The organism is Cellulomonas sp. URHE0023 (assembly GCF_000688475.1).
Classification (GTDB): domain Bacteria; phylum Actinomycetota; class Actinomycetes; order Actinomycetales; family Cellulomonadaceae; genus Cellulomonas.
The window spans coordinates 57,672-173,014 of the sequence record NZ_JIAN01000005.1; the positions used below are offsets into that span (position 1 = coordinate 57,672).

At 71.8% G+C, this 115,343-nt stretch carries 99 protein-coding genes and 1 tRNA gene (2 of these 100 cut by a window edge); 44 read left to right on the plus strand and 56 right to left on the minus strand.

All coding sequences use genetic code 11. The features are described from left to right. Both uxaC and N553_RS0100285 read left to right on the plus strand, forming a co-directional pair. Positions 1–914 carry the 3' portion of a glucuronate isomerase gene (gene uxaC, locus N553_RS0100280; protein WP_028044877.1) on the plus strand. It extends 517 nt beyond the left edge of the window, so the window shows 914 of its 1,431 coding nt (coding positions 518–1,431); its start codon lies off the left edge, out of view; the stop codon is at positions 912–914. Then, entirely contained in the window at positions 911–2,278 is a 1,368-nt protein-coding gene (locus N553_RS0100285) for a mannitol dehydrogenase family protein (protein WP_028044878.1), read from the plus strand. Before uxaC ends, N553_RS0100285 begins: the two co-directional genes overlap by 4 nt. Before the next feature lie 4 nt (positions 2,279–2,282). Here the strand turns inward: N553_RS0100285 and N553_RS0100290 are convergent, their stop codons facing one another. The 4 genes from N553_RS0100290 to N553_RS20320 all read right to left on the minus strand — a co-directional run bounded on the left by N553_RS0100290 (position 2,283) and on the right by N553_RS20320 (position 8,220). Next, positions 2,283–3,386, minus strand: coding sequence for a sugar kinase (locus N553_RS0100290; protein WP_028044879.1), 1,104 nt, complete (start codon positions 3,384–3,386; stop codon positions 2,283–2,285). Between the two features lie 22 nt (positions 3,387–3,408). Next, positions 3,409–4,032, minus strand: a complete 624-nt coding sequence (eda, locus tag N553_RS0100295; RefSeq protein ID WP_028044880.1) for a bifunctional 4-hydroxy-2-oxoglutarate aldolase/2-dehydro-3-deoxy-phosphogluconate aldolase — start codon at positions 4,030–4,032, stop codon at positions 3,409–3,411. Between the two features lie 67 nt (positions 4,033–4,099). Next, entirely contained in the window at positions 4,100–4,891 is a 792-nt protein-coding gene (locus N553_RS0100300; protein ID WP_028044881.1) for an IclR family transcriptional regulator, read from the minus strand. 86 nt (positions 4,892–4,977) lie between these two features. Continuing rightward, complete coding sequence (locus N553_RS20320; RefSeq protein ID WP_034620362.1) at positions 4,978–8,220, minus strand: bifunctional proline dehydrogenase/L-glutamate gamma-semialdehyde dehydrogenase; 3,243 nt, start codon at positions 8,218–8,220, stop codon at positions 4,978–4,980. Positions 8,221–8,394: 174 nt separating this feature from the next. Between N553_RS20320 and N553_RS0100310 the strand changes: the two genes are divergently transcribed. Beyond that, positions 8,395–9,663: a Glu/Leu/Phe/Val dehydrogenase gene (locus tag N553_RS0100310; RefSeq protein ID WP_028044882.1), complete on the plus strand. Its 1,269-nt coding sequence runs from the start codon at positions 8,395–8,397 to the stop codon at positions 9,661–9,663. Between the two features lie 38 nt (positions 9,664–9,701). Continuing rightward, on the plus strand, positions 9,702–10,742 hold the full coding sequence (locus tag N553_RS0100315; RefSeq protein WP_028044883.1) for an LLM class flavin-dependent oxidoreductase: 1,041 nt from the start codon (positions 9,702–9,704) through the stop codon (positions 10,740–10,742). A 60-nt stretch (positions 10,743–10,802) separates the two neighbouring features. Here the strand turns inward: N553_RS0100315 and N553_RS20325 are convergent, their stop codons facing one another. From N553_RS20325 to N553_RS0100330, 3 genes are read right to left on the minus strand one after another with little or no spacing between them, the layout of a single operon-like run. Then, on the minus strand, positions 10,803–11,162 hold the full coding sequence (locus N553_RS20325; protein ID WP_034620363.1) for an META domain-containing protein: 360 nt from the start codon (positions 11,160–11,162) through the stop codon (positions 10,803–10,805). A 33-nt stretch (positions 11,163–11,195) separates the two neighbouring features. Further along, entirely contained in the window at positions 11,196–11,888 is a 693-nt protein-coding gene (gene hemQ, locus N553_RS0100325) for a hydrogen peroxide-dependent heme synthase (RefSeq protein ID WP_028044884.1), read from the minus strand. A gap of 19 nt (positions 11,889–11,907) precedes the next feature. After that, positions 11,908–13,086 carry a ferrochelatase gene (locus N553_RS0100330; RefSeq protein ID WP_028044885.1) on the minus strand — a complete coding sequence of 393 codons (1,179 nt, stop codon included), beginning with the start codon at positions 13,084–13,086 and terminating at the stop codon, positions 11,908–11,910. A 107-nt stretch (positions 13,087–13,193) separates the two neighbouring features. Between N553_RS0100330 and N553_RS20330 the strand changes: the two genes are divergently transcribed. Further along, positions 13,194–14,186, plus strand: coding sequence for a hypothetical protein (locus N553_RS20330; RefSeq protein WP_051639715.1), 993 nt, complete (start codon positions 13,194–13,196; stop codon positions 14,184–14,186). Here the strand turns inward: N553_RS20330 and N553_RS0100340 are convergent. From N553_RS0100340 to N553_RS0100360, 5 genes are all read right to left on the minus strand, one after another. Further along, a complete protein-coding gene (locus N553_RS0100340) occupies positions 14,128–15,129 on the minus strand; it encodes a carbohydrate ABC transporter permease (RefSeq protein ID WP_369796636.1) in 1,002 nt (333 codons plus the stop codon). The two genes, N553_RS20330 and N553_RS0100340, sit on opposite strands and share 59 nt — an antisense overlap. Continuing rightward, the gene (locus tag N553_RS0100345; RefSeq protein ID WP_197029874.1) at positions 15,126–16,064 is read right to left on the minus strand and encodes a carbohydrate ABC transporter permease; all 939 of its coding nucleotides are present in this window, start codon (positions 16,062–16,064) and stop codon (positions 15,126–15,128) included. Before N553_RS0100345 ends, N553_RS0100340 begins: the two co-directional genes overlap by 4 nt. Positions 16,065–16,182: 118 nt before the next feature. Further along, positions 16,183–17,580, minus strand: a complete 1,398-nt coding sequence (locus N553_RS0100350; protein ID WP_028044888.1) for an ABC transporter substrate-binding protein — start codon at positions 17,578–17,580, stop codon at positions 16,183–16,185. 85 nt (positions 17,581–17,665) lie between these two features. Beyond that, on the minus strand, positions 17,666–19,339 hold the full coding sequence (locus N553_RS0100355; protein ID WP_051639716.1) for a glycoside hydrolase family 13 protein: 1,674 nt from the start codon (positions 19,337–19,339) through the stop codon (positions 17,666–17,668). 209 nt (positions 19,340–19,548) lie between these two features. Next, complete coding sequence (locus N553_RS0100360) at positions 19,549–20,574, minus strand: LacI family DNA-binding transcriptional regulator (RefSeq protein ID WP_028044890.1); 1,026 nt, start codon at positions 20,572–20,574, stop codon at positions 19,549–19,551. 172 nt (positions 20,575–20,746) lie between these two features. Between N553_RS0100360 and N553_RS0100365 the strand changes: the two genes are divergently transcribed. Continuing rightward, a complete protein-coding gene (locus N553_RS0100365) occupies positions 20,747–21,607 on the plus strand; it encodes a serine/threonine-protein kinase (protein ID WP_231505120.1) in 861 nt (286 codons plus the stop codon). Positions 21,608–21,610: 3 nt separating this feature from the next. On the opposite strand, the gene N553_RS0100370 is transcribed toward N553_RS0100365, so the two are convergent. Continuing rightward, positions 21,611–22,090 (minus strand): MarR family winged helix-turn-helix transcriptional regulator, encoded by a 480-nt coding sequence (locus N553_RS0100370; RefSeq protein ID WP_231505121.1) that lies wholly within the window; start codon positions 22,088–22,090, stop codon positions 21,611–21,613. Positions 22,091–22,245: 155 nt separating this feature from the next. Here N553_RS0100370 and N553_RS0100375 point away from each other — a divergent pair, with 155 nt between their 5' ends. From N553_RS0100375 to N553_RS0100385, 3 genes are all read left to right on the plus strand, one after another. Next, positions 22,246–22,821: an NYN domain-containing protein gene (locus tag N553_RS0100375; RefSeq protein ID WP_028044893.1), complete on the plus strand. Its 576-nt coding sequence runs from the start codon at positions 22,246–22,248 to the stop codon at positions 22,819–22,821. A gap of 249 nt (positions 22,822–23,070) precedes the next feature. Beyond that, on the plus strand, positions 23,071–23,685 hold the full coding sequence (locus N553_RS20335; protein ID WP_081844441.1) for a hypothetical protein: 615 nt from the start codon (positions 23,071–23,073) through the stop codon (positions 23,683–23,685). A gap of 1 nt (position 23,686) precedes the next feature. Beyond that, on the plus strand, positions 23,687–26,005 hold the full coding sequence (locus N553_RS0100385; protein WP_028044894.1) for a hypothetical protein: 2,319 nt from the start codon (positions 23,687–23,689) through the stop codon (positions 26,003–26,005). A gap of 90 nt (positions 26,006–26,095) precedes the next feature. Here the strand turns inward: N553_RS0100385 and N553_RS0100390 are convergent, their stop codons facing one another. Genes N553_RS0100390 through nirB form a run of 5 tightly spaced genes read right to left on the minus strand, consistent with a single transcriptional unit; the run spans position 26,096 to position 32,142 of the window. Beyond that, positions 26,096–26,830: a sirohydrochlorin chelatase gene (locus N553_RS0100390; RefSeq protein WP_051639718.1), complete on the minus strand. Its 735-nt coding sequence runs from the start codon at positions 26,828–26,830 to the stop codon at positions 26,096–26,098. Continuing rightward, entirely contained in the window at positions 26,827–27,945 is a 1,119-nt protein-coding gene (locus N553_RS0100395) for a uroporphyrinogen-III synthase (RefSeq protein ID WP_028044896.1), read from the minus strand. The genes N553_RS0100390 and N553_RS0100395 overlap by 4 nt, the downstream gene beginning before the upstream one ends. Continuing rightward, complete coding sequence (gene cobA, locus N553_RS20340) at positions 27,942–29,177, minus strand: uroporphyrinogen-III C-methyltransferase (protein ID WP_034620364.1); 1,236 nt, start codon at positions 29,175–29,177, stop codon at positions 27,942–27,944. The genes N553_RS0100395 and cobA overlap by 4 nt, the downstream gene beginning before the upstream one ends. Continuing rightward, a complete protein-coding gene (gene nirD, locus N553_RS0100405; RefSeq protein WP_034620374.1) occupies positions 29,174–29,572 on the minus strand; it encodes a nitrite reductase small subunit NirD in 399 nt (132 codons plus the stop codon). The genes cobA and nirD overlap by 4 nt, the downstream gene beginning before the upstream one ends. Then, positions 29,569–32,142 carry a nitrite reductase large subunit NirB gene (gene nirB, locus N553_RS0100410; RefSeq protein WP_034620376.1) on the minus strand — a complete coding sequence of 858 codons (2,574 nt, stop codon included), beginning with the start codon at positions 32,140–32,142 and terminating at the stop codon, positions 29,569–29,571. The genes nirD and nirB overlap by 4 nt, the downstream gene beginning before the upstream one ends. A 135-nt stretch (positions 32,143–32,277) precedes the next feature. Between nirB and N553_RS0100415 the strand changes: the two genes are divergently transcribed. From N553_RS0100415 to N553_RS0100425, 3 genes are all read left to right on the plus strand, one after another. Then, positions 32,278–32,814, plus strand: a complete 537-nt coding sequence (locus N553_RS0100415; protein ID WP_028044899.1) for a DUF1697 domain-containing protein — start codon at positions 32,278–32,280, stop codon at positions 32,812–32,814. Between the two features lie 9 nt (positions 32,815–32,823). Then, complete coding sequence (locus N553_RS0100420; protein ID WP_028044900.1) at positions 32,824–33,270, plus strand: HIT family protein; 447 nt, start codon at positions 32,824–32,826, stop codon at positions 33,268–33,270. Between the two features lie 101 nt (positions 33,271–33,371). Further along, positions 33,372–34,898, plus strand: a complete 1,527-nt coding sequence (locus N553_RS0100425; RefSeq protein WP_028044901.1) for a molybdopterin-dependent oxidoreductase — start codon at positions 33,372–33,374, stop codon at positions 34,896–34,898. Here the strand turns inward: N553_RS0100425 and N553_RS0100430 are convergent. The 4 genes from N553_RS0100430 to modA form a co-directional block, all read right to left on the minus strand. Next, positions 34,891–35,946 (minus strand): putative zinc-binding metallopeptidase, encoded by a 1,056-nt coding sequence (locus tag N553_RS0100430; RefSeq protein WP_156043640.1) that lies wholly within the window; start codon positions 35,944–35,946, stop codon positions 34,891–34,893. The two genes, N553_RS0100425 and N553_RS0100430, sit on opposite strands and share 8 nt — an antisense overlap. 94 nt (positions 35,947–36,040) lie before the next feature. Next, complete coding sequence (locus N553_RS0100435; RefSeq protein ID WP_028044903.1) at positions 36,041–37,432, minus strand: MFS transporter; 1,392 nt, start codon at positions 37,430–37,432, stop codon at positions 36,041–36,043. A gap of 151 nt (positions 37,433–37,583) precedes the next feature. After that, positions 37,584–37,913, minus strand: coding sequence for a hypothetical protein (locus N553_RS0100440; protein ID WP_028044904.1), 330 nt, complete (start codon positions 37,911–37,913; stop codon positions 37,584–37,586). Positions 37,914–37,999: 86 nt separating this feature from the next. Further along, a complete protein-coding gene (gene modA / locus N553_RS0100445) occupies positions 38,000–38,938 on the minus strand; it encodes a molybdate ABC transporter substrate-binding protein (RefSeq protein ID WP_231505123.1) in 939 nt (312 codons plus the stop codon). A 110-nt stretch (positions 38,939–39,048) separates the two neighbouring features. On the opposite strand from modA, the gene ppk2 (N553_RS0100450) reads away from it, so the two are divergent. Next, on the plus strand, positions 39,049–39,894 hold the full coding sequence (gene ppk2, locus N553_RS0100450) for a polyphosphate kinase 2 (RefSeq protein ID WP_028044906.1): 846 nt from the start codon (positions 39,049–39,051) through the stop codon (positions 39,892–39,894). 54 nt (positions 39,895–39,948) lie between these two features. Next, a complete protein-coding gene (gene nhaA, locus N553_RS0100455; protein ID WP_028044907.1) occupies positions 39,949–41,328 on the plus strand; it encodes a Na+/H+ antiporter NhaA in 1,380 nt (459 codons plus the stop codon). A 38-nt stretch (positions 41,329–41,366) separates the two neighbouring features. On the opposite strand, the gene N553_RS0100460 is transcribed toward nhaA, so the two are convergent. The 6 genes from N553_RS0100460 to N553_RS0100485 form a co-directional block, all read right to left on the minus strand. Further along, the gene (locus N553_RS0100460) at positions 41,367–42,164 is read right to left on the minus strand and encodes an SDR family oxidoreductase (RefSeq protein WP_028044908.1); all 798 of its coding nucleotides are present in this window, start codon (positions 42,162–42,164) and stop codon (positions 41,367–41,369) included. Then, positions 42,161–42,667 (minus strand): thioredoxin domain-containing protein, encoded by a 507-nt coding sequence (locus N553_RS0100465; protein WP_028044909.1) that lies wholly within the window; start codon positions 42,665–42,667, stop codon positions 42,161–42,163. Before N553_RS0100465 ends, N553_RS0100460 begins: the two co-directional genes overlap by 4 nt. 56 nt (positions 42,668–42,723) lie before the next feature. Next, on the minus strand, positions 42,724–43,740 hold the full coding sequence (locus N553_RS20345; protein WP_034620378.1) for an NAD-dependent epimerase/dehydratase family protein: 1,017 nt from the start codon (positions 43,738–43,740) through the stop codon (positions 42,724–42,726). 37 nt (positions 43,741–43,777) lie between these two features. Then, a complete protein-coding gene (locus N553_RS20350) occupies positions 43,778–44,332 on the minus strand; it encodes a methylated-DNA--[protein]-cysteine S-methyltransferase (RefSeq protein WP_231505124.1) in 555 nt (184 codons plus the stop codon). An 82-nt stretch (positions 44,333–44,414) separates the two neighbouring features. Beyond that, positions 44,415–45,224: an ABC transporter permease gene (locus tag N553_RS0100480; protein ID WP_028044910.1), complete on the minus strand. Its 810-nt coding sequence runs from the start codon at positions 45,222–45,224 to the stop codon at positions 44,415–44,417. Then, positions 45,221–46,210 carry an ATP-binding cassette domain-containing protein gene (locus N553_RS0100485; RefSeq protein WP_028044911.1) on the minus strand — a complete coding sequence of 330 codons (990 nt, stop codon included), beginning with the start codon at positions 46,208–46,210 and terminating at the stop codon, positions 45,221–45,223. Before N553_RS0100485 ends, N553_RS0100480 begins: the two co-directional genes overlap by 4 nt. A gap of 87 nt (positions 46,211–46,297) precedes the next feature. On the opposite strand from N553_RS0100485, the gene N553_RS0100490 reads away from it, so the two are divergent. Further along, positions 46,298–47,266 carry a YafY family protein gene (locus N553_RS0100490; protein WP_028044912.1) on the plus strand — a complete coding sequence of 323 codons (969 nt, stop codon included), beginning with the start codon at positions 46,298–46,300 and terminating at the stop codon, positions 47,264–47,266. Here the strand turns inward: N553_RS0100490 and N553_RS0100495 are convergent. Together N553_RS0100495 and N553_RS20355 are read right to left on the minus strand one after the other, a co-directional pair. Next, complete coding sequence (locus tag N553_RS0100495; protein WP_028044913.1) at positions 47,247–47,876, minus strand: uridine kinase; 630 nt, start codon at positions 47,874–47,876, stop codon at positions 47,247–47,249. The genes N553_RS0100490 and N553_RS0100495 overlap by 20 nt on opposite strands. Beyond that, positions 47,873–49,231: a mechanosensitive ion channel family protein gene (locus tag N553_RS20355; protein ID WP_231505125.1), complete on the minus strand. Its 1,359-nt coding sequence runs from the start codon at positions 49,229–49,231 to the stop codon at positions 47,873–47,875. Before N553_RS20355 ends, N553_RS0100495 begins: the two co-directional genes overlap by 4 nt. A 327-nt stretch (positions 49,232–49,558) precedes the next feature. Here N553_RS20355 and N553_RS0100505 point away from each other — a divergent pair, with 327 nt between their 5' ends. From N553_RS0100505 to N553_RS0100520, 4 genes are all read left to right on the plus strand, one after another. Beyond that, positions 49,559–50,401, plus strand: a complete 843-nt coding sequence (locus N553_RS0100505) for a DNA-3-methyladenine glycosylase (protein ID WP_028044914.1) — start codon at positions 49,559–49,561, stop codon at positions 50,399–50,401. A 154-nt stretch (positions 50,402–50,555) separates the two neighbouring features. Continuing rightward, the gene (locus N553_RS0100510; RefSeq protein ID WP_028044915.1) at positions 50,556–51,635 is read left to right on the plus strand and encodes a DUF4349 domain-containing protein; all 1,080 of its coding nucleotides are present in this window, start codon (positions 50,556–50,558) and stop codon (positions 51,633–51,635) included. Between the two features lie 200 nt (positions 51,636–51,835). Next, positions 51,836–52,849, plus strand: a complete 1,014-nt coding sequence (locus N553_RS20360) for a DUF4349 domain-containing protein (RefSeq protein WP_051639719.1) — start codon at positions 51,836–51,838, stop codon at positions 52,847–52,849. Between the two features lie 206 nt (positions 52,850–53,055). Beyond that, the gene (locus N553_RS0100520) at positions 53,056–54,069 is read left to right on the plus strand and encodes a hypothetical protein (protein ID WP_156043641.1); all 1,014 of its coding nucleotides are present in this window, start codon (positions 53,056–53,058) and stop codon (positions 54,067–54,069) included. Positions 54,070–54,072: 3 nt separating this feature from the next. Here the strand turns inward: N553_RS0100520 and N553_RS20365 are convergent, their stop codons facing one another. Continuing rightward, the gene (locus N553_RS20365; protein ID WP_051639720.1) at positions 54,073–56,211 is read right to left on the minus strand and encodes a glycoside hydrolase family 3 N-terminal domain-containing protein; all 2,139 of its coding nucleotides are present in this window, start codon (positions 56,209–56,211) and stop codon (positions 54,073–54,075) included. 141 nt (positions 56,212–56,352) lie between these two features. Between N553_RS20365 and N553_RS23980 the strand changes: the two genes are divergently transcribed. Continuing rightward, positions 56,353–57,882, plus strand: a complete 1,530-nt coding sequence (locus N553_RS23980; RefSeq protein ID WP_156043642.1) for a glycosyltransferase 87 family protein — start codon at positions 56,353–56,355, stop codon at positions 57,880–57,882. A 24-nt stretch (positions 57,883–57,906) separates the two neighbouring features. Here N553_RS23980 and N553_RS0100535 read toward each other — a convergent pair whose 3' ends face one another. The 3 genes from N553_RS0100535 to N553_RS23985 form a co-directional block, all read right to left on the minus strand. Further along, a complete protein-coding gene (locus N553_RS0100535) occupies positions 57,907–58,407 on the minus strand; it encodes a hypothetical protein (protein ID WP_028044917.1) in 501 nt (166 codons plus the stop codon). Positions 58,408–58,495: 88 nt separating this feature from the next. Beyond that, on the minus strand, positions 58,496–59,026 hold the full coding sequence (locus N553_RS0100540; RefSeq protein WP_028044918.1) for a hypothetical protein: 531 nt from the start codon (positions 59,024–59,026) through the stop codon (positions 58,496–58,498). An 18-nt stretch (positions 59,027–59,044) separates the two neighbouring features. Further along, positions 59,045–60,025 (minus strand): hypothetical protein, encoded by a 981-nt coding sequence (locus N553_RS23985; RefSeq protein WP_028044919.1) that lies wholly within the window; start codon positions 60,023–60,025, stop codon positions 59,045–59,047. Positions 60,026–60,243: 218 nt separating this feature from the next. Here N553_RS23985 and N553_RS0100550 point away from each other — a divergent pair, with 218 nt between their 5' ends. Further along, the gene (locus N553_RS0100550) at positions 60,244–60,861 is read left to right on the plus strand and encodes a class I SAM-dependent methyltransferase (RefSeq protein ID WP_028044920.1); all 618 of its coding nucleotides are present in this window, start codon (positions 60,244–60,246) and stop codon (positions 60,859–60,861) included. A gap of 190 nt (positions 60,862–61,051) precedes the next feature. On the opposite strand, the gene N553_RS0100560 is transcribed toward N553_RS0100550, so the two are convergent. After that, complete coding sequence (locus N553_RS0100560) at positions 61,052–61,249, minus strand: hypothetical protein (protein WP_028044921.1); 198 nt, start codon at positions 61,247–61,249, stop codon at positions 61,052–61,054. Between the two features lie 303 nt (positions 61,250–61,552). On the opposite strand from N553_RS0100560, the gene N553_RS0100565 reads away from it, so the two are divergent. From N553_RS0100565 to N553_RS20385, 4 genes are all read left to right on the plus strand, one after another. Next, positions 61,553–63,988: a lysylphosphatidylglycerol synthase transmembrane domain-containing protein gene (locus N553_RS0100565; protein WP_156043643.1), complete on the plus strand. Its 2,436-nt coding sequence runs from the start codon at positions 61,553–61,555 to the stop codon at positions 63,986–63,988. Between the two features lie 70 nt (positions 63,989–64,058). Beyond that, positions 64,059–64,634 carry a DUF6529 family protein gene (locus N553_RS0100570; RefSeq protein ID WP_028044923.1) on the plus strand — a complete coding sequence of 192 codons (576 nt, stop codon included), beginning with the start codon at positions 64,059–64,061 and terminating at the stop codon, positions 64,632–64,634. Between the two features lie 14 nt (positions 64,635–64,648). Continuing rightward, entirely contained in the window at positions 64,649–65,125 is a 477-nt protein-coding gene (locus tag N553_RS25515) for a Rieske (2Fe-2S) protein (RefSeq protein ID WP_034620393.1), read from the plus strand. Positions 65,126–65,355: 230 nt separating this feature from the next. Then, positions 65,356–66,096 (plus strand): potassium channel family protein, encoded by a 741-nt coding sequence (locus N553_RS20385; RefSeq protein ID WP_197029963.1) that lies wholly within the window; start codon positions 65,356–65,358, stop codon positions 66,094–66,096. A gap of 306 nt (positions 66,097–66,402) precedes the next feature. On the opposite strand, the gene N553_RS0100590 is transcribed toward N553_RS20385, so the two are convergent. After that, entirely contained in the window at positions 66,403–67,254 is an 852-nt protein-coding gene (locus N553_RS0100590; protein WP_028044925.1) for a hypothetical protein, read from the minus strand. 363 nt (positions 67,255–67,617) lie between these two features. Here N553_RS0100590 and N553_RS0100595 point away from each other — a divergent pair, with 363 nt between their 5' ends. The 3 genes from N553_RS0100595 to ligD all read left to right on the plus strand — a co-directional run bounded on the left by N553_RS0100595 (position 67,618) and on the right by ligD (position 70,734). After that, positions 67,618–68,445 (plus strand): PhzF family phenazine biosynthesis protein, encoded by an 828-nt coding sequence (locus N553_RS0100595; RefSeq protein WP_028044926.1) that lies wholly within the window; start codon positions 67,618–67,620, stop codon positions 68,443–68,445. Positions 68,446–68,668: 223 nt separating this feature from the next. Continuing rightward, positions 68,669–69,658, plus strand: coding sequence for a DUF4214 domain-containing protein (locus N553_RS0100600; protein ID WP_028044927.1), 990 nt, complete (start codon positions 68,669–68,671; stop codon positions 69,656–69,658). A gap of 110 nt (positions 69,659–69,768) precedes the next feature. Then, positions 69,769–70,734 carry a non-homologous end-joining DNA ligase gene (gene ligD, locus N553_RS0100605; protein ID WP_028044928.1) on the plus strand — a complete coding sequence of 322 codons (966 nt, stop codon included), beginning with the start codon at positions 69,769–69,771 and terminating at the stop codon, positions 70,732–70,734. 90 nt (positions 70,735–70,824) lie between these two features. On the opposite strand, the gene N553_RS20390 is transcribed toward ligD, so the two are convergent. Next, the gene (locus N553_RS20390; RefSeq protein WP_034620402.1) at positions 70,825–73,062 is read right to left on the minus strand and encodes an esterase-like activity of phytase family protein; all 2,238 of its coding nucleotides are present in this window, start codon (positions 73,060–73,062) and stop codon (positions 70,825–70,827) included. A 212-nt stretch (positions 73,063–73,274) separates the two neighbouring features. Between N553_RS20390 and N553_RS20395 the strand changes: the two genes are divergently transcribed. Genes N553_RS20395 through N553_RS0100625 form a run of 3 tightly spaced genes read left to right on the plus strand, consistent with a single transcriptional unit; the run spans position 73,275 to position 74,952 of the window. Beyond that, a complete protein-coding gene (locus tag N553_RS20395; RefSeq protein ID WP_034620413.1) occupies positions 73,275–74,417 on the plus strand; it encodes an inorganic phosphate transporter in 1,143 nt (380 codons plus the stop codon). Positions 74,418–74,428: 11 nt separating this feature from the next. Further along, positions 74,429–74,653 carry a hypothetical protein gene (locus N553_RS0100620; RefSeq protein WP_028044929.1) on the plus strand — a complete coding sequence of 75 codons (225 nt, stop codon included), beginning with the start codon at positions 74,429–74,431 and terminating at the stop codon, positions 74,651–74,653. Beyond that, complete coding sequence (locus N553_RS0100625) at positions 74,653–74,952, plus strand: DUF3349 domain-containing protein (protein WP_028044930.1); 300 nt, start codon at positions 74,653–74,655, stop codon at positions 74,950–74,952. The genes N553_RS0100620 and N553_RS0100625 overlap by 1 nt, the downstream gene beginning before the upstream one ends. Positions 74,953–75,067: 115 nt before the next feature. Here N553_RS0100625 and N553_RS24545 read toward each other — a convergent pair whose 3' ends face one another. The 3 genes from N553_RS24545 to N553_RS0100640 all read right to left on the minus strand — a co-directional run bounded on the left by N553_RS24545 (position 75,068) and on the right by N553_RS0100640 (position 80,566). Continuing rightward, entirely contained in the window at positions 75,068–77,737 is a 2,670-nt protein-coding gene (locus N553_RS24545) for a lamin tail domain-containing protein (protein WP_156043644.1), read from the minus strand. A 191-nt stretch (positions 77,738–77,928) separates the two neighbouring features. Beyond that, on the minus strand, positions 77,929–78,858 hold the full coding sequence (gene ppk2, locus N553_RS0100635) for a polyphosphate kinase 2 (protein ID WP_034620930.1): 930 nt from the start codon (positions 78,856–78,858) through the stop codon (positions 77,929–77,931). Between the two features lie 142 nt (positions 78,859–79,000). Further along, a complete protein-coding gene (locus N553_RS0100640; RefSeq protein WP_028044932.1) occupies positions 79,001–80,566 on the minus strand; it encodes a CYTH and CHAD domain-containing protein in 1,566 nt (521 codons plus the stop codon). A gap of 121 nt (positions 80,567–80,687) precedes the next feature. Between N553_RS0100640 and N553_RS0100645 the strand changes: the two genes are divergently transcribed. Continuing rightward, entirely contained in the window at positions 80,688–82,205 is a 1,518-nt protein-coding gene (locus N553_RS0100645) for a diguanylate cyclase domain-containing protein (protein WP_028044933.1), read from the plus strand. 130 nt (positions 82,206–82,335) lie between these two features. Here N553_RS0100645 and N553_RS0100650 read toward each other — a convergent pair. Together N553_RS0100650 and N553_RS0100655 are read right to left on the minus strand one after the other, a co-directional pair. Further along, a tRNA-Met gene (locus tag N553_RS0100650) sits at positions 82,336–82,409 on the minus strand. Positions 82,410–82,508: 99 nt separating this feature from the next. After that, positions 82,509–85,475, minus strand: a complete 2,967-nt coding sequence (locus tag N553_RS0100655) for a UPF0182 family protein (protein WP_028044934.1) — start codon at positions 85,473–85,475, stop codon at positions 82,509–82,511. Between the two features lie 207 nt (positions 85,476–85,682). Between N553_RS0100655 and N553_RS0100660 the strand changes: the two genes are divergently transcribed. Beyond that, positions 85,683–86,234, plus strand: a complete 552-nt coding sequence (locus N553_RS0100660) for a PPA1309 family protein (RefSeq protein ID WP_028044935.1) — start codon at positions 85,683–85,685, stop codon at positions 86,232–86,234. Between the two features lies 1 nt (position 86,235). On the opposite strand, the gene N553_RS20405 is transcribed toward N553_RS0100660, so the two are convergent. Together N553_RS20405 and N553_RS24890 are read right to left on the minus strand one after the other, a co-directional pair. Next, entirely contained in the window at positions 86,236–87,357 is a 1,122-nt protein-coding gene (locus tag N553_RS20405; protein ID WP_231505127.1) for a PDZ domain-containing protein, read from the minus strand. 27 nt (positions 87,358–87,384) lie between these two features. Further along, a complete protein-coding gene (locus N553_RS24890; protein WP_028044936.1) occupies positions 87,385–88,479 on the minus strand; it encodes a nucleoside-diphosphate sugar epimerase in 1,095 nt (364 codons plus the stop codon). A gap of 134 nt (positions 88,480–88,613) precedes the next feature. On the opposite strand from N553_RS24890, the gene N553_RS0100675 reads away from it, so the two are divergent. Beyond that, positions 88,614–89,942: a zinc-dependent metalloprotease gene (locus N553_RS0100675; RefSeq protein ID WP_156043760.1), complete on the plus strand. Its 1,329-nt coding sequence runs from the start codon at positions 88,614–88,616 to the stop codon at positions 89,940–89,942. Positions 89,943–90,209: 267 nt separating this feature from the next. Here N553_RS0100675 and N553_RS20410 read toward each other — a convergent pair whose 3' ends face one another. Next, positions 90,210–90,851 (minus strand): YgjP-like metallopeptidase domain-containing protein, encoded by a 642-nt coding sequence (locus N553_RS20410; protein ID WP_051639724.1) that lies wholly within the window; start codon positions 90,849–90,851, stop codon positions 90,210–90,212. Positions 90,852–91,041: 190 nt separating this feature from the next. Between N553_RS20410 and N553_RS25255 the strand changes: the two genes are divergently transcribed. Both N553_RS25255 and N553_RS0100690 read left to right on the plus strand, forming a co-directional pair. Further along, a complete protein-coding gene (locus tag N553_RS25255; protein WP_197029876.1) occupies positions 91,042–91,200 on the plus strand; it encodes a DUF5679 domain-containing protein in 159 nt (52 codons plus the stop codon). Positions 91,201–91,349: 149 nt separating this feature from the next. Then, positions 91,350–92,294, plus strand: coding sequence for a ThiF family adenylyltransferase (locus tag N553_RS0100690; RefSeq protein ID WP_028044938.1), 945 nt, complete (start codon positions 91,350–91,352; stop codon positions 92,292–92,294). A 3-nt stretch (positions 92,295–92,297) separates the two neighbouring features. Here N553_RS0100690 and N553_RS25520 read toward each other — a convergent pair whose 3' ends face one another. The 3 genes from N553_RS25520 to N553_RS20420 all read right to left on the minus strand — a co-directional run bounded on the left by N553_RS25520 (position 92,298) and on the right by N553_RS20420 (position 95,098). Next, positions 92,298–92,645, minus strand: coding sequence for a WhiB family transcriptional regulator (locus tag N553_RS25520; RefSeq protein WP_028044939.1), 348 nt, complete (start codon positions 92,643–92,645; stop codon positions 92,298–92,300). A 141-nt stretch (positions 92,646–92,786) separates the two neighbouring features. Continuing rightward, entirely contained in the window at positions 92,787–92,975 is a 189-nt protein-coding gene (locus tag N553_RS0100700) for a hypothetical protein (protein WP_034620422.1), read from the minus strand. A gap of 155 nt (positions 92,976–93,130) precedes the next feature. Next, on the minus strand, positions 93,131–95,098 hold the full coding sequence (locus tag N553_RS20420; protein ID WP_034620425.1) for an ATP-dependent helicase: 1,968 nt from the start codon (positions 95,096–95,098) through the stop codon (positions 93,131–93,133). 191 nt (positions 95,099–95,289) lie between these two features. Here N553_RS20420 and N553_RS0100710 point away from each other — a divergent pair, with 191 nt between their 5' ends. Beyond that, complete coding sequence (locus tag N553_RS0100710; RefSeq protein WP_028044941.1) at positions 95,290–95,550, plus strand: mycoredoxin; 261 nt, start codon at positions 95,290–95,292, stop codon at positions 95,548–95,550. A 42-nt stretch (positions 95,551–95,592) separates the two neighbouring features. Here the strand turns inward: N553_RS0100710 and nudC are convergent, their stop codons facing one another. Beyond that, on the minus strand, positions 95,593–96,555 hold the full coding sequence (nudC, locus tag N553_RS0100715; protein WP_369796637.1) for an NAD(+) diphosphatase: 963 nt from the start codon (positions 96,553–96,555) through the stop codon (positions 95,593–95,595). Positions 96,556–96,869: 314 nt separating this feature from the next. On the opposite strand from nudC, the gene N553_RS20425 reads away from it, so the two are divergent. Next, complete coding sequence (locus N553_RS20425) at positions 96,870–97,817, plus strand: phosphotransferase (RefSeq protein WP_034620427.1); 948 nt, start codon at positions 96,870–96,872, stop codon at positions 97,815–97,817. Between the two features lie 95 nt (positions 97,818–97,912). On the opposite strand, the gene N553_RS20430 is transcribed toward N553_RS20425, so the two are convergent. The 3 genes from N553_RS20430 to N553_RS20435 form a co-directional block, all read right to left on the minus strand. After that, positions 97,913–101,509, minus strand: coding sequence for an ATP-dependent DNA helicase (locus N553_RS20430; protein WP_081844444.1), 3,597 nt, complete (start codon positions 101,507–101,509; stop codon positions 97,913–97,915). Further along, on the minus strand, positions 101,506–104,706 hold the full coding sequence (locus tag N553_RS0100730) for an ATP-dependent DNA helicase (RefSeq protein ID WP_156043645.1): 3,201 nt from the start codon (positions 104,704–104,706) through the stop codon (positions 101,506–101,508). The genes N553_RS20430 and N553_RS0100730 overlap by 4 nt, the downstream gene beginning before the upstream one ends. A gap of 90 nt (positions 104,707–104,796) precedes the next feature. Further along, positions 104,797–105,744: a DUF3152 domain-containing protein gene (locus N553_RS20435; RefSeq protein ID WP_231505128.1), complete on the minus strand. Its 948-nt coding sequence runs from the start codon at positions 105,742–105,744 to the stop codon at positions 104,797–104,799. A 48-nt stretch (positions 105,745–105,792) separates the two neighbouring features. Between N553_RS20435 and N553_RS20440 the strand changes: the two genes are divergently transcribed. Then, entirely contained in the window at positions 105,793–106,461 is a 669-nt protein-coding gene (locus N553_RS20440; RefSeq protein ID WP_034620429.1) for a TetR/AcrR family transcriptional regulator, read from the plus strand. A gap of 87 nt (positions 106,462–106,548) precedes the next feature. Beyond that, on the plus strand, positions 106,549–106,773 hold the full coding sequence (locus N553_RS0100745; RefSeq protein WP_028044944.1) for a DUF3107 domain-containing protein: 225 nt from the start codon (positions 106,549–106,551) through the stop codon (positions 106,771–106,773). Between the two features lie 100 nt (positions 106,774–106,873). On the opposite strand, the gene N553_RS0100750 is transcribed toward N553_RS0100745, so the two are convergent. Further along, positions 106,874–107,608 (minus strand): ferritin-like fold-containing protein, encoded by a 735-nt coding sequence (locus N553_RS0100750; RefSeq protein ID WP_028044945.1) that lies wholly within the window; start codon positions 107,606–107,608, stop codon positions 106,874–106,876. A gap of 322 nt (positions 107,609–107,930) precedes the next feature. On the opposite strand from N553_RS0100750, the gene N553_RS0100755 reads away from it, so the two are divergent. Next, positions 107,931–109,679 carry a DEAD/DEAH box helicase gene (locus N553_RS0100755; RefSeq protein ID WP_369796639.1) on the plus strand — a complete coding sequence of 583 codons (1,749 nt, stop codon included), beginning with the start codon at positions 107,931–107,933 and terminating at the stop codon, positions 109,677–109,679. Between the two features lie 71 nt (positions 109,680–109,750). On the opposite strand, the gene N553_RS0100760 is transcribed toward N553_RS0100755, so the two are convergent. Both N553_RS0100760 and N553_RS0100765 read right to left on the minus strand, forming a co-directional pair. Beyond that, positions 109,751–110,374, minus strand: a complete 624-nt coding sequence (locus N553_RS0100760; RefSeq protein WP_028044947.1) for a MarC family protein — start codon at positions 110,372–110,374, stop codon at positions 109,751–109,753. Beyond that, positions 110,371–111,213 carry a PHP domain-containing protein gene (locus N553_RS0100765; protein ID WP_028044948.1) on the minus strand — a complete coding sequence of 281 codons (843 nt, stop codon included), beginning with the start codon at positions 111,211–111,213 and terminating at the stop codon, positions 110,371–110,373. Before N553_RS0100765 ends, N553_RS0100760 begins: the two co-directional genes overlap by 4 nt. 35 nt (positions 111,214–111,248) lie before the next feature. On the opposite strand from N553_RS0100765, the gene N553_RS0100770 reads away from it, so the two are divergent. Next, positions 111,249–112,772, plus strand: a complete 1,524-nt coding sequence (locus tag N553_RS0100770; RefSeq protein ID WP_369796640.1) for an aminopeptidase P family protein — start codon at positions 111,249–111,251, stop codon at positions 112,770–112,772. 198 nt (positions 112,773–112,970) lie between these two features. Here N553_RS0100770 and N553_RS20445 read toward each other — a convergent pair whose 3' ends face one another. Beyond that, the gene (locus N553_RS20445; RefSeq protein ID WP_034620432.1) at positions 112,971–113,621 is read right to left on the minus strand and encodes a general stress protein; all 651 of its coding nucleotides are present in this window, start codon (positions 113,619–113,621) and stop codon (positions 112,971–112,973) included. 107 nt (positions 113,622–113,728) lie between these two features. On the opposite strand from N553_RS20445, the gene N553_RS20450 reads away from it, so the two are divergent. Further along, positions 113,729–115,003, plus strand: a complete 1,275-nt coding sequence (locus tag N553_RS20450) for a magnesium transporter MgtE N-terminal domain-containing protein (RefSeq protein ID WP_034620433.1) — start codon at positions 113,729–113,731, stop codon at positions 115,001–115,003. After that, positions 114,996–115,343: the 5' portion of a DUF1003 domain-containing protein gene (locus N553_RS0100785; RefSeq protein WP_028044950.1), read on the plus strand. 204 nt of this gene lie beyond the right edge of the window; 348 of the gene's 552 nt are visible here — the first part of the coding sequence; the start codon lies at positions 114,996–114,998; the stop codon falls past the right edge of the window. Before N553_RS20450 ends, N553_RS0100785 begins: the two co-directional genes overlap by 8 nt.

Below are 115,343 nucleotides of genomic sequence, written 5' to 3' on the forward strand. Positions count from 1 at the left end.
CGACGGACGACCCCTGCGACGACCTGTCGGTGCACGCAGCCCTCGACGCCGACCCGACCTGGTCCGGCCGGGTCATCCCGACCTTCCGCCCCGACAAGTACCTGGAGGCGTCGGCGCCGGGCTGGGCGCAGGCCGTCGAGCGGCTCGGTGAGGTCTCGGGGATCGCCACGGACACCTACGCGGGCTGGGTCGGCGCCATGGAGGCCCGTCGCCGGCACTTCGTCGAGCACGGCGCCCGTTCCGCGGACCACGCCCACACGGATGCGGGCACGGCGCCGTTGGAGGCAGCCGAGGCCGAGCGGGTCTACCGCGCCGCGACCGCCGGCACGGCGACCACCGCCGAGGCCGTCGCGCTCCGCCGGCACATGCTGCTCGAGATGGCCCGGATGTCCACCGAGGACGGGCTGACCATGACCCTGCACATCGGGGTGCGCCGAGGGCACCACGGACCGTCGGCGGCGCGTTTCGGCCCCGACACCGGCCACGACATCCCGTTGCGCACGGACTTCACGGACCCGCTGCGCCCGCTGCTCGAGAGGTTCGGCACGCACCCGAACCTCCGGCTCGTGCTCTTCACGCTCGACGAGACGTCGTTCTCCCGCGAGCTCGCACCGCTGGCCGGCTTCTACCCCTCGGTCTACGTGGGAGCGCCGTGGTGGTTCCTGGACGCCCCGGAGGCGGTGCGGCGCTGGCGCGGTGCCGTCACCGACACCGCCGGGTTCTCCCGGACCTCGGGGTTCATCGACGACACGCGGGCGTTCTGCACCATCCCGGTGCGGCACGACATGTCACGCCGACTCGACAGCGGGTTCCTCGCGCAGCTCGTCGCCGAGCACCGGCTGGACGAGGACGAGGCACTCGACACCGTGACCGACCTCGTCGTCGGCCGTCCCCGAGAGGTGTTCGCTCTGTGACGGAGCTGCACCGGTCGGCCGCTGCCCCGCCCGTGCGGCACGTCCACCTCGGGCTCGGCAACTTCTTCCGGGCGCACCAGGCCTGGTACAGCGCGCACTCCGCCACCGGGTGGGGCATCGCCGCCTTCACGGGCCGCGCCTCGGACCGCTCGCGCGCGATCGTCGACACGCTCCGCTCGCAGGACGGTCTCTACACGCTGGTGACGCGCGGGAGCGACGGAGACCGGTTCGAGGTCGTCGGAAGCATCGCCCGAGCCCACACCGCCGACGACGGCCCGGCCTGGCTCGGCTACCTGAGCGACCCGCAGGTGCAGGTCGTCACCACGACGGTCACGGAGGCGGGCTACCTGCGCGCAGCCGACGGCGGGCTCGACGTGTCCCGGCCGGAGGTCGTCGCGGACCTCGCCGCGCTGCGTCGCGAACCCTCGGCGTCGGTCTCGACGGCGCCAGGGCTGCTCGTCGCCGGCCTCGCCGCTCGCCGTCGGGCCGGGGCCGGACCTCTGACCGTGGTGCCGTGCGACAACCTGCCCGCCAACGGCGCTGCGGTCGCGCGCGTCGTCGGCGACCTGGCGGAGCGGGTGGACCCCGCTCTGGCCGCCTGGATCGCGTCGCACGTCGCCTTCGCGACGACGATGGTCGACCGGATCACCCCCGAGGCGACGGACGCCGACCGCGCGGACGTCGAGGCGTCGACGGGTGTGCGGGACCGGGCGACCGTCGTCACCGAGCCGTTCACCGAGTGGGTGATCAGCGGGGACTTCGCCGCCGGACAGCCGGACTGGCAGGACGCCGGTGCCACCTTCACCACCGACGTCGCGCCGTTCGAGGAGCGCAAGCTCTGGCTGCTCAACGGCGGGCACTCGCTGCTCGCGTACGCCGGCTCCTTGCGAGGTCACGTGACCGTCGCCGACGCGATGCGCGACGAGACGTGCCGCGGCTGGTTGCGCGAGTGGTGGGACGTCGCTCTGCGACACCTGAGCCTGCCCGCCGACCAGAACGCCGCCTACGTCGCCGCCCTGACCGAGCGGTTCGCGAACTCGCGGATGCGTCACCGTCTCGACCAGATCGCCTGGGACGGCTCGCAGAAGCTGCCCATCCGGGTGCTCCCCGTCCTGCGCCGTGAGCGGGCGGTGGGCCAGCTCCCGGGCGCGGCGACCCGCACGCTCGCCGCCTGGGTCTGCCACCTGCGCGGTGCCGGGGCGACGGTGACCGACGTCCGCTCGGCCGAGCTGCTGCCACTGGCGTCAGGGCCGCTCCCCGACGCCGTCCGACGGGTCGTGGAGGTCCTCGACCCGGAGATCGCCGCGGACGGCCCGCTTGTCGACGCGGTGGCGACCCAGGCCGGCGAGCTGGTACGCGGCTGACGGCTCAGCGGTCGACGCGAGCCCCGCCGCCCGCCGCGAGCTTGAGCACGTCCGCCTTGGTCACCATGGTGGTGTCCCCCGGCGTCGTCATGGCGAGAGCCCCGTGCGCGGCGCCGTACTCGACAGCCGTCTGGAGCGGTTGCCCGTCGAGCAGGCCGTAGATCAGACCCGAGGCGAACGAGTCACCGCCGCCCACGCGGTCCATGATCTCCAGGTTGTCGCGCTGGGTGGCCTGCACGACGCCCGTCTCGCGGGACCAGGCGAGGGCACCCCAGTCGTTGATGCTGGCGGAGCGGACGGTGCGCATCGTCGTGCCGATCACCGCGAAGTTCGGGTACGCCTGAGCCGCCCGCTCGATCATCGCGGCGAACGTGGCCACCTCGAGCTCCGACAGGGACTCGTCGACCCCCTCGACCTCGAACCCGAGGCTCGCCGTGAAGTCCTCCTCGTTCCCGATCATGACGTCGATCGAGCTCGCGATCTCGCGGTTGACCTCCTGCGCCCTGGCCTTGCCGCCGATCGACCTCCAGAGGCTCGGGCGGTAGTTCAGGTCGTAGGAGACGACCGTGCCGTACTTCTTGCCGACGGTCACGGCCTCGAGGACCGTCTCCGCGCTGGACTCGCTCAGCGCGGCGAAGATGCCTCCGGTGTGCAGCCACCGCACGCCGAGCTCGCCGAAGAGGTGCTCCCAGTCGACGTCACCAGGCTTCAGCTGGGAGGCGGCGGTGTGCCCACGGTCGGAGACGCCGACGGCACCGCGGACGCCGAAGCCGCGCTCGGTGAAGTTGAGCCCGTTGCGGACCTCGCGCCCGATGCCGTCGTACGGGACCCACCGCAGGAACGCTGTGTCGAGGCCGCCCGTCAGGATGAGGTCCTCGACGAGCCGGCCCACCTCGTTGTCCGCGAGCGCCGTCACGACAGCCCCACGCAGGTCGAAGGCACGACGCAGCCCGCGGGCGACGTTGTACTCGCCGCCGCCCTCCCAGGCGCGGAACGTGCGCGCGGTCCGGATGCGTCCCTCACCGGGGTCGAGACGCAGCATCACCTCGCCGAGCGCGACGACGTCGTAGCGGCACTCGGCCGCCGGGCGGATGTTCAGGGCAGCCATGGTGTGGTCCTCGGGTCGGGGGTCAGGGGTGTGCTAGCGCGACGGCGTCGGCCACGAGCCGCGCGATCCCGTCGACGTCTCGGGCACGGATCCGGTCTCGGGGGACCATCCACGAGCCACCCACGGCGGCCACAGCCGGGATCGCGAGGTACTCGTGCAGGTTCGCGGGCCCGATGCCGCCGGTCGGTACGAAGCTCACGCCCCCGAACGGAGCAGCCAGGGCAGCGATGGCGGGTGCGCCCCCCGACGTGCCGGCAGGGAAGAACTTCACGGTCGTCAGCCCGAGCTCGAGCGCGGCCTGGACCTCGGTGGCGGTCACCGCCCCCGGCAGGGCGAGGACGCCGTGCTCGGCGCACCGCTCGACGACGGCCCGCGACAGGCCGGGCGAGACCACGTAGACCGCGCCGGCGGCGACGGCCTGGTCCACCTGCGCCACGGTCAGGACGGTTCCCGCTCCGACGAGCACGTCGCCGCGCGCCGCCAGCACCCGGATCGACTCTTCGGCTGCCGCCGTGCGGAACGTGACCTCGGCGACGGGCAGCCCTCCCGAGACGAGTGCGCTGCCGAGTCCGTCGGCGTCGGCTGCGTCGTCGATGACCACGACCGGGACCAGTCGAGCGGCCCGCAGCGCTGCGAGTGCGTCCACGCGATTCCCTTCGAGGCGTTCCGTTAGGCGGAATAGTCATACCGCTTGCCGGAACAGCATCGCACAGTCAGCTGCCCTCCGGCGCACCCAGCGACATGCCGTCAGGCAGCAGGGGCGGGAGAACCGACCGCATCCGGTCGTTCAGCCACCCGATCCGGTCCGCGGTCATCCGGTCCGCGGGCGCCGTCACGCTCACCGCTGCGACTGCCGAGCCCGAACGCATCAGGGGCACCGCGACGCAGCTGATGCCGACCTCGTTCTCCTGCTCCTCGGTCGCCCAGCCCCGGGTCCGCGCGCGCACCAGCTCGGACCAGACGTGGTCCTGGTCGACACCCTGCCCGCCCGCGGTCCCTACGTAGGCGCCGAGCATCGCGCGGTCAGTTCCCCGGAACGCCAGCAGGGCCCGGCCCAGGGCCGTCGTGACCGCAGGGCTCCGGCGTCCCACCGCCGACCAGACCCGCACCGAGCGCTCCGGCTCGACCTTGTCGAGGTAGACCACGTGCGTCCCGCTCAGCACACCGAGGTGCACGAGCTCGTCCGTGGCGCCGCTCAGCGCCACGAGCGCCGGGTGCAGCAGGACCGGAAGGTTCTCGTCACTGAAGTAGTCGTCGGCGAGCCGGGTGGCCGCAGGGCCGAGCACGTAGTTCCCGGACGGTGCCTGCGTCGCGAACCCGCGGTGGCGCAGTGCTGCGAGCGTGCGGTGGACGGTCGTCTTGTTGATGCCGACGGCCGTGGCGAGGTCGGCGAGACCGAGTCCAGCCGAACCGCCCCGCGCGAGCGCCTCGAGCACGAGGAGCGCCCTGTCGACGGACTCGACGGGCGAAGCCGCACTCGTAAACGGTTCGACAGGCGAGGACATGGGGCCAACCTAGCGGCCCGACAGCAGGCACCAGCGAGCTCCGTGCCGCGCCGGTCTGCTGGCGCCAGGCGCGTGTCCTGCTGCGTCTACCGGTCGGACGGCGGAACGTGGCCGAAGCGATGCAGCGTCCGGCTGACAGCCTGCTCGCGCACCACCGTGAGCAGCTCGCGGTGGGCACTCGCGACGACAGCCGCGTCCAGGACCGTCACCTCCCCCAGCCGGGTGACCGCGGCCTCCCGCAGGTGAGGGGCGTCACCGATCACCCGGATCCGCCCGGTGACCCAACCGTCACGGACGCGAGCGGCGAACGTCTCGTGCGTCTCGGACTCGACGGAGCTGACGGTCACGCGCACGCCCGCGGTCTCGGCTGCGTGCCGGACCCGTGCCACATGGGCCGGCGGCGCACCGTCCCCGATGCGGATCGTCAGCAGCGGGACCGGCCGGTACCGCAGCACGTTCGCCTCGACCCGGAGCTTCGACGGGTCGTGCTCGACGGAGAGCTCGTCAGCCCACACCCGGTCGTCGTCCGCCGAGGCCCAAGCCAGCCACGACTCGTCGTCGGAGGGCACCTCGGGCGAGTCCGACCACGAGCCGATCTGTGCGACGTAGTGCGGACCGCCCGCCTTCGCGCCGGGGCCGACGGTCGAGGCCTTCCACCCGCCGAACGGCTGCCGCCGCACGATCGCACCGGTGATGTGCCGGTTGACGTAGGCGTTCCCGACCTCCACGCGGTCCAGCCAGTGCGCGATCTCCGTCTCCTCCAGCGAGTGCAGCCCGCCCGTCAGGCCGAACGGCACCGCGTTCTGCACCTCGATCGCCGCGTCGAGGGTCTCCACGAACACGATCCCGAGGACCGGCCCGAAGCACTCGGTCAGGTGGAACCACGAGCCTGGTTGGACGCCGAACTTCACGCCCGGCGACCAGAGTCGTCCCTCCTCGTCGAGCCGACGTGGCTTGATCAGCCACGACTCGCCCGCGTCGAGCGTGGTGAGCGCTCGCAAGAGTTTCCCGCTCGCGGGTTCCGTCAGAGGGCCGACGGCGTTGCCGAGGTCCGTCGACGGGCCGACCCGGAGCGACGACACGGCGTCGGCCAGCTGCCGGCGCAGCCGGTCCGAGCGGCCGGCCGAGCCGACGAGGATCGCGAGCGACGCGGCCGAGCACTTCTGGCCGGCGTGCCCGAACGCCGAGCGCACCAGGTCGGCAACGGCGAGGTCGACGTCCGCGGACGGCGTGATGACGAGCGCGTTCTTGCCCGAGGTCTCGGCCAGCACGTCGAGGGACGGCCGCCAACCGGCGAACAGGCGGGCGGTCTCGATCGAGCCCGTGAGCAGGACGCGCGAGACCGACGGGTGCGTCACGAGATGCCGGCCGACCGGCCCCTCGGGGCTGAGCACCACGGTGAGCGCACCGGGAGCGTCGAGGCCACGCTGGATCGCGGCCATCGCGACCTGGCCGCACAGGGGCGTCTGGGGAGCGGGCTTCACCAGAACCGGGCTCCCGGCCGCCAGCGACGCGAGCACCGAGCCCACCGGGATGGCGACCGGGAAGTTCCACGGTGGTGTCACGACGGAGACGCCCGACGGTGTGTGCACGGCACCCTCGACGGATGCGAGGTCGACGGCGCGGTCCGCGTAGTAGCGCGCGAAGTCCACCGCCTCACTCACCTCGGGATCGGCCTCCGCCACCGTCTTTCCCGCCTCGTGGACCATCGCGGCGACCAGGTCGGAGCGCGCCTCCTCCAACGACTCGGCGACCCGGTGCAGCGCCTTGGCCCGGTCCGCAGGGGACGTCGCGCCCCAGCCCGGCGCCGCCGCGACGGCGCGTGCCACCACCTCGTCGACCTCGGCGATCGACGACACGAGCACCGCCCCCGGCGGGACGTCGATCTCCCGCTCGACGATCCCGCGTGCCCACGCTCGCGCGAGCGCCGCTGCCGGATCGGTGTCCGGGGTGTTGGCGAACTCGTCGGACAGGTCGAGCGCGGGCCGCGCGACGCGACGAGGTGCCGTGGGCGGAAGCAGCCGGTCGCGGTAGGCCGTGCGGAACGCCGACTCCTGGGCGTCCATCGCGGCCTCGTCGGCGAACAGCGCGTGCAGGAAGTTCTGGCTCGCGGAGTTCTCCTCGAGCCGCCGCACCAGGTAGGCGATGGCGACGTCGAAGTCGTGCCGCGCGACCACCGGTGTGTAGAGCAGGACGGAGCCGACGGTGTCACGGACCGCACGTGCCTGCGCCGGTGCCATGCCCTGGAGCATCTCGACGTCGAGCGCCTCGCCGACTCCGCGTTCCTGCGCGAGCAGGTGTGCGGCCGCGACATGGAACAGGTTGTGACTCGCGACGCCGACGCGCAGGTGCCGGGTGCGCTCGGGCGCCAACGAACGGTCGACGAGCCGCAGGTAGGCCGCGTCGACGTCCTGCTTGGACCCGTAGGGCGCCTGGGGCCAGCCGTGCAGCTCGGACTCCACCTGCTCCATCGCGAGGTTGGCGCCCTTGACCAGTCGGACCTTGAGCCGGGCCGCGCCCGTACGTCCTCCGGCGACGGAGGTCAGCTCGTCGAGCGCGTCGGACGCGTCCGGCAAATACGCCTGGAGCACGATCCCCATCGGCGCCTCGCTCAGCGCGGGGTCCGACGCCAGCCGCTCGAACACCCGGATCGTCAGCGCGAGATCGCGGTACTCCTCCATGTCGAGGTTGAGGAACGTGCCGTGCTTCGCGGCGGTCAGGTACAGCGGCCGCAGCCGGTCGACCACCCGTGCGACCGAACCCTCGGTGTCCCAGGTGGACAGCTGGCTGGCCACCGCGGAGACCTTGACCGACACGTAGTCGACGTCCGGCCGCTCGACGAGCGCCGTGACGCGAGCCAACCGCGCGGCCGCCTCGCGCTCCCCCAGCACAGCCTCGCCCAGCAGGTTGAGGTTGAGGCGAAAGCCGTCGGTCCGCGTGCGGGCCAGGTGCTTCGCCAGCCCCGGCCCGTCGTCGGCGACAAGATGCCCGACCAGTGACCGCAGGCGCTCCCGGGCGGCAGGCACGACGACCGCCGGGAGGATCGGTCCCACGCGCGACCCCAGCCCGAGCATCGCCTTGTCGGCTGGTCCGAGGAACCCTGCCGACGACGCGGACAGCTCGGCCAGCTCGCGGGCGGCCACCCGGACGTCCTGCGGGCGGGCCACCCGGTCGACGAACCGCACGGCGAGCTCGAGGCCGGCGGGGTCGGCGACCAGCGCCGCAAGCCGACCTGTCGTCCGCCGTTCCCGAGCCGTCTGTTCTTCGGCGGTGGCTGTGAGCCACTCACGCGCCAGGTGGACCGCATCGTTCGTGACGTCCTGCGACATGCCGCTCCTTCGTCGGGAATCCGATCCAGTCTCTTCCTTGAGCCGTCCGACGGCCAGATCGCGTACCCGTACCGCGGCCGTTCCGAGACACGATCGTTTCCGCAGCGTGGACTCTCACGGCTCGCCCCTCGGGCATCCCCGGTCCCCCGCGCCCGGGGTGACAAGGTGTCCAGCGTGACCGACATCACAGACACCCCGGAATCCGCGAGCCCGCTCGACACCGCCAGGGCGCAGCTGGCCTCTGCCGTCGACCTCCTCGGCTACGACGAGGGCCTGCACCGCATGCTCGCCACCCCGCGCCGCGAGATGAACGTCGCGGTTCCGCTGCGTCGCGACGACGGCGAGATCGAGCTGTTCATGGGCTACCGCGTCCAGCACAACATCTCGCGCGGACCCGGCAAGGGCGGTCTGCGGTACGCGTCGTCGGTCGACATCGACGAGGTGCGCGCGCTCGCGATGTGGATGACGTGGAAGTGCGCCGTCGTCGACGTGCCGTACGGCGGCGCCAAGGGCGGTGTCACGATCAACCCGCGCGAGCACTCCGTGAGCGAGCTCGAGCGGGTGACCCGCCGCTACACCAGCGAGATCATGCCGATCATCGGCCCTGAGCGGGACATCATGGCGCCCGACATCGGAACGAACGAGCAGACCATGGCCTGGGTCATGGACACCTACTCCGTCAGCCAGGGGTACACGATCCCGGCCGTGACCACGGGCAAGCCGGTGACCGTCGGTGGCTCGCTCGGCCGCGCGACCGCCACCTCCCGGGGTGTGGTGCACGCAGCCTCGGCGGCGCTCGGGGACGCGGGGGTGCAGCTCAACGAGGTGAGTGCCGCCGTCCAGGGCTTCGGCAAGGTGGGATCGCACGCAGCCCGGTTCCTGCACGACGCCGGGACGCGTGTGGTCGCGGTGTCCGACGAGACCGGCGGGGTCTTCCGCAGCGACGGGCTGGACGTCGCGGCGCTGCTGCGGCACGTGGAGGTGACCGGCAGCGTGGCCGGCTTCGACGGCGGCGACCCCATCGACAACACCGAGCTGCTGGCTCTCGACGTCGACGTGCTGGTGCCGGCCGCCGTCGAGGGCGTGATCGACTCGGAGACCGCGGTCAACGTCAAGGCGCGCTGGGTGGTGGAGGGCGCCAACGGTCCGACCACCGCCGAGGGCGACCGGATCCTCGCGGACCGCGGCGTCGTGGTCGTGCCCGACATCCTGGCCAACGCCGGCGGTGTCGTCGTCTCCTACTTCGAGTGGGTGCAGGCCAACCAGGCGTACTGGTGGACCGAGCGCGAGATCGAGGACCGCCTCGAGCACCGCATGGTCACCGCACACCGCGCCGTGGCCGCGCTCGCTCAGGCCGAGGGGATCTCACTGCGTGACGCAGCGCTGACCATCGGCGTCCGACGCGTCGCCGAGGCCCACCAGATCCGCGGCCTCTACCCGTAGGCGGGAGTACCGACGCGGTGCGCGACGTTGCGTACCTCGTGAGCCACGTACCTCTGTCAGTCCTCGACACCGCCCCCGTCTCCGTCGGCCAGTCCTCCGGCGACGCCCTCGCCGCCTCGACGGAGCTGGCCCGCACCGCCGAGGCGGCGGGATACGCGCGCTTCTGGGTGGCCGAGCACCACTCGATGGCCGCCGTCGCGTCGACCTCGCCAGGGGTGCTGCTCGCGCACCTCGCGGCGTCGACGTCCACGATCCGGGTCGGGTCTGGCGGAGTGATGCTGCCGAACCACCCGTCGCTCGTGGTCGCGGAACAGTTCGCGATGCTCGAGGCACTCCACCCCGGACGCGTCGACCTCGGCATCGGCCGGGCGCCCGGTGCCGACCCGATGACCGCCGCAGCACTGCGTCGAACGGTCGACGGCCTGGGTGCCGACGACTTCCCCGCGGAGCTGATCGACGTGCTGGTCCTGCTCGGCGTCCCGGTGACCGGTCACGCCGGCTCCCTGCGCGCCTCGCGGCTGTCCGCGACCCCCGCCGCGACCTCCGCGCCCGAGGTCTGGCTGCTCGGGTCGTCCCTGTTCAGCGCGCAGCTCGCGGGCCAGCTCGGCCTGCCGTTCAGCTATGCCAACCACTTCAACACGGGCCTGACGTTGGAAGCCGCTGCGGCCTACCGGTCCTCGTTCCGGGCGTCGCAGGTGCTCGACGAGCCGCACCTGATGGTCTCGGCGTCCGTGCTCGTCGCCGACTCCGACGAGGAGGCGTCGTACCTCGCTGGACCGAGCCGGGTGATGGCCCTCTCGCTGCGGTCCGGCCGACCGCTCGGACCGATCGTCTCGCCGTCCGACGCCGCCGCGGCCCTGGCAGAGATCGACCCCGTCCAGGCCGCCGAGTTCTTCGCGAAGTTCCCCGGCACGCAGATCGCGACCACCGCCGACCGCGCCGTCGACGAGCTGACCGCGCTGGTGGGTCGCACCGGGGCCGACGAGCTGATGATCACCGGCACCGCGTTCGACATCGCCACCCGCCAGCGCACCATCGAGGCGGTCGCCGCGCGCTGGCCGGCGACCGTCACGGCCTGAACGAGCTCGCGCGCGACCGTCGCGGCGACGCCACCGGGGGCGAACCTCGCGGTGGCGGCCCTAGACGGCCCGGTCGCCGGCGTGCTCGTCCCGGACCAGGGTCGCCGCACCGCCCGAGCCGTCCAGCTCGATCGTGTCGCCGTCCGGGGCGACCAGCTCGACCGGGTCGCCCAGCAGTCGCAGGATCCGCTGCTCGCAGGTCATCGCCTCGGGCGGGCCGGCCATCATCGTCGAGACCATCGGACCGAACACCAGACGCGTTCCGGCGAGCTCCCAGGTGCCGCGGACGCGGTTCACACCTGCGTCGCCGTACACCTGCCCGTCACCGTCGAACGTGAGGAAGGGTGCCGAGCGCAACCCGGCCGTGACGTCTGCGCCCTGGACCGCCGTGAACCGCCATGTTCCCGCGAGGTCGACCATGGGGCGATCCTGCCACCGCCCGACCCAAAAGGATCAGCCGCGCGGCTGACGATCCGCCCAGGCCTCCAACGTCACGCGCGGGCCCGTGTAGAACGGGATCTCCTCGCGGACGTGCCGGCGGGCGTCGGTGGCCCGCAGGTCACGCATGAGGTCGACGATGCGGTACAGCTCCGACGCCTCGAACGCCAGGATCCACTCGTAGTCGCCCAGCGCGAACGCGGACACGGTGTTCGCGCGGACGTCGGCGTACCCGCGCGCGGCCTGACCGTGCTCGACGAGCATCCGGCGGCGGTCGTCCTCGGGCAGCACGTACCAGTCGTAGGACCGCACGAACGGGTAGACGCAGACGTAGTCGCCGGCCGGCTCGCCCGCGAGGAACGCGGGGACGTGCGACCGGTTGAACTCGGCCGGGCGGTGCAGACCCACCACGGACCACACAGGCAGCAGGTGCCGGCCCAGGTCGCTCGCGCGGAACCGCTGGTAGGCCCCCTGGACCTCCTCGACGGTCTCGGCGTGCCACCAGACCATGAGGTCGGCGTCCGCCCGCAGACCCGCCACGTCGTACCAGCCGCGGATCACCAGACCGTCGTCGGCCACGGCAGCCAGCGCCTCGGCGACGAGCTGCGCACGATCGCGGTCGCTCTCGGGCAGCACCTCCTCGAGCGCGAAGACGGTCCACATGGTGTAGCGGACGGTCGCGTTCAGGGCTTCGGCATCGTGCGTCATCGCAGCGGTCTCCAACGGTTCAGGACAGCGGGTCGGTCGAGCAGGCGGCGGGGATGCCGGTCGGCTGGCCAGCACGCATCTGGCAGCAGCCCGGCGCGCAGATGTCGCGGAACGCGCCGAACGTCCCCACTGCGGCGCGGGGTGCGGGCTCGTCGCCCGCCTCGAGCGCCCGGGCCGTGGCGGCACGCTCCACGACGAGGTCCACGAGTCCGCGGACGAACGGTTCGCGGGTCCCGACGGAGTCCGCGCGCACGGCGACCAGGCCGAGCTCGGCGGCAGTCTCGAGCGCTTCGGTGTCGAGGTCGAACGCGACCTCCATGTGGTCGGAGACGAACCCGATCGGGGACAGGACGACGGCGGCCACGCCGTCGGACGCGAGTGCGGCGAGGTGGTCGTTGATGTCGGGCTCGAGCCACGGCTGGCTGGGCGGTCCGGAGCGCGAGCAGTAGGCCAGGTCCCAGGTGACCGGGTGACCGAGCCGGGACTCAGCGGCCGTGGCGACGACAGCGGCGACGTCGAGGTGCTGCTGGCTGTAGGTTGCGCCCGAGACCGTGGAGGCCTCCTCCATCGTGTCCGGGATGGAGTGGGTGACGAACACGAGCCTCGCGTCGGACGGCACCGTGGCGTACGCCTCGACGACGGCGTCGATGTTGGCTTCGACGAATCCCGGGTGGTTGAAGTACGAGTGCACCTTGTCGACGACGAGGGGGTGCTCGGGCAGGCCGAGGTCCGCGGCCAGCTCGTCCAGCGACGCCCAGAGGTTCTCGCGGTACTGGCGGCAGCCGGAGTACGACGAGTACGCGCTGGTCACGAGGGCGACCACACGCTGCGCACCGTCCGCATGAGCGGCCGCAAGCGCGTCCTTCGTGTACGGGGTCCAGTTGCGGTTGCCCCAGAGCACCGGCAGGTCGATGCCGCGGCGTGCGAGCTCGTCCGCGAGCGCGCGCTGCAGGGCGATGTTCTGACCGTTGATCGGACTGGCGCCGCCGAAGTGGTGGTAGTGCTCCGCGACGACGGCAAGCCGCTCGTCGGGGATGTTCTTGCCGGCGGTGACGTTGCGGAGGAACGGCATGACGTCCTCGGGGCCGTCCGGGCCGCCGAACGAGAAGAGCAGGAGCGCGTCGTACGGAGCGACGGAGCTGACGGCGGAGGGCGCGGGGGTGCTCACGACGGTGTCAGGGGCCACACGTCCGATCATCCCACCGGGTGCGATCAGGGCCCGAACGGAGCAGGCGTGAGATCGAAGGCACGCTTTGTCAGATCCTTCTCAGCGGGTGCACAGGGCCTCGCGAGCACCATGGCCACATGGAGATCTCGACCGTGCAGAGGGCATTCGCGTACGGCGGCGCGCTGGCGATCACGCCGTACCTGGTCATCAAGGTGTGCTGGGTCGTCGGCGCCCTCGTGGGGGTGCTGCCGGTCGACAGCGGTTTCAGCGTCGCCGAGTGGGTGACGCTCAACGTCGTGACGATCGTGCTCGCGGTCGGCGGGATCGCCCTGGCACTGGCGCTGGCGCAGCCGTGGGGCGCCCGCGTGCCGGCTCTGCCCGTGCTGACGTTCGCGTGGGTCGGCGCCGGCTTCCTCGTGCCGATGATCCCGTACCTGCTGGTCAGCAGCCTGCTCGGCGACTCGGGAGCACCCGCCGCATCGAGCGGGGACGGACCCCGCATGCCCGGGTGGGAAGGTGCGCTCATCCAGGTCAGCTTCGGGGGGCTCGCGCTCGCACTGGCAGTCGCGCTGCCGCTGTACCTGCGCGGGCGCTGGGGCGCGGCTCTTGTCGGCCGGCTCGCAGACCGGCCCGCTCCGGTCGTCCGCGTGCGCCACCGAGCGGCCTTCGCCACGGCCGCAGCCGTGGCCGCCGTGGACGCGTACTGGGCGGTCGGCGGCACGCTTGGACTGGCCGACCCAGGTGCACGAGCCACGGACTGGCGGCTCATGACCGCCACGACCGCGCTGTGGTCCGCCGCCGCTGCGTGGTCGGTCTGGGCGTTCGGTCGGGCCCGACCTGGCCGGCTCCCGGTCGCTGTCCCGTACCTCGCGATGTGGATCGGGTCGGGGATGCTCTTCGCCTGGAGCGCGTGGAAGCTGCCGTTCTCCGCCTACCTGGCGATGACACCCGACGCCGAGGCGCAGTGGCCCGAGGACCTCGCCGTCATGGCGGTGCGGTTGACGTTGGGAGTCCTCGCCGGCTTCCTCCTGCTGAGCACAGCGCTCGACACCTATCGCACCAGGTCGGGAGTCACCCCTTCACGGCTCCCCCGAGGCCTGCTCCGCGCAGGAACATCCGCTGGAAGATGAGGAACATCAGGATCGGGATGACGGTGGCGATCGCGTAGGCCGCCATCAGCGTCCCCTTGTCGGTCGTCGCCTCGATGGACGGCAGCCGGACGGAGAGCGGCTGCAGGTCGGGGTTGCGCAGCACGAGCAACGGCCAGAGGAAGTCCTTCCACGACGCGATGACCGCGAACACCGACACCACGCCGAGGATCGGCTTGCTCATGGGCAGCACGATCGACCAGAAGAGCCGGAACGGGCCCGCGCCGTCCATCCTCGCGGCCTCGAACACCTCACGCGGGAGGTTGTCGAAGAACCGGGCGACGAGGACGACGTTGAACGCGCTCGCGCCGGCCGGCAGCCAGACGGCCCAGTACGAGTTGACCAGCGAGTGATCGATCACCGGCGGGTGCAGGATGATCAGGTAGAGCGGCACGAGGAGCACGACCGCCGGCACGAACAGCGTGGCGAGCACGAGCCCCTGCACGTACCGGGCCCAGCGGGGTCGCAGGACCGACAGGACGAACCCGCCGGTCGTCGCGACGATCAGCTGCGACGCCCATGCCCCGATCGCCAGGATGACGGTGTTGACGAAGTACTTGCTGATGTCGATGCCGTACCAGGCATCGTGCAGGTTCGACCACTTGATGCCGTTGGGGAAGATCGCGAGCGGCGTCTTGAGGATGTCCTGCGTCGGGGTGACCGCGAACTTCGCGAGCAGGAGCAGCGGGCCGACGCACACGACGACCAGCCCGACGAGCAGCAGCAGGTGGATGCCGTTCCACGTGTGCTTGACCCGCGCCCGGCGCCAGTCGGCGACCGACAGGACGCTGCGGTCGACGTCCTCGCGGACCGCGTCCGTGCGCAGGACCTGGGCCTCGGGGGGCGACATCGAGCCCTCGTCGAGCGGCACCTCGGACGCGTCGGGAAGCGGGACGTTGCCGGGGGTGGGGGTGGTCGTCGTCACGAGGTGCTCCAGCTGCGGGTGATCCGGAAGTAGATCAGGGACATCACGGCCAGGAACGCGGCGAGCATGAGGCTGAGTGCCGTGGCCATGCCGTAGTTCCCGCCCAGGCTGTTCTGGAACGCGTACCTGTACACGAGGAGCAGGACCGTCACGGTCGCGTTCGCCGGACCACCGCCCGTGAACAGGTAGGGCTCCAGGAACACCTGGGCGGTCCCGATGATCTGCAGGATGAAGGTGATGAGCAGGACGCCGCGCAGCTGCGGCATCGTGACGTGCCAGATCTTGCCCCAGATGGACGCCCCGTCGACCTCGGCGGCGTCGTACAGCTCGGGGGGCACGCTCGTCAGTGCGGCGAGGTAGATGATCACGGTGCCGCCCGCCGCGGCCCACGTCGCCTCGAGCACGAGGGACGGCATGGCCGACGTCGCGCTCTGCAACCAGGGCTGCGGCGGTATCCCGACGTAGCCGATGATCGTGTTGAACACGCCCTCGGGCCGCGGGTCGTAGAAGAACTTCCACAGCAGGACGGCGACGACCGGCGGCACGACGACGGGCAGGTACGCCAGGGCCGAGAAGAGACCCTTCGCGCGGCGCGCCTCGCTCATCAGGACGGCCGCGATCAACGGGACCGGGTACCCGAAGATGAGTGCCAGCAGCGCGAAGTACGCGGTGTTGCGGATCGCGACGGGCAGCACGGGATCCGCGAACACGCGCTGGAAGTTCTCCAGGCCGACCCACGACGTGACGATGAGGTTCGTCTTCTGGAAGCTCATCACGACGGCCTTGACGATCGGCGCCCAGGAGAACACCCCGAAGATGACGAGCATCGGCAGCGCGAACAGCAGGGTGGTCAGGCCGCCGCCCCGCACCCAGGTGACAGGCGAGCGTCTCTGACCGGCACGTCGCGGCTCGGCGACGGTCTCCGGAATGGCCATCGGGTCCTTCTCTCGGCGCGTGGTCGTTCGACGTCGGCGCGTGGTCGTTCGATGTCGGCGGGCGGCCGGACGGTGCCCGGCCGGGAGCGAACCCCGGTCGGGCACCGTCCTGCGCGGATCAGCTCGCCTGGTCGATCAGGGCCTGCGACTGCTCGTTCGCGTCAGCCAGCAGCTGGTCCAGGTCGACGCTCGGGTCGGTCATGACCGCCTGCACGATCGGGAAGAGCAGCCCGTAGGTGTCCTGCGTGGCACGTGCCGCCTCGGGGATGACGGGCTGCGTGAACATGACGTCCGTGTAGCCCTTCATGTTGTCCAGCGGGACGTTGACGTAGTCCTTGATCCACTCCAGCGAGGTCGTGTACTGCTCCTTGCTGAAGATCGGGAGCGTCGGGGTTCCGACGGCCTGCGGCGGGTCCTGCTCCGCGAGGATCTTGGCGTCGGCCACGGCCTGGTCCTGGTCGACGAGCTTGGCGAGGTACCAGAAGTCGATCCACTTGACGGCGGCGTCCTTCTCGGCGTCGGTCGCCTTCGGGTCGACGGCCGCGTACGTGCCGCCACCGAGGGTGCCCGAGTCGTCGCCCTCGTTCGGGAGAGCCGTCAGGCCGTAGTCCAGGTTGTCCGCGGTGACGCCGTTGTTCTGCACCAGGGCGGTGTAGATGTCCGAGCCGGAGGTGTACATCGCGAACTGCCCGGCCGCGAAGCCGCTGTTCACGTCGCCCCAGCCGAGCTGGGTGTTCTCGAACAGCGAGCCGTCCGTCTTGAGGTCACCGAGGAACTGGAGCGACTCCTTGACCGCGGGGTCCGTCAGCGTGGCCTTGTACTCGTCGCCGTCCTGGACCTGCGTGCGGCCGCCGCGGGAGTACGCCGCTGCGGTGAGCTGCCAGCCGCCCGCGTTGTCGAGCGCCATCATCGCGTAGCCCGGCACGCCGGTCTTGTCATGGATGGTCTTGGAGTACTCACGGACCTCGTCCCAGCTCGTCGGCGGCTTGTCGGGGTCCAGGCCGGCGTCCGTGAAGAGCTTGCGGTTGTAGTGCAGCGCCACGGCGTAGATCGACTTGGCCGGGACGGCGTAGATCTTGCCGTCGTTGCTCAGGCCGGCTGCGAGGACCTGCTCGTTGAAGTCGCCCGCGTACGGGAGCTGCTGGACCTGGGCGTCGATGTCGGCGATCTGACCGTTCTGGATCAGCGTCTTGGTGTCCGTGGCGGGGACCTCGAACACGGTCGGCAGGGTGCCACCCGCGAGGTCGGCCGCGAAGGTCGACGCGAGCCAGTTGTACTCCTGCGTCTCGATCGTGATGTCCGGGTACTTGGCCTCGAACTGTGTCACGCGCTCGTTGAGCGCGTCGATCGCGGTCTGCTCGGCACCGGGCTGGAGCCCGGCGACGGTGATGGTGATCTTGCCGTCGCTGGACGCGGACGAGCTGTCGCCGGAGTCGTCGTTCGAGCTGCACGCGGCCAGCAGGCCGAGGGACAGCACACCGGCCATGGCGAGCGCGGTGGTGCGTGAGGACCTCATCGTCACTCCTTCGGGAGATAGTCCGTACCGGGCAGGATGCCAGGTCCGGGTCGTGCGGGCGGTCGTGTCGGTACGGGGGCGGTGTTCAGGGTCGAGCCGTTCGCAGCCACGCGGCGGTGTCGCGCGGGAGCAGCCCTGCCTCGAGCGGCGCGCTCGTGAGCAGGATGTCGGTGTGGGCCGGCAGGGGTGCCGGCCGGTCGCCCAGGTTGACGACGCACACGAGGTCGCCGCGGGCGAACGCGAGCACGTCGTCGGAGCCGTCGAGGTGGTCGAGCCAGGTCAGCGGACCGTCGCCCAGAGCGGGCTCCGAGCGACGCAGCGCGAGAAGGTCGCGGTACAGGTGCAGCGTCGACGTCGGGTCCGAGGACTGGACCTCGACCGTCCGTTCGCTCCAGGCGGCGGGCTGAGGGAGCCAGGGCTCCCTCGTCGCGCCGTCGGGGCTGAACCCGAACGGGGCCGACGTCCCGGACCACGGCAGCGGCACGCGGCAGCCGTCCCGGCCGGGGTCGACGCCCCCGGACCGGAAGTGCATGGGGTCCTGCAGCAGGTCGAGCGGCAGGTCCTCGACCTCGGGCAGACCGAGCTCGTCGCCCTGGTAGATGTAGAGAGAGCCCGGCAGCGCGGCGGTGAGCAGTGCCGCGGCGCGCGCCCGTCGTAGACCCACGGTGAGGTCCGTCCTGGTACCGAAACGCTTCGCCGTGAACGCGAACGAGCTGTCCTCGCGCCCGTACCGGGTGACGGGTCTGGTCACGTCGTGGTTGGACAGGACCCACGTCGCGGGCGCACCGACCGGGCCGTGCGCGGCCAGTGTCAGCTCGATCGACTCCCGGAACTTCTTGGCGTCCCACGGGCGCGCCATGAAGTCGAAGTTGAAGGCGGTGTGCATCTCGTCCGGACGCAGGTACTGCGCGAACCGCTCGGTGTCTCGTAGCCACACCTCGCCGACGAGGACGCGGTTGCCCGGGTAGGAGTTTGCGACTGCCCGCCAGCCTCGGTAGACGTCGTGCAGCTCGTCGCGGTCCACGTGGGGGTGCTCGCCCGGGCCGGGGTGCTCGGGAACCTCCGGCAGTGCCGGGTCCTTGATGAGCAGCGCGGCCGAGTCGATCCGTATCCCCGCCACGCCTCTGTCGAACCAGAAGCGCAGGACGGAGTCGAACTCCTCGACGACGTCCGGGTGCGACCAGTTGACGTCCGGCTGCGCCGGCGCGAACAGGTGCAGGTACCACTCGCCGGGGGTTCCGTCGGGGTTCGTGGTGCGTGTCCACGTGCTGCCCTGGAAGTCCGAGACCCACTGGGTGGGCATCTCGTCGCCGTTCTCGCCCTTGCCGGGATGGAACCAGAACCGTGCACGCTCGGGCGAGCCGGGGCCCGCGGCGAGGGCCGCCTGGAACCACGCGTGCTGGTCGGAGACGTGGTTGGGAACGACGTCGATGATCGTGCGGATCCCCAAGGCGAGAGCGTCGTCGATCAGCCGCTCGGCCTGCTCGAGCGTGCCGAACGCCGGGTCGATGGCCCGGTAGTCGGCGACGTCGTAGCCGCCGTCGGCGAGCGGGGAGACGTACCACGGGGTCACCCAGATGGCGTCGACGCCGAGGTCGCGCAGGTACGGCAGGCGCTGGCGCAGACCTTCGAGGTCACCCGTGCCGTCACCGTTCCCGTCGGAGAAGCTGCGGGGGTAGACCTGGTAGATCACGGCTCCGCGCCACCACTGGGGGTCGGTCTCGGGTTGAGGCTGCGTCACTGCGGTCTCGTCTCTCATCTGCCGTCGCCACGTCATCGTCGCGAGATGGACACTAAAGGACTCGACTGAAACAACGCAAGAACCTGACAGACTAGTTATCGAAGTGTGACCAAAGGGATGCCGATATCCGATCAGCGCTCCCTTGCAGCAGCCTGGTTCGCCAACGCGAACGGCCCCTCGTCCGCAGAAAGCGGACGAGGGGCCGGTGCAACCCTCAGGCAGTGCGGCTACGCGCCGGCGACCTCGCGCACGCGGGCGGGGCCGGTCGACCCGCGCACCACGAGCTCGGGCTCGAACAGCAGCTCGTCGTGCGGCACCGCCGCACCGTGGATCTGGCTGACGAGCAGGTCGATCGCCGCGCGGCCCATCGGCTCGATCGGCTGGCGGACGGTGGTCAGCGGCGGCTCGGTGCAGCTCATGAACGCCGAGTCGTCGTAGCCGACGACAGACACGTCGTCCGGGACGTTCATGCCGGCCCGGCGCGCGGCCCGGATGACCCCGAGCGCCAGGGGGTCGCTGGCACAGACGATCCCCGTGACGCCCTCGCGTAGCAGCCGGTTGCCGGCGGCCTGCCCGCTCTCGAGGGAGTAGGCGCTGCGGACCACGTGCTTCTCGCTGAGCTCAAGGCCCAGGCGGCGCATGATCACCTGCGCCGCTCGCAGCTTGCGCTCGGACGGCACGTGGTCCACGGGGCCCAGGACCAGGCCGATCGTCGTGTGCCCGAGCGATGCCAGGTGCCCGATCGCCTGCTCGATCGCGACCTCGTCATCGCACGAGACGCGCGGGAACGGCAGCTCCTCGATCGACGCGTTGATGAGCACGACGGGCAGGTTGCGACCCGTCAGCCGCTCGTAGTGGTCGTGCGTGGCGTCGCGCTGCGCGTAGTGGCCGCCCGCGAAGACGATGCCCGACACCTGCTGCCCGAGCAGGAGCTCGACGTAGTCCGCCTCCGACACCCCGCCGGCGGTCTGCGTGCACAGGACCGGGGTGAACCCCTGCTGCGCGAGGGCCCCGCCGACCACCTCGGCGAACGCCGGGAAGATCGGGTTCTGCAGCTCCGGCAGCACGAGACCGACCAGTCGGGCGCGCTCACCACGCAGCTTGGTGGGGCGCTCGTAGCCGAGGACGTCGAGCGCGGTCAGGACCGCCTCGCGTGTCGACTCGGACACCCCGGGCTTGCCGTTGAGCACCCTGCTCACGGTTGCTTCGGAGACACCGACCTTGCGCGCTACCTCTGCGAGTCGCCGTGACATGACCGTCACACTACTGTCACGGAACGCAAGCCGCTTGCATTCCGCTGCAAACCGAATGCACGCAGCGGAATCACCCGGCCGGGGGACGTCCTCGACGTGCGCCTCGGTGGGCCACCTTCTAGCGTCGATGCCGCCCCGCCACTCCCCTGAAGCCTGACCCCGAGGTTGCCCCGTGCCCACGATCGACGAGCGCCCGTCGCCGAGCCGCGCGCTCGGCCGGCGCTACCGCCTCGAGCAACGGCTGGGCCGAGGCGGATCGGGTGAGGTGTTCCGGGCGACGGACGAGAGGCTCCACCGCAGGGTCGCGCTCAAGCTGTTCGAGATCGGCGACGCGACGCCCGAGGAGATTCGTCGCTACGCGCACGAGGCTCGCGTGCTGTCCTCGTTGGCCCACCCTGGACTGGTCGCCCTCCTCGACGTCGGCGCCGACACCATGCCCGACGTGGGACCCGTCGCGTTCCTCGTCATGGAGCTCGTCAACGGGCGGACGCTGCGGGAGACGATCGCCGCCGGGCCGCTCACCCCCAGGGTGACCGCCGACGTCGGACGGCAGCTCGCCCTGGCGCTCGGCCACGCGCACAACGCCGGGGTGCTGCACCGCGACGTGAAGCCCTCGAACGTCTTGGTCGCCCCCGACCGCGCACCGACCGGTGGCGTCGACGCGCCGGTGCTGCCGGTGGTCCTCGCGGACTTCGGCATCGCCGTGACCACCACCACCGGCAACCGGACCTCGCGCGGCTCGACGGGGACGGCCGGCTACCAGAGCCCCGAGCAGGCGCTCGGTGCGCCCGCCGGACCTGCGAGCGACGTCTACTCCCTCGGCCTGGTCCTGCTCGAGTGCCTCACGGGCGAGCGCGCCTACCCGGGCGACCCGCTCACCAGCAGCCTGGCCCGCCTGCTGGACCCGGTCGAGATCCCCCCGCACCTCGGGCGCGACTGGACGCGGCTCCTGCGGGCCATGACGGCGCACGAGCCGGCGGCGCGTCCGGCGACCGCCGCCGTCACCGCCGAGCTGCGGGCGCTGCGCGCCTGACTCTCAGCCTGGGTCGGGGATCGCGGCCTGCGCCGCGCGCAGCTTGTCGGTCAGGGTGCGCAACGTCGCGAGCTCGCGGGCATCGAGTGCGCCTCCCACGAGCTGACGGATGGACCGCACGTGGCGGCGGCCGATCTCGCGCTGCACGCGGACGCCCTCGTCGGTCAGGCGCACCGTGACCCCGCGGGCGTCGCCGGGGACCGGGCCTCGCGTGACGAGCCCGTGGCCCTCGAGCCGCTCGACGAGCCGGGACAGGCTCGGCTGGGTCAGCAGGCTGTTCTCGCCCAGGTCCTTGAGTCGCGCGGCCCCGTCCGGGCAGCCCGCGAGCGTGAAGAGCACGTCGTACTCGCGGATGGTGAGGTCGCCCCAGACGTCGTCGCGCTGGAAGCGGCGCATGAGCGCCACCTGCGCTCGGAACAACGACTCCCACGCCTCAGCCGCCTCACGCGTCCCGGGCAGCTCGCCTGGTTCCGGCACATTCACCGCATGCTCCTTCTGTCGCTCTGACGTCCATGCGTACGTATGTTTTTCAACTGCACATCCCGCGGTCCTGTTCCAGTCCCGGCCCGTGCGCTTCCGCGCGCTCCTCGGCCTCGTCCCACCCGCGCTCACGCTCCACCTGCGGATACGCTCGGGCGATGAGCACCGAGGCGGCCCCCCGCACCACGTACCTGCTGGTGGACGGCGAGAACATCGACGCCACGCTCGGCTCCTCCATCCTCGGCGGCCGCCCGACCCCGGAGCAGCGCCCACGCTGGGAACGCGTGCTCACGTTCGCGCAGCAGACCTGGGACCAGCCGGTCAAGGCGCTCTTCTTCCTCAACGCCTCCAGCGGCTCGCTGCCGATGTCGTTCGTCCAGGCGCTGCTCGCGATCGGGTTCCAGCCGATCCCGCTGTCGGGCGAGTCGTACGAGAAGGTCGTCGACATCGGCATCAAGCGCACGCTCGAGGCGATCGCCGGACGCGGTGGCGACGTGCTGCTGGCCAGCCACGACGGCGACTTCGCGCCGGAGCTCGAGGTCCTGGTGGACGACGACGACCGTCGCGTCGGCCTCCTCGCGTTCCGCGAGTTCACCAGCACACAGCTCGCGGCGCTGACCGCCAAGGGGCTGTCCACCTTCGACCTCGAAGGTGACGTCGCCGCGTTCAACGTCCAGCTTCCGCGCCTGCGCATCATCCCGCTCGAGGAGTTCGACCCGCTGCGCTACCTCTGAGGCTCTCAGCCGGGGCCCAGGTTACGGGCCGGTAACGATGTACCTAGTACCGCGGCCATTTACCTAGTACCGCATGGCTCAGATGTTCCCCCGGGTGCTAGACAGTGCCCCGGGTACCGCCCGAAGTGTCCGGTGGACGCGGGGTCAATGGCGATCGCGCTGCTCACGGGCACCACGGCGGACCCACTCCCAGCACCTGGTCGGGCAGGCACTGCCCTACCCGACAGCACACATCACGACGGGGTGGTCATGAAGCGGTACATCTTGGCGGGGCTCGTCCTCGCCGTCGTCACGACGTTGGTCGTCGTGGTCGCATCGCCCGAGCTGCAGGCCGTGGCGCTGCTCGGGGCGGCCATCGGTGGCACGCTCGGGCTCGTGCCCGACCGGTCGCCGGCCCAGCGTGTCGGCGGGTTCGCCGCCGGGTTCGCCGCCGCCTGGTTCGGCTACGCGCTGCGCGCCGCCGTGCTGCCTGACGCGACCTCCGGCCGCGCCGTGGCGGTACTGCTCGTCCTGCTGATCTGCCTCGCGGTCGCTGCGGGCACCCGTGGCCGCCTGCCCCTGTGGTCCACCCTGCTCGGCGCCGCCGCGATGAGCGGCGCGTACGAGGCGACGTACAGCTCCGACCCCACGGCGTTCGTCGGCTCGTCCGCCACCACGGCCACATCGATCCTGCTGGCCGCGGGGGCGGGCTTCCTCGCCACCGCGCTCCTCGGACCGCAGATCGTCCAGGAGCGCGCGCTGGAACGAGCGCGGGAGGCCGAGCTCGAGACGGCGTCCGAACCGCTGACCTTCGAGGAGTCGGCGCCGGCCCAGACCCGCCGCTCCGTCCCCACCATGTCCTACGACCCCCAGCCGGAGGCCTGACGTGCGCCGCTCCCTCGCGACGGCCGGAGTCGCCGTCGTCCTGCTCCCCCTCATGCTGGGCACCGCCAGCGTCTCGGCGCTCGCTGCCGACGACAGCGGCGACGTCGCCGTGACGAACACCGAGACGGTCCAGGCGAAGCTCAGTGCGACCGGCAAGCTGGTCGAGGCCCGCGTCTACGAGCAGCTCGCGCTGTCTGGCCACGGATCCGCCACGATCAGCAACCCCGTCTCGACCAAGGGGCTGCGCAACCTCGACGGGTTCGGCGGCTACGACGTGGTCGACGGGTCGCTGGTCAGCCACGTCACCGTCGACGGCGAGAAGCGCCAGCGGTCGGTCAGCGACTACGACAAGGACCTCCCGCTCACGGTCAAGGTCACCTACACCCTGGACGGTCAGCCGGTCGAGCCCGGCAACGTCGTGGGCCGCACGGGCACGCTGGCGGTGCACTACACGGTCAAGAACACCACGGGCCGCAGCGAGGACGTCACGTACGACGACGGAACGGGCGCCCGCAAGACCGCGTCCGCGCAGACCGTCGTCCCGATGATCGGCCAGCTGGTCACCACCCTGCCGTCGAACTTCACCGACGTCCGGTCCGACGAGGCCGGCATCGCAGGGGACGGCCACAGCGGCAACCGCCTGACGTTCCAGATGACGCTGTTCCCGCCCATCGGCTCCGACACCGCCGAGTTCGGCTACACCGCGCACATCTCGCGCGGCGTGATCCCGCCGGCCAACCTCACCTCCATGGCCGTCTCCCCGCTCGACTACCCGTCGTTCAAGGGCGGCTCGGCCAGCTACCAGGCGGGCGCCCAGAAGGGCGTGGACCTGACCGGCGGCGCGCTCCAGATCGACGACAGCGTGCTTCAGCTGCACGACGGCGCAGCCGAGCTCCTCGCCGGCCTGCTCCAGCTCCACGAGGGTGCGACCCAGCTGTCGTCGGGTCTCAACGACGACGCCGCACCGGGGGCCGCCGCGCTCGCCGCGGGTGCGCGCAAGCTCGACGCCGGTCTGGCCGAAGCACGGTCGAAGGCGCCGCAGCTCATCGACGGGCTGACCCAGGTGGACGGCGGCCTGGCCCTCGTCGACGGCGGGCTGGCCAAGATGTACGGCGACGTCGGCGCGCTGCCCGCCCAGGCGCAGCCGCTGCATGACGGGATCGCGAAGATGCGTGCCGGCATCGGCTCGACGTCCAACCCGGCCACGCTGCTCGGAGGCGTCGACGCACTGCGCAAGCAGGTCGGCACGGACGCCCCGGCCGCGCTCGCCGCGATGGCCGCCGGGATCTACAACGTCAGCGCCACTGCGCCGGGCGCCTACCAGCAGCTCAGCTGCGCGATCGAGGTCCTCAAGGACGTCAAGGCGGGCGCTGACCCGCTGCCGCCCAAGACGCACCCGTGCTACCCGGCAGGGCGCCCGGTGATCGTCAAGGCGGACGCGACGAGCCAGGTGGTCCTGCAGGGCCTCATCGACCAGCTCAACGCGGCTCTGCCGAAGTTCGCCGACCCGGCTGCGCTCGGCAACGCCGACGCGGCTGCCTTCTACTCGGCTGCACCGTCGGCGTCGGCGAACCTGCAGCAGGGTCTGACCTACCTCCAGGGACGCCTGTCGCACCTGGCCGGTCCCGGCCTGGCGACCGTCGAGTGCGGTCTGAGCAAGGCGTCGCTCCCGGGCGTCTGCACGCAGGACGGTCTGCTCGAGGGCATCAACCAGGTCGACGGCGGTGTGACCGCGCTGGTCACCGGTGTGGTGGCGGCCGTGCAGAAGGGCGTCGGCGACGGCGACGACACCAAGGCCGACGGCACGCTGCGCGGCGGGGTCCACTCCCTGCAGGCGGGCACGGACCAGCTCAGCGCCGGTGGCGGAGCCCTCGCCAGCGGGCTCGGACAGCTCGGTACGGGTGCGCACCAGCTCAGCACGGGTGCGGGTCAGCTCTCCGACGGCCTCCAGGATGCGGCCGACGGTTCGACGCAGCTCGCGGACGGTCTCGGTGAGGCCGCAACGGGTGCGCCCAAGCTCGTCGACGGCACGCAGCAGCTCTCCGACGAGGGCACGTCGCAGGTCGTGGAGAGCGGCAAGGAGACCGCGGCGGACTTCGGCGTGAAGTACGCGGTGCTCACCGCGGGTGCGCAGCGGGCAGCAGACGAGTCGATGGCCTACGGGGCACCCGAGGGCGCCAAGGGTGCAACCGCGTACTCGATCGACATCGCCGGTGCGAACGGTTCAGGGGTGCACGCCCTCGGCCGCCTGATCGCCGCGATCGCCCTGTTCGCAGCCGGCATCGGCATCGCGGCACTGGTCGGGCGCCGCATCGCCTGACGCAGTACGGAAGCAAGAGCAGGGCCCGTCGCGCCGAGCGCGACGGGCCCTGCTCTGTTCTGCGCGCCCCTCTGGGCGATGCGTCGCTGCTCAGGTTGCTTCGTCGTACCGGTCGAGGACGATCTGGACGAGCCTGTCGTCGGGTGCGAGCGGCGCGGTGACCACGTCGGCCCCTGCCTCGAGCACGCGGTCGTGGAAGTAGCCCGGCGCCAGCAGGTAGGACGCCACGACCACGCGGCCCCCCGCAGGCAGGTCCGTGCGGGCCGCGGCGACGGCGGCCGGCACCCGCGGCTCGGCGCCTGCGCCGTAGCCGATGGTCACGGGCTGCGTGATCCGGTCGGCCAGGCCCGCCGCAACAGCCTCGACGGCCAGCGCGGCCGCCGGGTCGGTCGACCCCGCCGCGGCGAGCACGACCAGGTCGTCGGGTCCGACCTCGGCCTCGTGGAGCCGGTCCACCAGGATGTCGACGAGCCGAGGGTCGGGGCCGAGCGGTGACGCAGCCGTGGCGCCGGGCTGGTCCACCGCCGCAGCGATGTCCACGCGGACGTGGAACCCGGTCGACAGGAGCAGCGGCACCACGACCGCGCCCGACGAGTCCCCGTCGAGCGCGTCGGCGACGACGTTGGCCACCTCGGGCTGCTGGACGTCGACGAACGCCTCACGGACATCGAGCTCGGGCCGCGCGGCGGCGGCACCCGTCAGGATCGAGCGGACGGCTGCGCGCCCCTGCACGTCGTCCGTCCCGTGGGAGCACCCGACCAGAACAGGGTGTGCGGGCGACGAGCGGTCCGGCACGGGCCCGCGGGCGTGCAGTGCGTTGGTCATCGAACCTCCTCCAGCTCGAGACGGTATCCCCTCTTGACGACAGTCTTGATGAGAGCGCGGCTGCCTGTCGCGTCGCGGAGCCGGGCGATGGCGACCTCGGCGGCGTGCGGGTCGGTCGAGTCGCCCGGGAGGACCGCGAGCACGTGCTCGCGCGGAACGACGGAGCCGCGGGCCTTGACGAGTAGCCGGAGCACCTCCAGCCCGGTCGGCGTCAGGGCGAGCACATGCCCGTCCAGCACGGCGGCGCCGCGGTGCACCTGCAGCGGACCTGCGATCGTCTGCAGCGCCTCGAGCCCGCCGTAGTGGCCGACCACCGCGCGGACCAGAGATCCCAACCGGCCCCGGTCGGGCACGAGCGGCTCGATCCCGCGGTCCTGGAGCGGCTTGGCGGTGATCGGTCCGACGGCCGCCATCACGACGCTCCCCCGCCGTGCCAGCCGCTCGATCTGGTGGGCGACGCCGGCGTCGTCGGCAGCCGCGAGCCACGCAGCGGCCCCCGGGGCGGAGGTGAAGACGACCGCGTCGATCTCGCCCGCGGCGACCGCGCGGACCGACGCCTCGACCACGGCAGCATCCGGTGGCGGACCCCACCGGTAGACGATGAGGCTCCGCACGCGGGCGCCTGCGGCGGCGAAGGCCTCGTCGAGACCGTCGGCGCCGGCCCCGTGGTGCTGCACCGCGATGTCCCGGCCGTCGACACCCTCGTCGAGGAGAACCTCGGCGATCTCGGCACTCGTCTCTGACTCGGCCACCCAGTCGGCGGTCAGCCCTGCGGCCTGGATCGCGCCACGGGCCTTGGGGCCGCGCGCGACGAGCCGGGTGCCACGGAGCATGTCGACGAGCGGCTCCGCCAGGCCGTACGCGTCGGCAGCCTCGATCCAGCCGCGGAAGCCGATGCCCGTGGTCACGACCACGGTGTCCGGCGGGTCGGCCAGCAGCGACCGGGTGCCTTCCAGCAGGGCGGCGTCGTCGGTGTGCGGAACCATGCTCAGCGCAGGGGCGTGCCGGATCGCCGCACCACGGCGCCCGAGGGCCGCAGAGAGCTCAGCGGATCGACGGTCGGCCGTCACCAGGACGACGCACCCGGCAAGCGTCTGGTCGATGGGTTCGCTCACGTCGACATTGTGACGGCACCACGTTCCGTCGATGTTTCGGGTTCGAGCAGGTGCGCGTCCGCAACAGCGCCGAGCACGATGACCGCCGGGGCGCGCACGCCGGCCGCAGCGGCGACGTCGACGACGTCGGCCAGGACCGCGCGCGTGACCCGCTGAGCAGGCAGCGTCCCGTCCTCGACCAGCGCGACGGGCGTGCGGGGGTCGATGCCCTCGTCGAGCGCGGTCCGGGCCAGCGCGGGCAGGGCGCTGACGCCCATCAGGACGACCACGGTGCACGACCGCTCGCGCAGGCCCAGGAGCGCGGCCGGTGACCAGCCGTCGTGCCCGTTCATCACGTGCACGGCGCCGACCGTGCCGCGGTGCGTCAAGGGGATCCCAGCCGCAGCCGGCGCACCGAACGCACTGCTGACGCCCGGGACGACGGAGACGTCGACGCCCGCTTCCCGGCACGCGACGACCTCCTCGCCGCCACGGCCGTAGACGAACGGGTCGCCGCCCTTGAGGCGCACCACGACCCGCCCCCGCTGCGCCTGCTCGACGAGGATCCGGCCGATCTCGTGCTGGGGTACGGGGTGGTTGCCGGGAGACTTCCCGACGTCGATGATCTCGACGCCGGCCTGCAGGTCGTCCAGAACGCTCACAGGCCCCAGACGGTCGGTGACGACGACGTCAGCCTCGGCGAGCGCCCGGCGACCGGCGATCGTGAGCAGCCCGACGTCCCCAGGGCCACCCCCGACGAGCACGACGCGGCCCGGTCCTGGCCGGTGCCTCCGCAGGTCGACGCTGCCCTCCCGAAGATGTGCCGAGAGCGCATCGCGGACCGACTGCGTGCGACCGGGGTCCGGCGTGCCGGTCGAGACGACTCCCACCAGGACGTCACCGTGCTGCGTCGTCGCGGGCGTCCGGGCGGACCCCTGCGAGGCTCCGGCGTCGACGCAGAACGTCTGTCGCTCGTGCGCCCAGCGGACGACCGCGGCGTCCGTCGCACGGTCACCTGTCGCGGTGTGCACGAGCCACACGCCGTCGAGATCGTGCGACGCCACCTCGCGGGCGTGCCACTCGACGAGCCCCCACGTGTGCATGTCGACGAGCGCCTCGCACAGCTGCGGTGCGACGACGACCACCCGAGCAGCGTCGGCGAGCAAGGACTGGACGCGACGCGCGGCGACCGGCCCGCCGCCGACCACCAGAACACGCCGACCCACCAGGTCGAGACCGAGCATCGTGGTCATGACACGACCTCGACGAACCCGTCGCGGACGCGGACCGGCCAGGGCCGCAGGTCCGGTGGCAGGCCGCGCGTCGGGGTCTTGCCTGCGACGTCCAGGCACTCGCCCGTGGCGAGAGCGAAGACCTGCTTGTACATGGGGGAGGCAACTGTCGGTACATCGACGTCGTCGATCCGTCGCGACCCGACGATTCCCCGCGAGATCACGTACGCGTCGCTGAACGGGTCGTGCTGCTGGACGGCGAACACCCGCTCGTCCCTCAGCCGGAACACCGCGACCTGCGTGCCGTCCGACAAGAGGGCGGCTGCCCCACGCTCCGGGGCCAGGTCCGAGAGGCGGCACAGGACGGTCCAGCTCCCGGTGCCCGAGACGGCCGGGGCGACGTCCAACGCGGTCATGAGCGGACCTCCAAGGTGGTTCCGGCGACCAGGACAGGTTCACCGCGGAGCGCGGCAGCGCGTTCGTCGGCCGTCGCCGGACGGGACTGGCCACGCTCCGGCACGTACGCCAGCGACGGGTCAGGGGTCTCGGGTGCGTTGACGAACGACGCGAACCGGCGCAGCTTCTCGGGGTCCTCGAGCGTCGCGCGCCACTCGTCCTCGTACTCCTCGACGTGCGCGTCCATCTGGGCGTCGAGGTCGGCGCAGATCCCGAGCGAGTCGTCCATCACGACCGACCGGACGCCCGCGAGCCCGCCCTCGACGTCGTCGATCCAGGGCGCCGTGCGCTGCAGCCGGTCCGCGGTGCGCACGTAGTAGAGCAGGAAGCGGTCGATCGTCCGGACCAGGGTGTCGGTGTCGAGATCCTCCGCGAGGAGCTGCGCGTGACGGGGCGTGAAGCCACCGTTCCCCCCGACGTAGACGTTCCAGCCCTTGTCGGTCGCGATGACGCCCACATCCTTGCCGCGGGCCTCGGCGCACTCACGGGCGCACCCGGAGACGCCCAGCTTGATCTTGTGGGGGGATCGCAGGCCGCGGTACCGCAGCTCGAGCATCACCGCGAGCGCCACCGAGTCCTGGACCCCGAACCTGCACCAGGTGGACCCCACGCAGGACTTCACGGTGCGCAGCGACTTGCCGTACGCGTGCCCGGACTCGAACCCGGCATCCACCAGCCGCCGCCAGATCACGGGGAGCTGGTCGATGCGGGCACCGAACAGGTCGATCCGCTGACCGCCCGTGATCTTGGTGTACAGCCCGAACTCCTGCGCCACCGACCCGATCGCGATGAGGCCCTCGGGAGTCACCTCGCCGCCCGGGATGCGCGGGACCACCGAGTAGGAGCCGTCCTTCTGCAGGTTGGCCATCACGTGGTCGTTGGTGTCCTGCAGCGCGGCCCGCTCCCCCTCGAGGACGTGAGCCGGGGAGGTCGTCGACAGGATCGACGCGACGGTCGGACGGCAGATGTCGCAGCCGCGGCCGGTGCCGAACCGCTCGATCACCGCCGTGAACGACGAGAGCCCCGAGACCCGGACGGCGTCGTACAGCTGCGCGCGCGACAGCCCGAAGTGCTCGCAGAGCGCCGAGCTCACGGCAACACCCTGCTTGGTCAGCTCGGTCGTCATGAGCTTCTTCACCAGGGGCAGGCACGACCCGCAGGAGGTTCCCGCGCGTGTGCACGCCTTCACGGCCCCGAGGTCCGTGCACCCGTGCTCGGTGACCGCTTCGCGGATGGTCCCGGCGGAGACGTTGTTGCACGAGCACACGCCGGCGTCGTCGGGAAGCTCGAGCTCCGGGGCACCACCGCCACCCTCGGGGAGCAGGAACGCGGCCGGGTCGCCGGGCAGCTCACGGCCCAGCATCGGGCGCAGGCTCGCATAGGCCGACGCATCGCCGACGAGGACCCCCCCGAGCAGGGTGCGGGCGTCGTCGGACATCACGAGCTTCTTGTAGACGCCGCCGACCGGGTCCGCCCAGACGATCTCGAGCGCACCGGGCGTGGTCGCGAACGCGTCACCGAAGGACGCGACGTCGACGCCCGAGAGCTTGAGCTTGGTGGCCGTGTCGGCGCCGGGGAAGGTGGACAGACCACCGAGCAGGCGGTCCACGGTGATCTCGGCCATCGCGTACCCGGGGGCGACGAGGCCGATGCAGGCGCCCTGGATGCAGGCGACCTCCCCCACGGCCGAGATGTCCGGGTCGCTGGTCAGGCACGTGTCGTCGACGACGACCCCACCGCGCTCGCCGATGAGCAGGTCCGACGCACGCGCCAGCTCGTCGCGCGGACGGACACCGGCGGCGATCACGACGACGTCCGCGTCGACGCGGCCCCCGTCTGCCAGGTCCAGTCGACCGACCCCACCGCGGCGGTGCGGGCGGATCCTCGTGGTCATCGCGTTGAGCCGGACGCCGACGCCGAGGGTGTTGATCAGGCGACGGAGCGCCTCGCCACCACCGAGGTCGACCTGCGCGGACATGAGGTGCGTCCCCACCTGCAGCACTGTCGTCCTGGCGCCCAGCGCCTGCAGGGCACCCGCCGCCTCGAGCCCGAGCAGGCCGCCGCCGAGGACCGCGCCCTTGACCACGCGGTCCTTCGAGAGCCGCTCGACGTAGCCGCGCAGCTCGGCGACGTCGTCGACGGTCCGGTAGACGAACACCCCGGGCAGGTCAGCGCCCTCGAGCGGCGGCACCCACGCCGACGACCCGGTGGCGAGCACCAGGTGGTCGTAGTGCTCGGTACGCCCGTGCGCCGTGGTGACGGTCTTCGCGGTGCGGTCCAGGGTGACCACGGCGTCGTCGCGGACGAGCGTGACCAGCGGGTCGTCCCACAGGGCCGGGTCGCCGAGGGCCAGGTCCTCTGCGTCCCGACCCGAGAAGTAGCTGGTGAGCGCGACGCGGTCGTAGGGCCTGCGCGGCTCCTCGGCCAGGACCGTGATCCGCCACGCCCCGGAGACGTCCCGGTCGCGCAGGGCCTCGACGAGACGCTGCGCGACCATTCCGCCGCCGACGACGACGAGGTGCTGGGTCATGTGGATGCTCCGTCGAACGGGGGGCTGGGGCATCTCCGACGCTAGGAAGCCGGTGTTGCGCCGTGGGTGCGTCGCCGTTACCTCGGCGGAACCTTTCCCGCACACGGCGTCGGTGCCAGATGTGAGAGTGAGGCCATGAGTCCCGTCATCGCCCTGCTGCGTGCCGTGAACGTCGGCGGTCGCAAGGTCACCTCCGCACAGCTCCGCTCGGTGGCGGAAGGCCTCGGGCACACGTCGGTGACCACCTACGTGAACAGCGGGAACCTGGTGCTCGTGCCCGCGTCCGGTGCCGACGTCGCCGCCGGGCTGTCCGCAGCCTTCGCCGACGAGTTCGGCTTCGACATCCCGGTGATGGCGCGCACACTCCCGGAGTGGGACGCCGTCGTCTCCGCTGTGCCGTTCACGCAGGAGGTGTCGCAGGACCCGACGCACCTGGTGGCCGTGTTCTGGGACGGACCGGTGGCGACGACGTCAGCCGACTTCGACCCCACGCGCTACGGCCGGGAGATGCTCGCCTGGGCGGGACGTGAGACGTACGCCTACTACCCGGACGGCCAGGGTCGCTCGAAGCTCACCATCGACGTGCTGTCCAAGGCATCCGGACGCGTCGGCACGGCACGCAACTGGAACACCGTCCTGGCCCTGCAGAAGCTGGCCCGCGAACGCGTCTAGCGTGGGCCCATGGCCACCCTGTTCACCAAGATCATCGACGGCGACATCGCCGGCCGGTTCGTGTGGGCCGACGACGTCGCGGTCGCGTTCGGCACCATCGCACCGATCACCGACGGCCACGTGCTCGTGGTCCCCCGCGCCGAGATCGTGCAGCTCACCGACGCCCCGGACGACGTGCTCGCCCACCTGACGGTCGTCGCGCGCACCATCGGCCAGGCTCAGCAGCGCGCCTGGGACGCACCGCGCGCCGCGCTGCTCGTCGCCGGGTTCGAGGTCCCCCACCTGCATCTGCACGTCCTGCCCGCGTGGGACGAAGCGAGCCTCACGTTCGCCAACGCCAGACCGGACCTCCCGGCCGCCGAGCTCGACGCCGCCGCCGAGCGCGTCCGTTCCGCCCTGGTCGAGCTGGGTCACGGCGCGCACGTGCCCGACTCGCTCACGTCACCCGACCTCTGAGCCCCTGACGGTTGCCTGACGAATCCCTGCGCGGGGACGACAAGCCGCCGCGCAGGGGGCAGAGTCTGCTCCACGTGAGCGGACGAGGAGGCGAGGCGACGATGGCAGGACGTCGGGAGACCGGTCTCGCGGCGGTCGCGGGGCTCGTCGCCGGGGTGGTGACCATCGGCGTCGGTGCGGCCGTCTCGCTGCTGACCGGGCCGTCGTCGGACCCGCTGGTCGCGGTCGGCTCGGCGTTCGTCGACGCGACCCCGGCGTGGCTCAAGGAGTTCGCGACGACGAACTTCGGCACCAACGACAAGCTCGTGCTCGCGCTCGGCGAGGTGGTGGTGCTGCTCGCCCTGGCTGCCCTGGCGGGTGTGCTGGCCGCCCGCAGGTGGGCGTGGGGTGCGGTTCTGGTCGTCCTGCTCGGTGCGGTCTCCGCGCTCGCCGCGACCGCGCGGCCCGACGCAGGCACGCTGGCCGGGGTGCCCAGCGTCGTCGGGACGATAGCTGGGCTGTGGACGCTGCGGTTCCTGATCCGTCGCATCCCCGATGCGTCCGCGTCGCAGCGCGAGGCAGCGCAGGGGCGTCGCGGGTTCCTGCAGGCGTCGCTCGTCGCCGGAGCGGCCGGTGCGTTGGCTCTGGTCATCGGGCGGACTTTCGGCGCCACTGCCCGCAAGGCTGAGCAGGCGCGCGGTGGCCTGGTCATCCCGAAGGCGAGCACGCCCGCCGCGCCGGTGCCGGCCGGCGTGGACGTCGGGGTCGATGGCGTGGACCCCTGGCTGACGCCCGCCGACGAGTTCTACCGGATCGACACCGCGTTGACCGTTCCTAGCGTCGACCCGTCCACCTGGAGGCTGCGCATCCACGGGATGGTGGAGAACGAAGTCACGCTCACCTGGGACGAGCTGATCGCCTCGGACCTGGTCGAGGCGTACGTGACGCTGGCATGTGTGTCCAACCCGGTCGGCGGTGACCTGATCAGCAACCAGAAGTGGCTGGGGCTGCCGATCAAGGGGCTGCTGGAGAAGGCGGGACCGACCGGTGACGCGGACATGGTGCTGTCCCGGAGCGTCGACGGCTTCACCGCGGGTACCCCGCTGGCCGCGCTGATGGATGGGCGCGACGCCCTGCTGGCCATCGCGATGGACGGCGAACCGCTGCCGTTCGAGCACGGCTTCCCGGTGCGGATGGTGGTCCCGGGGCTGTACGGGTACGTGTCGGCGACCAAGTGGGTCGAGGACCTCACGGTCACGCGGTTCGCGGATGCCCAGGCGTACTGGACGCAGCGGGGCTGGTCGGCCGAGGGTCCGGTCAAGACCCAGTCGCGCATCGAGGTCCCCCGCCGCGACACGACCGTCACCGCCGGTCCCGTCGTGGTGGCGGGCACGTCGTGGGCGCAGCACCGGGGAGTCAGGGGGGTGCAGGTGCGCGTGGACGACGGCGCCTGGAACGACGCGACGCTCGCCGACGACGGTGGCATCGACTCGTGGCGCCAGTGGACCTGGACCTGGGACGCCGAGCCGGGCGACCACGAGCTCTACGTGCGTGCGTTCGACCCGGCAGGCCCGCAGACCGGGGCCGTCCAGGGCGAGGTCCCCGACGGTGCGACCGGCTACGACACGGTCCGCGTGAAGGTCAGCTGACGCCGAGCGGCACCTCGACGCGCGAGGACGTCACCACGCGGTGCACGAAGTCGAGCTTGCGGGCCACCGGCTCAGGGATCTCGAACGGGTACAGGTCGTGCTTGCCCATCGCGCGGTTGACCCGGTTGAAGAACGTGGCCAGCGGGAGCCAGTCGCCGAGGATGTCGTCCATCGTGGCGTCCGCGTAGCTGGTGCGCGGGGTGATGCCACGGTCGGGGATCGTCGGCACCCCTTCCATCTTCACGCTCAGGTTCCCTGCACCGGCCGTGATCAGCGTGCTGGTGACGTGCAGGTAGTGCGCGAAGCACTCCGCGAAGTCCTCCCACGGGTGCATCGTGGCGTACTGGGAGATGTAGCCCTCCTGCCAGTCCCGCGGCGCACCTTCGAGGTAGTGGCGGGCGATCGCGTCCTTGTAGGAGGCCCGCTCGTCGCCGAAGATCGAGCGGCACTCGTCGATCCAGCCGGTCTGCTCCACGAGGATCCACTGGTAGTAGTGCCCGACCTCGTGCCGGAAGTGCCCGAGCATCGTGCGGTACGGCTCCCCCAGGCTGATCCGCAGCGCCTCGCGGTGGGCGTCGAGCGACTCGGCCAGGTCGATCGTGATGATCCCGTTGGCGTGCCCGATGAGCACGCGCGCGCCGTCGGAACGCGACGAGAGCAGGTCGAAGCCGAGGCCGCCCTTCTTCTCGTACCAGGGCACGACCGGCAGCCCCAGGTCCGCCAGCTGGACCAGCAGCCGCCGCTTGTCCGCGGACGCGCTCGCAAGCTTCTCCAGCGCCAACGTGTCGTCGCTGCTGGGTCGGGTTCGCGTGAGCCTGCAGGCCAGACACCGACCCGACCCGGAGTCGCCCGCGACGAGCCAGTTGCAGCCCCAGGGCCGGTTGCCGCACGGGAACCACCACGACCCGCCGACGTCGCTGCCCTGCTCCGGCGCCGCGCGCATCGTCAGAGTCGGCGGGTGCAGCCCGATCTCCAGCCCGCACGCCGAGCACTCGGTCGACTCGATGAAGGCGATGGTTGCGCACCGGGGGCAACGGAAGACGTCCACGCCCGTGAACCTAGCCCCCCGCGTGCCTCTCAGCCTCGACGCGCCGACACCGGCCGCGGACTGCCCGCGACCGGTGCCGTGCAGACGAGCGGGATCAGATGACCGTGGAGCCGAACCTGCCGGAGCGCCGCTGGTAGACGGCCCACGTGGTCAGTCCCATGACCACGTAGAAGCCGACGATCACCCAGAGCGCGGCCTGGATGTTGCCGGTCAGCGAGGTGGAGGCTGCGAAGCCCCGCGGCACCAGGAACCCGCCGAAAGCGCCGATCGCACCCGCGATGCCGATCGCACCGGCCGCGGCCTTGATGCGGCGGGCGCGGTCGGCGGCGTCGGTGACTCCGAAGCTGAACACCGCAGGGATCATCCGGTAGACGGAGCCGTTGCCTGCGCCCGTCGCCGTGAACAGGACGAGGAACGAGGCGAGGAACGCACCGAAGGAGTGGGCGCGCAGCGCGAAGATCGCGCAGACGACACCGGTGCCCATGATCGCGAACGCCGCGATGGTCACTCGTGCACCGCCGAGCTTGTCGGCCAGGATCCCGCCGAGCGGGCGGGCCAGGGAGCCGACGAGAGCACCGGCGAACGCGATCGAGATCGTCACGTCGGGGAACTGCCCCTTGAGCAGCGTCGGGAAGGCGCCCGCGAACCCGATGAACGAACCGAACGTGCCGATGTAGATGAACGACAGGATCCAGGTGTTCCGCATCCGGGCGGCGACACCGTAGGCCCGGGGGTCCGACTTGGCGTTGGACAGGTTGTCCATGTAGCGCCACGCCAGGATCGCCGCGAGGACCACCAACGGCACGAACATGAAGCCGGCGCGCTCCAGCGAGACACCCGCGCCGATGACGATCACCAACGGCACGGCGAACTGGACGGCCGCGGTGCCGAGGTTGCCGCCTGCCGCGTTCAGGCCGAGCGCCCGACCCTTCTCCCGCTCCGGGTAGAAGAACGAGATGTTCGCCATCGACGAGGCGAAGTTGCCGCCGCCGACACCCGCCATGCACGCCACCGCAAGCAGCGCCGGGAATCCCCACGACGGGTTCTGCACCACGACGCCCAGCCCGATCGTCGGGACGAGCAGCAGGAGCGCCGAGATGATCGTCCAGTTGCGGCCACCGAAGAGCGGGACCGCGAACGTGTACGGGATGCGCAGCGTGGCACCCACCAGGCTCGGGACCGCGATGAGCCAGAACGTCTGGTCGACGCTGAGCACGAACCCGACGCCGGCCAGCTGCGGAACCACGATGCTCCACACGGCCCAGACCGCGAACCCGAGGAACTCCGCGAAGATCGACAGGACCAGGTTCCGACGCGCGATCGACCTGCCGACCGACGCCCACTGACCTGCGTCTTCAGGGTTCCAGCCGTCGATCCACCGGCCGGGACGAGTGGTGATCGGCGCACCCGTGAGGGCGCCGGTGTCGAGCGTTGCGGACGCCGTGGTGGTGTCTGGGGCGTCGGCGGTCACGAGCGGTGTCGCCATGAGAACCTCCGGGAAGGACGGGGTGGGGTACGTCCCGAACGCTAGGGAGGCTGTGTTTCGGCCTGGCTGTGCTCACGGTTGCGCCGACGGAACCTTTCGCGCACGGGTCCCGGAGAGCGTCTGTGAGGTTGGCGGCGCTACCCGACCGCGGTCAGTCCGTGCGCGCCAGCCACGCGACCTCACCGATGTTGGGGTCGCGGCCAAGACCTGCCCACCGCGTCATCGCGACACCAACAGGGTCGACCGAGTCCCACGGCGAGAACTCCCCCGTCTCACCGTCGATGTCGCCCAGGACCACGTCTCGTGCAACGAGTGCGCGCACGATCGCTTCCGCGAGTTCACGGATCTCGGTGTCGCTCACGCTGGACAGCTCCCGACGAAGGTGCCACGGGACCACCCAGAGCCCGACGTAGTCGTCATCGAGCTCTCGGCTGAGCGCTTCACTCACGGTCACCGCGGCCGTCACATCGGAGCGCGACATAGCCGAACTGTAGTTTCGCGATGCGGAGACGTTCGCAGACGCACCGACGCCCGGCCGGCGCCTCCGGAGGGGCCGTCTGCGACGGGTCAGGGCGCGCCGAACCCGTTTGCCGCCAGGATCGCCTGGCCCTGGGGCCCCAGCACGTAGTCGACGAACGCCTGCGCAACCTCGGAACTGTGCGTCCGGGGAGTCGGCTCTGTCAGCACGGCGATCGGGTACCTGACGACCGCGGCCGTCGACTCCGCGAACTCGACGCCTGCCACGGCGTCCCCGGCTCCCTGCAGGGCGCCCCGGTAGACCAGGCCCGCGTCCGCCTCGCCGGACTGCACCTTGGCCAGGACCGCCTGGACGTCGGGCTCGTTGCTCGACGCCCTGACGCCCACCCCGGACGTGTCGAGGACCTTGTGGGCCGCGGAGCCGCAGGGCTCGGTGGCAGCGCAGAAGACGACCTTGCCGCCGGAGTCGGACAGCACGCCGAGGTCGTGCAGGCTCTGGAGGTTCTTCGGGTTGCCGGCCGGAACGACGATCACGAGGGCGTCCGTCGCGAAGATCGTCGCGCTGCCGTCCACGAGCCCGGCGCCCGCTACCGTCGCCATGCTGGCCTCGTCGGCAGCCGCGAACACGTCGGACGCCCCGCCTGCGACCAGCTGGGTCGCCAGCGCCGGGGAGGCGCCGTAGACGGGCGGTTCGACCGTGACGCCGGGGAACTCGTCGCCGAAGTCCGCCAGGATCTGGTCGAAGGCTCCCTGGAGCGTGACAGCGGCTGAGACGGTCAGCTCGCCGGTGAGGCCCGGGGACTCGGAGACCTCGGGGGTCAGGGTCGGGGTCGGGGTGGTCCGGGGCGCGCTCGTCTCGGCCGGCGTGCTCGGGTCGGCGCACGCAGCGAGGGCCATCAGCACCGCGGTGCCGACGACGAACGCACGGACCCTCGACGTCGTGGGCCGGCGGTCGTGCATCGCGCGACGAGCCGCGCGTCGCGATCCCCTGCCGGCTCGGTCTTCCTGGTCCGTGCGGAACGTGGTCATGGACGCCGACTCTAGGACCGGCGCGCACCTGGACCAGGGAACGCCACCGCATGTCAGAGCGCCGTCACGTTGGGCGCGTGCTCGGCACGTGCAGCCGATAGCGTCGGGCCATGGGAAAGAAGTCTGACAAGAAGGACAAGTCCGGCAAGATCCCCAACAAGGTCTACGAGGCAGAGCTCTTCCGCCTCCAGGCCGAGCTGGTGAAGCTGCAGGAGTGGACCAAGACCACCGGCGCGCGAGTCGTCGTGATCTTCGAGGGACGCGACGCCGCCGGCAAGGGCGGCACGATCAAGCGGATCACGGAGTACCTCAGTGCCCGCGTCGCGCGCGTCGCCGCGCTGCCGTCCCCGACCGAACGCGAGAAGACCCAGTGGTACTACCAGCGCTACGTGGCGAACCTGCCCGCGGCGGGCGAGATCGTGCTGTTCGACCGCTCCTGGTACAACCGCGCGGGGGTCGAGAAGGTGATGGGGTTCTGCACCCCCCAGGAGTACAGCCGGTTCATGCGGCAGACGCCGATCTTCGAGCAGATGCTCATCGAGGACGGGATCCTGCTGCGCAAGTACTGGTTCTCCGTGTCCGACACCGAGCAGCTCAAGCGGTTCCGGTCGCGGCTGGACGACCCGGTGCGGCAGTGGAAGCTGAGCCCGATGGACCTGGAGTCCATCTCCCGCTGGGAGGAGTACTCGCGGGCCAAGGACGAGATGCTCGTGCACACCGACGTGCCCGTGAGCCCGTGGTTCGTCGTCGAGTCGGACATCAAGAAGCACGCTCGCCTGAACATGATCAGTCACCTGCTCTCCACGATCCCCTACACGGACGTGCCGCACGAGAAGGTCGTCCTGCCCGAGCGGCCGCCCGCCTCGACGGGCTACGAACGACCGCCCCGGGAGATGTCGACGTACGTCCCGGACCACGTCGCGGCGCTGCGGGGCGACCCCGAGAAGGACCTCTGACGCCCTCGGTGAACGGCGTTGCGTAGGGGGCGCCGACCTGCGAGTTTGGTGCGCATGTCGGCGACCTCCACCAGCCCGGGCCCGTCGCTGCGGGTCTCGCTGCCCGGCCTGCAGCCGACCGTCAAGGACTTCCTCACCAACGAGGCGGGCAGCGCGGTCTACCTGCTGGCCGCCACGATCGTCGCGCTCGTGTGGGCGAACTCGCCGTGGGCCGACGCGTACGAGTCGTTCTGGGCGACGACCGCCGGGTTCCACATCGGCACCTGGGGGGTGGAGCTCGACCTGCACGGTTGGGTCAACGACGCGGCGATGGCGATCTTCTTCGCGGTCGTCGGCCTCGAGATCAGCCGCGAGGCCACCACGGGCGACCTGCGCGACAAGCGGACCGTCGCGGTCCCGGCCCTCGGCGCACTGGGCGGGCTGCTGGTCCCGGTCCTGATCTACCTGGCGTTCAACGGCGGCACCGACGCCGCCCACGGCTGGGGCGTCGTGATGTCCACCGACACGGCCTTCCTCGTCGGCATCCTCGCCCTGTTCGGGCCCAAGTGCCCCGACCGTCTGCGGCTGTTCCTGCTCACCCTGGCGATCGTCGACGACATCGGCGCGATCACCGTGATGTCGATCTTCTACACCTCGGACATCGACGCGATGGCTCTGGCGCTGTCCGCAGCGATCGTGCTGGGCATCGTCGTCATGCGCTGGCTCAAGGTCTGGCAGCTGGCGCCCTACGTCGTGGCCGGCATCGCGCTGTGGTTCGCGGTGCAGGCGTCGGGAGTCCACGCGACGCTCGCCGGCGTCGTCGTCGGTCTGCTCGTCCCGGCGAGGGCCGCGGACCAGGAGGACATCGACGCCGTCGCGAAGTACGGGCGCAAGCTGATCGACACTCCCACGGCCGACCGCGAGCACCTGGCCGAGCTGGCCGCCCGGGCAGCGGTCCCGACCAACGACCGGCTGCAGCGGATCCTGCACCCGTGGAGCGCGTTCGTCGTCGTGCCCCTGTTCGGCCTGGCCAACGCGGGCATCACGCTGGACGCCGACTCGCTGACGGCCGCGGCTCACTCCCGGCTCGCCATCGGCGTCGCTGTCGCGCTCGTGCTCGGCAACGCGATCGGGATCACGGGGGCCGCGACGATCGCTCTGCGGTTCGGGCTGGGCGAGCTGCCCGGCCGGGTGCGCTGGGGTCACCTGCTCGGCGGCGCCGTGCTGGCGGGCATCGGGTTCACCATCTCCCTGTTCATCGCCGAGCTCGCCTTCGATGACCAGGTCATGCTCGACAACGCCAAGATCGGCATCCTCGCCGGGTCCCTCACAGCCGCGGTGATCGGCTCGGTCCTGCTGCGCTGGCTCGGTGAGAAGCTGCCGCTGTGCTCCCCCGCGGGCGACGGCCCGCCGCCGGCGCTGCCCCCGCTCCCCTGGACGGCCCCGGCGAGCTGACGCCGCGGCGTCGAACGTCGGTGCGCGGTAGCACCCGGTCAGGCGATCGGGTCGTCGACCCCGTAGCTGCTCAGGCTCAGGGTGCGCCCGTCTGCCGCGAGGATCTGCGCGGTCGCGGCCTGCAACGACTCGACCGTGTCGGTACCGGCCCGGACGAACCGACCCGACAGCGCGTCGAGCTCACCGTCGCCGAACGCGCGGACCAGCTCCGCAACCGCCTCGACGGGCGTCCACTGCGTCCGTCCGGCGTGCATGGGCATGCCCGTCGTCATCTGAGTCTCGACGTGCCCCGGCGCGAGGTCGATCACGCGGAGCCCTCGGTCGCGGTACTGCGCGTCGAGCTGGGTGGTGAACCGCGCGAGGGCGCCCTTGCTGATCGCGTAGCCCGTGTACTCGGTCATCGCGCGGTGCCCGGCACCCGAGTTGAGGTTGACCACGCGCCCGCCGCCCCGTGCGAGCATCCCGGGAAGGACCGCGTGCGTGACCAGCAGCGGGCCGCGCACGTTGGCCTCGATGACACGCCACGAGTCCTCGACGTCGTCGGCGACGAAATCCGTGGCGGCGCTCTCGATGACGCCCGCGTTGTTGACCAGGAGCCCGATGCCGCCGAGCTCGTCCTCGACCCGTGCGACGGCGTCATCGACCTCCGTCGGGTCGATCAGGTCCGCGGCCGCGACGCACGCGAGGCCACCGATCTCGTCGGCGACCTCGTCCAGGGATGCCCGGGTCCGGCCCACGAGCGCGACCCGGTACCCCGCACGGGCGAGCCCGAGCGCGATGCCCCGACCGATCCCGCGCCCTGCACCCGTCACCATCGCCGTGCGCAGCACGCTCATGCCCGGTCCACCGCCTCACGCAGCCTGTCCGCGGTGATCTTGCCGTGGAACCTCTCGCCGTTCACGAACAGCGTGGGCGTTCCCTGCACACCGAGCTCGAACCCGGCTGCGTAGTCACCTTGCACCGCGGGGGCGAGCGCCTGCGCTCCTGGTCCCGCGACCTCCGACGGATCGATGCCCAACGAGGTAGCCGCCTGACGCAGGTCCGGCTCGCTGAGCCGTGACTGGTCACCCATCAGCAGCTCGTGCATCTCCCAGAACCGTCCGTGCCGACCGGCGGCCTCTGCCGCGAGCGCCGCCGAGAGAGCGTGCGGGTGCACCTCGAACAGCGGGAAGTGCCGCCACACGAGCCGCACGCGCCCGTCGGAGGTGTCGACCAGCTCCCTCAGCGGGCCGGCTGCGGCCCGGCAGTACGGGCACTCGAGGTCGCCGAACTCGAGGATCGTCACCGGGGCGTCGGTACGTCCGTACACGTGCCGCTCCGGCGGGAACTCGTCAGTCATGGGTCGAGGATGCCTCACGCGCGACCGAGTGGCGCTCTGACCACGGGGAGATTCGCTCACCGCCCGCGGCGGGGGCGAAGCGGTGGGCTGGCCGTTCCGGCGCCGGCCGCGATGCCCCCCACCAGGTCGCGCAGGGCGTCGCGGGCGGACCACTGCGGACGGAAGTCGAGCTCGCGGGTGGCGCGGGCGGTGTCCAGCAGCGGGGCTGCGAGGGCCATGTCCAGCCAGCCGGGCCCGACCGGGACGACGCGCGCGTGCCAGCCGGCGGTCAGGAGCGGCCGGACCGCGGTGGGTGGCACCTCGTGGAACCGTCCACGGGCGACCACGTCCGCGACGTCCTGCCCGCGCAGCACTCCGGGGCCGGCGATGTTGAACGCACCCTGCGCGCGGCGGACCACGGCCTCGCGGTAGGCGGCCGCGACGTCGGAGGCGTGCACGGCCTGCAGCCGCAGGCCCGCCGGCCACGGCAGGGCGCCGAGGTGTCCACGCAGAGCACGCTTGGGCGCCCAGGGGCCGAGGAAGTACCGGGCGATCTCCTGACCCGCGGAGCCCTGGAACACGAGCGCGGTGCGTAGCCGGGCCACTGCGAGGTCGGGCACGTCGTCGAGCAGCCGCTCGACCTCCGCCTTGTCGACGCTGTACGAGGAGGACCGCACGCCGTCGGTCGCCCACGCCTCACTGCGGGGTACGTCGTCGGGCGCTGGTGAGTAGGCGCCGACCGACGAGGCGACGACGAGGTGCCGGACGCCGGCTCGGCGGCACGCGTCCACGACGTTCCTGGACCCGGTGACGTTCACGTCGTGCAGGTAGCCGCGGTTGCGGCTCGGCTGGATCGCCCACGCGAGGTGCACGACCGAGTCGGCGCCGGCGAACGCGGACGCCAGCTGCTCGGTGGCGTACGGCCCGCTCACGTCGCACTGCACCCACCGCGCCACGTCGTACGGCGGCGGTGGGACCGCAGACGGCACCCGCCGGGCGACGCCCACGACGGAGGTCACCGTCTCGTCGGCGGCGAACCTGCGCAGCACGGCGGTGCCGACGTTCCCACTGGCTCCCACGACCACGACCCTCATGGGATCGACGATTCCAGGTCATTCCCGGGCGCGCAGTTCAGAAGAGCAGATCGGGCGTCCCCTGCTCCAAGTCGAGCAGGAACCGCTTGCGGTCGAGCCCCGCGGCGAAGCCGGTGAGCGCCCCGTCCGCACCGATCACCCGGTGGCACGGGACGACGATCGCGATGCGGTTGCGCCCGTTGGCGGCACCCACCGCCCGCGACGACGTCCGCGGGTCCAGCCCGACCGCCGCGGCGACCTCGCCGTAGGACCAGGTCTGCCCGTACGGGATCCTCAGCAGCCCTTCCCACACCCGCACCTGGAACGTGGTCCCGACCAGTGCGAGCGGCAGGTCGAAGACGGTCCGCTCACCGGCGAAGTACTCGTCGAGCTGGGTACGGACCTGGTCGAACCCGTCGTCGTCGCGCTCGCCGAACGGCCCCTGGGCAGGTGCGTACTTCGAGTCCGGCATGAGCAGCGCACTGAGCCTGCCGTCGTGCGCGACGAGCGTGGTCGGCCCCAGCGGCGTCGACACCACGGTGTGCGTGATGCGCACGCCGTCCCCAGCGGCGGCGCCGGCACGAGGCATCGACCGGTCCTCGTCGAGAAGCATGGTGCCCATCCTGTCCCCTCCCACCGACACGCCCGTCGCGCGTCCTCACCAGGAAGACGCGCGACGGGCACGGATCGTGAGGTCAGTCGGTCGACCGCAGAAGGGTCCTGACCCCGACGACCAGCCCGACGACGGCGGTGAGCACCGCGGCGAGCCACCCCCAGCCCACGGCAGACACCGCGAGGTCGCCCGCGAACAGCGCACGCTCGGCCTCGACCACCCAGCGCAACGGGTCGAACGCGGAGGCCACCTTCATCCACTGCGGCCCGCTCTCGATGGGCAGGAGCATCCCGGACAGGATGAGCAGGGGGAACAGCACGGTCTGCTGGACGGCCCAGAACATCCACTCCTGCTTGCGCACGGCGATGGCCAGCGCGTAGCTGAACGACCCGAGCCCGATGCCGAGCACGGCGAGCATGGCCAGGCCGACGACGGCACCGACCGGGTCGGCGCGGAACCCGAACGGGAGCATGACCACGATGACGATGAGCGCCTGCGCGACCAGCGGCACGATCTCCTTGAGCGAGCGCCCGACGAGCTGCGACGAACGCGACAGCGGGGTCACCAGGAGCCGCTCGTGCGCGCCGGTCTGCATGTCGGCCTGCAGGTTGGAGCCGGTGATCGACGTACCGAACAACGTGGTCATGACCAGGATCGCGGGCACGAACCACTGCCACACGTCGGCGGACGGCAGGTCGGTGGAGCCGGCCAGCAGCGGACCGAACAGCGCGAGGAACACCAGCGGCTGGACGAGTCCGAAGACGACCGAGAACGGCTCGCGGACCACAGGCCGCAGCTCACGGGTCGTGACGAGCCAGACGTCGGCGAGCCAGGAACGGCGGACCTGGGTCGGGGCGGCCACGGTCGGGGTCTCGAGGGTGATGGTGCTCATGCTGCGTCCTGCCCTTCGGTCTCATCGGAAGAAGAAGACTGCTCGTCGCGCAACGACCGGCCGGTCAGGGCCAGGAAGACGTCGTCGAGGGTCGGCCGTACCGCGAGCGCCTCGAGGAGCGGTGCGCCGGCCTGCGACGCGGCGATGACCAGAGACGGCACGGCGGTACCGGCATCGGCCACCCGTGCCTCGATCCGCGACCCGTCCACGACCACGTCCCGCGCCCCCGGCACGTTCGCGACGAGGCCTGCGACGACGGCGGCGGAGCCCGTGGTGGTGAGCACGACGCGGTCGCCGGCGAGCGTGCGCTTGAGCCCGTCCGCGGTGTCGTCGGCGATGATCTCGCCGTGGTCGACCACGACGACTCGCTCGGCCATGGTGTCGGCCTCATCGAGGTAGTGCGTGGTGAGCACGATCGTCATCTGGTGCTCGGCGCGCAGCCGCAGGATGTGGTCCCAGAGGTTCGCACGGTTCTGCGGGTCGAGGCCCGTGCTCGGCTCGTCGAGGAACAGCAGCTGCGGCGCGTGGACCAGGCCGAGTGCCACGTCGAGACGCCGGCGCTGACCGCCGGACAGCTCACTGACCTTGCGGGTCGCGTGCGCCGACAGGTCGAGAGCGTCGACGAGCTCATGGGCCCGTCGTCGCGCGGACGATCGGTCGAGGCCGTAGATGAGGCCTTGGGAGTACAGCTCGTCGACTCCGTGCTGGGTGTGGCCCGCGCCGTTGCCCTGGCCCACGTAGCCGATGTACCGGCGCACGGTCGCGGGGTCCGCGACCACGTCGACTCCCGCCACGGTCGCGGTGCCGGCCGTGGGCCGGACGAGCGTCGTGAGCATCCGCATGGTCGTCGTCTTGCCGGCACCGTTCGGGCCCAGCACCGCGACGAGCTCGCCGGGTGCGATGTCGAGGTCGATCCCGCGCACGGCGTGCACGGTCTGGCTCTTGCTCACCTCGAAGTCCTTGGTCAGTCCTCTGGTCGTGATCATGGGCTCTTCCTTCCGGGAGGGGTACGGCTCGACTCTCTCGGAGGTAGCGGCCAGATCCTGTCCGCTACTCCGTGCCATCCTGACGTCATGTCCACGCCGTCATCGAGGCTCCTGTCTCTCCTCTCGCTGCTCCAGACACGCCGCGACTGGCCCGGCGACGTGCTCGCCGACCGGCTCGGCGTCAGCCCGCGCACCGTGCGGCGCGACGTCGACCGGCTGCGCGAGCTCGGCTACCCCGTGCACGCGGCGAAAGGCCCGGACGGCGGGTACCGGCTCGAGCCCGGAACCCACATGCCGCCCCTGCTGCTCGACGACGAGCAGGCCGTCGCCCTCGTCGTGGCGCTGCAGACCGCGTCGACGGGAGTCGACGGGGTCGACGAGGCCGCCGTCCGTGCCCTCAGCACGCTCCGCCAGGTCATGCCCGCCCGCCTGCGGTCGGCCGCGGAGGCCCTGCAGGTCACGGCCGTGACGCGTGCGTCCACCAGGGACCGCCCGTCGGTCGACGCCGAGACGCTCATGGCCGTCGGCGGCGCGGTGCGCGCCCGCGAGGTGCTGCGGTTCGACTACGCCGGCGGAACAGCGAGCGCGCTGGGTCTGCCCCGCCGCGCGGAGGCCCACCACCTCGTCACCTGGGGCGGTCGCTGGTACCTCGTCGGGTACGACCTGGAGCGCGACGACTGGCGCACGTTCCGTGTGGACCGGATGACCCCCAAGACACCCTCGGGACCGCGCTACGCGCCGCGTGACCTGCCGAACGCCGACGTCGCCGAGTTCGTCGCCGAGCGGTTCCGGTCGATCTCGCCGTGGGAGTCGTCGGCCCGGGGCGAGGCGCTCATCGACCGACCCGCCGAGGAGATGGTCCGGTGGGCCGGACGCGACGGGTTGGTCGAGGCCCTGCCGGACGGCCGCAGCCGTGTGGTCCTGTCGTCCTGGTCGTGGGACGGGCTCGCCGCGCAGATGGCGATGTTCGGCGCACCGTTGCAGGTGGTCGGGCCGCCCGAGCTCGCCGACGCGATGCGACGCCTGGCCGCGCGGGTCACTGCCGCGGTCGCGTGACCTCCAGGGCGGGGTGGCGCAGGTCGTCCACGTGGACGACGAGGTCCGCGACGGCGGTCGGGAGCATCTCCTCCTCGTAGCGCGCGAACGCGGGCAGGGTCCACCGGTCATCGGCCGGCGTGAGCCGGGCCAGCGACGACGGCCGCACCGTCAGATGCACCGCGACGTCGTGCTCCAGCCACCGCCCCAGCAGCAGGCTCCCGTCCAGCACCAGCACCGCACCCTCCGGCGCCTGGACGTACGGCGCACGCGTCGCGCGGTCGCGAACGGCGTCCCACAGCGTCGGCAGGTACCGACCCTCCTCGGCGAACCTGTCGAGGACCTCACGCCCCAGGGCGCCCAGGTCGAGACGGTCCTCGAGGTACGCGTCCGGGTCGTGCCGACCGAGCTCCCAGCGCACGGACGCCGGCCGCAGGAAGTCGTCGGCGTGCACGCGCGCCACCGCCCTGCCTGCGGTTCGCAGCGGGTCGACGAGCGCATCCGCGAGCGCGGCCGGCCGAGTCGAGGGTGCACCGTCCACGACCACCCGCACCCGGCCCGGTCCGACGGCACGCACGGTCGCGACGACCCGCTCGACCAGCGCGTCGCGGGTGACCGGTTCGATGCTCACGCGGGCGGTCGGCCCTCGCCGTGGTCCTGCGCCGTCTGCTCCCGCTCGTCGATGACGTCCTGCCCGGGCCCGGAGAAGTGCCTGGACCGCTCGAGCCCCTGGATGCTCCCGGTGAACAGGCGTGCGTCGTGGCTGCCTGTGGTGATCGTCATCGTGTCGTCGGCCGTGCCGTTGTCGGCGTCGTTCCCGGACCAGCCACCGGGCCGCGGGAGCACCGGCGTCGGCCGGGAGGTCGCCTCCTCCCGGCGCGTCCGACGAGTCTCGGGCGCGACCGGCGGCATGCCCTCCCACCGCGTCCGTGGCATCGCCTGCGGGGCCACGTCCTGCAGCCACACGACGAGCCCCTCGCGGACGTAGCACCGCAGGTCGAACAGGGTCGGCGCGTCCGCGGCGGAGGCCAGTGCGCGGACTCGCACGTTGCCGCCGACGGCGTCGGTCACCTGCAGGATCCCGACGCGGCGGTCCCAGAGGTCCGTGTGCTCGAGCAGCCGGACCAGCTCGGCGCGCATCGCGTCGACGGGCACCTCCCAGTCCAGGTCGAGCTCGACCGTGCCCAGGAGGTCGGCGTCGCGTCGCGTCCAGTTCTCGAAGGGGGTCGTCGTGAAGTACGTGGACGGCAGGATCAGCCGGCGGTCGTCCCAGACGTGCACCACGACGTAGGTGAGCGTGATCTCCTCGATCCGGCCCCACTGCTCGTCGACGACGACCACGTCGTCCACCCGGATGGCGTCCGTGAAGGCCAGCTGCAGCCCGGCGAACATGTTGGCCAGCGAGCTCTGGGCCGCGAGCCCGGCGACGATCGAGATGACACCGGCGGACGCCAGCACGCTCGCCCCGAGGGCGCGGGCCGACGGGAAGGTGAGCAGGATGCCCGCGATCGCGCACACCACCAGGACGGCCACCGTGATCCGCCGCAGCACCTGGACCTGCGTGCGGACGCGCCGCGCGTGCTGGTTGTCGGCGACGTCGATGCGGTACTTCTGGAAGGCCGCGTCCTCGAGCACGAACGCGAGGCTCCCGATCAGCCAGGTCACGGTCACGATCAGGGCGATCAGCAGCACGTGCTCGGCTCGCACCGTCCAGTCGGCAGGGTCCGTGCTCAGCCGCAGCGCAACCCAGATCGCGATCACGAGGAGCACGGCACGCAGCGGCCGCCTCGACCGACGGCTCAGGTCCGCGGCGACCACCGACCTCTGGGCGATCCGCCCGACGAGCGCCGCACCGAGCGTCGCCACGACGTACGCGACGACGATCGCAGCAAGGATCGAGAGCACAGGCACGACGACACCTTGGACGTCATGACCGACGTCGGAGGCGGCCTGCTGCGCGGACGGGAGCGTGGTGAGCGGGGGCACGCGACTCAGCGTAGGCAGATGGGCCGCAGACCTCACATCTCGGGCGCGCACGTGAGGGGCCCCGTCTCCAGGAGCGGAGACGGGGCCCCGTCGGAGAGGCGTCTCGCCGGCACGAGGCTTGGCGCGCTCCCTGAACCCTCGCGGGCGGCCGGGCTCTCGCCGCGGCCCTCTGCTGTGCGGTTCTGACCACTATCCAGCCGGCCCACCGGGTCTTCGGGACGCCCCCGGAGGTCGACTGCATCGATCAGCAGTCTCCCACAGATCGGCCGTCGAAGGGCCATGGGAAGACCTCGAACATGTAAAATCTTCGGCCGGTAGCGTGACTCCGTGAGTACGACCCTGACCCTGCGACGCCCGTTCGACCCCGCCCCCGCCGTCACCTCCCTCATCCTGCACGCGGTTCCCGGGGTCGAGGAGGTCGCCGACGACGGAGCGGTGCGACGACTCGTGACCCTGGACGGGGTACAGGCGACCGTCGAGGCCCGACTGGCCCCCGACTGCGTGACCCTGCGCGCCTCGGCAGGGTCGCCCGACACCCTCCGACGCCTCGCCGAGCGATGGTTCGGGCTCGCCGACGACCTGGACCCCGTGCGGGCCGCCTTCGCCGACGACCCGCTGCTCGGGCCGCTCGTGGCCGCGCGACCGACGCTGCGGATCCTGGGGCACCCGGACGGGTTCGAGGCGGCGGTCACCACGGTGCTCGGCCAACAGGTCTCGCTCGCCGCAGCACGCACGTTCGGGGGTCGCCTCGCCGCCTCCTACGGCACCCCCGGACCCGACGGTCTGCTGGCGTACCCGTCGGCGGCCACGCTCGCCGCCGTGGACCCTGTCGAGCTGCAGCACGTCGTCCGGATCACCCACGCGCGCGCCCGGACGATCCATGCACTGGCCGTCGCCTGCGCGGCAGGGCTGTCCCTGGAGCCGGGTCCACAGGTGGCCGACGAGCGCGCCCGGCTGCTCGCCCTGCCGGGGATCGGCCCGTGGACCGTGGACTACCTGGCCCTGCGCGTACTCGGGGACCGGGATGCTCTGCCGGTCGGCGACCTCGTCCTGCGCAAGGCGCTCGGCCTTCCTGACGCCGCGGCCCTGGCGACGGCCTCGCAGGCATGGCGTCCGTGGCGGGCGTTCGCTGCCGTGCACCTGTGGACCGCCCGTGCGCACGCTGTGTGACCCCTCACGGGACTACGCCGTTCGTGCAGGTCGCAGGCCTGTACGGCATCCGAACCGCCACGGCGCGGTCACGATTGCGACACTTCCGAGGGCCACGGGTCACGATTGACACCGCACCGATCCGCGACGACCAGGGCTCCCCTACGTTCGCGCCATGAAGCCATCGACGAGTCACCGAAGCCGATCCACCGCCCACCGCGGCGCCGCGCTCGCAGCGGCTGCCGTCCTCACCCTGAGCGCCCTGCTCGCCGGCTGCAGCGCCGGCGACGCGAGCGGCAGCGCCGACCAGTCCGTGCAGGAAGGCACGGACCTGGGCAGCGCGGACGCCCCGGCAGACGTCGGCGCGGACGCCACGGGCGACGTCGCCGGCCCCAGCACCGACCCGGCCGACTCCGGCACCGACGCCGCAGCGACGTCCGTCGACGACCACAGGCAGGTCATCCAGACCGGCGAGATCGCGATGACCGTCGACAGCCCGCAAGAGTCGGCCGAGGCGATCGTCGCCCTCGCCGAGAAGTCGGGCGGCCGCATCGACAACCGAACCGAGCGCGCCGCCACCGAGACGAGCGTCGCCACGGCGGAGCTCAAGATCAGGATCCCCTCCTCCGCGGTGAACGCGACCGTGCTCGCGCTGCGCTCGCTCGGTTCCGTCGACACCATCGAGCTGGGCACGCAGGACGTCACCGGCGCGGCCGAGGACCTCGACGCACGCATCGCCGGCATGGAGCTGTCGGTCGCTCGCATGGCGGAGGTGCTGAGCAAGGCCGGCACGAGCGCCGAGATCGCGGATGCGGAGGCGACTCTCACCGAACGCCAGTCGGACCTCGAGCAGCTCAAGAGCGAGAAGGCACGTCTGGCCGAGCAGGTTGCGCTCTCGACGCTGACGATCGCGCTGCAGGGTCCCGCCGTGGCAGCGCCGCCGGCCCCGCCGGAGCCGGCCCCGGCCGAGCCCGGGCCGGACTCGTTCCTGGAGGGCCTCTCTGCCGGGTGGAGCTCCCTCGTCGGCATCCTGTCGGGGGTCGCGACCGTGCTCGGGGTGCTGCTCCCCTACCTTGTCGTCGGCGGTCTGGTCACGTGGGGCGTCTTCGCGGTCGTGCGGCGGTACCGACGGACGCACCCGCAGACGCCTGCCTCCCCGCCGCAGCCCTACGAGCAGCGCATCCCGGTGGGGGTGGGCGCGGCGGGCCACAGTGAGCCGTCGGCCCCGCCCGTGCACGACCCCTACGCGCGATAAACGGGACGCGGCGGGCTGGTCACACGTGCGCTCAGCCCGCCGCGCACCGCTCCGAGTCCGTCGCCGACGGGCTGCGACGAGGGGACGCCAGGTACGTGTTCCGACAACGACCCGGTCACGATTGCGCCACGTCCGGGTCCCCCCGGTCACGATCGGGACAACCGCCGGCACAGCGGTGACGCATCCCCTACGTTCGCGCCATGACGAGCACGCGAAGCCGTTCCTCGGTCCGCCGCGCGACCACACTCGCGACATGCACGGTGCTCGCCCTGAGCGCCCTGCTCGCCGGGTGCAGCGCGGACTCGGGCAGCAGCGACAGCGGCATGCAGGACGCCGCCGGTGGAGCCGCGGCCGACGAGGGCGCCGCCGAGGCCCCCGCGGCGGACGCCGCCCTGGCGGCTACCGCAGCCGACGACCAGCGCCAGGTCATCCAGACCGGCGACGTGCGGATGACCGTCGAGAGCCCGCAGAAGACCGCCACAGCCATCGTCACGCTCACCGAGACGGCGGGTGGCCGCATCGACGACCGCACCGAGCACGCCGCCACCTCGCAGGACGTCGGCACCGCCGAGCTGACCATCCGGCTCCCGGCCAGCGCGGTCAGCGGCGCGATGGACGAGCTCCGGACTCTCGGCACGGTCGACGAGATCAACCTGTCGGCCCAGGACGTGACCGGTGCGGCACAGGACCTCGACGCCCGGATCCACGGCCTCGAGATCTCGGTCGCCCGCATGGAGGACCTGCTGAACAAGGCCACCACGAGCGCCGACGTGATCGCCGCCGAGGGCGCCCTGTCCGAGCGGCAGACCAACCTGGAGCAGCTCAAGAGCGAGCGCGCACGCCTCGCGGAGCAGGTGTCGCTGTCGACGCTGAAGATCGCGCTCTACGGTCCGGCACTCGCACCGGCCGCCCAGAGCGAGGGGCCGGACTCGTTCTTCGACGGCATCGCCACCGGGTGGCACGCACTGACCACCGTGGTCGCGGGCGTCGTGGTCCTTCTGGGCGTGCTGCTGCCGTGGCTGGTCGTCGGCGGCCTGGTCGCGTGGGGCGTGCTGGTCGCGCAGCGTCGGTACCGTCGCAGCCACCCCCGCCCGGAGCGGCCGGCAGCGCCGATGCCTACGTTCCCGATGGCGGGGCGCGTCCCGGTCGGTGCGGGGTCCAACCGGCCGACGGAGCCGCCGGCTGCCCCGCCCGTCGACCCCGAGGCGAGATAGACGCGTCTCGGCGCCGTCGATCGACGCGGCACCGGCGGCTCCGGGTGGACACCCGGGTCGAGCGGGTGCGCGGCATCTGTCCGGTACGTCCGCCCGACGGGCCGATTTGTCCTGCCGTGCGTCACCCCAACGGGCCGAGCGGCAGGACGGGTCGAGCACCTAGCGTCGTGGAGGGACTGCACGCGCGACGGTCGGAGGAGGTGGACGTGAACCAGGTGACCAAGAACCCGCAGTGGAGGGACGCCGAGCGCTTCGCCGAGCGCCACGCCCGCACCGTCCTGGCGTTCGTCGACGTCCGGGTCGCCGTCGACGCCCAGCCCGGAGCCGACGGTGCGCTCGACCTCGTCGGGCATGACTTCTCGGGGCGCGTGGAGCACCAGCGCAACCCGGTCGAGCGAGCCGAGATCGAGAACCTGCGTGCTGCGGCCGGGTCGACCGTCGCCACCTTCTACTCCCGCTCCGGGTTCACCAAGGTTGCGGTGCTCTACGCCGAGGAGCACCGGGTGGCGCTGTTCGGGTACACCGACTCCGGGTTCGCGTCGCCGGTGAACCAGTGCGCCGCCGACCTGGTGCTCAAGGCGCAGGCCGAGAGCGCACGACAGGTCCGAGCCGCCACCGAGATCGTGTCGCGGCACGCCACCGCGACCCGCCTCGAGGCCGAGCGACGTGAGCGCGAGGCCCTCGCGGACGCGCTGCGCGCCGAGGGAGAGGCACGGGACGCCGCCGAGCGGCAGCGGATCACCAAGGCCCGCAACGAGACCCTCCTGGGCCGCACCGTGGTGCTGCTCCTGCAGATGCAGGTCCGGCCCGATGCGCTGCGGGAGACCGTGCAGCACCTCGTGCACTCCACGATCGTGAGCGCGGTCGCGGTCAATGCCGCACAGATGTCCCTGAGCGAGCGGCCGCACGCCGTCGCGCTCGTGCGGTCGCTGTTCGACGACGCGGCAGCGGCCATCGAGGTCGTGACGCCGGCCGCGGCGCACGACACGACGAACTACTGGGCCTCGAAGCAGGCGATCGAGCGCGGGCTCGACGCACTCGACGCCGCCGACGGGCTGGGCAGCGTGGGCCACGTCGGCCCCGACGAGGTCTCCTCGCGGCTCAGGGCGGCGGAACGGTGCTGGCGGGCCGTCGTCGACGAGCTCGAGCGCCGCATCCCGGCGCCGCGGCTGGCCGGAGTACCCGAACCACGACGCGCACGGCACCTGACGACGACCTGAGCCTCAGTCGAGCTCGAACGAGACCGGGTCCCCGCTCGCCGAGTCCGGGGCGACCCACAGAGCGAACGTCCCGGGGTCCACGCGGTAGCGGCCGTCACGTCCGACGTACCCGAGCTGGTCTCGACCGATCGTGAACCGCACCGTGTGCGACGCACCCGGGTCCAGCTCCACCACAGCCCAGTCGACGAGCTCCTTGACGGGTCGGGTGACGCCCGCGACGTCGTCGCGCACGTAGACCTGCACCACCTCGGTGCACGCGCGGTTCCCGGTGTTCGTCACGACGACCGACGCGGAGACCTCCGACCCCACGGACACGGTCACGTCCGAGTACGCCACCGCGCCGTAGGTGAGCCCGAACCCGAACGGGTACAGGGGCGTCGAGAGGCTGTCCTGGTACCGGCCCCAGTGGTCGTCCTGAGCGGGTGCGATCGGGCGCCCGGTCGACCGGTGGTTGTACACGAGCGGCTGCTGCCCGGCGGATCGCGGCAGCGTGATCGGCAGCCTGCCGCGCGGTCCGACGGTTCCGAAGAGCACGTCCGCGATCGCGTTGCCACCCTCAGAACCGGGGTGCCAGGCGTAGAGCACCGCGTCGGCGTTCTGCGCGACCCACGTCAGCGCGAGCGCACGTCCGCCAAGGACCACCACGACGAGGCGGACACCGACCGCCTTGATGGCCTGCAGGGTCTCCAGCTGGCCCACCGGCAGGTCAAGGGTCGTGATCGAGTTGGCCTCGCCCGAGCGCACCGGGTGCTCGCCGACGAACGCGACCACCGTCGAGACCTCGCGGGCCGCGGCCAGCACCTGGTCGCTGTGCGTCCACGGCACCGAGCGGGCCCCCGGCCCCGTGAACGCGGGGAGCGCGTCCGCGATCGAGACCACCTCGTCGGCGCGACCGTCGAGCGTCCACGTACCGAAGAGCGCGTCGGTCGCGTCGAGCAGCGGGCCCGTGAACAGGATCCGCTCGTCCGAGCGCGCAGCGAACGGAAGGATGCCGTCGTTCTTCAGCAGCACGAACGACGCCGCGGCCGCCTCCCGTGCCGCGGAACGGTGCTCGCCGGTGCCCGCCACCCGCGCCTCGAGACCCTCGTCGGTGTACGGGTGCTCGAACAGGCCGCAACGGAACTTCAGCGTCAGCACCCGCCGCACGGCGTCGTCGAGCAGCTCGGTGGCGACCGCACCGCTGGACACCAGCTGCTCGAGGTGCGCGAGGTAGGACCCGCTCACCATGTCGATGTCGACCCCGGCCTCGATGCCCTGCCGTGCCGCGTCCGCGGCGTCGACCGCGACGCGGTGGTGCACGATCTCCCCGACGCCGTCCCAGTCGCTGACGATCGCGCCGCCGAAGCCCCACTCGTCCTTGAGGATCTCGCGCAGGTACCGCGTGTTCGCGTGGACCGGGACGCCGTCGATGTCGTTGAAGCTCGACATGACGGTCGCGACGCCGGCTCGCACGCACTCGTGGAAGGGGCGCAGCTGCAGGTTGCGCAGGCTGTTCTCGCCCGCGGTCACCGAGTTGTAGTCCCGACCGCCCTCGGCCAGCCCGTAGCCGACGTAGTGCTTGGCGCACGCCGCGATCGCGTCGGGGGCCGAGAGGTCCTCGGTCTGCAGGCCACGGACGGTCGCCGCCGCAAGCCGCCCGGCGAGGACGGGGTCCTCCCCCAGGCTCTCCGCGACGCGGCCCCAGCGGTGGTCGCCCGTGATGTCCATCATCGGCGCGAACGTCCAGCCGATCCCGACGGCGCTCGCCTCGACGGCGGCGACCCGGGCGCCGCGCCGGACCAGCTCGGGGTCCCAGGTCGCCGCCTGCCCGAGCGGGATGGGAAGGACCGTGCGGTGCCCGTGGATGACGTCACGCGCCATCAGCAGCGGGATCCCCAGGCGGGACTCCTCGACGGCGATCCGCTGCACGGCGTTGACCGCGCGCACGGCGACGCCCTCGTCGCGGACGTTGCCCGCGGTCGCCCCGCTGGCCGACAACGAGGTACCGATCCGGCCCGCACGAAGGTCGTCGGCGTGCTCGACCGCGCTGATGTTGGCCGGCTGGTGCAGCTGTCCGACCTTCTCCGCGAGCGTCATGTGTGCGAGCAGCAGCTCGGCGCGCTCCGCGGGTGTGCGCGCAGCATCCAGCCAGGCCTTGTCCATCGGGGATTCCCTGTCGTCGTCGAGGAAACCCACCCTAGGCGCTCGCCCGTGGACCGAGCCCGGCTGCACGATCGCGTGCGTCGCGTGCGTCGGGTGCGAGAATCGGGCCGCACGGCCCGCCCCGTCGACCGTCCTTGGAGCATGCGTTTGGCCGTCGACCTCAGCCCACGACCTGCGGCCCCCGCCGCACGCTTCGCGCTGCCCACGCTCACGGCTCGCACGCTCGGTTGGCTCATCACCGCCGGGTCGGCGGCCCTCGCGTTCCTGGTGCGGTGGCTCGTGTGCGGTGGCGCTCCGGGTGTGCGCGGGTACCACGGCTACGACGACGGCGTGTACTTCGCGTCGGCGGTCGCGCTCGCGCACGGGCATCTGCCGTACCGCGACTACCTGTTCCTGCACCCTCCGGGGGTCACCCTCGCTCTCGCTCCGTTCGGCGCCCTGACGCACGTGATCAGTGACTCGGACGCCCTCGTGGCGGCGCGGGTCGCCTTCATGGTCATCGGCGCCGCGAGCGCCGCCCTGGTCACCCGGATCGCGTTGCGGTGGGGAGTCGCGGCAGCCGTCGTGGGCGGGTTGCTGTACGCCGTCGCGGCGCCCGCCGTCTACGCCGAGCGGCTCACCCTGCTCGAGCCCCTGGGCACGGTCACCCTGCTCGGTGGCGTGCTGCTGCTGCTGCGCGCCGCGGACGTCGGTGCCCGCACCTGGTGGACCTGGGTGGGCGGTGCCGTGCTCGGCATGGGCGTCGTCGTGAAGATCTGGGACGTCCTGCCGGTGCTCGTCGTCCTCGTGTGGCAGCTCGTGGTGCGCGGGTGGCGACCGGCACTGCGGGCGACCGTCGCGGCAGGGGCCGCCGTCACCATCACCGTCCTGCCGTTCGCCGTCGCGGGCGGCTCTCGCATGTTCCGCTACGTCGTGCTCGACCAGCTCGGACGGCCCCGCGACGGTGTGCCGACGACCCCACGGCTCGTCAGCATGACCGGAGTGAGCGTCACCAACCTGACGCTGGACGAGTCGCACCGGCACCTGCTGATGATCGCTGTCTGCGCGATCGTCCTCGTGGCCGCGGTCCTCGCGTGCGTCGCCCGGCGCGGCCGGCTGTGGGTGGTGATGCTCGCGGCGCAGACCACGGTGCTGCTGCTGTCACCGTCGTACCTGCCGCACTACGCCGCCTACACCGCACCCGCACTCGTGCTGGTCGTCGCAGCGGGTGTCGCGTCCCTCCGGGACCGGACGCGCGTCCCCCTGGCGGTGCTGGGCTGCGTCTCGCTCGGTCTGGTCATGGGCGCGTTCCGTGAGTCGCCGCTCGTCGACTTCCCCGCCGACGCGATGGCGGCCCGCCTGCCGGCCGGCTGCGTGCAGGCGGACGCTCCGGCCGCGCTCGCGCTCCTCGACGTCCTCTCCCGCGACCTCGACCACGGGTGCGACGTCGCCGTGGACCTGTCGGGGCAGACCTTCGACGCGGGGCACACCGACCGGAGCGGGGCGCCTGTGGCCCGGATCGACAACCGGCCGTGGCAGCTCGACGCCCGGACGTACCTGACGTCGGGCGACGCGATGGTGCTCGCCCGCACCCGCGGCAACTACTTCGACCCCGAGACGCTGGCCGTGCTGCACCGGTGGCCCGTCGCCGTGGACGTGCGCGGGATCCAGCTGCGCCTGCCACCGGGCTGACGCACCAGGCAGCCACGCTGGGCACTACCGGGCCGACACCGTCCACAGGACGACGAGGTTCGAGCACGTCACCGCGACCTTCACGGCGCCGACCGCCGCGACAGCGCACCAGATGAACCAGGTGAACGTGCTTCTCGGACGGTTCGCCAGGACGAGGAAGACGACCGCCAGCGGGATGGTCACAGCGAACATGAAGACCGGGACGGAGCCGAGCAACGCCTGACCGGCGGCGGACACGGGATTGCCCTCACGGATCCCGTCGACGAAGGGCAGCATCGACGTCGTCACGGCGTCCCCGACGGCGCCGAGCACGGCCAGGACCGCGACAGCGCGGCACCAGCTCCGTCGTCTCCACGACCGCAACGTGCCCTCGAACCAGTCGACGGAGTCCGCGAGCTGGTCGACGACCGGCGCGGGCTCGTGCGCGTCGGTCCGGGGCGCCGTCGTCGCGCGTCCGGAACCGCTCAGCAGGCTCGTCGGACGCACCTGCGGCGTCGTCGTGACCCCGCCCGTGTCCCCTCGCACGCTGACGACTATCGGCCGACACCTCTGCGCCGTGAGTCGTCGTGAGCCCGTTCACCCCGGGAAGGGCACCGAATCGTGCCGCAGCGCGCTAGCCGACGAGCGAGGCGACCACGAGAACCAGCGCGAGCACGCCGAGGAGCGCCGATACCGCCAGTGCCGAGCGAGAGACGCGGCGGACGACAGTCCCGCCGTCGGACGGCGACGACGGCCACACCTCGAGGAGCCGCTCGGCGGCGAGCTCGATCCGGGACCGCCGTCCCAACCCGCGGCCGGCTCCGTGCTGCACAGCCCACACGCCGACGAACCGCCCCTCGCCGAGGATCACGTTCACGCGCGAGGTGGGCGTGACCGTCACGACGTCCGCCCACGGCACCCACGTCTCGTGCAGGACGTTGCGCACGTAGATGCCGCTCGAGCGGGCCTCCAGCACGGGCAGCAATGACCCGACGACGCTGAACCAGGCGAGCGCCACGCCGATCACGACGTACGCGGGCGACCCCTGAGACGTCCCGACCCCGGCCACGACCGCGCCCAGCACGACGCCGAGGCCGCCGAGCAGGAGCGTGCTCGCCGACATCCGCTCGCGCCAGAGCAGGTCTCCGTCCCTGAAGGTCTTCACGTGGACGTCTCTACACCCTCAGGGCAGGTAGCCGCCGATCAACGCGTCCACCCAGGTCTGCTTGTCGGAGCCCGCGCAGTCCGACGTGTAGTGGGTCCAGGCGGCACCGAACCGGAGCGCGACGCAGTCGGCGGCCTTCTCCTGCGGGCTGGCGCCGAAGGCACCCGACATCCTGGCGCCCAGCTCGTTCCACGTGAGGCCGTGGGTGGCGGCGATCCGTCCTTCGTAGATGTGCGCGATCTCGTGCCGCACCACGTCCCGGGTCTTGCCCGGGTTCCCGGCGAGCTGGGAGGCGCTGATCATGATGGCGTCGGTGCTCCCGGACCACACCCCGCCCAGGTGACCGCTGAGGCCCGGGTCGTCCCACCGGATCGAGACCCCGGCACTGCCCGGCAGGGACCGCAGCTCGGCCTCCCCGACGTCCCGCACCGAGGCCCCCACCGACGAGGACCCGCCGCCGGCGCCGCTCGTCTGCACGAGTGCTGCCTGCTCCGCGCTCCAGGCAGCCTCGGCGGTGCCGACCTGGTCCGCGAGCCGCACCACGTCGGCCGTCGCGGCGGTCACCCGTGAGTACACGCTCTCGGGCGCCGACAGCACGTCGACCGCAGCCTGGAGCTCGCCGCGCTGCAGCTCGTCGACCCGTCCGGCAGAGCTTGCCAGCGCGGCGGCTGCGCTCGTCAGTGCGGCGTCACGGTTCGCGGCGAGCGCCGCGCGCTCGGCTGCGACCGCGGACAGGTGCGCACTCCTCGCACTACGCCCGGACGCGACGAAGAACGCCTCGTCGGCTCGCCGGTCAGCACGGACAGCCTCGACCCGCTGCGCCACCTCGCGCTGCTCGATCCGGTCCGCCTGACGACCCGCCTGGTCGCGCGAGTGGACGCCCAGACCTGTTGCCAGGACGACGAGCACGATCGCCACGACGACCAGGAAGGTCGGAACGTTGACGCGCCGCAGGCTCGCCACGGTGACGCGGGTGAACGGCAGGTCGACCGTCGACATGTGTGGCGCGCCTCTCCGCAGGGGACACGCTTTCCATCGACGACCGCACGGGGGTTTTCAAGGACACCGGGGCAGGCAGTTCACGGACGGCCTGGACGTCACCCGTCGTGGGTGCTCGCAAGCATCCGCCGTCCGACCGACCCCACGACGCTCCGCAGCTCGGGCTCTTCAGGAGACCTTCCGTCCAGGGGCTCACCGGAGAACCTAGGCTCGTTGGTGTGACGAGCCGCGAGGAACGCCTGCAGCGGTCCTGGGACCGCCGGGCGGGCACCTACGACCGCGACATGAGCGCCGTCGAACGGCGGTGGTTCTCCGCCGCCCGGCCGTGGGTGTGCGGACGAGCAACGGGGCGCACCCTCGAGGTGGCGCTCGGCACCGGGCTCAACCTCCCCCACTATCCCGAGGGTCTGGAGCTCACCGGGGTCGAGTGGAGCCCGCAGATGCTGGCCGTTGCCGTTCGACGGGCTGCGTCGCTCGGGATCACGGCCGACCTGCGGCAAGCAGACGCGCGCGAGCTGCCGTTCGACGACGCGTCGTTCGACAGCGTCGTCTCGACCTTCTCGCTGTGCAGCATCCCCGGCGAGCGCAGAGCCATCGACGAGATGGCACGGGTGCTGCGACCCGGCGGGCTGCTGCTCCTCGCCGACCACGTCGAGTCGTCGAGCGGTCCGGTCCGGGTGCTCCAGAGACTCGTCGACCTGTTCTCGGTGCCGCTTCAGTCCGAGCGCTACTGCCATCGCCCGCTGCGGCAGGTGGAGTCGCTGGGTTTCGTCGTGGAGTCGCACCGGCGGAGCTCCCTCGGCATGCTCGAGCAGCTCGCGGCCCGTCGTCCATGACGCCCCGGAACGCGATCGAGGGCCTTTCGGCCCTGTCCCGCACCCGGCCCCGCGCGCAACCATCGTTGTCATGAATGCACCGTGGTGGAGGATCAAGACCGACCAGCAGTCGCCAGAGAGCACCCTGGCCAAGTCGAAGAGCAACGAGACCGACGAGGACCTGCTCCCGCCGTTCGTCGACTGAGCCCGATCAGGACCCGCCCGCGCCGTTCGTCCGCGCGCGGCGGAAGTCGTCGGCGATCTGCTGCGCCTGGGCGCTGATGAGCTGGACGTAGTCGGAGAGCAGCCGCTCGACCCGCTCAGGCGCCGCGCCGCTGTGCACGGCCTCGTTCCACAGCCGCCGCGCCACGGCGATGTCTGCGTCTGAGACATCGATGCGCAGGTCCATCCCACGAGCATCGCCCACCGCGCGACGAAGCGGCAGTCGGGCAGCGTGCATTCACCCCGCCGTTCAGCCGATCGTGGAGCCCGGGCTGCTCATCCGGCCGGACGGACGCCGTGGCCACCGTCTTTGCGGCACGCGTTCCGGGCCCACGCACGCGCAGCCCGACGTGAAAGTGGTGGTGAAAGGGTCATTCACCACTAGCCTCGTCGCAGAACGCACGCGGTTTCACACGGGTGCCGGGATGCGCCTGCGCGCTCCCTGGCCTCGGCACCGGCGACGTTCCGTCGCCGGTTCCCAGGAGGTTCGATGGCCGTGAGACCCGACCGGCCCGGACTCGTACGGGTGTGGTCGTCCTCCGCCGACGCGCCACGGATGCGTCAGCCGACGGACGTCCTCCTGCTTGCCGCAGCGATCGTCGCCCTCGGGCTGCTCACCCTCGCGGCGCCCGGACCGTCCGGTGCCGACCGTGCGTTCGACACGTTCCTCGCCTGGCTGGAACCGGTGTTCGGCTGGCTCTGGAACCTCACCTACGTGCTCCTGGCCATCTGGGCGGTGGGCGTCGTGCTGCTCGCCGCGCTGAGCAAGGGCCGGCGACGCCTCCTGGTCGACCAGGCCACCGCCTCCGTCGTGGCGTTCGCAGGCGCCGTCGGCGTCGGCGCCATGGCCGGCACCAACGCCTCCGACAGCGTCGACGCCCTCGTGTCGTCGGGGCCGCCCGTGGTCTACGTGGCCACCCGCGTCGCGGTCCTCACAGCCGTGCTCGTGACCGTCTCGCCGCATCTGGCGCGGCCCTGGCGCTGGGCGGGGCGCATCGTCGTCGGTCTGGGCGCAGTCGCCGCGGTCGGCCTGCAGACGACCCACCTCATCGGCGCCAGCGCCGCCATCGCCGTCGGGATCGCGTCCGCCGCGATCGCCCACCTCCTGCTGGGCTCCCCTCAGGGACGTCTGACCACGGCCCAGGTGCAGGTCGCGCTCGCCGACCTCGGCGTCCACGCGACCGAGGTGGTCTCGGTCGCGAGCACCGACGCCGGGACCTACCTCCTGATCGGCCGTACCGACGCCGGTGCGGAGATCCTGGTCAGGGTCTACGGGCGGGACGCCTGGGACAGCCAGGTGGTCGGGTCGCTGTGGACCGCGCTGACGAGACGCGGAGAACGAGCCCACGTGGGTGGCAGCCGACGGTCCCGGGTCGAGCATGAGGCGCTGATGACCCTGCTCGCCGAGCACGCCGGGGTCGGCACGCTGGACGTCGTCGCGGTCGGGGTGGCGGAGCAGGGTGACGCCCTCCTGGTCTGCCGCGCACCGCGCGCGTCGCTCGCCGACCTCAGCGAGCGCGAACCCGACCTCGTGAACGACGAGCTGCTCGCGTCCATGTGGCGTGCCGTGATCACCCTGAACGGCGCAGGGATCGCGCACGGACGGATCGACCGCCGCCGCGTCGTCGTGCGCACCGACGGCACGGTCGCGCTCGCGGACTTCGACGCCGCCGAGCCTGCGGCTGCCCCGGGCGACCTGCGCACGGACCGGGCCCGGCTCCTCGTCGCGACTGCACTCACCGTCGGACCCGACCGGGCCGTCGCCGCAGCCGTCTCCGCCCTCGGAGCCCACGGCCTCGTCGCCGTGCTGCCCTACCTGCAGCCGGCAGCGCTCGAACGCGGGATGCGAGCAGAGGTGCGTGCGGGCACCTGGTCGCTCGACGAGCTGCGCGCGGCCGCGGTCGACGCCACGGGTGCGGAGGAGCCGCCGCTCGAGCGTCTGCGGCGCGTGACCCCGAGGTCGATCGGCTGGCTCCTGCTCGTCGCGTTCGTCGTCTACGTGGTGATCACGCTGCTCGCGGGAGCCGACCTCGCCAGCGTCGCCGCGGCGCTCAAGTCCGCGGAGGTTCCCTGGCTGGTCGCGGCGCTCGTGCTGTCCCCGTTCATCCAGACCTCCACCGCGGTGTCGACGCTCGGAGCATCTTCTGCGCGGCTGCGCTACTTCCCGGTCCTCATGCTGCAGTACGCCGTCCAGTTCTTCGCCCTGGTGCTCCCGGCCACCGCCGCCCGGCTCGCGCTCCTGGTGCGCTTCTTCCAGAAGTTCGGGATCCCGGCTGCCGCTTCGCTGTCCTTCAGCCTCCTCGACAGCGTCAGCTCGTTCGTGGTCCAGGTCGCCCTGATCCTGGTGATCCTGGTCAGCGACCTGCCAGGTTTCACCTCGAGCCTGGGGACGGGCTCCCGGAGCGAGGCCAGCGACCCGGGCGACCCGTCGCTGCTGGTGATCCTCCTGGCGCTCGTCGCCGTCGCCGCGATCGTCGCCGTGGCCGTTCCTCGACTGCGCCGCCGCCTCGTCGCGATGGTGCCCCCGCTGCGAGCTGCGCTGACCGACCAGGTGCGCTCGGCGCGCGGCGCGGTCGGCGTGCTGCGCAAGCCTGCGAAGGTCACGGCGATGTTCGGGGGGAACCTGGGCGCGCAGCTCTTGCAGGCGTCCGTCCTGGGCCTGTGCCTGCACGCGTTCGGGCAGAGCGCCCACTTCTCGCAGCTGATCCTCATCAACACGGCCGTGAGCCTCTTCGCGGGCCTCATGCCCGTGCCCGGCGGGATGGGCGTCGCCGAGGCGGGGTTCACCGTCGGTCTCCAGGCCATCGGCGTGCCCAGCGCGATCGCGATCTCCACGGCCATCACCTACCGGCTGGTGACCTTCTACCTCCCGCCGATCTGGGGTGCTGCAGCGATGCGTTGGCTGCGCCGCCAGCAGTACGTGTGACGCTCCTGCACCTTGCGCGCCCACTCGCGTTAGGTGCATACCTGACTGGGACGATCGGCGGGAGGCCGGCATGAGCCAGGCGGCGGGTGCGGGCGAGCGCGCGACGCCGGCGCGGCAGTGGGCGCTCGCGGGCATCGGGGCGCTGGGGCTCGCGGTGGCGGCCGGGCTCGCGGCGTACGCCCGCGCGCATCCCGGCGACGGCGCGGCTCTGACCACCCTCGGCTTCAGCGGCATGCTGCAGATGAAGGCGTGGTTGGCGTCCGCGGCCGCGCTGCTCGTCGTGGTGCAGGTGCTCAGTGCACTGGCCATGTGGGGACGGCTGCCCGGTGTGCCGGAGTCCGCGACATGGCCCTCGCCGGTGCACCGCTGGACCGGCACCGTGGCGTTCCTGCTGACCCTGCCGGTGATGTTCCACTGCGTGTGGTCCCTCGGCTTCGCTGACGACGACGCCCGCACGGTCGTCCACTCGGTCGCAGGCTGCGCGCTGTACGGCGTCTTCGCCGCGAAGATTCTCGCGCTTCGGCTGCCCTCGCTCCCGCGCGGGACCGTCCCTCTGCTCGGCGGCCTGCTCGTGGTCCTCGTCCTCGTCGTGTGGTTCACCTCGGCGCTGTGGTTCTTCACGCGCTCCGGGTACGCGCTGGTCTGAGAAGGGAGACGGACGTGGAGGCAGCGAGCCGCCGCGAGGTGCTCGAGGGCGCCGGTGTCCTCGTCGTCGCGGGAGTCGTCGGGTTCGCAGGGTTCCAGGCCGTCGCGCCGGCCGAAGGCACCGGCCCCTCCGCCTACCCCGGAACGACGGACGACCAGGGCGACGACAACGGCGGCGGGGACGACAGCTCGGGTCCCGGCTCCGCGCAGGCCCGGCTGGCCCCGCTGTCCGACGTCCCGGACGGGGGCGGCCTCGTGGTCACCGACCAGAAGGTCGTGATCACGCGCACCGGCTCGGACGTGCACGCGTTCACGGCGGTGTGCACGCACCAGGGCTGCCTCGTGCGGGACGTGCGCGGCGGCGCCATCCACTGCCCGTGCCACGGCAGCGCGTTCGACGCCACGACCGGCGCGGTCGTGCAGGGCCCGGCCACCGCACCTTTGGACGCCGTCGACGTCGTCGTCCGTGACGGCGAGGTGGTCAGGACATGAGGCGGTCCTTCGTGGGCCGACTGCCCACGCTCCTCTGGCTCGCCGGCGTGGGCCTCGTCCTGGGAGCACTGCTGGCCGGGCTGCGCGGCTGACCACCTGGACGTGCGCGGACGACGCGACGTGGTCGGGTGTGTCCGGCAGGCGCCACACGGCGATCCGGCGCCGGCGACTGCGAACATGGTCGTGTGACGAACGTCGAGCTCTGGGAACGCAGAGTCGAGTGGCCGCTCGTGGCGGCCGCACTCTTGTTCCTCGTCGCCTACGCGATACCGGTCGTCGACCCGGACCTCCCGGAGCCGCTGCTGGAGGTCTGCTCGGTCGTGCTCAAGGTGACCTGGGCAGTCTTTGTGGTCGATTACGTGGCCAGGCTCGTGCTGAGCACCGACAGACGGGCCTTCGTCCGGCACAACCTTCTCGACCTCGCGGTTCTGGCACTGCCCGCACTGCGTCCCCTGCGGCTGCTGCGGCTTCTTGCACTGCTCGCCATCCTCAACAGGGCCGGCGCCAACAATTTGCGCGGCCGAGTCATCGTCTACGTCGTCGGTGGAACTCTCCTGCTGGTCGTCTGCGGTTCCCTCGCCATCACCGATGCCGAACGGAATCAACCCGGCGCGAACATCGAGCACATCGGCGACGGCCTCTGGTGGGCCGTCTCGACCATGACCACCGTCGGCTACGGCGACCGGTATCCGGTCACGACGACCGGACGGTTCATCGCCGCGGCGCTCATGATCGGCGGGATCGCCCTGCTCGGCGTGATCACGGCGACGCTCGCCTCATGGCTCGTTCAGCGCGTAGCGGAGGCCAACGACGAGGAACAGGCAGCGACCAGGGCCCAGGTCGACGCCCTCGCGGAGGAAGTGCGCGCGCTGCGCGACCATCTCTCCGCGGGTACCACGGGCACGGCATCGGATCTTCAAGGCTGGCATGGGGATCCTCCCGAGGAACGACAGGACGCGGGAAGAGCCTGAACCGAGCGGCGGCAGATGGAGAGCTCGGTAGCGGGTGACGCACGTTCGCCGTCGGCCGCTCTCGGCTGGTCCCGTCCGTCCGGGCCCGACAACGCGCGCAGGACCACCACCGTCTGATTGGTCGTCGCGACACCGGTGCTCAGCGGCGACGATGGCCACATGGAGATCCTAGGGCGCGCTCATGCGGGCCATGACCTCACCGTTCGTCGCCAGAGTCGAGCGTGCAGACCTTCCCATGTCCGGCACGCCGGACGCCGTCGAACCCGTTCGGGCTCAGCGGTCGGTGGCGTCCTGCCCTGGGGACGCTCACCCGAGAGTCACCGTGACCACGACCTCCTCCCCCGCCACGACACTGACGTCGGACACCGTGACTCCGGCAGGGAGCTGAGCTGCGAGGTCGATCCTGCGGTCGGAGGCGGCCGAGATCTTCGAGCGGAACGGCGCGATGAGTCCCTCCACGACAGGATTGCTGCCCGACATCTTCACGTCGGCGACGTCGAGCACCAACGACCGGTCGATCGACGCCGAGGCGGTCACGGTCACACCCGCTCGCAGGAACGCCTTCGCCACCTTCGCGTCCGCGCGGACAGTGAGCGCCCGTGGCCCGTCGTTCCGGACGGTGAGGTCGAGCGCCGTGAGCGTGAAGCCCTTGGACCGGAGAATCCCTGCAAGCGCAGTCCTGGCCGCCGCGACGATGTCCTTGTGCGCTGCTGCGATGCGGGCCGTGCCGACCGCGGGAGTCGAGTCCGAGGGGGGTCGGACCTCGACGTAGAGCTGGTCGTCCGAACCGAAGGCCCAGTCGAAGTGCAGGTCGCGCGCCGCGATGTCCACGTCAGCGCGGACACCCATCACCGACGCCGGGTGCGCAGTGACCTCGAGGGTGCGGATGGTCCCTGGGTCGCGACGGGTGACGTCGACCGACGGTGCCGTGATCCGCACCCTGCTCAGCCGGTCGTCGTCGACGGTGACACCCGTCGCATCCACCCGAAGCGAAGCAATGTCCGCGCCGTCGAGCACAGCCACCACGTGGGCGCCGTCGAGGCCACGCACACCAGGCTGCGCGAGGGACGCCAGCAAGGCCCTGATCCGGCTCTCGAGTTCGGTATCGCTCGACGGCACCGGGGCTGCGCCGAACGGGAGAGGGTGCGTGTCTGTCATGTCGCGATGCATCCTTCGGACGTGAGGACCTCGTCGGTACCGCGGCGGAGGCGTCCGGTCCGAATGTCCCGCCCGCCTGCCGGAGGCTCCAGAGCCGTGCGTCGATCGAAGCACAGTTCACACGGGAGCACCCGACGCGGGGATCGCGCGCTGACGACCTGCTGACCAGCGAGGACCAGCCGGTCGTCGAGAGCGGGTACCTACCGGGTCCTGCGCCACTGACCTACACCGGCCTGCAGCTCCCCGTCGCCAGCCGTGCTCGGCTCTGCCCTTCGTCTGGCAGCTCGGGACGACGAGCGCCAACGGCCATCGCTGTCCGACTGGCCGTCGCGGTCCGACGGGATCCGAGGGGACCATGGCGGCATGGAGATTCTGCGGTACCGCGCGTTCACCACCGCCGAGCCGAACCCGCAGTCAGGAAACCCGGCCGGTGTCGTGCTGGACGCCGAGGAGCTCAGCGACCGGGACATGCTGCGGATAGCGGCGGAGCTCGGCTTCAGCGAGACAGCGTTCCTCACAGCGATCGAGCCGGACGCAGCGCGGGTGCGCTACTTCACCCCTCGTGCGGAGATCGCGTTCTGCGGCCATGCGACGGTCGCGTCGGGAGTGGCACTGGCGCGCTGGCGGAACGCGGCACCCGTGGTGCACCTGACGACGAACGCCGGCCTTGTTCCCGTGCGGGCGACCGCGGAGCGGGCGACCCTGGAGGCGGTCGAGACCGGCGTCGAGGACCTCGACGGTCGCCTCCTGGACGACCTGCTGAGCGCCCTGCGGCTCCACCGCGGCGACCTCGACCCCGTGATGCGTCCGGCGCTCGTGCACGGAGGCAACCTGCATCCTCTCGTCATGGTGCGAGAGGGCGTCCTCGAGCGGCTCGACCATGACGGCGACGCGGTGCTCACGCTGCAGGACGCCCACGGGTGGGACGGCACGGTCCCGGTCGTCCACCGCATCTCGCCGACGCGGTTCGCGTCGCGCAACCCGTTCCCCCGGGGTGGGATCCGCGAGGACCCCGCGACGGGATCCGCGGCTGCGGGGCTCGGCGCCTACCTGCGGGCCGGCGGGCACATCGACGTGCCGGCGGTGCTGACGGTCGACCAGGGGGCCGAAGCGGGGCGCCCTTCGCTCATCGTCGTCGAGGTCCCGCGCGAGGGCCGCGTGCGCGTCACGGGTGCCGCGGAAGAGATGTAGCGGGCGCTGCTGAGGGTGCGCACCACACGCACGTCGGGCCGGGCATCGGTGTGCCGATGTCGGCCTGGGCCGCCGTGGGAGCGGATATGCTCCGCGCACGCCGGGAATCCAGGCAGTCGCGTTCGCGTGGTGCATGGCTCGGGAGCCAGGCGTCGTCGCCGTTCACGCCGTCCCGCCCCGGAGGGCTGGAACAGCCCTCGCCCAGCATCGATTGGAGATCCACGTGCGTCCCCTCCGAACAGCAGTCGCGCTGGTCGTGACCGGCCTGCTGCTCCCGCTCGCGGCGCAGCCCGCCGCCGCGACCATCCCCATGCCCGACCCGGCCCTGAGCCTGACCATCGGGCACTATGTCGACGAGGTGTACTGGGATCTCTTCGACCGCGCGGCGGACCCGACGGGCCACGGAACCTGGACCTGGCAGCTGTCGACAGGTACGCCCCGCATCGCGGTAGCCAACGCGATCACGTCGTCGACGGAGTTCCGTGCCGGATTGATCGCCGACGCCTACGACGGGTGGCTCGGGCGCGAACCCGACGCCGAGGGCCTGCAGTTCTGGCTCCGGAAGATGAACTCGGGGCTGACGATCGAGCAGCTGGACTCGGGCTTCATCGCGTCGGACGAGTACTGGGCGGATGCCGGCAGCACGAAGGCCGGCTGGGTGCGGGCCCTGTACTCGGACGTCCTGGGCCGTGACGCGGCCGACGCCGAGGTCGCGGCCTGGGTGGGCCAGCTCGATCTGGGCGCCACACGGGCGCAGGTCGCGATGGGCTTCCTGCTCTCGACCGAGTACCTGTCATCGGTCGTCGACGGGTACTACTGGTGGCTGCTCGGGCGGGGCCTCGACCCGGTGGGTCGCACGTCCTGGGTCTCGGCGATCCAGCAGGGCTCGCGGGACGAGCAGATCATCGGCGGCATCGTCGCCTCCGACGAGTACTGGACCAACGCGACGTCTCGGCCATTCGTCTCGTCCATCCTGCTGTCACCGCACGACGCCAGCACGGTCCTCGGGTCGGGTCAGTACTTCGAGGTCACGGCGTACGACCGGTTCGGGACGCCCATCGACGACGTCACCGCCGCCTCGACCGTCGAGTGGGACGGCCAGCCGTGCCCGGACTCGTACTGTGTGCCGGCATCGTCCGGCGCCCACGAGGTGCACGCCGTCTACCGGGGGCTCAACGCGTTCGCGACGCTGACGGTGGCGCCTCCGAACTGATCCCGCCGGGGCCTGGGACGCACTCCCCCCGGAAGCCTCCGACCCGCGAACGACGACGGCCCGGACCAGCAGGTCCGGGCCGTCGTCGCTGTGCAGCGGTTGAATGAGGCATGGCCCCGGAACACTCGCCCGCCGTCGAGCTCGACGTCGGGTCCCGCACCGTGCGCCTCTCCAATCCGGAGCGCGTCTACTTCCCTGCCAGCGGCACCACGAAGCTCGACCTCGCGCACTACTACCTCGCCGTCGGTGACGGGATCGTCCGTGCGCTGCAGGACCGCCCCTGCATGCTGCACCGATACCCGACCGGCGTCGGCGGAGAGAAGGTGCACCAGAAGCGGTTGCCGCGCGGGGCCCCGCCCTGGATGGAGACGGTCGAGGTCTACTTCCCGCGATTCGGCCGCACCGCCGACGAGCTCTGCGTCACCGAGCTGGCCCACGTCATCTGGGCGGTGCAGATGTCCACCGTCGAGTTCCACCCGTGGAACAGCCGTCGGGCCGACACCGAGCGCCCCGACGAGTGGCGCATCGACCTGGACCCGATGCCGGACTGCCCCTTCGACCGGGTGCGGCGCGTGGCACATGTCGCACAGGAGGTGCTGGCGGACCTGGGGGCGGTCGGCTGGCCCAAGACCTCCGGCGGCTCCGGCCTGCACGTCTATGTCCGGATCGCGCCCGAGCACGGGTTCGCGGACGTGCGACGTGCGGCGCTCGCCTTCGCGCGCGAGGTCGAGCGCCGTGCACAGGACGACGTCACCACCGCGTGGTGGCGGCGCGACAGGGACCCGTCGCTCGTCTTCGTGGACTACAACCAGAACGCGCGCGACCACACCATCGCCTCGGCCTACTCGGTGCGCGGCACCCCCGACGCCACCGTGTCGACGCCGCTGCGTTGGGACGAGATCGACGACGTCGATCCGCGCGACTGCACCCTGCGCACGGTGCCGGCACGCTACGCCGAGCTCGGCGACCTCCATGCCGGCATCGACGACTCGGTGTTCGACCTGGCGCCTCTGCTCCAGTGGGCCGAGCGCGACGAGCGCGACGGGGCGCCGGTACCTCCGGACGACGAGGGCTGAGCAGGCCACGAACGGTGGTGCTGACCGCACGACGAGGCGCTACCCGCTCGGGACACGCCACGAGCGGGTAGCGCGGGCGCTTCCTGTGGGCTACCCGACCGTCTGAGACGCCACGTCCGGGTTGTCGCTGAACACCCCGTCCATGCCTGCACCGACGAACACCCGGATCTCTGCGGCCAGGTCCCCCACCGCGTTCGGGTCGGTGCTGCTGCGGAACTCGAGCGGCAGGAACTGGTTCTCCCGACGGAAGGTCCAGCCGTGCACGACCAGACCGACCCGGTGCGCATCGGCGATGACCGCGGTCGGCGCCGCGAGGGAACCGTCGGCGTTCCGCGGGATCATCACGTCCTTGCACAGACCGACCCCGGAGGCGTACCGCGCGACCTGCGCCAGGCCCTTCCTGGTGACGAGGTCCTTGTACGTCCTGGGGTCACCGGATGCGACGAGGTCGTACGGCGCACCCGAGCAGTCGACGAGCTGGACCAGCGGCAGACGCGTCTGCTGGTGGAGCTGGCGCAGGTTCGCCGTCTCGAAGCTCTGGATGAAGACGGGTGACCGTCGCCCGTCCATGCCGTTGGCCGCGAGCTGAGCGAGCAGCGGCTCCTCGAGCGACAGCCCGACCGAGTCGAAGTACGTCGGGTGCTTGGTCTCGGGGTAGACGCCGACCGGCTGGCCGTCGCATGTCGTCGAGTGTCGGGCCAGGTCCAGCACCTCGTCGAACGTCGGGATCTCGTACAGGGTGTCGAACGCGGTGTTCGCGGGCCGCACCAGCGGCAGGCGCTCCTTGGCACGCAGGGTCCTGAGCTCCGCGAGCGTGAAGTCCTCCGTGAACCAGCCCGTGATGCTGCGGCCGTCCACCGTCTTCGTGGCCTTGCGGTCCGCGAACTCGACGTGGTTCGCGACGTCGGTGGTGCCGCCGATCTCGTTCTCGTGCCGCGCCACCAGCACTCCGTCCTTGGTCGAGACGAGGTCCGGCTCGATGTAGTCCGCACACATCCGGATCGCCGTCTCGTAGGACGCGAGCGTGTGCTCGGGTCGGTAGCCGCTGCCGCCGCGGTGGCCGATCACGGTCACCGCGGCCGCTGAGGGCGCGCGCACCTGTCGCAGGTCGACGATGTCCATCTCGGTGTCGTCGGGCGTGCCTGCGATGCGTGCTGCGTTTCCGGGGTAGTTGTTGTCGTTCGCGATGAGCAGGCGGCCGTCGCGCAGCTGGACCACGGTCTCGAACGACTGAACCGGTAGCGAGAACGGCTCGTCGGTGCCGTAGCCGTCGCCGTTGCCGAGGTGGTCGGGGTTGGCGATCTTCAGCGCGTCGAGCACGAGCGTCTTGGTGACGAACCCGTCGGCGTCTGCCGTGTCGAGGTCGAGCCGGTAGACCCGCTTGATCACCGCGGCCTCGCCCTGGAAGTTGTCCCGCTCGACGACGAGCATCTCGTGCTTGCCGGTCATGAAGGCATCGCCGACGAGGTTGGCCTCCTGGTCGGTCTGGTACGCCCAGGTCCGGCCGGTGTACCCGTTGGCGCCCGTGTCGAACTCGGAGATCGTGCGGCGGCGGGCCACCGCGTCGTCCACGAAGGCGCCCTCCGTGACGGGGTAGAGGAACCGCCCGTCACGCGAGCCCGCCATGGCCTCGAAGCCGTTGCTGCCCTTGAGCCGGGGCGTCTCCCCCGGCTGCAGGTACGGGTTCTGCGGTGACTTGGCGGCCGGGAAGGGCACCGGCGCCGCGAGCAGCGTGCCGGTGGCGTCGACGTGCAGGAGGAACGGACCGAACTCCTCACCGATCCAGAAGCTGCCGTCCTTCGAGCGCACGACGGACTCGACGTCGAAGTCCGCACCGGTCAGGAGCCGGTCAGGGGTCGCGTCGTTGACGATCGGGAAGTCGATGCGGTGGTCGGGATCGCGCAGCGACACGAACTCGCCCACCTGGATCTGCCCGTCACCGCCCGAGGCCGTCTGCCACTGCGGCGTCACGTGGTAGAGCCTGAGGAGGAAGTCGGCCGAGTTGGTCTTCGCGCCGAACCCGTTGTCGGGCAGGGCCCAGAAGGTGCCGTCACCGGCATCGACCATGCCGGAGAATCCCGGGATCACCTGCCCGGCGAACGGGCCCTGCCTGCCGTTGGCGGGCGTGGACTGCGCGCCGGACGGTGGTCCTGGAGCGAGGTAGTCGGCCGAGAGCGTGGCGCGAGCAACCAGGGTCGGCTGTGTGATCGTGTGACGACCCCGGGCGTCCGGCGGGCCGCCGTGGTCACCCGCGAGCGCGGGAGTCGGGGCGAGGAGGGCGGCGGCCACGGTCGCCGCGAGGACTGAGAGTGCTGCGGTGCGTCTCATGCGTGCCAGGCAACCGGCGCCCGGCGACGGCGGACCGACATCCCGGGAATGTCCGGATGGCGGCGCTGTGAAACCTCTCACTGCGACGCGCGACAGCCGTGTGCTCGGCGCACTGTCTTTGTCGCGACGCGCACGGTGACGTCCGCGTGAACACTCGGCAAACTCGCCTTGCTCGGGTTGCCGGAGCCATCCGACGGGCTGACCTTCGTCGTGTGACCGATGTCCCGCTCCTCGTCCTGGTGGTCGTGACGGCGCTCGCCTTCGACTTCACCAACGGCTTCCACGACACGGCGAACGCCATGGCGACGTCGATCGCGACCGGCGCGCTCAAACCGAAGGTCGCTGTGCTCCTGTCGGCGGTCCTGAACGTCGTCGGCGCGTTCCTCTCCCTGGCGGTCGCCGCGACCATCGCGTCCGGCATCGTCGAGCAGGACGCCGTGACCCTGTCCGTCGTCTTCGCCGGCCTGGCCGGCGGCATCCTGTGGAACCTCGTCACGTGGTACCTCGGCCTGCCGTCGAGCTCGTCCCACGCGATCATCGGCGGGCTCGTCGGTGCCGTCCTCGCGGCGGCCGGACCGTCGGGTGTCATCTGGGCGGGACTGATCGGCAAGGTCGTGATCCCGGCCGTCGTCGCCCCCGTGGCCGCCGGTGTCGTCGCCCTGATCGGGACCTGGCTGGTCTACCGCATCACGCGGGGCGTACCCGGCCGGGAACGCACGCAGGAGTTCCGGTGGGGTCAGGTCGGCTCGGCGTCGATGGTCTCCCTCGCACACGGCACCAACGATGCCCAGAAGACGATGGGGATCATCCTGCTGGCGCTGATCGCGGGAGGAGCGCTCCCCGACGGCTCCGCCGTGCCCGCCTGGGTCATCGTCTCGTGCGCGCTGGCGATCGGGCTCGGCACGTATCTCGGTGGCTGGCGGGTGATCCGCACCCTGGGCAAGGGCCTCGTGGACATCGAGTCGCCGCAGGGTCTGGCCGCTGAGACGTCGTCGGCAGTGGTCATCCTGGTCTCGAGCAACCTCGGGTTCCCGCTGTCGACCACCCACGTCGCGAGCGGCTCGATCATGGGCTCCGGCGTGGGGCGCGGCAGTCAGGTGCGCTGGTCCACGGCCCGCCGGATGGCCGTCGCCTGGCTGGTGACCCTGCCCGCCGCCGCCATGGTCGGCGCAGGTGCCGAGGCCCTGCAGAGCTGGGTCGGAGGCACCCTCGGCAACGTGGCCGTGCTGATCCTGCTCGTGGCGGCGTCGACTGCCATCTTCGTCGCGGCACGACGTAGCGCCGTGAACCACGAGAACGTCAACGACGAGTGGTCGGAGCCGGCGCGCCCGGCCCGCCGCCCGGCCACGGTCTGACAGGAGGAGACATGGACAACCTCATCGACGGCGGCGCACTGCTGAGGGTCGTGGTGGTGAGCCTGCTGCTCGGCACGAGCATCCCGGCAGTCTTCGCCCTCGGGGTCCGGGCCCTGGCCACCGACGCCGGAGCCGCACCGCGACCCGCGATCCGCACTCTTGTCGGGTACCTCTGCTTCGCCGTCGTCGTCGCCGCCGTGGTCCTGGGCATCTACAGCATCACCACGGCCAAGTGATGTCCCGGCCGAACGCGGTGCGCCGCGTCACCGACTGGCTCCGGGCCGGCTACCCCGTCGGCGTGCCCGAGAACGACTACGTCGCGCTCCTGGCTCTGCTGCGACGCAAGCTGACCGAGGACGAGGTGCAGGAGGTCGCCGACCGCGTGATCCTGCTGCACCCGGACGGCGCGACGCAGGCCGCCGTGGGCGAGCAGATCGGCGTGCTGCTGCGCGAAGACCCGCACGAGAGCGACATCGCCCGGGTCAGCGCTCGGCTCGCGGCAGTCGGCTGGCCGCTCGCCGACGTCGACGAGTAGGCGGGTCGGCCGCACCTCCGGTTCGCCGTCTCCGCCCGAGGGTGCAGACGGGCGGAGAAGACTCTCAGCCCGTCGTGCCCCGCGTCCAGGGCGTCCCGTACCGGAACGGGTCCGATCAGGCGATGAGCGTCCAGGCGGACCACGGGGTGCCCGGGGCCGTGCCGGCGGTCCACCACTGCGCCTGGTACGTGTGGCCGAGGTAGGTCACGGTCTCTCCGCCGACGTAGACGGTGGCCGCGCTCCACGCCGGCGACGAGCCGGGCGAGACGACTGCCGGGATCTCGGTCCAGGCACCTCCGACGACGCCAGGCACCTGGTTGCGGGTCCACCACCGGGCCCGGTACGTCGTGCCGTTGCACGTGACGACATCGCCGGTGGTGAAAACGCGCGACGGCGTCCAGATGGCAGTGCCGTCTGCAGCGGTCGCGAGCTCCTGCCAGGAGCCGTACGCAGTGGAGCCGGGCACCTCACCGGACGTCCACCACTGCGCCAGGAACACCGTGCCGGCGTAGGTGACCTTGTCACCGGTGTTGTAGACCTTGCCGGACTCCCAGACTGGCGGTCCGGGGACGCCCTGCGCGCCCAGACCGAGGTCGCAGCTGACCCGGCCGCTGTAGAGAGCGTGCCCCTCGCCGGGTGTGCCCGGTCCGGCGCCGAAGACGCCGTCGTCGGACCAGACGACCTCCTTGGTGCCGTCGACGCAGGTCGAGCTCGGGGCGATCGCGAAGCCCTCCACGTTGTCCACGGGCAGGTCGGCGGGCTTGGCGAAGACGACCTCCGGGATGATCGTGCCGGTCGAGCTCACCTTGAGCACGGTCGAGGTGACGCCGCACGTGTTGTCGCACAGCGCCCAGATCCGCTGCGCGTAGGCGTCGTACTGGACGTCCATGACGTGGCCCATGCCCGTGTCGACGACCGCGACGCGGTGGAACGAGTGGTCGCCGTTGAGCGCGTAGGCGTAGAGCTTGCCGTCGTTCTCGAGCGCCGCGAAGTACAGGCCCGTCCCGTGCAGCGGGTAGCTGCTGGGCTTGTAGGTCAGGCCGGTGGACTCGACGAACCCGTTCGCCACCAGGTAGCTGTCCGGCACGTAGGTGACGCCCTCGAACCCGAGGTTCGCCTCGGTCTTGTTGCCCGCGCGCAGCTCCGGGAACTCGGCGGTCAGGTCCCACTGGTCCGTCGCGACGAGCTGCGCGCCCGACTGGGTCGGGTCGAACCGCAGGATCGAGTTCAGCGGGTTGGTGTTCGACGCGTTGTTGCGCTCGGTGGTGACGTACAGAGCGCCGTCCGCGCCGACGGTCAGGCCCTCGGAGTCGGGCTGGTTCGTCACCGGGTCGGTGCTGCCCGGGAAGAAGATCTCCTTGCCCGCGCCCCAGCCGTCGGCGGTGTCGGACACCCACACGTTGCCTTGTTTGACCAGGCGGAACACCCAGCTCTTGTTCTTCACCGAGTACAGGACGTTCGCGTTGGTGGGGTCGAACACCAGCCCGCTGATGTCACGCCCCTCCGGGCCCGTCGTCGTTCCCCACGCGCACTGGGCGTCCGCGACGGTGACGGCCGGTGACCCCTTCCAGGCGGTCGGGGTCAACGCAGTGGCCGGCAGCGTTCCGGTGCCGGAGGGTCCCTCGGGCTGGCAGGCAAGCGTCGGACCGCCGCCCGTGCCCCCGCCCGGAGCGCCCACGGGCGTCAGGCACGCGGTGGCGTTCGAGGCGCCGAAGCTCTTGGTCGTCACAGGGACGAGGTCGCCGGACCCGTCGGGGCAGCGCGCGTAGGCGCCGGCGCCGATGGCGTTCGTCTCGTCCGTCCCCGCCTGCCCTGCGGTGTAGGTCACCGAGTCGACGAGGGTTCCGGCCGTCCCGTGAGGGCCGTCCGGCAGGTAGACCTTCACACCGTCGCCCCCGCTGCCCAGCCCCTTGGTCGACCCGAGGTACACGAAGCCGTGCGACGGCACGATCGTGGTGGCCGTGCCGTCGGGCAGCTTCGCCGAGAACGCCGTGGCCGCGGTCGCGGCGCCGCTGTCGATCTGCAACCAGCCGGCGATGCTGACGTCGGCGCTGCCGCTGTTGTACAGCTCGACCGCGTCGCCGACGGGCGTGGCACCGTTGTCGGACGACACCTCGTTGATGCGGATGTGCGTCCAGTCCGGCGCGGCCGGCGCGAAACGGCTCGTGCCCGGCGAGCCGACGTCGCCGGTGGTCGACGCCCACGACGCCTCGCCGTCGCCCACGGTCGAGAGCTGCCACTGCGATGCGTCGTTGGCGCCGAGCGCGGCTGCGCTGACCGGGACACCGGCCACGCCTTGCGTGCGCGGACCCTTGACGGTGCCGCTGCCCTGGTCGTTGTAGGTGAGCCGGTCGACCAGGTTCGCGACGCCGTCGGGCCCGTCGAAGAGGTTGATCTCGTCGGCGCGGCCCAGGTTGGTCGCGTTGCCCGCGAGGATCTTGACGGTGGCGCCCAGGGCCCACTCGCTGCGGAACGTGGCGTCCGAGGACTCGGTGATGATCGCGGACTCACCGGCCGCGAGGGTGCCCAGACCGTCCAGCGGCACTGTGGTCGGCGCCGTGCTGTCGTCGTCGAACGACCAGCCGGCGAGGTTGACGGGTGACGCACCGAGGTTGGTGATCTCGAGGTACTCACCCGAGGAGTGCACCGGGTTGTACATCCACTCGGTGATCCTGACGTCCGGCACCGCGTCGGCGTGGGCTGCGGCCGGCAACGCGGTCGCCAGGGCGCTCATGGTGGTCAGTACGGCCAAGGGCGCGACGGCGCGCGAGATGCCAGGTTTCACGGTGCAGAGTCTGACGATGCCGCATAGACGGACAAAGACGGCGGGGCGAACAACGAGGAAACACCTCGCCCGGGGGACCCGCCTCGCCCGTTCCCGCGCTCTAGCGGTCGAGGTCCTCCGCCTTCTCGGTGCGCCAAAGCCCGTCCAGATGTGCCGGCGGCCGACGTTCACGGCCTGGGGGCCGCGGCTGCTCAGTCGCCCGCAGCGTGGACGCCGCGATGCACGATGAGCGGATCGACCTCGCCGATGACGTCCTGGTTCTTGCCCTCGTAGGAGAACTGGTTCAAGAAGTGGCGCATGGCGTTGAGCCGTGCGCGCTTCTTGTCGTTGCTGCGCATGGTGATCCAGGGCGCGTGGTCGGTGTCGGTGCCTGTGAACATCGCCTCCTTCGCCGCGGAGTAGTCCTCCCAGCGGCCCAGGGACTCCAGGTCCATCGGGGACAGCTTCCAGCGGCGCACAGGGTCGATCTGCCGGATCGCGAAGCGGGTGCGCTGCTCGCGTCGGGTCACGGAGAACCAGAACTTGGTCAGGTGGGTGCCATCGTCGACGATCAGGCGCTCGAACTCCGGGGCCTGCCGCATGAACGCCGCGTACTCGTCGTCGGAACAGAACCCCATCACCCGCTCTACTCCTGCACGGTTGTACCAGGACCGGTCGAACAGCACGATCTCCCCTGCCGTGGGGAAGTGCTGGATGTACCGCTGGAAGTACCACTGGCCCTGCTCGGTGGTCGTCGGCCTGCCCAGTGCGACGACTCGTGCGGCGCGGGGGTTCAGGTGTTCCATGAACCGCTTGATGGTGCCGCCCTTGCCGGCGGCGTCGCGGCCCTCGAACACGATGATGTGCCGCTCGCCCTGGTCCTCCGCCCAGTACTGCAGCTTCAGCAGCTCGATCTGCAGCAGGTACTTGGCGTGCTCGTACTCGTCCCGGTCCATCAGCTGGTCGTAGGGGTAGTCCTCGCGCCAGGTCTCCACGGCCTTGCCACCGGGGTCGATGAGGACGGGATCCGCTCCTTCGCCGCCGGCCACCGTGTACCCCTCGGCGACGAGCCGATCGATGTACTCACGGAGGTTGTCCTCGGCGTCGGGTTCGATCGCGCTCAGATCGAGAGAGAAGTCCATCGTGTCCTCCTGGCTCGCCCGGCCGTTGACGACCGTAGCGATGACGTCGGGCGACGAGCACTGCTCCACCCTGTACCCATTCTGCGAGCGCACACCGTCACCTCGCACGGGGTCGCCGCTCAACGTTCCGGCCGGATGGTGGTCACCGCAGCCAGCGCCGCAGGCGCTTCTTGCTGACCCGGGACCACACAGCCGGCAGCTGTTCCTCGGCCTCGCGCCCACGAAGCTCCTCGAGGGCGTCCAGCCGACCATAGGTGAACGCAGCGCCCAGGTCGGAGGTGGTCTGGGCGAGCTCCCGCAGCCGCTCGCGGAGCACGACGGAGTCCTGGTGCTGACCCAGGAGCTCCTGCGTGCGCTCCATCGCGGCGGCGAAGGCCCGTGCGTCCGGACCGAACGCGTCGCTGGCCAGCTCCGCCGAGTAGCGAGTCCGCTTAGCGGCCTTGCGCGCGTCGTGGAGCAGCTCCGCGCGCTGCTGCGAGCCGGTGGTTGCTGCGACGCGCTCCACGAGTCGTCGGACACCGGCGTACTCGCGCGCAACACCCCGCCGAAGCTCTTTCTTGGCCGGTCGACGGCCGCGCTCCGTGACGGGCGGGTCCTGGACGAAGGTCTCGAGGACGTCGAGGAGCCGGTCGTATCGCTCACCGTCGAGCTCGAGGAGCAGCGCATCTCGCGCCGCGGCATACGCGGACCCCAGCTGCGCCTCGGCCTCGGACGGACCTGAGGAGGCCCCGGCGTGCGCCGACGCCTGCAGGACGCCGAGAACGCGCTCCCGCATCACCTCGGCGTCGCGGACCCGGCCGAGGATGCTGGCGAGCCACCTGAGCTCATCGCGCAGCGGCCCCACAGCCTCGGAGTCGAACGAGCGCCGGAACGTCGCCAGGGCGCTCCGCACGCGCCGGGTCGCGACGCGCATCTTGTGCACGCTGCCCGGCACGCCCATCCGGACCAGGAGATCTTGGGTCCGCAGCTGCTCCAGCTGCTCACCGACGTACGCCAGCACGACGTCACTCGTCGTCGACCTGACCGACAGACCGGAGCCCTTGCTGCGGTCGGTGACCGCCGCCCGCTCGTCAAGCTGAAGGACCCGAGCGACCTTCGACGTGTGCGGTGCCGTGGTCAGCCCTTGCGACCGCAGCGTGCTGCCGACCACGGCCAGAAGGTCGCGATCCCCGTCGAGCAGCTCGACCTCGATCTCGCGCCAGGCGATCTCCGGCCCGGTCGCATCACCGGATCCCCCGAGGGGCAGAACACGCCGGGCGCTGACCCGGTCGTCCGCCAGCTCGAGCAACGCGCGATCGGTCGCGTCGACGACCTCGTGCACAGTGCGCCTGGTCGTGATCGTGGCGACTGCGACGAGCGGCTTGCCGTGCGTCCGGGCACGGACGAGCCGCTGCATCCGCTCAGGCACAGAGCCACCGGCACGGCCGGGAGGCAGACGGACCTCCGCGCGCTCGGGCCCGTCTCCGGGGACCTTCAGGTGCCAGCCGGCATCCTTGCCGCCGACGCGCCGACGCAGCGTCAGGTGATGGCGGACGAGGTCCAGGTCTGCGGTGTCGTAGTACGTGGCGCGCAGCACGTGCTGCTGAGGCTCGCCCTGCGTCAGTCGTTCGCCATCCCTCGTCTGACCCACAAGCTCGACCAGACCCGGCACCACCGTGTCGGGCCCCACGGAGAACGTCAGCTCGACCTCGTCGTGCACCGCAGCCACCGTTCAGTCCTACCTCACCACCTCCGAATCTGCTCGCGGTGCGCGCAGTGCCGACCTCCTCCCCCGCTGCCCACCTCACAGTCCGTCGCCGACGACCGATGAGAGACGGTGGAGGTCTCGCGTGCCCACGCTCGTCTATGTCGTCTCGCTGCTCGCCGCCGTCGTCGCTGGGGCGGCCGGCGTCATGGTGCTGCGCCGACGACGGATCTCGCACCTGGCGCTCCCGCTCGGCGTCATGCTGGCCGGCGCGTCGTTGTGGTCGGCGTGCCGCGGGTCGCTGCTCGTCACGGGGGCGTCGGTTCCGGCGACGATCACCCTGCGCTACCTGGTCTTCGTGGGCGTGGCGCTCGTCGCGGGCGCGTCCTTCTGGTACTTCGCCGTGCTGTCCGGGCACCGACTGACCCGCCGGAGCGCCGCGATGCTCATGGTGCACCCGACGGTGCTGCTCTGCCTGCTCCTCTCGGACAGCGGGCGCGAGGCGTTCCTCCACGTGGACACGGTCGGCACCACGGTCGTCGTCGGGCACACGCCGCTGTTCTGGCTGCACACGGCCTACTGCTTCGGGTTGCTCGTCACGGGCATCGGACGCGCGTCGGCCGCTATGGGCAGGGCGATCCCCCGGCATCGGCACGTGTTCGCCGTCGCCGCGCTGGGCGCGGCCCTGCCGTTGGCGGGCTGCATGGTGGGCCTCGTCTTCACGATCGGGCCAGGAGACCCCGACCTCACACCGGTGTGCTTCCTGTTCAGCGCGGCGATGTGGTGGTGGGTCGAGAGGTTCGGGCAGCACAGCACGACCGTGCCCGTGAGCACCCGACGAGTGCTCGACATCCTCGACGACGCCGTGGTGGTGCTCGACGCGCGCGGCAGCGTGATCGATGCGAACCCGGCGGCTCGATGCCTCCTCGGCGGCGGGCTCGATGACACCTCGCTCGCCGAGGGCGACGCCGGCGTGCCGTGGCGTCGCTACCTGGATGCCGACCAGGACCGGCACGACCGGGGCACGCTGGTCACGTCCACGGGGACCGTGCTCGATGTGCGTGTCATCCCGATGTCGGACGCCCTCGGCCGCTCCGCCGGGGTGGTCGTGGTCCTGCGGGACGTCACCGAGATGGAGCGGCTGCGAGCCGAGCTCGTGGACCAGGCGACGCACGACTGGCTGACCGGCCTGAACAACCGCCGCGTCCTCGAGCACCGGCTCGCGAGCGCCGTCGGGCACGCTACGTCGTCGGGGCAGCCGCTGAGCATGGTGCTCGTCGACGTCGACCACTTCAAGGCCGTCAACGACGAGCACGGCCACTCCGTCGGCGACCGGTTGCTCGCCCAGATCGGTCGGGTCCTGGAAGCGTCGGCCGGCCCGGACGAGACGGCCGCGAGGCTGGGCGGCGAAGAGTTCGTCCTGCTCCTGCCCGGGTACGCAGCTGACGACGCGGCGCGCCGCGCAGACGACCTGCGGGCACGCTGTGCGCGGATCACCCTGCCGACCGCGACCGGGACCGTCGGCGCCACGGTCAGCGCCGGTGTCGCGACCCTCGCTCCCGGCTGGTCACCTGATGACATGCTGCGCGCCGCCGACGACGCGATGTACGCGGCGAAGGCCGCAGGGCGCGACCGGGTCGCGCACGCTCCGCTGCCGGTCTGAGCGGACACCACGTCGGACGGTTTCGGCCTCCAGCGGCAACGCGGACCGGGTTCGCGTCGGAGGAGCGCGACAGCTGACTGCATGAACGACGAAGGCCCGGACCGTGAGGTCCGGGCCTTCGTCTTCTGTGTAGCGGGGGCAGGATTTGAACCTGCGACCTCTGGGTTATGAGCCCAGCGAGCTACCGAGCTGCTCCACCCCGCGTCGGTAGTTACAACCTACCTCACACGACTGGGGCACCCAAATTGGCGGCCCCCGAACGAGGGTCGCGTACGTCACACGCGACCCTCGTCCGGGCTGTCGTCACGGTGTCGGGTTCAGCCGAGCCTCGGCCGCGAGCGCCGCGTCGATGGCCGAGTCGAGGCTCTTCTGCGCGTCTCCGTAGGCCGCGAAGTCGCCGATCGCCAGGGCGGCCTGACCGTCCTGGATCGCCTTGTTCGCCTGCTGGAGCGCCTTGGTGAGGTCGTCTCGGGCCTGCGCCTGGTCCCCGGCTCCGCCGCCGTCGCCGGTCGTCGGCGGCTCGGGGGTCGGGGTGGGCGTCGGTTCACCGGCGCCCGGATCGGTCCCTGCGTCGCCGGCATCGGCCCCGGAGTCGCCGCCGAACACCTGGTCGAGGGCGCCGTCGAGCGTGTCCGCGAACCCGATGTTCTCGCCGAAGCCGACGAGCACGCGCTGCAGGGTCGGGTACGTGGTGCCCGTGGCCGCTTGGACGTACACCGGCTGGACGTACAGCAGCCCTCCGCCGACGGGCAGCGTCAGCAGGTTTCCGCGACGCACCTTGGAGTCTCCGCGCCCCAGGATGTTGAGCTCGTTGGAGACCGTGGGGTCGGACGTGAAGTTGTTGTTCATCTGCCCGGGCCCGGGCACGGTCGAGTCTCGCGGCAGCTCGAGCAGCCGCAGCTTGCCGTAGTCGGCCGACGGCTTGCCCGCCTCGCTCCCCGCGTCTGCGTCGACCGCCAGGTAGCCCGTCATCACGTTGCGCGCGTTCTCACCGCGAGGGATGAACGTCGACATCAGCGAGAACTTCGCCTCGGGCTGGTCGGGCATCTGCAGGGTCAGGTAGTACGGCGGCTGGGGAACCGTGACGGTGCTCGTCGGGTCGTCCGGGTTGTTCCAGAAGTCGTTCCCCGAGAAGAACTGGACCGAGTCGGTGACGTGGTACTGCGTGAGGAGGTTGCGCTGCACCTTGAACAGGTCCTCGGGGTAGCGCAGGTGCGCCATCGTGGCACCGTCGATCTCCGTGATGGGCTTGAGCGACGTCGGGAAGGTCTTGGACCACGCCTTGAGGATCGGGTCCTTGGCGTCCCAGGCGTAGAGCGTGACCGAGCCGTCATAGGCGTCGACGGTGGCCTTCACGGAGTTGCGGATGTAGTTGACGCTCTTGGGCTGCAACGCCTGGATCGTGTCGGAGGTCTCCGTGAGCGAGTCGGTCGTCGCAGCGTCGAGCGAGCGTGACGCCGAGTACGGGTACTGGTCCGTCGTCGTGTAGCCGTCGATGATCCACTTGACCCGTCCGTCGATCACCGCGGGGTACACGCGGCCGTCGAGCGTCAGGTACGGGGCGACCTTCTGCACGCGCTCGCGTGGGTCGCGGTCGTAGAGGATCTGCGAGTCGGACGTCACCCGGTCGGAGAACAGCATGTTGCCCTGCCCGAACTTCAGCGTGTAGAGCAGCTTGTTCAGCGGGTTGCCGATGCTCGGACCTGCGCTGACCGTCTGCGTCGGGAAGGCCGTGTTCACGGCTCCCGATGCCTCGTCGTCCGGGTAGTCGAGCTCCCAGCCCTTCGAGCCTGCCGGGGCACCGACGATCGAGTACTCGGGCGACTTCGGGCTGAAGTAGATGCGCGGCTCGTACGGGCCCATGTCACCCGTGGACGGGATGCCTCCCTCCCAGAAGTCGGGGGCGCCACGGGCGGCCGTCGTGTTGCCGAACGCCGCGACCACACCGAAGCCGTGCGTGTAGACGGTCGCGTCGTTGGTCCAGTTGCGCTGCTGCGTGTCCAGGCCGGCCAGGTCGAGCTCACGGACGGCGATCACGGTGTCGCGGCTCTCGCCGTTGACCTCGTAGCGGTCGACCGCGAGCGAGTCAGGGAAGTCGTAGAACCCGCGGATCTGCTGCAGCTGCTTGAACGACGGGCTGACCACCTGCGGGTCGAGCAGACGGATCGACGCGGTCGTCTCGGCGTCCTGGCGCAGAGCGAAGGGCTCGGCCGTGACCTTCGCGGTGTAGTCGGTCTTCTCGACGTCCTCGAGCCCGTACGCCGTCAGCGTCGCGTCGATGTTCCGGGAGATGTACTCCGACTCGGCGTCCTGCTGGTTGGGCTGCACCTGGAACTTCTGGACCACGGCCGGGTAGATCCCGCCGACGGCGATGGCCGCGACGATCATGAGGCCGACGCCGATCGCCGGCAGGCGCCAGTTCCCACGGATCGCTGTGAGGACGAACAGCACCGCGACGAAGACCGCGATGAGCGCCAGGATCAGCTTGGACGGGATGACGGCGTGCACGTCCGTGAACGAGGCGCCGGCGAACTTGTTGCTCTGGCTCTTGGTGAGGATCGAGTACCTGTCGAGCCAGTAGTTCGCTGCGATCAGCAGCATGATCACCGCCGCGATGACCGACAGGTGCACGCGGGCCGCCCGGGTGGTCCGGGGTGCCCCACCACGCTGGCCGCCGATCCGCAGACCGCCGTAGAGGTACTGGGTGGCGACGGCGCCGATGCCCGCGAGCACTGCGACGGCCATGAGGAACGACGCGACGAACCGCAGACCCGGCAGCGTGAACATGTAGAAGCCGAGGTCGATGTTGTACTGCGGGTCGACCTGGCCGACGGTTCCGCCGTGGATCCACAGCTGGATCGTCGCCCACTGCTGCGACGCTGCCGCCCCGGCGAACAGCCCGAGCACCGCGGGCCCGACGATCATCACGAGCCGACGCAGCGGCTCGATGGCCTCGCGGTACTGGTCGAGGTTCGCCTGCTCCTGCGTGGACGGTGCATAGACGGGCCGGGAGCGGTAGCCGTAGCTGAGGCTCCACCCGACCGCACCCGCCATGACGGCGAACCCGACGACGAACAGGATCAGTCGCGTGCCCCACTCGGTCGCCAGCACCTGTCCGAAGCCGAGCTGGCGGTACCAGAGCACCTCCGTCCAGACCTGAGCCAGGATCAGAACGACGATCACGAGCACACCGAGCACGATCAGCGTGGGGACGAGCGCTCCACGCCGACGCTGACGAGGGGCTGGGCGGGGCGGGCTGGCAGATGTCACGGTGCTGCGATCCTCGTCTTCGGCGGCGAAACGTGGTGTGCGGGTCAGGCGTTCCAGCAGGTGAGGCAGGTCTGGCACGGTACCGGACCGGACCAATCCGGACGGACTCGCCGGGTGAACCGCTCGAACCCTGAACGCGCCGCTCGGTGTCCGGGTTCCCGCCGTTACCGGTTCGAGTCCCGGCGGGCCCGGATGCGACGATGAGGCGTGACCGAACCAGTCCTGGACCCCGCCGTGATCGCCCTGGCCCAATCCGTTCTCGAGATCGAGCAGCACGTCGCCGACGCCGGGTGGGACGGACCAGTCCGGGTGTTCGCGCTGGTCCGGACGCAGGAGGCGCTCCTGACCGAGCCCGGGCTCGCCGCGCAGCTCGACCCGTCCGTGCTCGCGGCCGCGACCGCGCAGCCATGGCACCTGACCTCGATCGAGCAGGAGGACCTGCCGGCCGCACCGGACCTGGAGACGCTGCTCGCCGGTCTGTCGTGGCCGGAGACGGTCGACGGGATGGCCGTCACCGTCGAACGCGTCGTGCTCCCGCCCGCCGCCGAGGAGGCCATGCCGCAGGAGCCGGCCGCGGCACTGGAGTACCTGCTCGCCCACCCCGAGCGCCAGGACGTGCGGCTCGCGGTCGGGGCCCTGCGGGGCGGACCGTCGTGGTGCGCGGTGCGCATGCGCGCCAACGACGACTCCCAGCAGGTCGGCCAGGGACCCGACCTCGTGCCCGGGCTCGTCGCGGCGGTGCGCTCGACGTTCGCCTGAGCTACGAGGCGCAGGTGGGCAAGGTGTCGCCCGCGCCCGCGCCGATCGCCGTGACTGCCTCCCGGGCCTCGTGCAGCGTGGAGATCTTCGCGACGCGCAGCCCGTCCGGCACGTGCCCGATCACGTCGTCGCAGTTGGACGACGGCGCCAGGAACCACGTCGCACCGTCGCGCTTGGCGCCGGCCAGCTTCTGCCGTATCCCGCCGATCGCGCCGACGTCGCCGTTGACGTCGATCGTGCCCGTGCCGGCGATGTCCTTGCCGCCCGTCTCGTCCTCGGGCGTCATCTTGTCGATGATCCCGAGCGCGAACATCGTGCCGGCGCTCGGGCCGCCGATGTCGTCGATGCTGATCTTCACGTCGACCGGGAACTCGAACGACGGGTCGATGAAGATGCCGATCTGAGCCGTTCCGTCGTCCTTGGTGCCCGTGACGATCGGCACGTCGAGGTTCTCCCCGTGCCTCCTGACCGTCAAGGTGATCGTCGAGCCCGGCTCGACGCCGGCCAGGTGGTCCAGCAGGGTCGTGTAGTCCGGCACGGTGATCCCGTCGATGGCGACGATCACGTCGCCCTTCTCGACCTTGCCGTGAGCGTCGGAGCCTTCGACGGTGCCCGCGATGACGAGCGTCGCCGGGACCTCGTAGCCGAGCTCGGTCAGGGCGGCGACCGTCGCGTTCTCCTGCGAGGAGACCATCTCGGCGTTGTTGGTCTCGTCGAGCTCGTCCTGTGAGGTGTCCGGGGGGTACAGCAGCTCGACGGGAACGACGACCGACGTCGGGGACACCCAGCCGGACACCACGTCCCGGACGGTGGACGGGAAGCCCGGACCGCCCGTCCCGGACACGGTGGTCAGCCGCAGCTCACCCGTCGTCGGAAAGGTCTCGGCACCGCTGATCTCGATGAGCGGGGTGCCGTCGTGCTCGCCCAGGACGTTGCGCGTGGGCCCGGGACTGTTCACCGCGTACGGCGTCGGCAGCACGATCAGTACCGCCAGGAGCACCGCCGACGAGAGCATCCCGACCGAGAGCATGATCGAGCGAGGGCTGGTGCGAGGTGCCTGTTCGTCGTAGACGTACGACGAGCCGGTCTCAGGTTCAGAAGGCAGGGGGGGCTGCTCGAGCACCCGCTGATCATCCCCTACCCCGGCGCGTCAGCGTCCCCGGCGCGCTCGCGCCTGGCGCCACACGGCCGCGGTGCCGACGAAGGCGACGGCCGCACCGGCCGCACCGATCGCCGCCGCGTCCCGGGAGCCCAGACGCCGGCCCGCCACGGCCACCCGACCCTGGACGCCCTCGAGCAGCACGTCCAGGCACTGCGCGCTCGACCAGCGCGGAGCCCAGCCCGCCGCACGCAGCCGGTCCGACGCCACGGTCCACGGATAGACCACGAAGGCCAGCTCCGCGGCGGGCGAGGGCAGCACACCCACCTTGTGCAGTCGCTCCGCGGTGCCGAACGCGGTGGTCGCCGCCAGCTCGATCCTGCGCATCCCGGCGGCTCGCTCCACCTGCTCGGGCTCGAGCACGTCCGTCGCGCCGACCGTCAGCGGCCCGACGAGCCCGTGCTCCACGGCGAACCCGGCGGCCGCCACGACGTCCTCGACGTGCACGAACTGCCACGTCCGCACCGCGCCCCGCACGGTCAGCAGTCGTGGCGCCTCGAAGTGCCGCGTGACGAACGTGTCGACGCCGACGCCGGCCAGGGCAGCCGGTCGCAGGACGGTGATCCGTGGGCTCGCGCGTCGGGCGCCTCGCTCGAGCACGGCCTCCATGGCGAGCAGGTCACCGACGAGGCCGCCCAGAGAGGCCTCGTCGAACGTGGCGACCGCGGTGCCGTCGTGGATCTCCGGGCGGTCGGGCCACGCTCCGTGCACGGTCGCCGACGAGATGGCGACGAGGTGCGTGACCTTGGCCGCACGCGCGGCGGCCAGCGTGCGCTGCGTGTGGGCGACGATCGCCTTCTGCCGATCGTGCGCGCCTCGGCTGCCCGTCGAGGCCAGATCACCAGTGTGCCCGACGAGGACCACCACCGACGCACCGTCGAGCAGGTGCTGGGCGCCCTGCGACGGAAGCTCCTCGACCGCGCGCACCGTACCCGGCCACCCGGCCGCGACTGCCCGTGCGACCGGGCCGCGCCCGACGACCACCACGACCGTCTCGGCGTCCGTGGGCAGCGCCGTCTCGCCATGCCGTGGGCTGCGGCGCGGGCCGACCCGCGTGCTGCGCCCTGAGCGAACCTGCTCCCCCACTGTTCCCCGTTCTCGCCGCTGCTTCGTTACCGTGGATCGCAGCCGGCGCCATCGTCGCAGGTCCTTCCAGGGAGGTCATTGTGAGCCCCGACAACTCGGCCGTGCCAGGCGACGGCGTCCCTGCGTGGGAGCAGATGATGCGCGCCATGCTGGGCGACGGCGCCGACGACGCGATCCGCGAGCTCCAGTCGCGCGGTTTCGACCCCGCAGCCATGGCTGCGGCGTCCGGCCTGCCCGACGACCCGGCGGCGCTCCAGCAGGTCGTCGCCCAGGTCCAGGCGCTGCTGTCGGCCTCCGGCGACGAACCCGTCAACTGGCAGATGGCCCACGACCTGGCCCGCCAGCAGGCCGCCGCAGGCGGGGACCCGTCGCTGACGGCTCAGCAGTCGAAGCAGGTGCTCGACGCCCTGGCGGTAGCGGAGCTGTGGCTCGACGCCGCCACCGAGCTACCACCGTCGACCGGCACGCCGCACGCCTGGAGCCGAGCCGAGTGGGTCGAGGCGACCCTGCCCACCTGGCGCACGCTGACCGAGCCGGTCGCGTCCTCGCTGTCGTCCGCGCTCGTCTCGGCCCTCGGCGGCTCCCTGCCGCTCGGCCTCGATGACTCGGAGGTCCCGGGGCTCGACGCCGGGAACCTGCTTCGCCAGCTCGGGTCGGCGGTGTTCGGCATGCAGGTCGGTCAGGCCGCCGGAACTCTGGCGCACGACGTGTTCGGCACCACAGACATCGGTCTGCCTCTGCTCGACCAGCCGACACCCGCCCTCGTGGCTGCGAACGTCGACGCGTTCGCCGAAGGCCTCGACGCACCGGCCGACGAGGTCCGCCTCTTCCTGGCCCTGCGGGAGGCCGCCGCGACACGGTTGTTCACGCACGTGCCGTGGCTTCGTTCGCACCTGCTCTCGACGGTCGAGACCTACGCGCGCGGCATCACGATCGACGTGGACCAGCTCGAGGAGGCCGTCTCCTCGATCGACCCCACCGACGCCGCCGCGCTGCAGCAGGCGCTGTCCGGCGGCGTGTTCGCCCCGCACACCACCCCCGAGCAGGTCGCCGCGCTCGAACGGCTCGAGACGGCGTTGGCGCTCGTCGAGGGCTGGGTCGACGAGGTGGCGTCCAACGCGGCGCTTCCACACCTGCCGCACACGATGGCGCTGCGCGAGATGATCCGCCGTCGCCGCGCCGCGGGCGGGCCGGCCGAGCAGACGTTCGCCAACCTCGTGGGTCTCGAGCTGCGGCCTCGCCGGCTGCGGGACGCGGCCGCGCTGTGGGCTCAGATCGCCCGGGACAACGGGGCCGCAGCGCGCGACGCCGTCTGGGACCACCCCGACCTGCTCCCCGGCACCGAGGACCTGGACGACCCGTCCGGGTACGCCGCACGCAGGGCGACAGCGGTCGACGACGCGGCGGAGGTCGACCGCGCGCTCGCCGAGATCCTCGGCGAGGAGCCGGGCGAGCAGGCGTAGCGGCGGCGGACTCTCGCCGAGATCATCGGCGAAGGGCCGGGCGAGCAGGCGTAGCGGCGCCCGTCCGCTCGCGGAGATCGTCGGCGAAGGGCCGGGCGAGCGGCGCCCGTCCGCTCGCGGAGATCGTCGACGAGGGGCCGGGCCAGCAGGCGTGGCGGCGCACGAAGGCGTCGCCGGGCGACCACCTCGCGTGAACCGGGCGAGAACTGTGCACTGGGCGCGAGCGCAGCCGACCGGCCGGGCGTGTCCCGTTGATCGACCGGACCGTCAGGCGCCGTCGCCGAACAACGTCTCGCTGAACTCCTCGTCCAGGGTGCGCGAGTCCTCGGCATCCAGGACCGCGTCGTCGTCCGACGTGTCACCGTCCGGCCGGTCCTCGTCTGCCAGGTCGTCACCGGGTCGGTCCCCGCGGTAGGCGTACCCCTCGAGGAAGCCCCGCGCCCGGGCCGTGCGTGGGTAGGTGTCGAGCTCAGCCCAGAACTCAGGCCCGTGCCCCGCGTGCAGCAGGTGCGCGAGCTCGTGCAGCAGCACATAGTCCAGCACCCAGCGCGGCATCCCTCGGACGCGGTCGGAGATGCGGATCGTGCCGTCAGTGGGCGTGCACGATCCCCACCGACGGCCCTGGTTGGTGGCCCACCGCACACTCGTGGGGACCGCGCGGCCGCCCAGGTAGCGGGTCGAGAGGTCCAGAGCGCGCGCCGAGAGCTCGACGTCGGACGGTTTGCGGCGTCGCTCCTGCGTCTCCAGCCGGGTGAGCATCCGCTCGACCCACTCGCGCTCCTGCGCCCGCGTGAACCGGGCGGGAACGGCGACGATCGTGCGGTCGCCCTCGCGCCACGCCGAGACGGTGCGCACCCGCTTGCGCGACCGACGGATCTCGACCTGGGACAGGTCCTGAGTAGACGCCACCCGTCAACGCTAGCGTGGCGGTCCCACAGCGGCGGATTCGCCGTGCCGACACGGCGAGTCCCGCGAGATCTCGGCGATCTGAGCAGGTCCGGCCACTACTGTGAACGACGCGCGGGCGTCGGTGCACCACCACGTCCGGCCGCCGGCCGGCGGAATCCCGGTCCGGTGCACGACACCGAGGGAGGCCACCATGGCGGAGACGTATTCGGGCGAGTTCTACTGCGTCAAGTGCAAGGAGAAGCGCGAGGCCGAGGGCGACGTCGTCATCTCGGAGTCGGGTCGACGCATGGCGAAGGCCGTCTGTCCGGTTTGCGGCACCAAGCTGAACCGGATCCTCGGCAAGGCCTGATCGCAGCAGCTACGCCCACGGGGCATCGTCCGTGCGGACGGTGCCCTTCGGCGTGTCTGGGCGCGCACTGCACCTGGGCCTGCGGCACCGACGGGCGGCTCTGTGGATGACCCGCTCCTCGCGTCCGGACGACGTGCCAAAGTCCACGGATGCAACTGCGCGGAGGTCTACGTGTGCTGCGCCGGACCTCGACAGAGGTGCAGGTGGGCACCGATCCGCGCTGGGCTGTGCGGCTCACCGACCTCACGCCGTCCGAGGCCGACCTCCTGCCTGACCTGGAGGCCGTCGACCCGTCTCTCACCGACCTGCTGACGCGGGCGCACCTGACGCAGGGCGACGAGGTGTCGATCCCGAGCGGGCCCCGGGCCGTGGACGCGCAGGTGTGGTCGCTCCTGCGGCCGCACGCCGACGGCGCGGACCTCGTCCGTGGGCGCGAGCAGCGGGTGGTCGCGGTTCTCGGGCTCGGACCGACCGGCGCGGGGGTAGCCGTCGGTCTGGCGACCGCCGGCGTCGGCACGATCCTGCTGGATGACGGAACCCCGGTCCGCCCCGTCGACGTCGGACCCACCGGCTACCGATGGACGGATGTGGGAGCGGTACGCAGCTCCGTCGCCGCCAGGATGCTGCGCGACGTCGCTCCGCGGGTGTCGACGGACTCGGTGCGGACACCCGACGTCGTGGTGCTGGTCGAGAGCGATGTGGCCGACCCCGACCGAGCACCCGCGCTCGTCACCGTTGGCACCGTGCACCTATCGGTGGTCGTCCGGGAGGCGGACACGGTCGTCGGCCCTCTCGTCCTGCCCGGGGACGGGCCGTGCCTGCGGTGCCTGGACCTGCACCGCACCGACGCGGACCCGTTGTGGCCGGTCCTCGCCCGTCAGCTACGAAGCAGCGCCCCGTCGGACGAGCCCGCGACCACGGCGGTCGTCGCCTCCGGCCTCGCCACGGCCGCTGTGCTGGCCCACCTCGACGGCGCCGCCGGCACCGCACGCGGGACGACGTTCGAGATCTCCGCACCCGACGTGGTCCCCCGCCAACGCACGTGGGCGGTGCACCCTGACTGCGGGTGCACCGCCCTACCGGCCCTCGCGTAGCCGTCAGGCTGCAGGCGCCGCGTCCTTGCGAGGCCGTCCGCGACCGCGCTTGGTCGCGACGACCACACCGCCGACGAACACCTCGCCGCCCCAGACGCCCCACGGCTCGGCACGCTCGATAGCGCCGGCCAGGCAGCCCTCGATCAGCGGGCACTCGCGGCACAGGGCCTTGGCCTGCTCCACCTGCGAGGTCCGCTCGGCGAACCAGAGCTCCGGGTCGTTGGACCGGCATGGGATGAAGTCGGCGACCAGCTGGTCGAACTGCTGCCGGTCGTCGGTCGTGCTCTCGGTGACGGGCCAAGGACCGGATCCGCCCTGGTTCACCGTGTCGAGCAGCGTCGTGAGCCGCACGATGTCCTCCTGATGTCCTTGCTGGTGAGCGTCTTGCATCGGTGCCGGACCGACTGCCTCTCGCTCACCCGGTTCATCGGGAGAAACAGAAAGGCCGCGGATCCGAGTTCGGATTCCACGGCCTATGACCCTTTCGAGGGCCTAGAGCATGAGAATCCGCTCATACGTACGACGATCGGTCCACGTGGAAATCGACACGTGGCCGACCGGCGTGAGGGCGGCACCGCCGATGGGCAGAGCGCTCCCCTGGGAGCCGAACGTGGTGGGTGCGAGAGATCGCGGCATGAACGCGCAGACGGCGTTCGACAGATCGATCTTCGTGATGTTCATCAGGGCACCCACCTCCTTCCGACTCGGACCCTCGCGTCTTCCGCGCGGCCCATCAACAGGGACATCGTCACCCTAGGGCGGCGTTCCGAGGCTCGACAACACAATTAACGAGAATTCTTCGACGAGTTTCTGCCATCCGCGCTGACGGCTTCCGTTCAGCGCACAGGCGAGCGCAGAGCCTCGAGGATCTGCTCCCCCACGTCGGCCAGGACCTTCGGGCCGACGCCGCGCACCTGACCGAGCTCCTCCAGGTTCGCGGGGCGACGCTCAGCGATCGCACGGATGGTCGCGGTCGTCAGCACCGAGCCCGGCTGCCGGCGCAGGTCGGCGGCTCGGGCGTCCCGCCACCGCGTCAACGACTCGACCAGCTGCGCGTCCGGCTCCGCGGTGGGCGCCTTGACGGACCGGCGCTCACCCGGCCAGAGGTCCGTGAGGAAGCGTGAGACGTTGCGCGACGCACGTGCCCGGGGGTGCCGGGCCCGCGAGTAGGACAGCTCAAGATGCTCGCGGGCGCGGGTGACGCCCACGTAGAGCAGCCGCCGCTCCTCGGCGATCGCGGCGTCGGACTGTGCCTGCACCGTGGGCAGGAGGCCCTCGGAGAGCCCCACCAGGAACACGGCCTCCCACTCCAGGCCTTTCGCTGCGTGCAAGGACGCGAGCGTGACTCCCTCGACTGTCGGAGCGTGCTGCGCGGCGGCACGCTCGTCGAGCTCGGCCACGAGGTCCGCGACCGTCGGCGTCGTGCCCGTCGGCGGGGCGGCCGTGAGTGAGTCGGCGAGCGAGACGAGCGCCTGCAGCGCGTCCCATCGTTCGCGGCTCGCACCACGCCCCTCGGGCGCCTTCTCCGTCCACCCTGCCGAGCGCAGGATGTCTCGCACGGCCTCCGGCATCGGCACCTCAGGGTCCGCGCTCCGGGCGCCGCCGCGCAGGAGGACCAGCGCCTTGCGCACGTCGGCGCGGTCGAAGAAACGGGCGTTGCCGCGCACCTGGTAGCCGATCCCCCGGTCCGCGAGGGCGGCCTCGAACGCCTCCGACTGCACGTTGGTCCGAAACAGGACGGCGATCTCAGCCGCCGGCAGGCCGCCACGGACCAGCGCCGCGATCTGGGCGGTGACACCGATCGCCTCCGCCTCGTCGTCCGCGTACGTGACGAACGAGACGTCCGGGCCGTCGGGACGCTGCGCGCGCAGGGCGAGCGCGGCCGGACCGTCGGCCCGCCGCATGAGGTGGTTGGCCAGCCCCACCACCTGCGGCGTCGACCGGTAGTCCCGGACGAGCTCGATGGTGGTGGCCCGCGGGTACGACGCCGTGAACGCCGTCAGGTGGTGGGCCGAGGCACCCGCGAACGAGTAGATGGTCTGGCTCGGGTCACCGACCACGCACAGCTCGTCGCGACCGCCGAGCCACTGATCGAGCAAGTACTGCTGCAGCGGGCTCACGTCCTGGTACTCGTCGACCACGAAGTACCGGTACTGCTCCCGCACCGAGTCGGCGACATCCCGCCTCTCCGCCAGCATCGCCGCGAGCAGGAGCAGCACGTCCTCGAAGTCGATGACGCCCTGCTGGTCCTTCGCGGTCTCGTACGCCGTCATGAGCCGGGCCACCGACTGCGGGTCGATCCCGCCAGGAGCGGGGCGGTCCGTGGCAGCCGCAGCCTTCTCGTAGTCGTCCGCGGTCACGAGCGAGACCTTGGCCCACTCGATCTCCGATGCCAGGTCCCGGACGCTCTCCCGGTCCGTCTCGACCCCGACCAGCTGCGCAGCATGCGCCACGACCTGCAGCTTCTTCTCGAGGATCCTCGGAGGCGGACCTCCGACGACCTTGGGCCAGAAGAAGCCGAGCTGACGCAGTGCGGCCGCGTGGAAGGTTCGCGCCTGGACGCCGGACGCGCCGAGAACGCGCAGGCGCGTCCGCATCTCGCCCGCGGCGCGGGCCGTGAACGTCACGGCGAGGATGTTGCCCGGCCGGTAGGCGCCCACCTGGATGCCGTACGCGATCCTGTGCGTGATGGCCCGCGTCTTGCCCGTCCCCGCGCCCGCGAGCACCCGGACGGGCCCGCGCAGCGTCGTCGCGACGGTCCGCTGCTCAGGGTCGAGCGCGTCCAGGAGGGGTTCGGAGGACATCGCGCCCAGTCTCGCAGCCCGCGCCCACAGCACCGGACGGCCTGTGGACGAGCAGGACCGACCACCGCACGCGTCGGCTACCTTGACCGACGCTCGTCCCGTGCCGATAGACCGAGCACCGAGCGCGGAATCAGCGCGAGGTCCCCCGCGTTGCTGCCTGCAGCACCCATCACCGACCATCTCGAGGACCGATGACCACGCAGACCCTGCCCGCGACCGGCACCGTGACGATGTACTCCACGACCTGGTGCGGCTACTGCCGTCGGCTGAAGACACAGCTGGACTCCGCGGGCATCGGCTACACGGAGGTCGACATCGAGAACCACCCGGACGCGGCCGCGCTCGTCGCCTCGCTGAACGGCGGGAACCAGACCGTCCCGACGGTGGTCTTCCCTGACGGGTCGGCGGCGACGAACCCGTCGCTCGTGGACGTCAAGGCGCGCCTGACCTGACGTCGTCGCGGGCTGCTCGCCTCGGCTCGCGCGCGAACCGTCCTACAACGGCCCGCCGAACCAGTCCTCGATGAGGGCACGGGCGATCGACGCGCGTCCCGGTGGGATGACCTCCCCGCTCGCGACCGCCGTGGCAAGCTCGTCACGCGTGAACCAGCGCGCGTCGCCGAGCTCGACCCCGTCGACCACGATGTCCGAGGTCAGCGCCACAGCGCGGAAGCCCAGCATGAGCGATGCCGGGAACGGCCACGGCTGGCTTCCGCGGTAGGCCACGTCGCCGACGACGACGCCCGTCTCCTCGAGCACCTCGCGCCGGACGGCGTGCTCCAGCGACTCCCCCGACTCGACGAAGCCGGCCAGGGTCGACCAGCGGCCCGGCGCCCACTGGGCGGCATGGCCCAACAGGATCCGGTCGGCGTCGTCGACCACCGCCATGATCACCGCAGGGTCGGTGCGCGGATAGTGCTCCGAGCCGTCCACGACGCACACCCGGATCCACCCGGCCTGCCGCACACGCGTGGCGGCACCGCACCGGGGGCAGCGGACGTGCCGGTCGTGCCACGCGTCGAGCGCCACCGCGGTCGTGGCAAGCCCTGCCTCGGCGCCGTCGAGCGTCGCACCGAGCACTCGCAACGAGGCCCACCCAACCGGCTCCGCCGCCGCACGACCGTGCACGAGGACGTCCGACGGCTCACCCGCGAGCGGCAGCGGCTCCGGCTCAGGCACCCGACGCGCCAGGTAGGTGGCTCCCTGAGGGTCCTCTCCGAGCAGCAGCCAGTCCGCTTCCGGCTCCGACTCGTCCGCGTGCGGCAGGTCGGCCACCTCGGCGGCCGACCGGAACGCGATCGACCCCTCGGGCGTCGCGCCGACCGACCCGCCTCTCACCAGGACGATGCGCGTCGACGACGCACGAAGCGCGTTCTCGACGACGTCAGGATCTGCACGGCGGTGGGCGGCACGGTCGACATCGGCACGGGACAGGGGCAAGTCGTCGGACGGGATCACTCGCGCCACGCTACGGCGTCCGGCACCAGGCCGAGGTGGTGCACGAACCGTCGGACGGGATCACTCGCGCCACGCTACGGCGTCCGGCACCAGGCCGAGGTGGTGCACGAACCGTCGGACGGGATCACTCGCGCCACGCTACGGCGTCCGGCACCAGGCCGAGGTCGTGCGGCCGACGTAGAGGATCACGACGTCACGCTCGGCGTGCGTGCATCGCTCGCAAGTCGTGCTCCGACCGGCAAGGTGACGATTCGGACGCAGACACGCCGCGCGGCTCCGCGGGATGCACGGAGCGACGCTCCTATCCTTGCGGGGTGGTCCGCTCCCCCCTCGCCCTGGCCGCACTGGCAACCGTTGCCGTGCCGGGCCTTGACGCGTTCGACGTCCGCCGACCTCTTCGACCCGGCACCGACTACGACACGGCGGTCGTCATCGACTCCACCCGGCAGCGCTGGGTCGTTCGCGCGCCGCAGCACGCCGCCGCAGGCGCCGCACTCGAGGCGGAGGCCGTCCTGCTCGGGCAGCTGGGCCCCGCGGCAGATGCCGGTCACCTGCCCTTCGCGGTTCCGGTTCCCGCAGGATTCGCCCACCTGACCGAGGGTGGACGAGCCACGGTGCACCTCGAGATCCCCGGTCGTCCGCTGGAGCTCGAGCAGCTGCACCCCGGTCCTGGCCTCGCTGCGTCGCTCGGCCGTGCGCTCGCCGCACTGCACGAGCTCCCGACGAGCATCGTCGAGAACGCTGGTCTTCCCGTGTACGACCCGTCCGCGTACCGGCAGCGCCGGCAGGCCGAGGTCGACGAGGCTGCACGCACAGGAAAGGTCCCGCCCGCGCTCCTGCGCCGATGGGAGGCCCGCCTCGAGGACGTCGCCCTGTGGCGGTTCCGGCCCACGGTCGTGCACGGTGATCTCAGCGCCGAGCGCGTCATCGTCGTCGGTGATGCGGTGTCGGGGATCCTGCACTGGGGGGACGCCTGCGTGGCAGACCCCGCCGACGACCTCGCGTGGCTGCTCGTCGCAGCCCCGAGCGACGCCGCCGACTCCATCATGGAGGCGTACCAGCTCCGTCGGACCGAGCTCATCGACCCGCACCTGGTGGACCGGGCGCTGCTCGCGGGTGAGCTCGCACTGGCCCGCTGGCTGCTCTACGGCGTGCGGACCAACGACGTCGAGATCATCGACGACGCTGTCGCGATGCTGGTCGACCTCGATGACAGCACGCGGGCTCTCGACGAGGTCGGGGCCGAACGCCAGATGGCGTGACCGTCGTGCGCATGCACCCGTTACGCACGCACGGCTGACGCAGTCCGTCCGAGGACGGCTGCTGTCAGCAGCAGTCCGTCCGAGGTCGGCTGCCGTCAGCGGTCAGCCGCGGACTCGCCCACGAGGTCGCCCAGGTCGAGCGTCGGCTCCTGCACGTCGCGACGGGGCTTGCGTCCAGCCCAGCCGGACTGCGTCCGCGCGGTGCTGTTGTCCCGACGATCGGCGCGATTGGTGCCCGCTCGTGCGGTGCGGTCGGCTCGACCGGGGAGGGAGACGTCGCGGGTGGTTGCTCCACGCAGCAGCGCGGTGATCTCGGACTCGTCGAGCAGGCGCTCCGGGTAGACGGTCGTCGCCGAGCCGACGTAGCAGAAGGCGGCGCGAACGCGATCGAGCGGGATGCCCGTCCACCGCGACCACGCCAGCCGGTACACGGCTAGCTGCACCTCACGTGCGGCACGGCTCGCCGCATCCTTGGGTGGACTCCCCGTCTTCCAGTCGACGACGACCACACCGTCAGACCGGTCTGCCTCCGGATCCACGAAGACTGCGTCGATCCGCGAGCGCACCACGTATCCGTCGATCGGAGTCTCGACGTCGACCTCGATCGCGATCGGCGACCGGTGCGCCCACTCGGAGGTCTGGAAGGCCTCCTGCAGCGCCTGCACGTCCAGGTCCGTCGCCGCCGTGTCGTCGTCGGCGCCCGGCAGCGCGTCGACGTCCACCAGGGACGCAGCGCCGTACCAGCTCTCCACCCAGGCGTGGAACCGGGTGCCGCGCCGCGCCTGCGGGGACGGCTCGGCCGGGACGGGGCGGCGCAGGTGTCGAGCGAACTCCACGGGATCGCTCTCCAGTCGGACGAGCGCCGACGCGGACAGGTGCGAGGGCAGCTCGACCGAGCCCGCGGGCGTCCGGACGCGCTCCTGCTCTGCCAGGAGCCGGGACGCCAGCAGGTCCCACGGGTGCGTGCCCGGTATCGCGTCGGTGTGCGCGGGCGCCTGGATCGCCGTCCGCACCCAGTGCGCGGCCTGCTCGACGTGTGCGCGTCGCGTCGACCCCCCGTCGGTCGCGAAAGGGTCCGACGGCCAGGTCGCCGACAGGACGAGCGCGGCACGGGGGTTCTCCTCACCGTCGACCGGTGCGGGGTCCCATGCATCGAGCTCGACCATCCCTGCTTCCGCGAGCTCGTTCAGGAACGTCGAGACCTTTCGCGCGCGGGATCCTTCGCCCCACCATGCCGCGGTCAGGAACAGGTCCGTCCTGGCGCGGGTCAGGGCGACGTAGGCCAGCCGGCGCTCCTCGGCCACCTGGTGGTCCCCGGCGCGGAGCACGAAGTCCTTCCGACGCTCCTCGAGCTCCTTGGGGTCCGCCGCGCCCGCGTAGGCGAGGTCGGGGAGGTCGTGCCGGTCACCGCGCAGCGGGTAGGGCAGTGAGCCGAGCCCGGTCAGCCAGGCCGAGTCCTTCGGCCCGTCCTTGCCCTGCGTCGCGGTGGCGGGCAGACCACCGTCCACCAGACCGGCGACCGCGACCACATCCCACTCCAGCCCCTTCGCCGCGTGCACCGTGATGAGCTGGACCGCATCGGGGTCGGGCTCCGAGACCGGCATGTCGAGCCCGTGCTCCTTGGCGTCGGCCGCCTCCAGCCAGGCGAGGAAACCGCCCAGGGTGGGATGGTCCGCGGACCGTGCGAACTCTGCGGCGACGTCGCGGAACGCGTCGAGCTGGGCTCGCGCTCGGCCCGGTGGGGTGCCGGCGCGGGCGGCGACCTCGATGTCCAGCCCGAGCAGGCGTTCCGCCTCCGCGACCAGCTCGGGCACCGACAGGTACGTGTGCGAGCGCACGACCCTGAGCAGCCCGGCGAGCTCGACGAGCCGCGCCCGCCCTGTGGCGCTCAGGGTCCGACCGCTGCGGCTCGTCCAGCCGGACTCCGGCAGCTCGCCGATCGCGTCGAGCGCGTCCACGATGCTGCGCTCGTCCACGGCGTCCGCCTCGACGACCACGGCCTCACCCTGAGGCGACTCGACGTCGCTGACCGGCTGCGCCGCCGCCGCACTGTCGGACCGCCCGGACCGCTGCCGCGCCGAACCTGTGTACCGCGCGGCAAGCTCCCCGGCCCACGCAGCCAGGGCGTGCAGGTCAGCCGCACCAAGGGCGGTCCTGGCTCCCGTGAGCAGGCGCATGAGCGCGTCACCCCGAGAGGGGTCGTGCGCCGCCTGCAGCACCGCGACCAGGTCCACCACCTCGGGCGCGGACAGGAGGCCGCCGAGCCCGACGACCTCGACCGGCAGACCGCGGGACCGCAGCGCACGCCGCAGAGGTTCGAACTGCGAGCGCTTCCGGCACAGCACCGCCGCGCTGACCCGTCCCGAGCCGCCGACGGAGGGCTTCCACCGCTCCGCGACGAACGCCGCGACCGCGGTCGCCTCGTCCTCGATGGTCGCGGCCACGTACCCGTGCACGCGCCCCTCGCCGGCACCGGGGCGTGCGGAGAGCACCGGGACCTCGACCCTCGTGGCAGCCGCGCGAAGTGGGCCGGCGACGAGGTTGGCGGCCTCGAGGATGCGTGAGTCGTTGCGCCAGGAGGTCGACAGCTGGTGCACGTCCGCTCGTGTCCGGCTCCCGTCCGGGTGGACCTGCGGGAACTGCGCAGGGAAGCCCTCGAGCCCGCCGGCGCTGGCGCCGCGCCAGCCGTAGATCGACTGGTGCGGGTCGCCGACGGCGGTCACCGGGTGACCGTCGGCGAAGAGGGCACCGAGCAGCGTCAGCTGGGCGTAGGACGTGTCCTGGTACTCGTCGAGAAGCACGACCCGGAACCGCGTCCGCTCCCCCGCGCCGACCTCCGGCACGTCGAGCGCGAGCCGTGCCGCGAGCGCGACCTGGTCCCCGAAGTCGATCGCGTCGGAGGCACGCTTGCGTCGCCGGTACTCGGCGACGAGGTCCAGCACGCGGACGCGTTCGCCCAGCGACCTGACCAGCCTCTTGACCTCGGCGTACGGCTCTCTCGGTGGCGTGCCCGCGGGAGTCGCCAGCAGCGCGTCGATGATGTCCTCGATCGCGGCGCGCGCAGCGGACGGGTCGAGAAGGTGCTCGTCGAGCGCACCGGAGAGAGTCAGCACGGCCTCGGTCACGGTCGACGTCGCCGCGTCCGTGTCGAGGTCGTCGCTCCACGCCTCGACCACGTCGCTGGCCAGCTGCCACTGGGCGGCCTCACCGAGAAGGCGTGCGGACGGGTCGAGGCCCAGCCGCAGGGCGTGGTCGGCGACGAGTGAGGCCGCATAGGAGTTGTAGGTCGAGATCGTCGGCCGCGCGAGGCCCACGAGAGCGTCGGCCGCGCCGGCTGAGGCCCCGTCCGCGAGCACGACGCCCTGGACAGCGGCTGCGCGAGCGAGCGTGCGCAGGCGCTTGCGCACCCGCTCCGCGAGCTCGCCGGCCGCCTTGCGGGTGAACGTCAGGCCGAGCACCTGGTCGGGCTGCACGACGCCGTTGGCCAGAAGCCAGACCACTCGGGCCGCCATCGTCTCGGTCTTGCCGGACCCCGCACCGGCGACCACGAGGGACGGGGTCAGCGGAGCCTCGATGATGCGGCGCTGCTCGTCGGTCGGGGCGGGCTGTCCGACGAGCTCGGCGATCCGCGAGGCCGACAGCAGCGGGGGCGCTCCGACCGGAGCCATCCGGTCCGTGATCGAGCTGGTCATGCGACCACCTGTCCACCTTCGCCGCGCACCGGGCAGGAGCGTCGGACGGGGCACCTGTCGCAGAGGTCGTTCGTGGTCGCCTCGAACGTGGACGCTGCCATCTTGTCCGCTACCTGGTCGACGAGCACCCGTGCCCAGCTGGGCTCGTCGTCCTCGGGTCCGAGCGGCGGCTGCGCACGCGTGGTGGCCGACACGCCTGTCCCGAGGAAGACGAGCTGCGCTCCGGCGCTCGTCGCACCAGCGGGCAGGTCCGCGAACGAGCCGGCGTCGACCGCGAGCTGGTAGGCACCGAGCTGCGGGTTCTCGGCCGCCTTGGCCACGCTCGGCGGGCTGGCACCCGTCTTGAGGTCGACCACACGCACGGTGCCGTCCTGCGCCTGCTCGATGCGGTCGACGCTGCCACGTAGCGACGCACGGTCCGTCTCGAGCGAGAACGCCCCCTCCACCAGCAGCGGCGCCCCGGCGGAGCTCAGGTAGCCGGCCAGCCGGTGCACCATCGCGTCCGCTCGCCGTCGCGTCGCCATCGCGGGCCATCCCGTCCCCAGCCCGAGCTCGCCCCACCGGCGATCGAGCGCCTCCGACAGCTCGGCCTCGGTCCCCTGCGGGTGCTCCTGCGCGATCGCGTGCAGGAGGGTGCCGAGGTTCTGGCCGCCGCTCGCCGAGGCGGTGCCGCCGGCAGACTCGAGCGCCCAGCGCAGGGCGCAGCGCTGTGCGGTCTCCACCTTCGAGGGCGACACCGGCACCCGCTCGTCGGCCGCCCACAGGGGCGAGTCGCTCGACGGCGCTGCCAGGCCGAGCCACGCCTCCGGGTCGGCACCGGCGACGCCGGCCGCGGCGAGCCGTGCCAGCGTCCGCACCGCGGCCGGGTCGGGCTCGACGCCGTCCAGCGTCGACTGCTCGAGGTGGGCGCGCAGCTGGGCGACGAGCCCACGCAGGTCGAGCGGGGAGGGCGCACTGGTCCGACGCGGGTCGACGTCGTCCTCGTTGGGCTCCACGAGCTCGATGAACAAGGACGGCTGGTGGTCGACGTCCTCGACGGCCGTGACGACGAGGGACGTCCTGGCGCGCGAGCACGCGACCGCGAACGTCCGCAGCTCGTCGGCGAGCACGGCCTGGCGGGCCTCGGCAGCCTCTCGCCCGGGGTCCGAGAAGGTACCGGCACGCCCGGACACGATGTCCACCAACGTCTGCGAACCCAGCAGCGAGTCGCGCAGGCGCAGGTCGGGCCAGGTGCCGTCCTGCACCCCGGCGACGACGACGACCTCCCACTCGCGTCCGGCCGCCCCGGCCGGAGTGAGGACCTGGACGGCCGCTCGTCGCGCCCGAGCGGCCAGCGAGTCGGACGGCAGGTCCTGCGCCTGCAACCAGTCGACGAACGCGGCGGGCGTCGAGCGTGGCATCCGGTCGACGAACGTCTCTGCGGCACGGAAGAGTGCGAGCACCGCGTCGAGGTCTCGGTCGGCCCGCTCGCCGGCGGCGCCCCCGGCGAGCGCTGACCTGCGCCACGTCTCTGCCTGCTCGGCGGCGTCCCACAGGGCCCACAGCACCGTCTGCGCGTCGGCGTCGGGACGCGCGACGGCCGCCCGGCCGGCGGCCAGGACACGTGCCAGTCGGACCACCGGCCGCGCCGCGAGGGGCAGCTCCTCCGGGGCCTGGCCGCTCAGCGCCTCGACGAGGAGCACGTCGCTCGCACGTCCGCCGCCGGCGGCGAGCTCGTGGGCGCGCAGCGCACGGCGCACGCGCCTCAGCCCCACGGCGTCCAGGCCCCCGAGCGGCGAGCACACGAGCCGGGCGGCGCTGCTGGCATCGAGCGGCACGGCGCCCACGCACACCCGCATGGCGTCGAGCAGAGGTGCGACAGCAGGCTCATCGCGCAACGGCACGTCGCTGCCCAGCACGCTGACCGGCACCGCGGCGCCCGCGAGCGCGCGCCGCAGGGCCGTGACCTGCGCACCGGTCGGCGCGATGACCGCCAGGTCGGCCCACGGAACGCCCTGCTCGATGTGTGCGGTGCGCAGCGTGTGGGCGATGTACGCAGCCTCCTGCGCGGTGCTCGGCAGGAGCGCCACGCGCGCTCCCGTGCCGCCCTGTCCGGCAGCGGTCGCAAGCCGGTGGCGAACGACGCCGACGGTGCCGATGCGCTCGGTGACCCGCTCGACCACCTGCCGTATGGCGTCGTCGTGGCGCCACACCGTCGAGAGTGTCGTCGTGCGCGCCCCGAGCTCGCCCGGACCTGTTCCCGTGACGACGGCGCGGCCCACGAGCGACGGCGCGGCGCCCCGGAAGGTCTGCACCGCGGCGTCGGGATCTCCCAGGAGGACGACTCGGGCGTCGTCGTCGGCGAGCGCGCGCACGAACCGTGCCGTGGCTGACGTGCTCTCCTGGTGGTCGTCCACCACGACGAGGCTCCAGCGAGGGCGGACGCCACCGGGGACCTCGTCCTCCCAGGCCAGGAGCGCTTGTGCCGCCTCGTCCACGACCACAGCGGGGTCGAGGCGCGCCCCGAGGTCCGGCGTGCCCGTGCGCAGCTCGACGACGTCCAGGTACTCCTCGTACAGACGCGCTGCGCTGACCCAGGCCGGCCGGCCGTACACCTGCCCGAGCTGCGCGAGGTCCGCCGGACGCACACCACGCTCGGCCGCCCGCATGAGCAGGTCGCGCAGCTCGTCCCGGAAGGGGCGCAGCTTCAGGACGTCCGGCCGGACCTCGGCGGGCCAGGCCAGCGGGACGCCCTCACCGGCCGCGTGCCCCGCCAGCAGCTCGCCCAGCATCAGGTCCTGCTCGGCCCCGGAGACGAGCGTGGGCGGCGGGTCGCCGAGGAGCGTCGCGCGTGCGCGCAGGACGGAGAACGCCGCGGCCGCCGCCGTCTGCACGAGCGGCCGCCCCGAGGTTGCCCGCAGGCGGGCCGAGAGCCGGTCGCGGAGGTCCGCCGCGGCGCGGCGGCTTGCGGCGATGACCAGCACCCCGTGCGGGTCCAGACCGGCGTCCACGGCCGCGACGACCGACTCGATCGCGACCGTCGTCTTGCCCGTCCCAGGGGCTCCGAGAACGAGGAGAGCCGGATCCGTGCCACGCGCGACGGCTGCGACCGCAGCGGCCTGGTCGGGGTCCAGCTGGACCAGCGACCCGGGGCCGGAGGACGGGACGTCTGCGAACGCCGGGCGCACGAGGCGCAGGGAGGGCGTCGCGGTGGTCACGCAGACGAGTCCATCACGGCCCACTGACAGGGTCGCGCACGACCCGCCACCGGCGCTCGATCGGGTCGGCGCCAGTCGCACGACCCGCGTCTACGGGAACGGCCAGGGATTCGGCTGGCAGGGTGCGGCCTTGTACGACTGCTGCTGCATGACGGCGGCGACCTGCCCCGCTCCGGCGCACTTCTCGTGCCCGTGCCCGAGGAGGTGCCCGACCTCGTGGTTCACGAGGTACTGCCGGTACGCGGTCTTGTCGTTGGCGTACTCGGACGTCGCGTGGACCCACCGTCGCAGGTTGAGCACGGCACGGCCCCCGCGTCCGCACGAGACCTCACCGCCGGTCTCCAGCGGCGCGCACAGCTCGTCGACCGTCTGGGGCGACGCGAGCACCACACGGAGCTCCGCGTCGCCGTCGGTGCGGGCGAACGACATCGAGCCGTCCCCGCCCCAGCTGCGGGGATCGTTGAGCGTGGCCATCACGGTCGCGGCGAACGCTGCTCCGTCCACCGCGAGCCCGTGCTCGACCTCGACACGGACGGTCCGCACGGGTCCCGTTCCCGGTCCGGGGTCGCTTCCGGGGACGACGACGAACGTGCCTCCGGCGACCTCGGGCACGTCGGGTGACAACAAGCCCGACTCGACGTCTGCGGCGGTCAGACCCGCAGGCAGGGCCATGACGCTCGGCGCCGGCTCCACGACATCGGCCGCCGTGGGCGGGGCGACGATCACGTCCGGCTCGTCGAACGGTCGGTTCGCGGAGGACCGGCTCTGCCGGGAGGTCCGGTCGATGGCGGACTCGTCCGCGCCGCCCGCGCCCGCCACGTCGGACGCGCTGACCGCCTGTCCGGCGGATCCCCCGAACAGGCCCGCCGTGCGTGGGTTCGTGGCCGCCGCGAACGCGCTGCCCATCCCGGCGACGAGCCCGAGGGTCACGGCCAGGGCCAGCGGTCCGCGCCGCCGCTGGGCTGCACGACGGCGCCGCGCACGGCGACTCCTGTGCACGGTCTCATCGGCGTTCCGGCTTGCGCCGCTCCTCGTCACGTCACACATCGTCGCATCGTTGACACATGGCGTCGCTACCATCGCGGGATGACGGCCGGGACTGACGACTCCACCCCTCGCCCGCGCAGCCCGCGGATGGCGCGCGACGAGCGGCGCGCGCAGGTGCTCCGCATCGCCCAGGAGCTGTTCTCCACCGAGGGCTTCCACCACGTCTCCATGGACGACATCGCGGAGCGCGCACAGGTGAGCAAGCCGGTTCTGTACCGGCACTTCCCGTCCAAGCTCGACCTGTACCTCGCGGTCGTCGACCTGCGCGGTACCGACCTGCTCGTCGCGGTCGACGCGGCGGTGGCGGGCATCGAGCAGGGACCTGTCCGGCGGGGCGACGGGCGCGACGTCATCGCGGCGATCGTGAAGGCGTACGTGATGTTCGTCGACGGCGCAGGAGAGGCGTCGGTGCTGCTCTTCGAGTCCGACGTCACGCACGACGCCGACGTGCGCGCCCGCGTCGAGCACGCGTCCTCGCAGGCGGCGCTGCGGATCACGACGGTGTTGTCCGAGGTCACGGCCCTGTCGCTCGAGGACGCCGGCCTTCTCGCGGTCTCGCTGATCTCGATGGCGCAGGGTGCGGCGACGCACCGGCTGCGCAAGCCGGACGACGTGGCGCCCGCACGCACCGTCGAGCTGGTCACGCAGCTGGCCTGGGGAGGGGTCTCGGCGCTCATCCGGCCCGACTTCCTCTACGAGGACGCCTAGGATCGGACGATGTGCCCCGGCAGACCGCCGGTCTGGCGTGGACAAAGCTTGAGTACCGACAGTTCGAGAAGGACGGTAGAGATGACGGTGGAGATCACCATCGGCGTGCAGAACTCGCCCCGCGAGATCAGCCTGGAGTCGGACCAGACGCCCGACGAGATCGGTGCCGCCGTCGCGGCCGCTCTCAGCGGTCGGCCGACGCTCGAGCTCACCGACGTCCGCGGTCGCCGGGTCATCGTGCCGGTCGCGAGCCTCGGCTACGTCGAGATCGGCTCGGAGACCAAGGGACGCGTCGGCTTCGGCAACATCTGACGGTCCCGGTTCTCGGCACCGCACGCACGCCACGAACAACGAGCCCCGGACGGCGACGTCCGGGGCTCGTGCGCGTTCGTGGGTCGTCGCGCAGGACGGGTCAGGCGGTCAGCCCGAGCCGCGCCATGCGTCGGGTGTGCTGAGCGGTGAGCTCCCCGAACAGCTTGGTCGGCGAACCGTCCGCAGGGACGTCGTCGGCCGATGCCCGGCTGGACCCCAGCGCGACGAGCCGCACGAGAGCCGGTCGCTGCACGAGGAGTCGCTGCACCACCCCGAGCGCCTCGCCCACGAGCCGGCGACCCCACAGGGCGAGGCGCGCCGTGAGGACGCCGTCTGCGGACCCGGCGGCGTCGAGCTCCGCGACGGCCAGCTCGGCGTGCGAGGCGTCGTCGAGGACCTCCAGGACGATCACGCGCGACTCCTCGTCGAGACCCTCGGCGGCGAGCCGGCAGAAGTCGTCCGCGACGCCGTACCCGACGTACGACTTGAGCAGCCGCTCCCACCAGGTGCTGGGTGGCGTGCGGGCGTCGAAGTCGTCGAGCACATGGTCGTACTGCCGCACGGCCTCCACGGGGTCGCCGCCGATGTCGGCGATCCGGGCAAGGATCCGGTCGCGGCGGCCGACCGCGCCCACGGCGAACCGGCTCAGCTCGAGGCGCTGCTCGATGGTCGGAGCGAGGGCGGCGTCCGCCGCGAGGCGCCCGAACGCGACGTGCTCGAGCTGCGCGACGAGCCCGAGGAGCTCGACCGCGTCGGCGAGCTCCAGGGCGCTGTTCCTGTCGCCGTGACCGACGGCTCGTCCGGCACTCTCAGGTCGCGAAGGGATCGTGGTCATCCGAGGATCGTAGTCCGGTCCTCGCAGGCTGGTGCGGGCGTGCGGCGGGTCCGGGACGTGACAGCACATGTGTCGGATAGACTGGTGCGGTAATTCGGTTGCCCGGTCGTCTCGTTCACAAGAGTTCTGACCCACCTCGCTCAGCCCCGGCCCGTCCGGAAGACGCTCGCGAGTCGCCTTTCACGATCGGCTGCCGGCCACATCGCGTGGTGCGCTCCGCTGTCGCCCGGGAACGATCCGACGAGACTCCGACTCCAGCTGTCGGCCCGTCGTGAACCCGGACTGCGCGCGGGTCACCACCCTTCGCAGTGAAGAGCCTTTGGTGACGACGACCGACATCAACCCGACCGCGCCCGACGACACGCCCGACCAGATCTCCGCTCTTGCAGCGCCGATGTCCCGCCCGCTCAAGAACACCTGGTCCTCGGTGCAGGCCGTCGAGGCCTCGTTCGCCGACTTCGACGTGCGCCCCGAGATCGTGCAGGCGCTCGCCGACGCCGGGATCACGCACCCGTTCCCGATCCAGGCGATGACCCTGCCGGTCGCACTGTCCGGCCACGACATCATCGGCCAGGCGAAGACCGGTACCGGCAAGACCCTCGGCTTCGGTGTCCCGATGCTGCACCGCGTGATCGCCCCCGGGGAGGAGGGCTACGACCAGCTGCCCGAGCCCGGCAAGCCGCAGGCGCTCGTCGTCGTGCCCACCCGTGAGCTCGCGGTCCAGGTGGCCGGCGACCTCGCCACGATGAGCGCACGTCGCTCGGTCCGCGTGCTGCAGGTCTACGGCGGGCGTGCCTACGAGCCGCAGATCGCCGCGCTGAACAGCGGTGTCGACGTGGTCGTCGGGACGCCGGGTCGCATGATCGACCTGCTCAAGCAGCGCCACCTGGACCTGTCCCGCGTCAAGGCGGTCGTGCTCGACGAGGCCGACGAGATGCTGGACCTGGGCTTCCTGCCCGACGTCGAGACCCTGCTGAGCGCGACGCCGGCCACCCGCCACACCATGCTCTTCTCGGCGACCATGCCGGGGGCCGTCGTCGCGATGGCCCGCCGCTACATGACGCAGCCGACGCACATCCGTGCGGCCGACCCGGACGATGACGGCCAGACCGTCAAGAACATCAAGCAGGTCGTCTACCGCGCGCACGCGCTGGACAAGGTCGAGCTGCTCGCGCGCATCCTGCAGTCGCGTGACCGGGGCCTGACCATCGTGTTCGCCCGCACCAAGCGCACCGCCGCCAAGGTTGCCGACGACCTCGCCGAGCGTGGCTTCGCCGCCGGTGCGCTGCACGGCGACCTCGGCCAGGGGGCCCGCGAGCAGGCGCTGCGCGCGTTCCGCCACGGCAAGGTCGACGTGCTCGTCGCCACCGACGTGGCCGCCCGCGGCATCGACGTGGAGGCCGTCACGCACGTCATCAACTACCAGTGCCCCGAGGACGAGAAGACCTACCTGCACCGCACGGGCCGCACCGGCCGCGCGGGCGCCAAGGGCACCGCGGTCACGTTCGTCGACTGGGACGACATCCCCCGCTGGGGCTTGATCGACAAGGCGCTCGGCCTGGGCATCCCCGAGCCGATCGAGACGTACTCGAGCTCGGCGCACCTGTTCACCGACCTCGACATCCCCGAGGGCACCAAGGGGCGCCTCCCCAAGGCGCAGCAGACCCGCGAGGGCCTCGGTGCCGAGAAGCTCGAGGACCTCGGCGAGACCGGGAAGCGTGGCGGCGGGGCTCGTCCCGACCAGCAGCGCACGGGCGGCTCGCGCGCCGGCTCGGCCCCGCGCAGCGGCGCACCCCGCTCCGAGGGTCCCGCAGGCGGCGACGGCGAGGCCCACGAGGGTCGGAGCCGCCGTCGCGGTGGTCGCGGTCGGGGCCGTGGCGAGGGCGACGAGGGCACGACGACGTCCAGTGCGGCACCCGACGGCGCCGCGGGCCCGTCGACGGAGAACATCACCGGTGAGGCCGGTCCGAGCACCGGCACGCGACGCAGCCGGAACCGCCGGCGCACGCGCAGCGGTGCCAGCGGGAGCGCGAGCACCGAGAGCGCACCGGTCCCCTCGACGGACGCCTGACACCAGCACCACGAACGGGCACGCACTCCTGCGCGGAGTGCGTGCCCGTTCGTCGTCCGGAGGTGCGGGAGCTACGCGGCCTTGATGAACGCCTCGACGGCGTTCGCGATCAGCTGGACCGCGATCGCGGCGAGCAGCAGACCGGCGATCCGGGTGACGAGGATGGTGCCGCCGTCTCCGAGCACGCGGTGGATGACGTTCGCGAACCGCATCGCGAGGTACAGGCACACGTGCACGGCGAGGACGCCGAGCGCGATCGCCACCCAGTCGGCCGCGGTCTGGTCGGACTGCTGCACGAACACCATGGTCGCGACGATCGCTCCCGGGCCGGCCAGCAGCGGGGTCCCGAGCGGGACGAGCGCGACGTTGACCTTCCCGTCGCCGGCGGGCTGCGGCTGCTCCATCTTGCCGGTCAACAGCTCCATGGCGACGACCAGGAGGAGCAGCCCGCCGGACGCCTGCAGGGCAGGGAGTGTGATGTGCAGGTAGTCGAGCAGCTTCTGCCCGAACAGCGCGAACGCGACGATCACGCCGAGCGCGACGAGCACGGCCTGCCGGGCGGCGCGGTTGCGCTGCTGCCGGGTCATCGCCGCCGTCAGGCCGAGGAAGATCGGGACGGTTCCGGGCGGGTCCATGATCACGAAGAGCGTGATGAAGACGGACCCGAAAAGCTGCCAGTCGATCACGGCGCTCACGGGCGCACGACCTTCGTGGTGCCCTGGTCCTCGATCTCTGCGAGCACCTCCGGACCGGTCAGGTTCTCGCCCAGGCGGTTGGCCTTGCCGGACCCGTGGTAGTCGCTCGACCCGGTCACGAACAGCCCCAGCCGCTGCGCGATCGCGGTCAGGCGGGTGCGCTGTGCGGGGCTGTGGTCGCGGTGGTCCACCTCCAGCCCCGCGAGACCTGCCTCTGCGAGGGCGTCGAAGACGTCGTCCGGCACGATCTCGCCGCGGGCGTCGGCGCCCGGGTGCGCGAAGACGGGCACCCCGCCCGCTGCTCGGATCGCGCGCACGGCGTCGACGCCCGCAGGGGCGTAGTGCGGCACGTGGTACGGGCCGTCGGCTCGCAGCAGCCGCGCGAAGGCGGCGTCGCGGTCAGGGACGACTCCGCGCTCGACCAGCGCGTCCGCGATGTGCGGGCGCCCGAGCACGACCGCGTCGCGGGACTGCGCGACGACGTCGTCCCAGGTGATGGGGTAGTCCTGCGCGAGCAGCTCCACGATCGACCTGGCCCTGCCCACGCGTGCCTCGGCCGTCCTGTCGAGCTCGTGGGTGAGTGCCAGGGCGGTCGGGTCCTGCAGGTAGGACAGCAGGTGGATGCTGATGCCGTGCGCGCGCGCCGAGACCTCGGTCCCGAGCACGAGGTCGATCCCGTGCCGCCGTGCCGAGTCGGTGGCCTCGACCCAGCCCGCGGTCGTGTCGTGGTCGGTGAGGGCCACCACGTCGAGTCCCGCCGCGGCGGCGGCAGCGACGACGTCACCGGGCACCTCGGTGCCGTCGGACGCGGTGGAGTGGGTGTGGAGGTCGATACGCACGGGCCCCACGGTATCGGTGCGGCCAGGGTGGGAAGATGTGGCCCATGAACGCGGAGAGCACGGCCGAGCAGCCCCTGGCGGATCGCGGATCCAACCGGTCTCAGCGACCGTCGTCCGCCGAGTTCCTGCGCTTCATCACCTCGGGGTGGGGAGGGCGGCCCGAGTCGACCGTGACGCGTGGCCCGGCTGCCGACGCGACCGCCCGCCGCCGCTCCGAGATCTCGGGCCGGTTCCCCGGCGAGCGTCTGGTGGTCCCGGCCGGCACGTTCAAGGTGCGCTCCAACGACACCGACTACCGGTTCCGGCCGCACTCCGCCTTCGCGCACCTGACAGGGCTGGGCGCCGAGCAGGAGCCGGACGCTGTGCTCGTGCTGCATCCGGTGGAGGACGGCTCCGGTGACGACGGCAGCGGGCACGAGGCCGTCCTGTACATCCGGCCGCTCGCGGGACGGGACACCGAGGAGTTCTTCTCCGACAGCAGGTACGGCGAGTTCTGGGTGGGCGCGCGCCCGACGCTCGAGGAGATCGAGACCTTGACCGGGGTGCGGACCGCTCACATCGACGACCTGCGCGACGCTCTGGCCAAGGACGTCGGCGAGGACGGTGTGCAGCTGCGGATCGTGCCCGACGTCGACGAGGCGATCGAGGCGGTCGTCGAGGACATCCGTGCCGCCGAGCAGGCCGGCGCCCGCGACGAGGTGCTCGCCGAGGCGCTCTCCGAGCTGCGACTGGTCAAGGACGCTCACGAGGTCGAGCAGATGCGGCGCGCGGTCGCGACGACGATCGAGGGCTTCGAGAAGATCGTCCGTGCGCTGCCGGACGCGATCGCGCATCAGCGCGGCGAGCGCGTCATCGAGGGGACGTTCGTGGGTCACGCGCGCCAGGAGGGCAACGCGGTCGGCTACGAGACCATCGCCGCCGCCGGCGAGCACGCCACGACCCTGCACTGGATCGACAACGACGGCCATGTCCGTGAGGGCGAGCTGGTGCTGGTCGATGCCGGCGTCGAGATCGACTCGCTGTACACCGCGGACATCACACGGACCCTGCCGGTCGACGGCACGTTCACCGAGGTGCAGCGGCGCGTCTACCAGGCGGTGCTCGACGCCGCCGACGCCGCGTTCGCTGCCGCAGTGCCCGGCGCCAGGTTCCGCGACGTGCACGCTGCCGCCATGAAGGTGATCGCCGAACGCCTGTCCGAGTGGGGCCTGCTGCCGGTGTCCGCGCAGGAGTCGCTCCTGCCGGAGAACCAGCACCACCGTCGCTGGATGGTGCACGGGACCAGCCATCACCTCGGGCTCGACGTGCACGACTGCGCGCAGGCCCGGGCCGAGCTCTACCTCGACGGCGTGCTCGAGCCCGGCATGGTGTTCACCATCGAGCCGGGTCTCTACTTCAAGTCCGACGACCTGCTGGTCCCGCAGGAGTACCGCGGCATCGGGGTACGTATCGAGGACGACGTGCTCGTCACGGCGCACGGCAACGAGAACCTCTCGGCCGCGTTGCCGCGGGAGCCTGCGGCGGTCGAGGCCTGGATGAAGAAGCTCCGCAACGGTTAGTCGAACTCGCCCGGCCTCGTACGTCACCCCTGCATCGAGACGATCCTCGTCCCGCACGCACCAGGAGGCGCACGATGGAAGGTCAGCTGGCACCGCTGTTCTCGAGGCGCACCGTGCTGCGCGAGAGCCGCAGCGCATACCCGGACGCACCGCGGCTGGAGCCGAGACGCAGCCGCAGCGAGCGCCGAGCCGCTCGAGTCAGGGTGCGGGCGGAGGCGCGGGCTGTTCGCTCGGCGGAGAAGGTGGTGCGCTCGGCGGCTCGGTCCGCTCCGGCGGCACGGAGGGTGCCTCCGCGGCAGGCGGCTGCGCTGCCGGCGGACCCGACGACGATGTGGTGGTGACCGGCCGCGCCGGCCAGCCGGACTGGACTCCCCCGATCTCCCGCAGCAGGTTGCGCGCCTTGTTCGCCTGCTCCGCGCGGCACAGGAGCGCGTACGACGACGCGACGATCTGGCTGGTCGAGGTGAAGTCGCGGCGTCGCCTCGTCAGGGAGTACGTGACGACCGAGAAGAGCATCCCGAAGGCACCACCGATGAGGATCGCGGAGAACATGGGGCTGCTCGACGCGTCGGTGGAGAACAACGTGAGCAGAAGGCCGACGAACAGCCCGAGCCACGCCCCGGTGAGGAAGCCGCCGAGCGCCGCACGGGGGTACGAGAGCCGTCCCGTGACCCGCTCGACCATCCGCAGGTCGGTGCCGACGATCGTGACCAGCTGAACCGGGAAGTCCTTGTCGGCAAGGTGCGCGACCGCGCGCTGGGCCTCGAGGTACGTGGCGTAGGCCGCGATCGTCTCGCCCTGCGGCTGCGTCGGGTTCCGGGGCGTCCGGGCCGAGCTGGAGAACGACATGCGGTCATCCTCCCCCGGCGGTCGTTCGGGCGACCACCCGGTCACGGTCGACGGGAGGCCCGGCGTCGGTCACGCCGGTTCAGGGACTCCGGTCTAGGCTGACCGGCGTGAGCAGCGTCGGGACCAGGGTTTTCGTCGCGCGCCTAGCCGGGACCAGCGTGTTCGACCCCCTCGGAGACCAGGTGGGACGTGTGCGCGACGTCGTCGTGCTGGTGCGCCCCAAGGGCGCGCCCCGAGCCGTCGGGCTGGTGGTCGAGGTCGGCAGCCGCCGACGCGTGTTCCTCCCGCTCACGCGCGTCACCTCCATCGACTCCGGCCAGGTCATCTCGACGGGCCTGGTGAACATGCGCCGGTTCGAGCAGCGTGCGTTCGAGACGCTGGCCGTGGGCGAGCTGCTGGACCGCACCGTCGAGCTCGTGGACGGCTCGGGAGTCGCGGACATCGAGGACGTCGCCATCGAGCTCCAGCGCAACGGCGACTGGGTGATCTCCAAGCTGTTCGTCCGTCGTCGGCCCGCCGGCCGGCCGGGCATCCTGCGCCGCCGCGGCGAGACCCTGCTGGTCTCGGTCGACGAGGTCACGGGCCTCGGGCAGGCGTCCGCCGCACAGGGCGCCGAGCTCATGCTCGCGCAGTACGAGGACCTCAAGCCCGCCGACCTGGCGGACGTCCTGCACGACCTCGGACTGACGCGGCGGCTCGAGGTGGCCAGCGCGCTGGACAACGAGCGGCTCGCCGACGTGCTCGAGGAGCTGCCCGAGGACGACCAGGTCGGGATCCTGCAGGGCCTGGCGCGCACCCGGGCCGCCGACGTCCTCGAGGCGATGCAGCCGGACGACGCGGCCGACCTGCTCGGCGAGCTCCCCGACGACCAGCAGGCCGAGCTGCTCGAGCTGATGGAGCCCGAGGAGGCTCGCGACGTCCGGCGACTGCTGGCCTACGAGGACAACACCGCCGGCGGTCTCATGACCACCGAACCGGTGATCCTTGGGCCGGAGACCCCCATCGCGGCGGCTCTCGCGCACGTGCGCCGCCAGGACCTGACCCCCGCGCTCGCGTCCATGGTGTTCGTCGCACGGCCGCCGCTGGAGACGCCGACCGGTCGGTTCATCGGCGTCGTGCACCTGCAGCGTCTGCTGCGCGAACCGCCTCACGAGTCGATCGGGTCGATCATCGACACCGACATCGAGGCGCTTCCCGTGGATGCGCCGCTGCTCGCCGTCACGCGCCAGCTCGCGACGTACAACCTGCTCGCGCTGCCGGTCGTCGACCAGGAGCGGCGCCTGCTCGGCGTGGTCTCGGTCGACGACGTCCTCGACCACCTGCTGCCCGAGGACTGGCGCGAGACGGACGACGAGCTGAGCACGGGGGTGCACCGTGGCTGACCGCCTGGACACCCCACGCGAGACGCGGCGCGTCCTGATCCGCCGACCGCAGATCGACGAGGACGCCTCGGGCAAGATCTCGGAGAGCATCGCCCGGTTTTTGGGCACCCCGCGGTTCATCATCTGGCTGACGATCTTCTGCATCGCCTGGATCCTGTGGAACCTGGACTGGGGTCCTGACCGGGCCCGGTTCGACCAGGCGGCCAACGGGTTCACGGCCCTGACCCTGGTCCTGTCGCTGCAGGCCTCGTACGCGGCTCCGCTCATCCTGCTCGCGCAGAACAGGCAGACGGACCGGGACCGCGTCCAGGCCGAGCAGGACCGTCAGCGCTCGGAGCGG

What these genes read in the sequence shown, in the direction of transcription:
- N553_RS0100590 (WP_028044925.1), bottom strand. Translation starts at nt 67,254, where the DNA reads ATGACAGACACGCACCCTCTCCCGTTCGGCGCAGCCCCGGTGCCGTCG.
- N553_RS25255 (WP_197029876.1), top strand. Translation starts at nt 91,042, where the DNA reads ATGGCGGAGACGTATTCGGGCGAGTTCTACTGCGTCAAGTGCAAGGAG.
- N553_RS0100390 (WP_051639718.1), bottom strand. Translation starts at nt 26,830, where the DNA reads ATGACCAACGCACTGCACGCCCGCGGGCCCGTGCCGGACCGCTCGTCG.
- N553_RS0100460 (WP_028044908.1), bottom strand. Translation starts at nt 42,164, where the DNA reads ATGAGCGTGCTGCGCACGGCGATGGTGACGGGTGCAGGGCGCGGGATC.
- N553_RS0100485 (WP_028044911.1), bottom strand. Translation starts at nt 46,210, where the DNA reads ATGATCACGACCAGAGGACTGACCAAGGACTTCGAGGTGAGCAAGAGC.
- N553_RS20335 (WP_081844441.1), top strand. Translation starts at nt 23,071, where the DNA reads ATGAAGCGGTACATCTTGGCGGGGCTCGTCCTCGCCGTCGTCACGACG.
- N553_RS0100300 (WP_028044881.1), bottom strand. Translation starts at nt 4,891, where the DNA reads ATGTCCTCGCCTGTCGAACCGTTTACGAGTGCGGCTTCGCCCGTCGAG.
- N553_RS0100350 (WP_028044888.1), bottom strand. Translation starts at nt 17,580, where the DNA reads ATGAGGTCCTCACGCACCACCGCGCTCGCCATGGCCGGTGTGCTGTCC.
- N553_RS0100480 (WP_028044910.1), bottom strand. Translation starts at nt 45,224, where the DNA reads ATGAGCACCATCACCCTCGAGACCCCGACCGTGGCCGCCCCGACCCAG.
- hemQ (WP_028044884.1), bottom strand. Translation starts at nt 11,888, where the DNA reads ATGACGCACGATGCCGAAGCCCTGAACGCGACCGTCCGCTACACCATG.
- N553_RS0100465 (WP_028044909.1), bottom strand. Translation starts at nt 42,667, where the DNA reads ATGACTGACGAGTTCCCGCCGGAGCGGCACGTGTACGGACGTACCGAC.
- nirD (WP_034620374.1), bottom strand. Translation starts at nt 29,572, where the DNA reads ATGACCGCGTTGGACGTCGCCCCGGCCGTCTCGGGCACCGGGAGCTGG.
- N553_RS20445 (WP_034620432.1), bottom strand. Translation starts at nt 113,621, where the DNA reads ATGTCGTTCTCCAGCTCGGCCCGGACGCCCCGGAACCCGACGCAGCCG.
- N553_RS0100560 (WP_028044921.1), bottom strand. Translation starts at nt 61,249, where the DNA reads ATGGACCTGCGCATCGATGTCTCAGACGCAGACATCGCCGTGGCGCGG.
- N553_RS0100375 (WP_028044893.1), top strand. Translation starts at nt 22,246, where the DNA reads ATGAGCACCGAGGCGGCCCCCCGCACCACGTACCTGCTGGTGGACGGC.
- N553_RS20365 (WP_051639720.1), bottom strand. Translation starts at nt 56,211, where the DNA reads ATGGACAAGGCCTGGCTGGATGCTGCGCGCACACCCGCGGAGCGCGCC.
- nhaA (WP_028044907.1), top strand. Translation starts at nt 39,949, where the DNA reads ATGTCGGCGACCTCCACCAGCCCGGGCCCGTCGCTGCGGGTCTCGCTG.
- N553_RS20420 (WP_034620425.1), bottom strand. Translation starts at nt 95,098, where the DNA reads ATGTCCTCCGAACCCCTCCTGGACGCGCTCGACCCTGAGCAGCGGACC.
- N553_RS0100595 (WP_028044926.1), top strand. Translation starts at nt 67,618, where the DNA reads ATGGAGATTCTGCGGTACCGCGCGTTCACCACCGCCGAGCCGAACCCG.
- cobA (WP_034620364.1), bottom strand. Translation starts at nt 29,177, where the DNA reads ATGACCACGATGCTCGGTCTCGACCTGGTGGGTCGGCGTGTTCTGGTG.
- N553_RS0100570 (WP_028044923.1), top strand. Translation starts at nt 64,059, where the DNA reads ATGAGCCAGGCGGCGGGTGCGGGCGAGCGCGCGACGCCGGCGCGGCAG.
- N553_RS0100420 (WP_028044900.1), top strand. Translation starts at nt 32,824, where the DNA reads ATGGCCACCCTGTTCACCAAGATCATCGACGGCGACATCGCCGGCCGG.
- N553_RS0100425 (WP_028044901.1), top strand. Translation starts at nt 33,372, where the DNA reads ATGGCAGGACGTCGGGAGACCGGTCTCGCGGCGGTCGCGGGGCTCGTC.
- N553_RS20320 (WP_034620362.1), bottom strand. Translation starts at nt 8,220, where the DNA reads ATGTCGCAGGACGTCACGAACGATGCGGTCCACCTGGCGCGTGAGTGG.
- N553_RS0100770 (WP_369796640.1), top strand. Translation starts at nt 111,249, where the DNA reads ATGTGGCCCATGAACGCGGAGAGCACGGCCGAGCAGCCCCTGGCGGAT.
- N553_RS0100415 (WP_028044899.1), top strand. Translation starts at nt 32,278, where the DNA reads ATGAGTCCCGTCATCGCCCTGCTGCGTGCCGTGAACGTCGGCGGTCGC.
- N553_RS0100330 (WP_028044885.1), bottom strand. Translation starts at nt 13,086, where the DNA reads ATGATCGGACGTGTGGCCCCTGACACCGTCGTGAGCACCCCCGCGCCC.
- N553_RS0100565 (WP_156043643.1), top strand. Translation starts at nt 61,553, where the DNA reads ATGGCCGTGAGACCCGACCGGCCCGGACTCGTACGGGTGTGGTCGTCC.
- N553_RS20360 (WP_051639719.1), top strand. Translation starts at nt 51,836, where the DNA reads ATGACGAGCACGCGAAGCCGTTCCTCGGTCCGCCGCGCGACCACACTC.
- N553_RS0100290 (WP_028044879.1), bottom strand. Translation starts at nt 3,386, where the DNA reads ATGGCTGCCCTGAACATCCGCCCGGCGGCCGAGTGCCGCTACGACGTC.
- N553_RS0100710 (WP_028044941.1), top strand. Translation starts at nt 95,290, where the DNA reads ATGACCACGCAGACCCTGCCCGCGACCGGCACCGTGACGATGTACTCC.
- N553_RS20330 (WP_051639715.1), top strand. Translation starts at nt 13,194, where the DNA reads ATGGAGATCTCGACCGTGCAGAGGGCATTCGCGTACGGCGGCGCGCTG.
- ppk2 (WP_034620930.1), bottom strand. Translation starts at nt 78,858, where the DNA reads ATGGACTTCTCTCTCGATCTGAGCGCGATCGAACCCGACGCCGAGGAC.
- N553_RS20345 (WP_034620378.1), bottom strand. Translation starts at nt 43,740, where the DNA reads ATGAGGGTCGTGGTCGTGGGAGCCAGTGGGAACGTCGGCACCGCCGTG.
- N553_RS0100435 (WP_028044903.1), bottom strand. Translation starts at nt 37,432, where the DNA reads ATGGCGACACCGCTCGTGACCGCCGACGCCCCAGACACCACCACGGCG.
- N553_RS20390 (WP_034620402.1), bottom strand. Translation starts at nt 73,062, where the DNA reads ATGAGACGCACCGCAGCACTCTCAGTCCTCGCGGCGACCGTGGCCGCC.
- N553_RS0100490 (WP_028044912.1), top strand. Translation starts at nt 46,298, where the DNA reads ATGTCCACGCCGTCATCGAGGCTCCTGTCTCTCCTCTCGCTGCTCCAG.
- N553_RS0100440 (WP_028044904.1), bottom strand. Translation starts at nt 37,913, where the DNA reads ATGTCGCGCTCCGATGTGACGGCCGCGGTGACCGTGAGTGAAGCGCTC.
- N553_RS0100510 (WP_028044915.1), top strand. Translation starts at nt 50,556, where the DNA reads ATGAAGCCATCGACGAGTCACCGAAGCCGATCCACCGCCCACCGCGGC.
- N553_RS0100620 (WP_028044929.1), top strand. Translation starts at nt 74,429, where the DNA reads ATGGACAACCTCATCGACGGCGGCGCACTGCTGAGGGTCGTGGTGGTG.
- N553_RS23980 (WP_156043642.1), top strand. Translation starts at nt 56,353, where the DNA reads ATGCGTTTGGCCGTCGACCTCAGCCCACGACCTGCGGCCCCCGCCGCA.
- N553_RS0100360 (WP_028044890.1), bottom strand. Translation starts at nt 20,574, where the DNA reads ATGTCACGGCGACTCGCAGAGGTAGCGCGCAAGGTCGGTGTCTCCGAA.
- ligD (WP_028044928.1), top strand. Translation starts at nt 69,769, where the DNA reads ATGGCCCCGGAACACTCGCCCGCCGTCGAGCTCGACGTCGGGTCCCGC.
- N553_RS20430 (WP_081844444.1), bottom strand. Translation starts at nt 101,509, where the DNA reads ATGACCAGCTCGATCACGGACCGGATGGCTCCGGTCGGAGCGCCCCCG.
- N553_RS0100690 (WP_028044938.1), top strand. Translation starts at nt 91,350, where the DNA reads ATGCAACTGCGCGGAGGTCTACGTGTGCTGCGCCGGACCTCGACAGAG.
- nirB (WP_034620376.1), bottom strand. Translation starts at nt 32,142, where the DNA reads ATGACCCAGCACCTCGTCGTCGTCGGCGGCGGAATGGTCGCGCAGCGT.
- N553_RS0100355 (WP_051639716.1), bottom strand. Translation starts at nt 19,339, where the DNA reads ATGAGAGACGAGACCGCAGTGACGCAGCCTCAACCCGAGACCGACCCC.
- N553_RS20325 (WP_034620363.1), bottom strand. Translation starts at nt 11,162, where the DNA reads ATGGTCGACCTCGCGGGAACATGGCGGTTCACGGCGGTCCAGGGCGCA.
- N553_RS0100675 (WP_156043760.1), top strand. Translation starts at nt 88,614, where the DNA reads ATGATGCGCGCCATGCTGGGCGACGGCGCCGACGACGCGATCCGCGAG.
- N553_RS0100700 (WP_034620422.1), bottom strand. Translation starts at nt 92,975, where the DNA reads ATGAACATCACGAAGATCGATCTGTCGAACGCCGTCTGCGCGTTCATG.
- N553_RS20350 (WP_231505124.1), bottom strand. Translation starts at nt 44,332, where the DNA reads ATGCTTCTCGACGAGGACCGGTCGATGCCTCGTGCCGGCGCCGCCGCT.
- N553_RS20440 (WP_034620429.1), top strand. Translation starts at nt 105,793, where the DNA reads ATGACGGCCGGGACTGACGACTCCACCCCTCGCCCGCGCAGCCCGCGG.
- modA (WP_231505123.1), bottom strand. Translation starts at nt 38,938, where the DNA reads ATGACCACGTTCCGCACGGACCAGGAAGACCGAGCCGGCAGGGGATCG.
- N553_RS23985 (WP_028044919.1), bottom strand. Translation starts at nt 60,025, where the DNA reads ATGTCGACGGTCGACCTGCCGTTCACCCGCGTCACCGTGGCGAGCCTG.
- N553_RS0100750 (WP_028044945.1), bottom strand. Translation starts at nt 107,608, where the DNA reads ATGACCACGATCCCTTCGCGACCTGAGAGTGCCGGACGAGCCGTCGGT.
- ppk2 (WP_028044906.1), top strand. Translation starts at nt 39,049, where the DNA reads ATGGGAAAGAAGTCTGACAAGAAGGACAAGTCCGGCAAGATCCCCAAC.
- N553_RS0100625 (WP_028044930.1), top strand. Translation starts at nt 74,653, where the DNA reads ATGTCCCGGCCGAACGCGGTGCGCCGCGTCACCGACTGGCTCCGGGCC.
- N553_RS0100345 (WP_197029874.1), bottom strand. Translation starts at nt 16,064, where the DNA reads ATGGCCATTCCGGAGACCGTCGCCGAGCCGCGACGTGCCGGTCAGAGA.